We start from the raw sequence: 91,904 nt of genomic DNA, 5'->3' as shown, positions 1-91,904 counted from the left end.
CGGCAGGATGTCACCCATATCGCCGGGCTTTGAATCGGCGTCGCCTGCTTCGCGGGTAAACCCGCTCCCACAGGTGCTGTACAAGCCGCAGGCAAGGCACTAGCCCTGTGGGAGCGGGTTTACCCGCGAAGCAGGCGACGCTGCTCCATCAGCCGAGCCCATATTTCTTGACCTTGTCGAACAGCGTGGTCTTGGCCATCCCCAACTCTTGGCTGGCCTGGCTCAGGTTGCCACCGGTCCGCTGCAGGGCATCGCTGAGCAGGTTGCGCTCGAACGCTTCAACCGCCTCGGCAAATCCAACCCCCTGGCTGGCACCGCTGCTCGGCCCCTTCTTGAACGCTGGCAACCCCAAGGCATAACGCTCGGCCACATTACGCAGCTCGCGCACGTTGCCAGGCCAGTCGTGGGCCATAAGGCGCGACAAGGTCTGGCTGTCCAGCGTCGGCGCCTCGCGGTCGAAACGCAGCGCCGACTGCTGCAGGAAGTGCTCGAACAGTTGCAGGATGTCCTCGCGGCGTTCACGCAGAGGCGGTAGCTCAAGGGTCACCACGTTCAGGCGGTAATACAGGTCGCTGCGGAACTGCCCGGTCTGGCCGAGCGCGTCGAGGTCTGATTTGGTGGCTGCGATCACCCGGCAATCCACCGCGATGCTCTGGTTCGAGCCCAGGCGCTCCAAGGTGCGCTCCTGCAGCACGCGCAACAGCTTGATCTGCAGGTTGACCGGCATGCTTTCCACTTCGTCGAGGAACAGCGTGCCACCGTTGGCGTGTTCGATCTTGCCGATGCGGCGCTTGCCGGCACCGGTGAAGGCGTTGGCCTCGTGGCCGAAGATCTCGCTTTCGAACAGGTTTTCCGGCAGGCCACCACAGTTCAGCGCTACGAATGGTTGGCCCTGGCGTCGGCTGAAATCGTGAAGGCAGCGGGCGACCAGCTCCTTGCCGGTGCCGGTTTCACCTTCGATCAGCACGTTGGCCGAGGTATCGGCGACGTTGGCGATCAGCTCGCGCAGGTGTTCCATGGCTGGCGAGCGACCGATGATGCGCCCCTCCAGGCTGCTCTGCTCGGCCAGCTGCCGGCGCAGGGCCACCACTTCGCGAGACAGCCCACGTTGCTCCAGCGCACGGCGTACCACATCGACCAGGCGCTCGGGAGAGAAGGGCTTTTCCATGAAGTCGTAAGCGCCATTGCGCATGGCACCCACTGCCATGTCGATATCGCCGTGGCCGGTGATCAGCACCACCGGCAGGCTGCGGTCTCGGGCCTTCAGGCGGTTGAGCAGCTCCAGGCCATCGATGCCGGGCAGGCGGATATCGCTGACGACAATGCCGGCAAAATCATCGCCGATGCGCTCAAGGGCCTGTTCGGCACTGCCGACCCCCTCGCAGGCGATGTCTTCCAGGGCCAGCGCCTGCTGGCAGCCGAGCAGCACATGCGGGTCGTCTTCGACGATCAGAACGGTAAGTGGCGCTTGGTTCATGGTTGCTCTGCCGATTCGCTGGGGGGTGTGACCAGGGGGAGGGCGAGGACGAAGGCCGTGCCGCCTGTGGCGGGGTGCTCGACGTTCAGGCTGCCTTTGGCGGCGGCGGCAAGGCTTGCCGACAGGGTCAGCCCCAGGCCCAGGCCGTGTTCGCCCGGTTTGGTGGTGAAGAAGGGTTCGAACAGGTGCTTGCGGGTTTCGGCGTCGATGCCGTGGCCGTTGTCGCGCACCCGCAGGCGGTATTTATCACCCGACAGCTCACCTTCAAGCCACAGTTCGGGCAGCGGTTGGGTAGCCATGGCATCGAGCGCGTTACCGATCAGGTTGACCAGGATTTGTTCCAGGCGGGTCTGGTCGATGGCCAGTTGATGGTCTTCGAACTGGCTGTGCAGTTGCAGGTGGCAGCCGGAAATACGGTTGCTCAGCACCTGCAGGGACGCCTCCACGGCCTTGGCCAACGACGCCTGGCCGCTGTCGTCGCCACGCCGGGCGAATGAGCGCAGGCTGGCGGTGATGCGGCCCATGCGATCGATCAGGTCGTTCATGGTACGCAGGTTGGTGCTGGCGGTATCCAGCGCACCGCGTTCGAGGAAGCGCACGGTGTTGCCGGACAAGGTCCGCAGTGCCGCCAGGGGCTGGTTCAGCTCGTGGGCGATGCTGGTGGACATCTGCCCGATCGCTGCCAGCTTGCCGGCCTGGACCAGTTCGTCCTGGGCATGGCGCAAGGTCTGCTCGGCATGCCGGCGTTCACGAATCTGGCCCTTGAGCCGTTCGTTGCTGGCGCGCAGGTCGGCCGTGCGGTCGGCGATGCGCCGTTCCAGCTGGCTGTTGGCTTCTTCCAGTGCTTCGCGGGCGGCCAGACGCGTGGCAACGACCTTGCGCCGCTCGTTCCAGGCGATGCCGAGGATCGTCAGCAGGGCAAAGGCTACGCCGACCAGGATGCCCTGCACCATGGATTCGCGGCGCAGGTCCTGTAGCGGGGTGAGCAGGGTAAAGTGCCAAGGCGTGTCGGCCAGGCGCCGGGTCTGCGCCAGGTAGCTCACTTCGTGGGGCTTGCCCTGGGCGGTTTCGACGTTGGCCGGGAAGGTTAGTTTTTCCACGCCATCGGCCAGGGTTTCCCGCGCCAGCGGCTGCAACTCGTTCAGCGGCCACCAATAGTACTGCAGGCTGCGCGCCAGCCGTTCTTTGATCTGTGGGGTCAGCGGGCGCACTGATTTCAGGCGACGCGCCGGGTCGCTGGAAAGGATGATGATGCCATTCTCGTCGCTGACGAAGGCTTCCAGGCGGGCGCGCTGCCAGCGCTCTTCGAGGGTATCCAGGCGCACCTTGATCACCGCCACGCCGATGATCTTGCCGTGCTCTTCAAGGCCATGGGCGAGGTAGTAGCCCGCCTCGCCGGTGGTGCTGCCGATGCCGTAGAACCGGCCCGGCTCGCCGCGCACGGCACTCTGGAAATAGGCACGGAACGACAGGTCCTCACCGAGGAACGAGTCGGCATCGCGCCAATTGCTGCTGGCCTGTACTCGGCCGTTGGTGTCGAGGACGAAGATCGCCCGGCTACGGCTGCGCCGGTTCAGGCCCTCGAGGTATTCGTTGACGGCTTGCCGGTTGGCGCCATCAGGGTCGGTGAGCAGCTGCGAGACGCTGTCTTCCAGTTCCAGCAGGCTCGGCAGGTAGGTGTACTTGCTGATTTCGCTTTCGACCGTGCGCGCATGCAGTTCGAGCGCGCGCTCGCCGTTTTCGCTGAGCGTACGAATGCCGTTGCTCTCGCTGATCAGGAAGCCGGCCAGGCCCAGGCCGACCATCAGCAGGATGATCAGAGGCGGCAGCAGCAGTTGACGAATCAGGCGGGATTTCACGGCGGGCTTGGCAGGGCGAAGTAGCGAGGGATCGCATTTCATCACAGTGGCCTTGTCACGACCAGCATCCGCTGCCCGGAGAGTCCCGGAGCAGCGGAAACGGTGGCCGACTTAGTGTTGCAGGATCTTGCTGAGGAAGTGCTGCGTGCGTTGGTCACGGGCACCCTGGTCGCCGAAGAACTCTTCCTTGGTGCAGTCTTCGATGATGCTGCCCTTGTCCATGAAAATGACTCGGTTGGCGACCTTGCGGGCGAAGCCCATTTCGTGGGTCACGCACATCATGGTCATGCCTTCGTTGGCCAGTTGCACCATCACATCCAGTACTTCGCTGACCATTTCCGGGTCCAGTGCCGAGGTCGGTTCGTCGAACAGCATGACGATCGGGTCCATGGCCAGCGCGCGGGCGATCGCCACGCGCTGCTGCTGGCCGCCGGAGAGCTGCCCGGGGTGCTTCTTGGCGTGCGCACTGAGGCCGACACGCTCGAGCAGGGCCAGGCCTTTCTTGGTGGCTTCTGCCTCGCTGCGGCCGAGCACCTTGCGCTGGGCGATGGTCAGGTTCTCGGTGATGGTCAGGTGCGGGAACAGCTCGAAATGCTGGAACACCATGCCCACCCGCGAACGCAGCTTGGGCAGGTTGGTCTTGGGGTCGGCGATCGAAGTGCCATCGACCACGATGTCGCCTTTCTGGAACGGCTCCAGCGCGTTGACGCACTTGATCAGGGTGGATTTGCCCGAGCCCGATGGGCCGCACACCACCACCACTTCACCTTTCTTGACCTCGGTGCTGCAGTCGGTCAATACCTGGAAGTCGCCGTACCACTTGTTGACGTTCTTGATGGAAATCATACGGTGATCCTTTTTTGCAGGCGCTTGACCAGCCACGAAGCGGAGAAGCTGATGAGGAAGTAGACGACCCCGGCGAAGATCAGGAACTCGTGGGAGCGCCCGATGATGTCGCCGTTGGAGCGTGCCGAGTTGAGGAAGTCCACCAGGCCCACGGTGTACACCAGGGAGGTGTCCTGGAACAGGATGATGCTTTGCTGCAGCAGCAGCGGGGTCATCTTGCGGAAGGCCTGGGGCAGGATGATCAGGCGCATGGTCTGGCCGTAGTTCATGCCCAGGGCCTGGGCGGCGCCCATCTGGCCCTTGGAGATCGACTGCACGCCGGCACGGACGATTTCGCAGAAGTAGGCGGCCTCGAACATCATGAACGCCACCACGCACGAGGTGAAGGCACCCACCGGGGTGTCCTCGCCGGTGATCCAGCGCAGCACGAACGGCACCGCCAGGTAGAACCAGGTAATGACCAGCAGCAGCGGGATCGAGCGGAAGTAGTTGACGTACGCGCCGGCCACACGTGACAGCAGCTTGCTCGACGACAGGCGCATCAGTGCGAGGATGGTACCCAGCACGATGCCACCGACCACGCCCATGACCATCAGTTGCAGGGTCATGATCATGCCATCCCACAGGGCAGGCAGGGCCGGGATGATTTCGCTGAAGTCCATGTCCATTTACTTGCCCCCCACGGAGATCAGGCCAGGCACGGCGACTTTCTTCTCGACCATGCGCATCAGCAGCATCAGGCCCATGTTGAGGGTGAAGTAGATCAGCGTGGCCAACGTGAAGGCCTCGAACAGGTTGGCCGAGAATTCGGCGGTCTGCTTGGTCTGTGCCAGCAGCTCCATCAGGCCGATCAGCGAGGCCACCGAGGAGTTCTTGAACACGTTCAGGAATTCCGAGGTAAGTGGCGGGATGATGATCCGGTAAGCTTGCGGCAGCAGTACGTTGTTGTAGATCTGCGGCAGGCTGAAGCCCATGGCGCGGGCGGCGGCTTCCTGGCCGCGAGGCAGCGCCTGAATGCCGGTGCGCACCTGCTCGCAGACGCGGGCGGCGGTGAACAGGCCCAGGCAGATCACCACGCTGATCAACGCCGAGGTGGTCGGGTTGAGGTCCTGCTTGAACCATTCCTGCAAGCCTTCGGGCAGCAGGTCCGGCACCAGGAAGTACCAGATGAACAGCTGCACCAGCAGCGGCACGTTGCGGAACAGCTCCACGTAGGCGGTGGCGATGCCCGATACCAGACGGTTCGGTACGGTACGCATGACGCCGAGGATCGACCCCAGCAGCAATGCGATGATCCAGGCGGTGATCGAGATGGCGATGGTCCAGCCCAGACCGGTGATGTACCAGTCCAGATAAGTCTCGCTTCCCACGCCGGTGGACTTGAAGAACACGCCCCAGTCCCAGTTGTAATTCATCGGGATTTCCCCTCAGACGGTTGTTTCACGGGCACCTTCGAGCATCCAAGGGCGATGAACGCCCTCGGATGAAAGGGTAGACACTAAAGCGTGGCCTGTGGGTCCAATCGCGTGCGGATGCGCACCAGGCCACTATTGGCTGAGGATCAGGACTTTTTCTCGTCCGCGGCCTTGTCGGTCGGCTCGGCGATCAGTTTCTTCAGCTCGTCGCTCATCTGGAAGTTCAGATTGAGGCCTTTTGGCGGGATCGGCTGGGTGAACCACTTGTCGTAGCTCTTGTTGACTTCGCCCGACTTGAAGTAGCCAATGATGGCGTCATCGACCGCTTTCTTGAATGCCGCGTCATCCTTGCGCACCATGCAGCCGTAGATTTCGTATGACTGTGGAGTGCCGGTGATGACCCAGTCGTTAGGATTGCGGGCCTTGGCCATTTCGCCGGCAAGCAGGGCGTCGTCCATCATGAAGGCTACGGCGCGGCCGCTTTCGAGCATGTTGAAGGCTTCACCGTGGTCCTTGGCGGAAATCACGTTCATCTTCATCTGCTTGTCGGCGTTCATCGCCTTGAGGATGCGCTCGGAGGTGGTGCCGGCGGTGGTTACCACGTTCTTGCCAGCCAGGTCCGGGAAGTCCTTGTAGGCAGGCTGACCGTCCTTGACCTTGGTCAGCAGGCGGGTACCGACTTCAAAGATACCGACCGAGAAGCCGACTTGCTGTTGGCGCTCGACGTTGTTGGTAGTGGAGCCGCACTCCAGGTCCACGGTGCCGTTCTGCACCAGCGGGATGCGGGTCTGGGAGGTGACCAGGTTGTACTTGACCTTGATGTCGGTGCCCAGTTGCTTCTTGAGGGCGTCGACTACGGCCAGCTGGATGTCGTGGGAGTAGCCCACAGGTTCCGGCTTGCCTGCCAGGTAGGAAAATGGAATGGAGGAGTCGCGGTGCCCCAGGGTGATGGTGCCCGAGTCCTTGATCTTCTTCAGGGTGCCGGTCAGCTCCTCGGCCATGGCGGGCGAAGCGATGACAGCGGCCGCGATGGCGGCGCCCAGCAATTGACGAACGATACGCATCAAATTTTCCTCGACGTGTTTGTTTTTTTTATGGAGCCGTTGGCGGACTCTTTCGTTCAACGAATACAGCATGAAGCGGTGCATTCGGCTTCCAAGTGTAGAGCATGAGTCGTGCCAAGCTCTGATTCTGATCATAACGCCCCGTAGAAGCTGGCGATCAATAGTTTAGCGGTTGTCATGTAACAGATTTTTGTCCGAATCTCCGAATGAATCGCTGTCAATTCGTTCGGTAATCCGAACGAATCTTCTCGAGCAAAATGCTAGTGCTATTTAATTAATACTTAGTTGAGGTCCGTATCAGGCTTCTTGGTCGCTTCTCAAGAAATAGAGAGGCAACCCATGACCGATTCCCCTGAACACGACCTGCCACCCGACTCGATAGACGCCTTGATCGCCAAGCAGATGCCTGAATGGCTCAAGAATGCATCGGGCGAGGCACGAAAGGCACTTCACCTTTCCTTGATTCAGCAGCAGCAAAGTGCCGAGCACTTGAAGCGGCTGTTGAGCGGGATTCCTGACCTGATAGCGTTTTGCGCTCCGCAGCTGGAAGAGGCGCTGTACAAGGAGCACAACATCCATGTCGATGTACGAACGGCGCAGTTGTGTACCGTGGTGCGCAGGTCCTATCCCAGCATATTTCCGCTGCCGCCCATCGAGAGGACGGTGCGTACAAACGCCATACCGCTGCTGTCGGCGGCGATGCACAACTTTGCCGAGGACGAAATCGTAACCAGGCCACGTATCCGTCGACAGCTGGAGGCCCCCTCGGGCGCGAAGCTGCCCATTTCGTTTGTGCTTTTTGCAAAGCTCTGCCATGCGCTGGACCTGGGCGGCCGTTATCAAAGCCTGCTGCGCCAGCATCTGCTGCCAGCTGACAAGGCGGGTGACCCGCCAGGCCATGCCCGACGAGAAGTCGAGGCCGTGTTTGAAGAAGCACAGCGCACGGCCCTGGAGGCGGCAGTGCGTGTTGCCTTTGTCAGGGCCGACATCGATGAGCGCAGTTATTTGCAGATGCTCAGGGTCATTGCGACAAAGCCGACCGTGCCGGCCGATACGACGCTGCTTGCCTGCAGGGAGCTGTTCCTGCTGGGCAAGTGCATCCAGGGTGTGGTGGTGGTCGAGTGGCGTGAGCAGGGTGGCACCAACCCCGCCGGTCTTATCGTCTGGATTCCGGGCGACGCTGACCGGCCTGTTCGCCAGCATGCCTCCTGGGCCGCGCTCTATGAGGATTTGGGGCTGCGCTTGCGCGAACCAAGCTATGCAACATTCTTCATGCGGTTTATAGGTGAGCGCGAGCGTATGGCCTTCAGCAGCACACTCGAGCGTCTGCTGGCCAAAGCCGCGACAGGCGCAGCGCTTGAACTCGACGGGCGTCATTTTGCGTTGGACAAACCGTTGTTCGCCCATCTGCGTTCGCAGCACATCGACAAGATTCTCGACGACGCCAGGGTGCTGGCGGTACCTAGCAAAGATGAAGATGCCGCCTCGCGCAGCCGGCGCCTCGCAAACTATGAAAATGCTGGCTTGACGCTGCTGGGCCTGGCTGGGCTGTTCATACCCGTCCTGGGTGAGCTGATGCTGGGTGTTGCTGCGCTTCAGATCGCCGACGAAGTCTATGAAGGCTATCAGGATTGGCAGTTGGGGGACCGCGAGGCTGCCCTGGGGCATGTATTCGCGATTGCGGAAAACCTGGCGGTGGGCGCGGCAGTGGGGGCAGGGGCAGCCATCGTGAAAAAGCTGACTCCCGTGCTGCTCGACGCTGGGCGGTTGAGGCTCTGCTCCCTGGACATGGCGCCGTACCAGATCGAACAACCGCCTGGCGTGTCGGTGGTGCAAGGCGAGGGTTACCTTGGGCGTACTCAAGTGCAGTTTCACGAAGGCACTTTCCAGATCGCGCGTTCGCAGGATGGCAAGGACCTGGTCATCCGTCATCCAACGCGTGAGCAGGCATACCGACCGTTGCTGCGGCGCAACGGCAGCGGTGCGTGGCGACATGCGCTGGAGCTGCCTCAGGAGTGGGTGGGGGAGCTGCAACTCTTGCGTCGTCTGGCAGCGGCATTTTTTGAAATGACACCAGAAGAAGCGACTGCCGTGCTGGACTGCACCGGTTTCGACGAGGCGCGGCTACGTCAGTTGCATGTGGAGAATGCCCCGGCGCCTGCACGGTTGCGGGATGCTTTCGACCGCTACCGCCTGCATGTCCTGCACCCAGCCATGGAGGCAGAGGCCTTTGAATTGTTGGTCGCTGCAGCCCAGGAAAGGGAAGAAGTAGAGGATGCGTTGATACGGCGAACGTTCCCCGGGCTTTCGGTCAGAGGGGCGAAGGAGATACGCCAGCAGGTCGACAATCAACTCCTCGAACAACTGCGTTCGAGTGGACGGGTACCATTGGCAATGGCTGAACGAATCCGTTGGTACCTGCGTGATAGTCGGCTGGATCGTGCCTGCGCCGGTTTGCGTCAATGGCAGGCAGTCAATGGCGATACTGAAAGGCTGGCGATCGGTTTGATTCATGAGCTTGCGCCTTGGCCCGAGGCGTTGCGTGTCGAGCTGCGTGAGGGCTCGGCACAAGGTGCCCTGCTGGCGCAGGCGGGCGCAGAGGCAGCGCAGGAGGTGATAGGCATCGTGCGAGGCGAGCATACCTACAGCATCCATGATCAGGCAGTACATCCTCGTACCCCCGCAGGCCCTACCTACAGCCTGATGCACGCGCTGCTGTTGTGCATGGACGACCAGCAGAAGATCATCCTGGGCAATGCGATGCTCGGCGAGCAGCAACTGGTCGATCGGCTGGCAGGCCACGTGCGGGGGCACCGGGACCTGGCATCAAGGCTCATAGGCCAGGTGCCGATCTCCGGTGGTGTCCGTCCGCCCCTGCGCTTTGCCGATGGTCGTCTTGGCTACCCGCTCAGTGGCCGGGGGGAAAGCCGTGGGCAGGCGGCCAGGCGCGGCATTCTGCAGGTTTACCCAACGCTGGACGATGCACAATTGCAGCAGTACATGCTCAACTTGATTGCTGAGCAGGTTGACCCGTGGTCACATTACGAAGCGCTGTATCAGCAATGGATGACCTTGCGGTCGTCATTGGCGAGCTGGCGAGCCGAGTATGCAAACCTTTTGGATTTACTGAGGCGTAGCAGGGTGGCAAACGCGCTCCGACGTTGTTGGCGCCGCAAGTTGCGGCGACGCACAGACGGTAGCTACGCACTGGAAATCAGCGGCGAGCGCGTGGGCAGCTTACCCCAGTTGCCTGGAGGCATCACCTTCGCGCATGTGACACGCCTGGTGCTGCGCGACATGGATCTGCAGCGTGTCGATGCCGACTTCCTGGGGCGTTTCCCGAAACTTATGGAGCTTGACCTGCGCAGCAATCGACTGTCGTCCATCCCGCAAGGTCTGGAGCAACTGACCGAACTGCGCCTACTGCGGCTGGACAACAATCAGATCGCCCTGACGCCGGCGGACAGCCAACGCATCAATACGCTGCTCAATCTGGAAAGGATTGAACTCAATTACAACCCGTTGGGTAACCCTCCCGAGGTGAGGCGCTTGTTGAACGTGCGCCAGCTGGGGATGCGTGGGGCAGGCATCGAGCAATTGCCCGAGAATATTCAACAATTGCCCTGGCGGGGGATCGTCGATTTGCGGCAAAACCGCATTCAGCAAGTCAATAGCGACCTTCTAGGGCTGAGGGTTCGCTTGCAGCAGATGGCGTTGCACGATAACCCCTTGGATGAAGCCAGCGAGGCATTGCTGAATGAGCAGCCGGGGCCATCGAATGCTTCTGCCCACGGTGTCCGACACAGTCCTTTCTATCGGCATCATCTTGTTCTGCAAGCCGAGTTGGAGGAATGGTTGACGGGCACCAAAGGAGCCTTGCGCGCCGAACGCGAAATGCTGTGGAGCAACGTGCGCAGTGAGGCGGGTTCGGATGACTTCTTCAACTTCCTGCGTGACTTCGTACGGTTGCCGGATTACTTGAAACATCCGACGTACTACCGGGCCAGGGTGTGGAACATTATCGAGGCGTGCGAGCAGAACAGCGAGTTGCGCGAGCTTTTATTCGAGCAGGCGGGCGGTATAGCCAGCTGCGAGGACAGGTTGCTGTGGTTGTTCAGCCAGATGGAGACGCGTGTGCTGGTTCACCGACAGACGACGGGCCTTACACAGATGCAGAGTGAGGTCGCTTTGATGAGGCTTGGACGTTCGCTGTTTCGCTTGCAACAGGTGGACAGGATTGCCGCACGCAAGCTGGCGTGGCTCAGGGAAGTGAACGCGAATGTACCCAGCAACCTGGAGCGGATCGACGATATCGAAACCTATCTGGCATACCGGGTGAGACTGGCCGGGCCGCTGCAACTGCCGGCTCAACCTGTTCGTATGCATTACGAGCAGGAATCTTTCGTCACGGCGCAGGACATCAACAGTGCCCGGGTTGAGATCCTGTCTTCCGAGTCCACCGAGCAACTGGCGCAATCTCTGGCAGATCAGATGTTCTGGCAGGATTACCTGCGCCAGACTTACTTCATGCGATTCAGGGCGTTGGTAGATGCTCAACGGCCGGCAATGGAGCAGTACGAATCACAAGTAGAGAGCGGCGAGATAGACGAGCAGACGTATATTGAGCGGTCCAACGCATTGAAATCGAATCTGGAAACGCAGGAAACAGCGCTCATCAAGCGCTTGACCGCAGAGGCTTACTCACGTTGGCCCTTGTAGCGCTGTGACGCATTGATGCGGCGCTTCGTTGATGGCGAAGCGCTGCACCAAGATGCCTTCAGGCCGCTTGAACGCCTTGTCGTTCTACCTCTTTCAGGTACCCCGCCAGGGCTTGTTGCTCAGCCGCCGTGGTGAACAGGCCCAACTTGGTGCGGCGCCACAGAATGTCGTCGGCCGTCAGCGCCCATTCTTCGTTGCACAGGTAATCCACCTCACGTGCGAACAGGCCACCACCGATTGCCTGGCCAAGGTCGGCCGGCCCTTGAACACCCTCCAGCAGCTGCCATGTGCGGCTGCCGTAGGTGGTTGCCCAGCGCTTGGCAATGTCTGCAGACAACCACTCATGGCGTTTGAGCAAGCCATCCACCAGAGTTTGTGCGTCGCTCATGTTCTCGCCACCCGGAAGAGGGCTTTCAGCCGTCCAGCTGCCGTGCATCTGGTTGAAGAAGGGTTTGAGCTCGCCCATCGCTGATTCAGCCAGCTTGCGGTAAGTGGTGAGCTTGCCACCGAACACAGAGAGCAATGGCGCCTGACCATCGCCTGCGGACAGTGCCAAGGTGTAGTCGCGAGTCACGGCCGACGGGTTGTCCGATTCGTCATTGCACAGCGGGCGAACGCCGGAATACGTGTGCAGGATGTCGGCACGGCTGAGCTGGTGGTTGAAGTGCTGGTTGACCACCTTGAGCAGATAGTCGGTTTCGCCTTCGGTAATGTTTACTTGCGCCGGATCGCCGCTGTATTCACGGTCGGTGGTGCCGATCAGGGTGAAACGTTCCAGATACGGGATGCAGAACACGATGCGCTGGTCTTCATTCTGCAGGATGTAGGCATGCTCGCCTTCGTACAGGCGCGGCACAATGATGTGGCTGCCCTGGATCAGCCGGATGCCGTAGGGGGCGTTCAGCTTGAGATCGTCCTTGATGAAGCTGGCTACCCAAGGGCCGGCAGCATTGACCAGGGCGCGGGCACGAATCGTCTGCAGGCGGCCGTCGGCATGCTGCAGTTCGACCTGCCATACGCCGTCAACGCGCTCGGCGCGCAGGCAGCGGGTTCGAGTGACGATATCCGCACCGTTCTCACGGGCGGCCATGGCATTGAGCACCACCAGGCGGGCGTCGTCCACGGCGCAGTCAGCATATTCGAAACCGCGGGTGATCGCCGGCTTGAGTGGGTAGCCCGGGCCAAAACGCAGGCTGCGGGAGGCGCCCAGGCGCTTGCGCTTGCCCAGGTGATCGTAGAGGAACAGGCCGGCACGGATCATCCACGCTGGGCGCAGGTGCGGGCGGTGCGGCAGCACAAAACGCATCGGCTTGACGATGTGCGGTGCCTTGGCCAGCAGTACTTCGCGCTCGGCCAGCGCCTCACGCACCAGGCGGAACTCGTAGTGCTCAAGGTAGCGCAGGCCGCCGTGGATCAGTTTGCTGCTGGCTGAGGAGGTATGCTGGGCCAGGTCGTCCTTCTCGCAGAGAAAGACCTTCAGGCCGCGGCCGGCGGCGTCGGCAGCGATGCCCACGCCATTGATGCCACCGCCGATCACGGCAAGGTCATAGCAGTCGGCGAGTGATGGCTGGGACGGAACGGGCTGGGACACGGGCAAGGCCTCCTGGGGGCTGTTCACATCGAATATGAACATCTATGTTCGTTTCCGAAAATACTAGCGCAACAGAAAGCCGGTCGCCAGTCAGTCTTTATAGAAAAAACTGATCAGATGACAAAGAAATGAACATTTACGAATATTCTGGGTGATCAGTTTGCGCCTTTTGGCGCCTGTGAGATCGAGCGCCGCCCGCGCGGCGCATCGCGGATGAATCCGCTCCTACATCCGTTTCGGGCCAGTTCAGCCTGTGAGATCACCTTTGCCCGCCTCGTTTGTTCCCTACAATTTCGAGGTGGGCGGCAAGGCGGGCAGCCCATCTGGCGCAGGACAGACTGGCCAGAAACAGATGTAGGAGCGGATTCATCCGCGATGCGCCGCGCGGGCGGCGCTCGATCTCACAGGCGCGAAAAGGCTCACGTCATGCCCCCAGAGCCCTCACACAACCTCAAGGCGGATCTTGTACTGGTTCAGCAGCTGAGTGAGGGCGGGCGTCGGCGCCTGATCGGTCACCAGGCAGTCGACCAGGCTGATCGAGCCCAAGCGCACCATGGCATTGCGCCCGAACTTGCTGGAGTCGGCGGCGAGGATGACTTGCCGGGCGTTGGCGATGATCGCCTGGGACACCCGCACCTCCTGGTAATCGAAGTCGAGCAGGCTGCCGTCTTCGTCGATACCGCTGATGCCGACCAAGGCGAAGTCGACCTTGAACTGGTGGATGAAGTCGACGCTGGCCTGGCCGACCACGCCGCCATCGCGGCGTACCGTGCCACCTGCCACCAACACCTCGAAGTCATCCTTGGCCGCAAGAATCGCCGCCACGTGCAGGTTGTTGGTGATGACCTTCAAGTGGTTGTGGTTGAGCAACGCCCGGGCAATCGATTCGGTGGTGGTGCCGATGTTGATGAACAGCGACGCATGGTCGGGAATCTGCTTGGCCACGGCTTCAGCGATGCGCTGTTTTTCATCGCGCATCTGGTCGGCGCGCATGGCATAGGCGGTGTTCTCGATGCTCGAATCATAGGCGGCACCACCGTGGTAGCGGCGCAGCAAGTTGAGCTCGGCCAGTTGGTTGATGTCGCGCCGGATGGTTTGCGGTGTGACGACGAACAGCTGCGCCATTTCTTCGATACTGACGTAGCCGCGGTCGCGCACCAGCTCGAGGATTTGTTGTTGGCGTGGGGGCAGATTCATGGGCGGTCCTTTGGGGCTGCCGGACAAATTCTGCAATGATGCCGTAGGAAGGGGACTACGGCCAGTAGACGATGGGGATGTGACGCGCTGTTGGGGTGGAGCAGCCTTGTGTCGCGATAGGGCTGCGAAGCAGCCCCAAGGTTTCAGCGTCAAGGCACAAATTGCTGGGGCCGCTTCGCGACCTTATCGCGTCGCAAGGCCGCTCCCCCACTTGAAGCGTGGCTACCGAGGAAGGGTCAGACCTCGTGATCTTCCCAGTCACGGGTGCGGTCAACGGCCTTCTTCCAGCCGGCATACAGTTTCTCTTTCTGAGCCTCATCCAGCTGCGGGCTGAACTCGCGCTCGATGATCGCCTTGTCGCGCAGTTCTTCCAGGCCGCTCCAGAAGCCACAGGCCAGGCCTGCCAGGTAGGCTGCACCGAGGGCGGTGGTTTCGCGCATTTTCGGTCGCTCCACGCAGGTGCCGAGAATGTCGGCCTGGAACTGCATGAGGAAGTTGTTGGCCACCGCGCCACCGTCCACGCGCAGTTCCGACAGGCGTTCGCCGCAGTCCTGCTGCATGGCGTCAAGGACGTCGCGGGTCTGGTAGGCGATCGATTCCAGCGCAGCGCGAATGATGTGGTCGACCTTCACCCCACGGGTCAGGCCGAACAGCGCGCCACGGGCATACGGGTCCCAGTACGGGGCACCCAGGCCAGTGAAGGCCGGCACCAGGTATACACCGTTGCTGTCCTTGACCTTGCTGGCGAAGTACTCCGTGTCCAAGGCGTCATTGACGATCTTCAGCTCGTCACGCAGCCATTGTACGGTGGAGCCGCCGTTGAATACCGCGCCTTCCAGGGCATAGGCCACCTCGCCACGCGGGCCGCAGGCGATGGTGGTGAGCAGGCCGTGGGAGGACTTGACTGCCTTGTCGCCGGTATTCATCAGCAGGAAGCAGCCGGTGCCGTAGGTGTTCTTGGCCTGGCCCGGTTCCACGCACATCTGGCCGAACAGCGCCGACTGTTGGTCGCCGGCGATACCGGCGATGGCGATACCGCTTTTGGTGTGGCCGTACACTTCCGAGGAAGGACGCACCTCGGGCAGCATCTGCCGCGGGATGCCGAGGATTTCCAGCAGCTTGTCGTCCCACTGCAGGCTGTGGATGTTGAACATCAGCGTGCGCGAGGCGTTGGTGTAGTCGGTGACATGCACCTTGCCGCCGGAGAACTTCCAGATCAACCAGGTATCGATGGTGCCGAACAGCAGCTCGCCGCGCTCGGCGCGTTCGCGTGCGCCTTCGACATTATCGAGGATCCACTTCAGCTTGGTACCGGAGAAGTACGGGTCGGTAACCAGGCCGGTGGCTTCGCGAATGTACGCCTCATGCCCATCGCGCTTGAGCTGGGCGCAGATTTCGGTGCTGCGGCGGCACTGCCAGACGATTGCGTTGTACACCGGGCGGCCGGTTTCCTTGTCCCACACCACGGTGGTTTCACGCTGGTTGGTAATCCCCAGCGCAGCAACTTGCGCATGGCTGATACCGGCCTGGGCCAGGGCCTCGACCATGGTCGCGCTCTGGGTGGCGAAGATCTCCATCGGGTCGTGCTCGACCCAGCCAGCCTGTGGGTAGTGTTGGGCGAACTCGCGCTGCGAGGTACCTACCACATTGGCATCGCGGTCGAAGATGATCGCCCGCGAGCTGGTGGTGCCCTGGTCCAGGGCGATGATGTAGTTCTTATCCTGGGTGTCTGTCATGGTCGTAGGCCTTGCAAAAAGAGGAGTTCAGGGCGTCAGCATCAATTGGCTTGAGTATCGCCCTGGCGATTGTCGGTTGTCTCGGCGCTTGCGCTTTGCGCCGTCGGCAGGTTGCGGGCGATCAGGCCGCGATAGATCGCGGCACCCAGGCAAGCGCCGAGAACCGGTGCGAACACCGGAACCAGGAAATACGGAATGTCCCGACCGCCAGTGAAGGCGATTTCGCCCCAGCCAGCCAGGAAGGTCATCAATTTTGGCCCGAAGTCGCGGGCAGGGTTCATCGCGAAGCCGGTCAGCGGGCCCATGGCACTGCCAATAACGGCAATCAGCAGGCCGATCAGTAATGGTGCCATGGCGCCGCGTGGCAGGCCGTTGTTGTCATCGGTCAGGGCCATGATCACGGCCATCAGGATCGCGGTGATCACCACTTCGACCAGGAACGCCTGGCCAGTGGAAAGCGACGGGTGCGGATATGTCGAGAATACCGAGGCCAGCTCAAGGCTTTCGGTGCTGCCACGCAGCATGGCGTGGGCTTGTTCGTAATCGAAGAACAGGTTGCTGTACAGGGTGTAGACCAGCGCCGCGCCGCAAAAGGCGCCGCAGATCTGGGCCAGTGCGTAGAACGGCAGCTTGCGCTTGTCGAAGCCGGCGAACAGGGTGAGCGCGATACTCACGGCCGGGTTCAAGTGCGCACCGGAAATGCCTGCAGTGAGGTAGATCGCCATGCTTACACCGACGCCCCAGATGATGCTGATTTCCCATAGGCCGAAGCTGGCGCCAGCGACTTTGAGCGCGGCGACGCAACCGGTACCGAAGAAGATCAGCAAGGCGGTGCCGAGAAACTCGGCCAGGCATTGGCTGGACAGTGTGGGTTCGCGTAGAGCAGTCGTCATGTATGACCTCTTTGTTTTTGTTGTGAGGCGCGAAGCGCTCGACAGCAAAGCCTGATGTCTATCCCCATTGACCTCAGGCGGGTATTAAGAAGCGCACCTTTAAAGGGCACCATTTATTCAGAAACGAAAAAATATAGACAAGAAACGCTGATGTCAAAGGTCGAAAGTGAACGGGTAGTCACGTTTTGGACGCCTATTTCAAAGGCTGAACCCCGTAGTAGAGGGGCTACTTCAGGCATTGGCTGGCTGGGATGTGGGATTTGCCCTAAAGTAGCCGCGACCTGTCCCAGACTGGAGCACTGCATGACCCCCGCACTCGACCTGCTGAAGAAAGCCCGCGCCGAACATCGCGTGCACAGTTACGAACATGACCCCAAGTCGGCGTCATACGGGCTGGAGGCGGCGGAAAAGCTCGGGCTCGATCCGCAGCAGGTATTCAAGACCTTGCTGGCGAGCAGCGAAAAGGGCGAATTGCTGGTGGCGGTGGTGCCAGTGGTGGGGACGTTGGACCTCAAGGCCTTGGCTCATGCGGCTGGGGTCAAGAAATGTGAAATGGCTGACCCCACTGCGGCACAGCGAGCAACGGGCTATCTGGTGGGAGGTATCAGCCCGTTGGGGCAGAAGAAGCGCCTGCGTACGTTCATTGATGATTCGGCGCAAAATTTTGCAACCATCCATGTCAGCGCCGGGCGTCGGGGGCTGGAGGTTGAATTGGCGGCGGCGGTACTGGCCGAGCATACCCAGGGTAAGTTCGCCGGGATTGGCAGGGGGTGAGATTGCGGGGGCTGCTTTGCAGCCCTTTTGCGGCATACAGAGACAGTAATCCCCTGTAGGAGCGGCCTTGCCGGGGCGTCGGACCGGTCGGAAAGGGCCGCAAAGCGGCCCCAGCGTTCTGTCATCAGGTCGCCGAACTGTAGCGGCGAACCCCATTCTCCTGGCGCGACAACTGCGCCGAGACACTGCCTGGCACCGGAAACACCACCAGGTGGTCGGCCTTCACTGCAATCCCCACATCCTCACCGACCTGGTGGTCGATATGGCTCGGGAAGATCGCCTCGAGCTGGCTGCCAGTAGGCAGCTGCAAGCGGTACAGCGTCGACGCGCCAAGGAAGCTCTTGCCAACGATGTTCGCCTGCAGCGCGCTGCCCGGGGCCGGCACGATGTCATCAGGGCGCAGCAGCACATCCACCGAGCTGCCCGGTGCCATGGTATAGGCACGGTTGCCACGCAGCTCGCCGAGTTCTGTATTGACCGCTTCATGGCTGCTCATCTGGCCACGGATGAAGTAGCCTTGGCCGACGAAACTGGCCACGAATGGCGTCTGCGGTTCGTGATACAGGTTGTAGGGCGTGTCCCACTGCTCCAGCCGGCCTTCCTTGAACACACCGACGTGGTCGCTGACGGCAAACGCTTCTTCCTGGTCATGGGTGACCAGGATCGCGCTGGTGCCGCGGCTCTTGAGGATGTCCCGTACTTCGTGGCTCAGGCGCCGGCGCAGTTCCACATCGAGGTTGGAGAATGGCTCGTCGAGCAGCAGCAGCTGCGGCTCAGGTGCCAGTGCGCGGGCCAGGGCGACACGTTGTTGCTGGCCACCCGACAGCTCATGCGGGTAGCGCCCGCCGAGGCCGCCGAGCTTGACCAGTTCGAGCATTTCTTCGATCACCTGCGCCTGGTTCGGGTGCTTGCTGATGCCGAAGGCGATGTTCTGCGCCACGGTCAGGTGCGGGAACAGGGCGTAGTCCTGGAACACCATGCCGATCCGGCGTTTTTCCGGCGCCAGGGTGAAGCCCGCGCGGGAAATGACCTCGCCGGCCAGCTGGATCTCGCCTTCATGCACCGGCTCGAAGCCGGCGATGGCCCGCAGGGTGGTGGTCTTGCCGCAACCCGAGGAACCCAGCAGGCAACCGATGTCGCCTGCGTTCAGGTGCAGGTTGAGGTTCTGGACGATGCGCTGGTCGCCATAGCCACAGGCGAGGTTGCGCAGGTTGAGCAGTAGGGGTTGACTCATGCGTGGTGGTAAGCCGGTTCGACAAGGAATTCGAGAAGGGCCTTCTGTGCATGCAAGCGGTTTTCAGCCTGGTCCCAGGCGACCGAACGAGGGTCGTCGAGCAGGTCATGGCTGATTTCCTCACCACGGTGGGCGGGCAGGCAGTGCATGAACAGGGCGTCGGGTGCCGCCAGGTCGAGCAGTGCGCGGGTGACCTGGTAAGGCGCGAAATGCGCCAGGCGCCGAGCAGTTTCCTCTTCCTGGCCCATGGAAGTCCAGACATCCGTTGTCACCAGGTGCGCACCCCGTACGGCTTCCTGTGGATCACGGACGATTTGCACGTGCTCGCCACCCAGGGCCATGAAGCGTGGATCGGGCTCATAACCTTCGGGGCAGGCGATGCGCAGCTGGAAATCGAACTGCTTGGCCGCTTCGATGTACGAGTTGCACATGTTGAAGCCGTCGCCGATCCAGGCCACGGTCTTGCCCTGGATCGAGCCGCGGTGCTCGAGGAAAGTCTGCATGTCGGCCAGCAGCTGGCACGGGTGCGACTCGTCGGACAGGGCGTTGATCACCGGTACGCGGGATTTGGCGGCGAACTCGGTCAGGGTGCTGTGGGCGTGGGTACGGATCATCACCACGTCAAGCATGCTCGACAGAACGATGGCGCTGTCACCGATCGGCTCGCCACGGCCCAGCTGGGTGTCGCGTGGCGAAAGAAAGATGGCCTGGCCACCGAGCTGGATCATGCCGGCTTCGAACGAGACGCGGGTACGGGTCGAGGACTTCTCGAAGATCATGCCCAGCACACGGTTCTTCAGGGGTTCGAACAGCACGCCGCGCTTGCGCAGGTCCTTCAGCTCGATGCCTCGGCGGATCACACCGAGCAATTCGTCGGTGGTGAAATCCAGCAGGGAGAGAAAGTGCCTAGCGCTCATGATTGACTACCTTATCTGCAACGGTATGCAGGTCGACCGTATGGTTTTTTTTGACAACGGGAGTGACCTGCGGCGTAAGCCGCACGGGGCGGACGAAATGGGAAAGGCGCAATACTATAATTAAATGTCGCCTGAAACCAAGAGGGGAAACAGCAGCTCGTTTCAAAGGATGTTGCAAAGGGTGTCGTAACCCTGGAGCCAGTGCTGTTTTTTATTTGTTACAGACGGTTGTACACGGCTAGCTGGCAATTTGGCAAATGCCTGTCGTAAATCGTACGCCTGATGTCGCGGGATTCACGCCGCGAAGTGCGATGGTCGTCGCGAGTGCTGCGGCGCATAGTCATGGCTCCACGACTCCCTACAACAGCAAGGCAGAGGCGGCCATGACCAAGACCCTGCACCACCGTGCCTGTCACCTGTGCGAAGCAATCTGCGGCCTGAATATAGAAGTCAGCCATGAAGACGACGGGCGGGCGCTGATCAGCTCGATCAAGGGTGACCCCGCGGACCCGTTCAGCCGCGGCCACATCTGCCCCAAGGCAGTCGCCCTGCAGGACATTCAGAACGACCCGGACCGCCTGCGCCAGCCTCACCGGCGGGTAGGGGGCGAGTGGCAGCCAATCGGCTGGGACGAGGCTTTTGCCTTGGCCGCCGACAGGCTGTGGGCTGTCCAGCAGGCTCACGGGCGCAATGCCGTAGCGGTCTATCAAGGCAACCCCAGCGTGCATAACTATGGGCTGATGACCCACAGCAACTACTTCCTCGGCCTGCTCAAGACCCGCAATCGCTTTTCCGCCACCTCGGTCGACCAGCTGCCGCAACACCTGACCAGCCATCTGATGTACGGCCACGGCTTACTGCTGCCGATCCCTGATATCGACCACACCGACTTCATGCTCATCCTCGGTGGCAACCCGCTGGCCTCCAATGGCAGCATCATGACCGTGCCGGATGTGGAGAAGCGGCTGAAGGCCCTGCGCGGGCGGGGTGGTCGCCTGGTGGTGGTCGATCCCCGGCGCAGCGAAACCGCCGCCATGGCCGACCACCATCTGTTCATCCGGCCCGGTGGCGATGCCGCCTTGCTCTGCGGCCTGCTCAACACGCTGTTCGAGGAGCATCTGGCGCGTGGCTCGCATTTGCCGGTGAGCGGCCTGGAGCAAGTGCGTGAAGCGATCTTGCCGTTCAGCGCAGAGGCGATGAGTGCTCACTGCGGCATACCCGCAACCCAGATACGCCAACTGGCGCGGGACTTTGCTGCTGCAGACAAGGCAGTCTGCTATGGGCGCATGGGGGTCTCGACCCAAGCGTTCGGCACGCTGTGTCACTGGCTGGTGCAGGTGATCAACCTGATTACCGGCAACCTCGACCGAGAGGGTGGGGCGTTGTGTACCGAACCTGCGGTCGATCTGGTGGCAACCACTTCGGGTGGTCATTTCAATGCGTGGCAAAGTCGGGTTTCGGGCCTGCCTGAATACGGCGGCGAGCTGCCGGTGGCAGCCCTTGCCGAAGAGATGCTGGTCCCCGGGGAGGGCCAGGTGCGCGCCCTGGTGACAGTAGCCGGCAACCCGGTGTTGTCCACGCCCAATGGCCGGCAGCTGGATGCGGCGCTGGACGGGCTGGAGTTCATGCTCAGCATCGACCTCTATATCAATGAAACTACCCGCCACGCCGACCTGATCCTGCCTTCGACTTCGGCGCTGGAAAATGATCATTACGACAGCACCTTCAACCTGCTGGCCGTACGCAATGTAACCCGTTTCAATCGCGCCATCCTGGCCAAGCCGGAAGGTGCGTTGCATGACTGGGAAATCTTCGTGGGCCTGGCGCAGGCGTTCGCCGAGCGTGCCGGACTTGCATTGAAACCGACCTGGCCGCCGGCGCAGATGATCGATGTGGCCTTGCGCAAGGGCCGCTATGGCGAAGGCACCGAATGGAATCTCTCGCTGCCGGCCTTGGATGAGCACCCCCATGGGCTTGATCTGGGACCGCTACGGGCCAACCTGGCGTTGCGCCTGGCGACCGCCAGCAAAACCGTCGAGGCGGCGCCGCAGGTGCTGCTGGATGACCTGCAGCGGTTGGCCTTGCAGGCACCGCCTGCGCCGGGCGAGTTGCTGCTGATTGGTCGCCGCCACGTGCGCAGCAACAATTCATGGATGCACAACTTTCATCGCCTGGTCAAAGGCAAGCCGCGCCATCAGCTGCTGATGCACCCGCAAGACCTGCAGCAACGGCAACTGCAGGATGGCCAGCGGGTGCGTATCCGTTCACGCACCGGCACGCTGGAGGTCGAGGTGCAGGCCTGTGAAGACATGATGCCGGGGGTAGTCAGCCTGCCCCATGGCTTCGGCCACGGCCGCCAGGGCGTGCAGTTGCAGGTTGCCCGGGCACAAGCGGGTGTAAGTGCCAACGACCTCACGGATGAACGCCTGCGTGATCAGGTTTCCGGTAATGCTGCGCTCAATGGCGTCCCCGTGCAGGTCGAGGCCGCATGAGCAACGGTAAGGCCGAGCATGCTGCTCGGCTTTCCGATACAATGCGTCACCGTGCCGACGACAGTGTCGGAAAGTTCAGCCGAGGTGCTACATGGATATCATCGAAACGATCAAAGAGCAGATTGCCAACAACACCGTTCTGCTTTACATGAAAGGCTCGCCGAATGCCCCGCAGTGTGGCTTCTCCGCGCGTGCTTCGCAGGCCGTGATGGGTTGCGGCGAGAAGTTCGCCTACGTCGACATCCTGCAGAACCCGGAAATCCGAGCCAACCTGCCAAAATACGCCAACTGGCCGACCTTCCCGCAACTGTGGGTAGCCGGTGAGCTGGTTGGCGGTAGCGACATCATGCTGGAAATGTTCGAGAAGGGTGAGCTGCAGACCCTGATCAAGGAAGCGGCTGCCAAGGCCAAGGCTTCCGAAGCCTGATATCAGGCCGCCATAAAAAACCCGCTCAAGGCGGGTTTTTTTATGGCTGGAGAATTTACTCTTCGCCCATCTGCGATTGCAGGTAGTTCTCGATGCCGATCTTGTCGATCAGGCCAAGCTGGGTCTCCAGCCAGTCGATGTGCTCTTCCTCGGATTCGAGGATGTCTTCGAGCATGTCACGCGACCCGAAGTCGCCGGCGGTTTCGCAGTGCGCGATGGCAGCTTTCAGGTCGACCAGGCCCTTCTGTTCGATCTTCAGGTCGCACTCAAGCATCTCTTTGGTGTGCTCACCGATCAGCAGCTTGCCCAGGTCCTGAACGTTCGGGATACCTTCGAGGAAAAGAATACGCTTGATCAATTTGTCAGCGTGTTTCATCTCGTCGATCGATTCTTTGTACTCGTGCTTGCCGAGCTTGTTCAGGCCCCAATCTTCGTACATGCGCGCGTGCAGGAAGTACTGGTTGATCGCGACCAGCTCGTTTCCGAGGATCTTGTTGAGATGCTGGATGACGCTTACGTCGCCTTTCATGCCGGGTTCCTGCCCTGTAGAAGTGTGCCAATGCAGGGAAGTTTGAGCCCGATACTAAGGGCTGTCAAACCTAAGTTATTGAATAATAAGTGAAAATTAATAGGAATAAGAATGTTTGTGAACCGCGTTGGAGCGCTAACTTATTGATATACAGGCATAAAAAAACCGGACACAAGGTCCGGTTCTTCAAATTCGGTAACATCAGGCAGCAGTAAATTCCACTGGGTAGGGCAGGGCGGCGTGCTGGCTCACCTGCAATTCGGTGAGGGTCTCGCGGACCACCTGCTTGGCCAGGCAGGCGCATTTGCCACACTGGCTGGCGACGTTGGTCGCAGCTCGGACTTCCTTGTAACTGCAGCATCCTTCATAGATCGCATCGCGGATCTGTCCGTCGGTGACGCCGACACAAAGACACACATACATAGGGCTGACCATCGCTGGTTGAGTCGATGGGTTGGAGCTTAATGTTAATGAGAATGCTTGTCAAAGGACTTTCTGAGAGGGCCGTGCTTGAGCGACCGACGGTTGCATTCGGCCTGTCACGGCAAGCCGTGTATGATGGTCGGCCTTTGTTGGATGTCGGGCAAGCCTGCCTTGGCCCGGCAAACGGTTCTTCACCCTCATCTGGAGATTACAATGAGCGTACTCGTTGGCAAACAAGCCCCCGACTTCACCGTCCCGGCCGTCCTCGGCAACGGCGAGATCGTCGACAGCTTCAACCTGGCTTCGGCCATCAAGGGCAAGTACGGCCTGGTGTTCTTCTACCCACTGGACTTCACCTTCGTCTGCCCGTCCGAGCTGATCGCCCTGGACAACCGCATTCCTGACTTCCAGGCGCGCAACGTTGAAGTGATCGGCGTTTCGATCGACTCGCACTTCACCCACAACGCCTGGCGCAACACCCCGGTCAACGCCGGTGGTATTGGCCAGGTCAAGTACACCCTGGCAGCCGACATCACCCACGAAATCTGCAAGGCCTACGACGTTGAGTCCGAAGGCGGTGTAGCCTTCCGTGGCGCCTTCCTGATCGACACCAACGGTGTTGTCCGTTCGCAGATCGTCAACGACCTGCCACTGGGCCGCAACATGGACGAACTGCTGCGCCTGGTCGACGCTCTGCAATTCCACGAAGAGCACGGCGAAGTCTGCCCTGCCAACTGGAAAAAAGGCGACCAGGGCATGACCGCTTCGCCAGAAGGCGTTGCTGCTTACCTGAGCGAGAACGCTGGCAAGCTGTAATTGCCACGCGCATAAAAAAACCGGCCCATGTGGCCGGTTTTTTTTGCTTCAAGTTTCAAGCTGCAAGTAAAAAGCCCAGCGCATGCGGCCTGTTTTCCTTGAAGCTAGAAGCTTGTGGCTTGCAGCTCAATCGTTGAAGTCGCGCCAGCCGCCCATTTCTTTCCAGCGGTTGACGATGCCGCAGAACAGTTCGGCAGTTTTCTCGGTGTCGTAACGCGCCGAGTGCGCCTCACGGCCGTCGAAGTCGATGTCGGCGCTCTGACAGGCCCGCGCCAGTACGGTCTGGCCATACGCCAAACCCGCCAGGGTCGCGGTGTCGAAGCTGGAGAACGGGTGGAACGGGTTACGCTTGATATCGTTGCGGCTCACTGCCGCATTGAGGAAGCCAAGGTCGAAGCTGCTGTTGTGGCCGACCAGGATCGCCCGTTTGCAGCCGTTGGCTTTCAGTGCCTTGCGCACGCCGCGGAAGATGTCGGTGAGCGCGCTTTCTTCGCTCACGGCCATACGCAGTGGGTGGTCCAGCTTGATGCCGGTGAACTCCAGCGCGGCGGGCTCGATATTGGCCCCTTCGAACGGTTCGACCCGGTAGAAGTAGGTGTGCTCGGGGAACAGGAAGCCTTTCTCGTCCATGCCGATGGTCACTGCGGCGATTTCCAGCAAGGCGTCGGTGGCGCTGTTGAAGCCGCCGGTCTCGACATCCACCACGACTGGCAGATAGCCACGGAAGCGCTCAGCCATCGGGTGGCGCGAGCCGCTGCCGACCTGGCCGTCCTGGTCGTCTTCGTAGAGGTCTTCGCTCACGCGTTGTCCTCCAGCAGGCGCCAGCGCAGTTTTTCACCGGCACGCAGCGGGATCACGGTCTGCTCGCCAAACGGCAGGCTGTCCGGGGCAGTCCACGCTTCGCGGACCAGGGTGATGGTATCGGTGTTCGCTGGCAGACCGTAGAAAGCCGGGCCGTGCAGGCTGGCGAACCCTTCCAGCTTGTCCAGTGCATTGCGTTGTTCGAACGCCTCGGCGTACATCTCGATCGCCGCATAGGCGGTGTAGCAGCCGGCGCAACCGCAGGCGGCTTCCTTGGCGTGACGGGCGTGCGGAGCCGAGTCGGTGCCGAGGAAGAACTTCGGGTTGCCACTGGTGGCCGCGTCCAGCAGCGCCACCTGGTGGGTGTTGCGCTTGAGGATCGGCAGGCAATAGAAGTGCGGGCGGATACCGCCAACCAGCATGTGGTTGCGGTTGTACAGCAGGTGCTGGGCAGTGATGGTGGCGCCGACGTTGGCTGGGGCCTCGGTCACGAACTGCGCGGCATCACCGGTGGTGATGTGTTCGAACACCACTTTCAGGGTCGGGAAGCGCTCGACCAGGCGGCGCATGTGCTCGTCGATGAAGCGCTTCTCGCGGTCGAACACGTCGATTTCGCTGCGGGTCACTTCACCGTGCACCAGCAGCGGCATGCCGACCTCGGCCAGCGCCTCGATGGCCGGGAAGATGTTGTCGATGCTGGTGACGCCCGAATCGGAGTTGGTGGTGGCGCCGGCGGGGTACAACTTGGCGGCGTACACGATCCCGCTGGCCTTGGCCGCGCGGATGTCCTCGGGGCTGGTGCGGTCGGTGAGGTACAGCACCATCAGCGGTTCAAAGCGGCTGCCGGCCGGGCGGGCGGCAAGGATGCGCTCGCGGTAGGCGCTGGCTTCAACGGCATTGCGCACCGGCGGGACCAGGTTGGGCATGATGATGGCACGGGCGAAAGTACGCGCCACATCGCCAACGGTATGGGGCAAGACGGCACCATCGCGCAGATGGATGTGCCAGTCGTCGGGACGCAGGAGGGTCAGGCGATCGGACATTGGGAATTCCAGGCGGGTCGAACTCAGGCCCCAATGCTACCGGAAAACCCCGGGCCGAGCACGGCTATCAAGTTTTCCGGCGAGCGTCCGATAGCCTGCCTGTAAGCCGTCAGAATTTGTGGAGCCGCCCGTGCGCCAGCGTTACCTAGCCCTGTTGACCCTTGTCGCCAGCCTGCCGGCCGGTGCACTGACCTTCCAGACCCGCATGGAGAATGTCGCCTGGAAAGTCGAGGGTGACCAGTTCGAATGCCGGTTGATACAGCCGATCGACGGTTTCGGCAGTGGTGAGTTCGTGCGCAAGGCCGGTGAACAGCCGGTGTTCCAGCTGCGTTCGGCCAGCAACGTGCTGGGCGCAGGTTCCGCCACCTTGCTGGCGGCCGCTGCCCCTTGGCAGCCGGGCCGCGGTGATGTGAACCTCGGCGCCGTGCGCATGGCCCGCAGCGGCGTGCTGTTCAGCTCGTCACAGAGCCAGGCCAGCCGCCTGATCAATGGACTGCTCGATGGCCGCAGCACAGTGGTGCGCAATTACACTGGCGAAGGTGGGCGGGTGATGGAAGTGCGGGTATTGCCGGTAAGCTTCGCCAAGGCATACAGCGACTATCAGGTGTGTGCAAGCAAGATGCTGGCGATGAATTACGACCAGGTTCGCCAGACCCAGGTCGGCTTCCCGGGCGGTGGCTTCGACCTGGACGCCGATGCCCGCGCGCGGCTGGACGTGATCCTCGATTACCTCAAGGCCGACCCGACAGTGAACCACATCGAACTCAACGGCCATTCCGACAATAGCGGCAATCGACTGACCAATCGCGACACTTCGCGGCGCCGGGCTTTGGCCGTTGCCGATTACTTCAAGGCCCATGGTGTGCCTGAAGATCAGATCCTCGTGCGCTTCCATGGCGAGCGTTATCCATTGGTGAAGAACAACAGCCCGGCCAATCGGGCGCGCAACCGTCGTGTGAACATCGAACTGGATCGCGTGGCGCAGGTGGAGAAGCCGGTGGAGAAGCCGGTACAACAGGCTGCGCCGGGGGCTAAAGCGCTCTGAGTTGCCCAGAGCTTGCGGGTGTATGCCTTATCAGTTTCAGCGCCTGTGAGATCGAGCGCCGCCCGCGCGGCGCATCGCGGATGAATCCGCTCCTACATTTGTTGCAACGTGCCGAACCTGTTATGCCATGGTTGCCAGCCTTGGCGCATGACTTGAGCCGTGTAAACCGGCTGACAACCATGGCCTTACAGGCGTGGCACGTTGCATTAGAGGAGCGGACTCATCCGCGATGCGCCGCGCGGGCGGCGCTCGGTGTCACTGGCGCTGAAAACGTTGGGCATGAACAACCAGACGTCGCGCCACTGACAGTTCCTGTCGCTTTGTCGTCAGAAGCTGTCGCCCCACTGTAAATTTATCCGCAAGGCCGGTAGAATCGGTCCTTTTCCGTACAACCCCGTGGAGTGATGGCATGGCGGACGTAAAAAAGGTCGTACTGGCGTATTCCGGCGGCCTTGATACTTCGGTGATTCTCAAGTGGCTGCAGGACACCTACAACTGCGAGGTGGTGACCTTCACCGCTGACCTGGGTCAGGGCGAAGAAGTCGAGCCGGCTCGCGCCAAAGCTCAGGCGATGGGCGTAAAAGAGATCTACATCGACGACCTGCGCGAAGAGTTCGTGCGTGACTTCGTCTTCCCGATGTTCCGCGCCAACACCGTCTACGAAGGCGAGTACCTGCTGGGTACTTCCATCGCTCGCCCGCTGATCGCCAAGCGTCTGATCGAAATCGCCAACGAAACCGGCGCCGACGCCATTTCCCATGGCGCTACCGGCAAGGGTAACGACCAAGTCCGCTTCGAGCTGGGTGCCTACGCGCTCAAGCCAGGTGTCAAGGTCATTGCCCCATGGCGCGAGTGGGACCTGCTGTCCCGCGAGAAGCTGATGGACTACGCCGAGAAGCACGGTATCCCGATCGAGCGCCACGGCAAGAAGAAGTCGCCGTACTCGATGGACGCCAACCTGCTGCACATCTCCTACGAAGGCGGTGTCCTGGAAGATACCTGGACCGAGCACGAAGAAGACATGTGGCGCTGGAGCGTCTCGCCAGAGAACGCCCCAGACCAGGCTACCTATATCGAACTGACCTATCGCAATGGTGACATCGTCGCCATCGACGGCGTCGACATGAGCCCGGCCACCGTGCTTGCCGAACTGAACCGCATCGGCGGCGCCAACGGTATCGGCCGTCTGGACATCGTGGAAAACCGCTATGTGGGCATGAAGTCCCGCGGCTGCTACGAAACCCCTGGCGGCACCATCATGCTCAAGGCCCATCGCGCCATCGAGTCGATCACACTGGACCGCGAAGTCGCTCACTTGAAAGACGAGCTGATGCCGAAGTACGCCAGCCTGATCTACACCGGCTACTGGTGGAGCCCGGAGCGTCTGATGCTGCAGAAGATGATCGATGCTTCGCAGGTCAACGTAAACGGTGTTGTGCGCCTGAAACTGTACAAGGGCAACGTCACCGTGGTGGGTCGCAAGTCAGACGATTCGCTGTTCGATGCCAACATCGCCACCTTCGAAGAAGACGGCGGCGCCTACAACCAGGCCGATGCTGCTGGCTTCATCAAGCTCAATGCGCTGCGCATGCGCATCGCAGCCAACAAAGGCCGCGGGATGCTCTGAGCATCTGGCTGAACTGGCAACTGAACCCCGGCCTTGGTCGGGGTTTTTTTTGCCTTCTGGTCACTGCTCTGATCAATGCCCATGGGATAAACCCTCAGGCAAGCGGGTGATCGAAAGAACGATACATTGGTGTAGTTCCATGTTGCACAAGCGCAACTCTCTATTCTCGGTAGGCTGCTGGGCAATGGCTTGCATCACTTGTTGTTGAATCATCTTCTGCGCGTCAGGGCCAGAAAACATCATGGTTACAGATTCTTGAGTATCGGTACGCCCCGTCAGTTCGGGCGTGCTCTTCTGCTCGGCTGGGTCGGGCTTGTAAAAGGACTTGTAGTTGAAATTCAAGGTGAGGAAGAACAGCGCAGTGAGAAAGAATGGAAACCCTACTAGGAACCATGTGTAGTACGTCTGACTTTTTTCGCTGAGAAAAGGCAATGTTGCCAAGGCAGAAGCTTCAATGATGCCAGCGAAGATGGCGATTATCGTCAACGGAGCAACAGGTTGGTTATCGATCATGTAATGGCCTCCTGCATGTTCGGCTTATCAATAACCGACTGAACGCCTCAACTAAATTGTGGACTTTTTCCGGGGGAGGTAATTTGTCCACAAGGTCAGTGATGCGCGCGGTTGGATCATTACTCCTTCGCGTATTCGCAAGTTTTTTCGAGGAAATTTTATAAATTTTTTCTTGTAGGAAAATTCCCAAACCGATGTAGGGTTCATCTATTCGGCTATTTGATCGAGAAATGGACGCGCCATTGAGCGTTGTGCTCGGTTATGGTGAGGCAGTCGTCAAAGCAAAATAACGAATGATGGATATCGCATGAATAAAGTCCTTATCGTGGATGATCATCCGGTCATACGCTTGGCAGTGCGCATGCTGATGGAGCGGCATGGGTACGACGTAGTCGCGGAAACCGACAACGGCATAGAGGCCTTGCAGCTCACGCGTAAACACCTTCCCGATATTGTCGTACTGGATATTGGTATTCCAAAACTCGATGGGCTGGAGGTCATCGCCCGCATGGCAGCTGCCAGCCCTGGCAGCCGTGTGCTGGTATTGACCTCACAGGCCCCCGGGCATTTTTCCATGCGCTGCATGCAGGCGGGGGCCGCTGGCTATGTGTGCAAGCAGCAAGAGCTCACCGAGCTGCTCAGTGCTATCAAAGCCGTGCTCTCCGGTTACAGCTACTTCCCCAATCAGGCCTTGCACAAGTCGCGTGGCCGGGTAGGGGGCGCAAGCGAGTCTGAGATGGTCGATCGCCTGTCGGCAAGGGAGATGATGGTACTGCAGCAGCTTGCTCGGGGGAGGTCCAACAAAGAGATCGCCGACAGCATGTTCCTCAGCAACAAGACGGTCAGCACCTACAAGACCCGTTTGTTGCTGAAGCTCAATGCCCACTCGCTGGTGGACTTGATCGAGCTGGCCCGGCGTCATGATCTCAGCTGAACCGCGCATGCACAAAGCCTCCGCGAAGGAGGCTTTGCATGGGATTACAGGTCGTAGTCGAAATCGGCGAGTTGCCGTTGCAGGCGCCGTTCTTCGAGGAGGTTGTCTATGGTGCGACGCTTGCTCAGGTTGGTCTTCGCGGTTTCCACCTGAGGCTCGGCTTCGTCGTCAGCGGTGGCAAAGTCATCTTCGATCGACAGGTCGTCTTTATCGGTACTCATGAGTCGCTCCAAGCCAATGGGCCATTGGCCGTCCTTATAGCGAGAAAGCGGAGTTCGGTAAAAAAGATTTTTTCAATCGCACGGCAACAGTTTTTGCTATTGGCTCAATCATCGGCGGTCTTGTGCTTGTATTCGCAAAGGTCTTCGATGCGGCAGCTGCCGCAACGTGGCTTGCGAGCCTGGCAAACGTAGCGGCCATGCAGGATGAGCCAGTGGTGGGCATCGAGCAGGTAATCTTTGGGGACGAACTTGAGCAGTTTCTTCTCGACTTCGAGCACAGTCTTGCCGGGTGCGATGCCCGTGCGGTTGCTGACGCGGAAGATGTGCGTGTCAACGGCCATGGCCGGTTGGCGGAAGGCGGTGTTGAGCACCACGTTGGCGGTCTTGCGGCCAACGCCTGGCAACGCTTCCAATGCTTCCCGCGTCTGCGGGACTTCGCCGTCATGGCGTTCGATCAACAATCGGCACGCCTCGATGACATTCTTGGCCTTGCTGTTGTAGAGGCCGATGGTCTTGATGTAGTCGCTTAACCCCTCGACCCCCAAAGCATGAATAGCCTGCGGTGTATTGGCGACCGGGAACAGGCGCGCGGTGGCTTTGTTGACGCCGACATCGGTGGACTGAGCAGAAAGCGTCACCGCAACCAGCAGCTCGAAAGGGGTGGTGTAAGCCAGTTCCGTTTTCGGGTCGGGATTATCTTCGTGCAGCCTGCGAAAGATCTCCAGGCGTTTGGCGGCATTCATGGGGTCAACGCTTTCCTTGACGACGTGTGAGGGTGGGGCCTAGCCAATTGTACAAGGCCAGCAGGGTGCCGAGCAGTAGCAGTGCACCTGCCGGCAGGTTGGCCAGATGCATGCCCGCAACCTGGTCCAGCCATTGGCGACCAGCACCTAGCAGCAGGCAGGCGAGCAGCACGCCAGGCAAAAGGAGCAACAGTTGCCGCCAGCGGCCTGCGCTTGGCAGCAGTATGTCGAGAGCAAGGCATTGCAGGCAGATAAGGGCTGGGAAATAGCCAAGCGCCAGCGCCAATGGCAATGCCCAGGCGCGCAGCGCCAGTTGCAGGCAACTGACAAGCGCAGCAAGCAACAGCAGGCTTGCCAGCCAGTATTTCGCGCCGCGAAGTGTTGCCCGCAATGGGCTTAGCAAGCATTGGTGGAGGAGCGGCAGCACGAGCATGCACATGCCGATGGCAAGAGCCTGAGGCAGCGTTCGCGTTGCGCCAAGCAGTGGAGCCAGGCCGGTTGCCAGCAAGCAGAATCTATTCATGGTCGGGTGCTCCGAGCAGTTCGCTGCGATGCTGGTCAAAATAGCGCAATGCCTCTTGTTGGGCGTCGATGACTGCCCGAGAAGTAACGGTTGCACCGGCCAACTGGTCGAAGTCGCCCTGGTCGCGCCGGATCGCCCAGTGGTCGCCAAGGCCATGCTTGGCAAACTGCTCCAGCCAGCCAGACTGCGGATCGGCAATCTGGGCGCCCAACCCAGGGCTTTCCTGCTGTTCGACCACCCGAGTGCCGATCAGGCGGCCAGCGGTGTCGATGGCAATGGTCAGCCTGATAGGGCCGGCGTAGCCCTGTACCTGGCTTACCAGCACGATGGCGGTTGGCGAAGTGCCGCGTGTTGCGCGATAGGCGGCGAGTATCTTGCTATGCAGCGGCTGGTCGGCCGGCAATGCCAACGCGCTGTCCAGCGGGTGGTTGTCGTAGTTTTGCGTCGGCAGGGCTGCGAGGAACTGGCTAGCCCGCAACTGGCGCTCGGCATCGACGATGGCGGGGCGGGTCCAGTATTGCCAGGCCAACGTCACCGCCATCGCCGAGCCACCGAGGGCAAGTAGCAGCAAGGTGCTGCGAATGGGCGCGATCATGGCAACGCCTGCTGGCGCCGCGAGGCGAACCGATCCAGGGCGGGCGCGGTCAGGTTCATCAGCAGGATGGCGAATGCCGTGCCATCCGGGTAACTGCCCCAAGTGCGAATCAGGTAGATCAGCGCGCCTGCGCCAAAGCCGAACAGCAGCCTGGCCAGATTGGACTTGGGGCCGGACACAGGCTCAGTGGCGATGAAAAACGCTGCCAGCATGGTTGAGCCGCTGAACAGGTGCAGCAGTGGCGAGCCGTTCGAATCCGAGCCTGAGCCATTCCAGGCCAACAGGCTGAACAGAAACAGCCCGCTCAGCAGGCCTGCCGGGGCATGCCAACTGATGACCTTGCGCAGCCACAGAAACAACCCGCCGAGCAGCAGGGCCAGGTTGATCCATTCGCTGCTGCTGCCGCCGACATTGCCAAAACCGGGGTGGCTGGCGAACAGCTCGTCGATGGTCAGGCTGCGATTGTGGCGCAGGCCGTCGAGAATGGTCGGTCCCGCCCAAGCATCGATCTGGGTAGCGCTGCCAGACACTAGCTGAAGGCTGTCGATAAAGCCAAGGGCCTGGCTGGGCCAGTGAGTCATTTGCAGTGGAACGTTCAGTAGCACACATGCGTAACCGACCATCGCCGGGTTGAACAGGTTGCGGCCCACTCCGCCGAAGGCCTGCTTGCCGACGCCGATGGCAATGCATGCCGCTGTCACGGGCAACCACCAAGGCGCCGCTGCTGGCAGGGCGAGGGCCAGCAGCACGGCCGTCACCAGGGCGCTGCCATCGTTCAATGCCGGCAGAACAGGCAGGCGGCGTACTGCCAGCAGTGCCGCTTCGCAACCCAGAGCGCCACTGGCGCACAGCAACAGGCTGAACAGTACCCCCCAACCCTGCGTCCAGAACGAGGCGAGCAAGCCGGGTATACAGGCCAGCAGCACCAGGCCCATGGCCCTGCGTAATCGTGGGTCAGGGCTTGTCATGTTCAGGCCCGGCCGCTGTGTGCGCGGCATTGGCGGCGGCGGTTTGTTGCGCCTTGATGCGTTCGAGGGCGGCCTTGATCGGGTCTGCCGCGCCTTTGGCGGCTTCGGCCGCACGTGCCAGGCGCTGCGCTTCCCGGCGCGCCACATCGCGTTGCAGGCGGGCGCTTCGCTGTTCATGGCGCTGGCGGGCTTTATCGCGGCGCTGGCGGCGGGCCTGCAGTTGCTCGGGGGTATGGGCCAGGCCGCTGACAATCGGCACCACCGCCGCCGGCAGTGGGCGCATGTCGATGCAGTCGACCGGGCAGGGCGACAGGCAAAGGTCACAGCCGGTGCATTCGTTGGCGATGACCGTGTGCATCAGTTTTGCGGCACCGATGATGGCATCGACCGGGCAAGCCTGGATGCACTTGGTGCAGCCGATGCATTCGGCTTCGCGAATATAGGCAACCTGGGGCGGTGCGCTGCCCCGTTGCGGGTCCGGCGCCAGCAGCGGTACCTCGAGCAGCGCGGCCAGCGCGGCGATGGTTTCGCTGCCGCCCGGCGGGCACTTGTTGATTGCCTCGCCTGCAGCCAGGCCTTCGGCGTAGGGCCGGCAGCCATTGTGGCCGCATTTTCCGCATTGGGTCTGCGGCAACAGGGCGTCGATACGTTGAATCAAGTTCATTGCGTGAAAAGTCCGTTGAAACCCGAGAACGCCAGGGCCATGACACCCGTACCGATCAATGTAATAGGCAGGCCGCGCAGCGCGGCCGGTATTTCAGCGTGCTGACTGCGCTGGTGCAGGTCGTCAAACAGCGTCAGCGCAAGCCAGAAGCCGAGGCCGGCCAGTATCCCCACGCTCAACGTTGCAAGCGCGCCAGTGCGGGTTCCCGTCACTTGCAGTGCCAAGCCCAGCAGCAATGCATTGCCCAGCATCGGTCGCGCAAGGTGCCGGGTGGGCCACTGCGGACGAAGCGTTGCCAGCATCTGCGGCAGTCCCCATGCGAGCAGTCCCAGCCAGGGCAGGAGCAGGAACAGGCGCAGGTCCTGCGCATGCAAGGGCACTACGATCACGCGCTCGAGCACTTGCCCGCCGATTACCCCGAGCGCTGTCGACATGGCACCTGCCAGGCCGCACACGTGCAGCCGCAGCCGGCTTGGCGGCTGTTTTTGCAAGAGCAGATGGCTGACCAGCGCAGCGCTTGCCAGGATCAGCATGTAGTCGTTCATGTGAATGACGATAGCCGGGAAACGCCTTGCACGTCCGGCATTGGCGCAGCAGATGGAGCTGCCCCGGCGGTGAGGCCGGGGCAGTGGGGTTACTTGATGCGCTGACCTGGCTTGGCGCCGCTGTCAGGGCTGAGCAGGTAGATCTCTTCGCCGCCAGGGCCGGCCGCCATGACCATGCCCTCGGACACGCCAAAGCGCATTTTCCGCGGCTTGAGGTTCGCCACCATCATGGTCAGGCGGCCTTCCAGCTTGGACGGGTCCGGATAGGCCGACTTGATTCCGGAGAACACATTGCGGCGCTCGTCACCGATGTCCAGGGTCAGTTGCAGCAACTTGTCGGCCCCAGGCACGGCTTCGGCCTTGACGATCAGCGCGACGCGCAGGTCGACGGCGGCAAAGGTGTCGAACTCGATTTCGGTCGACAGCGGGTCTTTGCTCAGCTCGCCATTACCAGCTGGTGCCTGTGCTTCGGCGGCCAGCAGGTCTTCCTTGCTGGCTGCGACCATGGCTTCGACCTTGGCCGGCTCGATGCGGCTCATCAGCGCCTTGAAGGGGTTCAACGGGTGGTTTTCCAGGCGCGATTGATGGTCGTTCCAGGTCAGCGGGGCGACGTTGAGGAACGCTTCGGCGTCGGCGGCCAGCAGCGGCAACACTGGCTTGAGGAAGATCACCAGCTGGCGGAACAGGTTGATGCCCTGGGCGCAGATGGCCTGGACTTCGTCCTGCTTGCCTTCCTGCTTGGCCAGCGACCAGGGCGCCTTGTCGGCGATCCAGGCGTTGGCACGGTCGGCCAGGGCCATGATTTCGCGCATTGCACGGCCGAAGTCGCGGCCTTCATAGGCCTCGGCGATCGACGGGGCTGCGGCGAGGAAGGCCTCGGTCAGCTCCGGCGCTGCGTCGCCCGCGACCATCACGCCAGCATTGCCCTTGTGGATGAAGCCTGCGCAACGGCTGGCAATGTTGACGACCTTGCCGACCAGGTCGGAGTTGACCTTCTGCACGAAGTCCTCGAGGTTCAGGTCGAGGTCATCGACGCCACGGCCAAGCTTGGCGGCGTAGTAGTAGCGCAGGTATTCCGGCTGCAGGTGGTCCAGGTAGGTGCGAGCCTTGATGAAGGTGCCACGCGATTTGGACATCTTCGCGCCGTTGACGGTCAGGTAGCCGTGCACGTTGACCGCGGTCGGTTTGCGGAAGCCGGCGCCTTCGAGCATGGCTGGCCAGAACAGGGCGTGGAAGTTGACGATGTCCTTGCCGATGAAGTGGTACAGCTCGGCCTTGGAGCCTTCGTTCCAGAAGGCATCGAAGTCCAGCTCAGGGCGGCGGGCACAGAGGTTCTTGAAGCTGGCCATGTAGCCGATCGGCGCGTCCAGCCAGACGTAGAAGTACTTGCCTGGCTCGCCTGGGATCTCGAAGCCGAAGTAGGGCGCATCACGCGAGATGTCCCACTCCTGCAGGCCGGAATCCAGCCATTCGGCGAGCTTGTTGGCCACGGCATCCTGCAGGGTGCCGCTGCGGGTCCACTGCTGCAGCATGGCCTGGAAGTCTGGCAGCTTGAAGAAGAAGTGCTGGGAATCGCGCAGTACCGGCGTGGCACCGGAGATTGCCGACTTGGGGTTTTTCAGTTCGGTTGGGGCGTAGGTGGCGCCGCACTTCTCGCAGTTGTCGCCGTACTGGTCTTCAGCCGCACATTTCGGGCAGGTGCCCTTGATGAAACGGTCGGCGAGGAACATGCCCTTTTCAGGGTCGAAATACTGGGTCACCGAACGGGTGGCGATGTGCCCGGCGTCACGCAGGCGTGAGTAGATAAGGCTCGACAGCTCGCGGTTTTCGTCACTGTGGGTGGAGTGGAAGTTGTCGAAGTCCACCAGGAAGTCTGCGAAGTCGCCGCTGTGCTCGGCCTGGACATTGGCGATCAACTGCTCGGGGGTGATGCCTTCCTTTTCGGCGCGCAGCATGATGGCCGAACCGTGGGCATCGTCGGCGCAGACATAGATGCACTGGTTGCCGCGCAGCTTCTGGAAGCGCACCCACATGTCCGTCTGGATGTACTCCAGCATATGGCCAAGGTGGATGGATCCATTGGCATAGGGCAGGGCGCTGGTGACGAGAATCTGACGTGGCTCGGACATGGTGGCTCGGCTACTTATCTGGCTCGGGTAAAAATGAGGGTGATCGGCCACTATAAAGGGCCGGCGAAGATATTTCACCCCAAGCACGCATCTGCTGACGATTGACGGGTTACGATAGGCGTCTGTTTCGTACTCTGTTTGCCAATGGGAGTGTCCATGAGTGTCGTCACCCGTGCCGCCGTCGAAGGCGTGCTTCGCCAGTACACCGACCCTTACCTGAACCAGGACCCGGTCAGCGCCGGCTGCGTGCGCGCTATCGACATCCAGGCTGGGCAGGTCGCTGTGCAGTTGCAGCTGGGCTATGCCGCCGGCTTGTTCAAGAACGGCTGGGCCCAGGTGCTGCAGACCGCGATCGAAAACCTCGACGGTGTCAGCTCGGCTCAGGTATCGATCGACTGCCAGGTCGCCGCGCACAAGGCCCAGGCCCAAGTGCCGGCCATGGCCAACGTCAAGAACATCATCGCCGTGGCCTCGGGCAAGGGCGGGGTCGGCAAGTCGACCACGGCCGCCAACCTGGCCTTGGCCCTGGCCCGTGAAGGTGCCCGCGTGGGCATTCTCGATGCCGACATCTATGGCCCCAGCCAGGGCGTGATGTTCGGTATCCCCGAGGGTACCCGCCCGCAGATTCGCGAGCAGAAGTGGTTTGTGCCGATCAAGGCCCACGGCGTCGAAGTCATGTCCATGGCATTCCTCACCGATGACAACACGCCGATGGTCTGGCGTGGGCCGATGGTCTCGGGTGCATTGCTGCAACTGGTGACCCAGACTGCCTGGGACGACCTGGATTATCTGGTCATCGACATGCCGCCGGGTACCGGCGATATCCAGCTGACCCTGGCGCAGAAGGTGCCGGTGGCCGGCTCGGTGATCGTCACCACGCCGCAGGACCTGGCCCTGCTGGACGCCAAGAAAGGCGTGGAGATGTTCCGCAAGGTCAACATCCCGGTGCTGGGTGTGGTGGAGAACATGGCCGTGCACATCTGCTCGAACTGCGGCCATGCCGAGCACCTGTTTGGCGAAGGCGGTGGTGAGAAGCTGGCGGCGCAGTATGGCGTCGACCTGCTGGCCTCGCTGCCGCTCTCGATGCTGATCCGCGAGCAGGCCGACAGCGGCAAGCCGACGGCGATTGCCGAGCCGGAAAGCCAGATTGCCATGGTCTACCAGGAACTGGCGCGCCAGGTGGGCGCACGGATCGTGCTGCAGGAAGCGGCGGCGCCGGCAATGCCGAGCATCACCATCAGCGAGGACTGAAAACCGCACGAGCTGCTTCGCGGGCTTGCCCGCGAAGCAGGCTCAGCATTTCAGTGAGGCATAAAAAAACCCGCCAGAAGGCGGGTTTTTTTGAAAGCTAGGAAGCTGAGATCGACTTAGGCGATCTGAACTTCTTCAGCCTGCATGCCTTTCTGGCCGCGGGTAGCGACGAAAGTAACAGCCTGGCCTTCTTTCAGGGTTTTGAAGCCGTCAGCTTGGATGGCTTTGAAGTGCACGAACAGGTCGTCGCCCGACTGAGGGGTGATGAAGCCGTAGCCTTTCTCATCGTTGAACCACTTAACAACACCGGATTGACGGTTGGACATTTTTCTGTCTCCTTGGACAATTTGATAACGGTCAGGAAAAACCCTGGCCGGGACTGAGCGCAAAGAGAGCAGAAAATTCAGCGATGGGCCGATCAGGATCGTGCATCAAACTAGAGATTCTCGGTGTCACGTGCAGCACAGTGGCGTCACCTTACCCCACTTTCCGCGAGCTGCCAATGGTCTGTGAACGCTTTACGCAAATTCAGATCGGCGGCGGCTACAGCCCCCGTCCGGCGCGGGATGTGGCATGGAACTTTAACCCAGGCGCCGGGACCGGTAATATGCGCGTCTGGATTTTCCCCTCGCAACTCTTCAGGACACCCCCGCCATGAGCATCAAATCGGACAAGTGGATTCGCCGCATGGCGCAGGAACACGGCATGATCGAACCGTTCGTCGAGCGCCAGGTGCGCGGCGAACACGACAGCCGGGTCATCTCCTTCGGCGTCTCCAGCTACGGCTACGACGTGCGTTGCGCCGACGAATTCAAAGTGTTCACCAACATCAACTCGGCCACCGTCGACCCGAAAAACTTCGACGCCGGCAGCTTCGTCGACGTCAAGAGCGATGTCTGCATCATTCCGCCAAACTCCTTCGCGCTGGCCCGTACTGTCGAGTACTTCCGCATCCCGCGCAACGTGTTGACTATCTGCCTGGGCAAGAGCACCTACGCCCGTTGCGGGATCATCGTCAACGTCACCCCGCTCGAGCCGGAGTGGGAAGGCCACGTGACCCTGGAATTCTCCAACACCACCACCTTGCCGGCGAAGATCTACGCCAACGAAGGCGTGGCGCAGATGCTGTTCCTCGAATCCGATGAAGAGTGCGAAGTGTCTTACAAGGACCGTGGCGGCAAGTACCAGGGCCAGCGCGGCGTCACCCTGCCGCGCACCTGATCCGACGAGCGAGGGGAATTACTTTCCCTGCTGGCACTCCAAGAATTTGAACAGTGCCGAATACGCATGCAGCGTGTCGGCCCTCGTCAGGAGCTGCCAATGAAACTCGACCCCGTAATCACTGCGAAGCTGGCTGTACTGCAGCCCAACCAGATCGGGTTGCTGGCCTGGTCACTGCTGGCGCACCCGCTGCCCATGCAGGCCGGCGGCGTGCCGCACCAGCCAGATCCCGATACGCCGCAGCCGGCAGAGCCCGGTGAACATCCGCCGATGGAGCCGGGTGAACCTACCCTTCCCGACGAGCCGCCACCTTCTCCGGTTGCCTGATCAGAGGGCAAGTGCCCAGACCTGATCGTCGCCAGCGAGAAAAACGCGGCCGCTCAGGCCCGGCTGGACCAACCATCCCCCGGTGAATTCACCAAATGCCGGCAGCAGGCTGACCTGAGCATCGATCAAGAAGCAAGGTAGCCTGAGCTTTTGTCGTGCCCGCCCGCGCAGCACGAACACCGGATGCACGTGCCCGGCCAGCACTGGGTGGCTGGGGTGAGGCAGCGGTTCGTGCTGCAGGGCAAAGGGTTCCAGCAGCAACGGTTCGTCCCGCACCTCGATCCCCAGTGCCAGAGGCGGGTCACCGGCGTGGCGATCATGGTTGCCACGCACCAGCACTACCTTGAGCCTGGCATGGCGGCTTCTCCATGTGTGCAGACTGGCCAGCGTGGCAGGGGAATGCGCAGCACGTGCGTGAAGAAAGTCGCCGAGGATGATCAACTGCTCGCAATCATGGCTGTTCAGCAATGCATCCAGGCGTGCCAGGGTGGCGGCCGTGGTGCCTCGTGGAACAGGTTGATGCAATGCTCGGTAACTGGCCGCCTTGCCGATATGGACGTCGGCCACCAGCAGGGCGCGGCGGGCTGGCCAGTAGATTGCCTTGTCCGGTAACAGCCAGAGCGTTTCGCCACAGTGCTCGATGGGCAGATAAGTATTCATGGCCTGTTTGCCGCCTTCTCCAGGTCGGCCACCATTCGCGCAATGCGGTCGGCCAGTTTTTCTGTGCTCAAGGTCTCGCGCATGCCTTCCACCAACAGGGCGAACGCCAGCGGGCCAGGCCGCTGCAGTGCGCGCAGGTCCAATTGCAGGCCCTGCATCTTGAGCAACTGGCGATGCAGCCGCTCGATCTCCAGTTCTTCGCTCAGTACTTCATCGCGGGCCTGGCCGAGCAGCAGGTTGCCGGCATCATGTTTGCGGAACACCTCATAGAACAACCCGCTGGAGGCTTGAATCTGCCGTGTGCTTTTTTGCGCGGCCGGGTAGCCCCCGAACACCAGGCCGGCGATCTGGGCGATTTCGCGAAAACGCCGCAGCGCCATTTCGCCAGCGTTCAGGCTCGCCAGCACGTCCTCCAGCAGCTTGTCGCCCGACAGCGCCTCTGGCAGGCAACTCGCCCAATCCACACTGCTGGGGCTGAGCAGCTCGAAACCATAGTCATTCACTGCGATGGACACCGATAGCGGCTGCACCCGGCTCACCCGCCAGGCGATCAGATTGGCCAGGCCCAGGTTGGCCATGCGCCCTGCGAAAGGGTAAAGGAACAGATGCGAGCCCTGGCGCGATCCCAGCGTTTCGGCCAGCAGCGTGCCGCAGGTGGGTAAGGCCGACCACTGCGACTGCACGGCCAAAAGTGGCCGTACGGCCTGCATCTCCGGGCCGGTAAAGTGCCCATGCGCGGCTGCATCGAGTTGCTTGACCAGCGCGTCGGCCAGTTCACTGGACAGCGGCATGCGCCCGCCATTCCAGCGCGCCACGGCGGCCTTGCGTGCGGTACTGCGGCGTACGTAGGCGGTCATGCCTTCGACCCGCACCAACTCCAGGACCCGTCCGGCAAACACCAGGGTATCGCCAGGTCGCAGGCGGGCAATGAAGGCTTCCTCGACACTGCCCAGGTGCTTGCCGCCGCCACCCTTGCTCCAGTACTTGAGCTGCAGGCTGGCGTCGCTGACGATAGTGCCGATGCCCATGCGCTGGCGCCGTGCCAGGCGCTCGCTGGTCACCCGCCAGACCCCGTCTGGGTGCGCCTCTACCCGCTGATAATCGGGGTAGGCTGTCAAGGCGTGGCCACCGTGATTGACGAAGTCCAGGGCCCACTGCCACTGGTCGTCGCGCAGGTCGCGGAATGCCCAAGTGCTGCGAACTTCCTCAAGCAATTGACCAGGGCGAAAGCCACTGCCCAGCGCCATGCTGACCACGTGCTGGACCAGGACATCCATGCATAGGCGCGGCGAGCGACGCGCCTCGATATGGCCGGCAGCCAGTGCCGCCCGGGCAGCGGCGGCTTCCACCAGTTCCAGGCTATGGGTCGGTACCAGGGTTATGCGCGAGCGGCGCCCCGGTGCATGGCCAGAGCGGCCGGCACGCTGCATGAGGCGAGCAATGCCTTTGGCCGAGCCGACCTGCAGCACCCGTTCGACCGGCAGGAAATCCACGCCCAGGTCCAGGCTGGACGTGCAGACGACTGCCTTGAGTGTGCCCTGCTTGAGGCTCTGCTCGACCCAGTCGCGGGTCGCCCGGGCCAGTGACGCATGATGCAAGGCAATTTGCCCGGCCCAGTCGGGGCGGGCGTCCAGCAAGGCCTGGTACCAGAGTTCGGCCTGGGCACGGGTGTTGGTAAACACTAGGCTGCTGGTGCTGGCGTCGAGCTCATCGGCAACCTGGCCGAGCATCTTCAAGCCCATGTGCCCAGCCCAGGGGAACCGTTCGATGGCATCGGGCAGCAAGGTGTCGACAAGCAGCTGCTTGTCCTGCCGGCCTTTTACCAGCTCACCACCCTCTGGAAGCAGCACCTCAAGGGCGTGCGGCAGATTGCCGAGCGTGGCCGACAAACCCCAGGTCATCAGGCCGGGATGCCAGCGGCGCAAGCGGGCCAGGGCCAGTTGCAGCTGCACCCCGCGCTTGTTGCCAAGCAGTTCGTGCCATTCATCCACCACCACCAGGCGCAGGCTGGCAAAGTCATCGGCGGCCTGCGCCCGGGTCAACAGCAGGGTCAGGCTTTCCGGCGTGGTGATCAGGGCGCTTGGCAGGCGCCGGGCCTGGCGAGCGCGCTCGGCGCTGCCGGTGTCGCCACTGCGCACGCCGACCGTCCAGTTCAGGCCGAGCTCATCCAGTGGCATTTGCAGGGCACGCGCCGTATCGGCCGCCAGTGCGCGCATGGGGGTGATCCAGAGCACCTGCAGCCCTGCGGGCTGGCGCCCGGTGGCTGGCTTGGCGAAGGCACGCAGCGCTCCCAGCCAGAGCGCATAAGTCTTGCCCGCGCCTGTGCTGGCATGCAGCAGCCCTGATTCGCCACGGCCGACTGCCGCCCATATCTGGCGCTGGAAAGCGAAGGGCTTCCAGCCACGGGCGGTGAACCAGGCATTGGCGAGGTCGGCAGGGGCGGGCATGGCGGCGAGAGGTCCTGAGCAGGTTGTGCTTCTACAGACCACTTGCCCCATGCATTGGTTTTAACCGATCAGTTGGCCAGCAGGTATCCGCTGCGGCACACCTGTTCACCCGCGACATGGGCAATGACCATGCCCGCCGTGGCCATGCGCCGTACGCTGCGTGCATACAGCAGGCCGGGTTGGCTGTTGCGTATGGCGGTCACCCGGTCACTCAGCGGGTCGATGACTTCGGCGATCAGTTGCCCGGCTTCCAGCTGCTGACCAGGCCGGGCGTGATACACCAGCAGCCCGCCAAGGGGCGCGGCCACGGGTTCAACGGCAGCCAGTGGTGTGGCCAGGCGTGGTAGCGCCGGCAGGGGGGGCACAGTGCCTTCGATGACACTTGCGTGGGTCAGGTAATCGAGAATCGCCTGGCAGTCCTGGCTAGCCAGGTCATGGTTCACATCGGCCTGGCCACGCAGTTCGACGGTCACCGCGATGCTGCCCAGCGGGATCGGGTAGCGCTTGCCGAAGCGCTGCTGCAGTTGCCACCAGACCAGGCTGAAACATTCGTCGAACGATTGCCCGCCGGAGTCGGTGGCCAGGAGGCTGGCCTGGGCCCCCAGGTAGCGGGCCAGTGGCTCGACCTGTGGCCAGGCTTCCGGGGTGGTGTAAAGATGTTCGACAGCCTCGAAGTCACAGTGCAGGTCCAGCACCAGGTCGGCATCGCAGGCCAGCCGTTGCAAGGTCAGGCGCTGGGACTGCAACGGCGTGTGCGCCGGGTGAGCATCCAGGCCGCGACGCAGGTATTCGCGGATCAATGCCACGTTGTGGGCTGGGTCCTGGGTCAGGTGGCCTTCGATCTGATCGCCGATGCTGTCGGAGAGGTCGACGAAGTTACGGTTGAAATTCTCGCCGCTCTGCAGTTCGAAACGGCCCAGGGGGGCGTCCAGCATCACCTGCTCCAGGCCGACCGGGTTGGCCACCGGTACCAGAATGATCTCGCGCAGCAGGCGACCCTGCTGTTCCAGCTCTGCCAGGCGGCGCTTGAGGTGCCAGGCCACCAGCATGCCAGGCAGTTCATCGGCATGCAGCGAGGCCTGGATATACACCTTGGCGCCACCACGTGGGCCGTAGTGGAAGCTGTGCAATTGGCGGGTAATGCCCGGTACGGGCGAGAGCAGGTCGTGAGTCGAATGGTGCATGGTGGTCCTGGCTGCGTGGCGAAAACGGTCTGCGACGGGTCGGCAGAAAGATAGAAGCATAATTTCCGTTGTCGCGCCTCACCGCATTGCCTTCTTTCAGACCAGCAATGCCTGCAGGCTTGCCAGGTCATCGGCCTCATCGACCGGTTTGTCCAGGCGCCAGCGCAACATCCGCGGAAATCTGACGGCGATGCCGCTCTTGTGGCGTTTGGACAGCGCAATGCCCTCGAAGCCCAGCTCGAACACCAGGGTGGGGGTGACGCTACGCACTGGCCCGAAGGTTTCCACGGTGGTCTTGCGGATGATTGCATCCACCTTGCGCATCTCTTCGTCGCTTAGCCCCGAATAGGCCTTGGCGAAGGGGACCAGCACGCGCTCGGGTGTGCCGGGTGGCGCGTTCCACACGGCAAAGGTGTAGTCGCTGTAGAGGCTGGCACGGCGGCCGTGGCCGCGTTGGGCATAAATCAGTACCGCATCGACGCTGAACGGGTCGATCTTCCACTTCCACCACAGGCCCATGTCCTTGGTCCGGCCTACGCCGTACAGGGCATCGCGCTGCTTGAGCATCAGCCCCTCCACGCCCAGGATGCGCGACTGTTCGCGTTGCCGGGCGAGGTCGCTCCAGTTCTGGCCACCGAGCAGCGGTGAAAGGAGTAGCGGGGCCAAGGGGTGCTCGGCCACTACACACTCCAGCTGCTTACGCCGTTCATGTTGCGGGCGGTTGCGCCAATCCTCGCCTTGCCATTCCAGCAAGTCATAGGCTTGCAGCACCACCGGAGCGTCAGCCAGGAGCTTCTTGCCCAGGGTCTTTCGGCCGATGCGTTGCTGCAGTACGGCGAACGGCTGCACTGCCGGTGCGCTGGCATCCATGCCTGGCTTCCAGACCAGGATTTCGCCGTCGAGCACGGTGCCATCCGGCAGGCTCTCGGCCAAACCGTGCAATTCGGGAAAGCGCTCGGTGACCAGTTCCTCGCCGCGCGACCAAATCCACAGCTGGCCATCGCGCTTGACGACTTGGGCGCGGATGCCATCCCACTTCCATTCGATCTGCCAGGCAGCGGGCAGGCCGAGCAAGGCTTCGAATTGCTCTGGTGGGGCCTGGAGGGCGTGAGCCAGGAAGAATGGGTAAGGCAGGCCACCGCGCTGGCTATGTTCATCAGCGGATTCTTCGGCGATCAACGTGTGGTAACTGGCGGCCGTTGGGCGATGGCCGATATCGGTATAGCCGACCAATCGCTGGGCCACGCGTTTGGCATCCAGCCCGGCCAGTTGTGCCAGGGCCCGTGTGACCAGTAGCTTGGACACGCCGACGCGAAAACTGCCGGTGATCAGTTTCAGGCAAACCATCAGGCTGGGGCGGTCCAATTGTGCCCACAAGGGGGGCAGGCGTTGCCGGGCTTCGTCAGCTGGCAGGCCACGCAAGGGCAGCAACCGGGTTTCGACCCAGTATGCCAGGCCATCGTCGCTGGCCTGGCTGTCTTCTGGTAGCAGTAGCGAGATGGTCTCGGCCAGGTCGCCCACGGCCTGGTAGCTCTCTTCGAACAACCATTCGGGTAACCCCGCCATCGCCGTGGCCAGTTCGCGCAGCATGCGGGTTGGTACCAGCTGGCGCGGGCGCCCGCCAGCGAGGAAATACACGGCCCAGGCTGCATCCTCGGCGGGCGCTGCAGCAAAGTAGTCGCGCAGGGCCTCGAGCTTGGCATTGCTGGACGTGGTGGCATCCAGGCGCAGGTACAGATCGGCGAAGGCTTTCATGCCTCAGGCTCCGTGACCGTGGTGTCATCCTCTTCGCCGTATTCGGTGACGAAGGCGCGGGCATCCAGGCCTTGCTCGTTGAGGTAGCGCACCAGCACATTTACCGAACCGTGGGTAACCATGACCCGTTCCGCTCCTGTCTGTTCGATGGCCCACAGCAGCCCCGGCCAGTCGGCGTGGTCAGACAACACGAAGCCCCGATCCACACCGCGCCGTCGGCGGGTACCGCGCAACAGCATCCAGCCGCTGGCAAAGGCGTCGCTGTACTCGCCGAAACGGCGCATCCAGCTGCTACCTGCGGCAGACGGCGGCGCCAGAATCAGCGCCTGACGCATCAGCGGGTCGTTGCGCGGGACATCACCGGCATAGCGGGTGGCCGGCAGCTGCACGCCGGCGTCGCGGTACACCCTGTTCAGCGGCTCGACAGCGCCATGCACGAGGATCGGTCCGATGTCCGGGTCCAGCCCATGAAGAATTCGCTGAGCCTTGCCGAAGGCATAGCAGAACAGCACGCTGGCCTTGCCTTGCTCGCAGTTGCTACGCCACCAGGCATTGATCCCGGCAAAGATGTTCGCCTGGCTGGGCCAGCGGTAGATGGGCAGGCCGAACGTGGACTCGGTGATGAAGGTATGGCAGCGCACCGGTTCGAAGGCGGCGCAGGTGCCATCCGGCTCGACTTTGTAGTCACCTGAAGCCACCCACACTTCACCTTGATACTCGAGACGCACCTGTGCCGAACCCAGGACATGGCCGGCCGGGTGCAGGCTGAGTGAGACGCCGTGATGCTGGATATGCTCGCCGTAAGGCAGGGTCTGCAGGTCGATGTCCTGGCCCAGGCGGCTGCGCAGGATGCCTGCGCCAGGGGCTGCGGTCAGGTAGTGGCGGTTGCCGCTGCGGGCATGGTCGCCATGGCCGTGGGTGATCACGGCCCGATCGACCGGCCGCCAGGGGTCTATGTAGAAGTCGCCGGGTGGGCAGTAAAGGCCTTCGGGTCGGGCGATGACGAGGTCCATGGCTTCTGTGTGCTGGTTTGGGGTTACCAGTTAGGAGCCGTGGCTGAAGGTGGAAGTTCGGATGGAGTTGGGGCTGATAGGTGCCTGGCGGAAGATTTATGGCGTCTTTGAGATCGAGCGCCGCCCGCGCGGCGCATCGCGGATAAATCCGCTCCTACATTTTTTTCGGGCCAATTATTCCTGTGAGGTTATCGCTGTCCGCCTTGGTGCATGACGGGAGACAGATGGGGCTGCGTCAATGCCCACAGAGATGTATCGCCATACCAACAAGGCGGTCCCTGTTGGCTTCACAGGAGTGACTGGCCCAAAACAAATGTAGGAGCGGATTTATCCGCGATGCGCCGCGCGGGCGGCGCTCGATCTCACAGGCGCTGAGAGCTTTCTGGCGGTCACCCTGGCGGCCCCCCGGCCGATCTTTCCACACGCCCTCACTTGCCCGGAACCAGCGTCAAACGCTGGCTGCCATAGGCCCGCCCGAAGTTCTGCGGCTGCAACGGCAGGCTCATGAACCGCCCCTTGAACCAGGCATCCAGCCCGTCGTTGTAATGCGAACTGACCGGGTTGCCTGACTGGCCGTTGCTGGTCAGCACCTGCAGCGGTTCGGCCTGGCCGAAGTCGACGATCATCCGCGCCGAGGCGGGCAGGCGAGTGTCGAAGTCGCTACCCCAGGCATAAGGGGTCAGGGCCAGTGTGGTGAAGTCGCCACCGGCGGCCAGCGGCGAACGGCTCAGCGCATCGCCCAGCCCGTGGTAGGCAGGGGCTGGCCAGCGGTACTGGTGCAGCTTGCCCCACTGCCAGGCGCGGCGGTCGCTGCCCAGTTGCGCGGTGCCAGCATCCACGGCGGCGGCCAGGCTGCGGGCGAGGATGGCGGGTTTGTCTTCTTTTTGCGGGGTATTACGATCGTCCCAGAACGGGCTGTCGTCGCGGCCCAGCAAGTGGTCGGCCTGTGCCGAGTACGACAGGCGGGCGCCGCTGACGAACGCCTGCCAGGCTGGGTTCGATTCCGGGCCGAGGTCGTCGAGGAAGGTCTGCCGGGCCACTTCCTGTAGGAACAGTTCGTAAAGCGCGGCATCCGCCGAAACCGGGCTCAGGCGGCCATCAAAGGCCTTCAATCGGGCAAGGGCATCGCGCGCCTTGTCGCGCTGGGCCGCGGGCAGCGCATCGATCGCCTGCTTGAGCGGCTGGGCCATGCCAGGGGCGTCGAACATCTGCTTCAGCTTGTCAGCCAGCAGCGTCACCTGGTCGTTCTGCAAGGCCATCACGCTGCGGCTGTCGTGGCGGCCGTTGCCGGCCAGCTGCGCCAGGCGCTCGGCGCGTTCAGGGTAATACCAGGTGCTGGACAGCTGCATGCCATAGCCCCGCGGCAGGCTGCGCTGGTTGGCGTGGGCGATCCAGCCGGCCGGTGGGTCCTGGTCATAGGGGTGCAGCATCGGGTCGGCGTAGCCGTCCCAGTCATAGCGACCGTCCCAGCCAGGCGATGGCAACAGCCCTTGGCCTTCGCGGCGGTTCGGGTAACGGCCGCTGACTTGCCAGCCGATATGCTCAGGCTCGGCGAAAACGAAGTTGAGCGCGGCCGTGGCGACTTCACGGGTGCTGTCGAAGGCGCGCTCTATGTTTTGGGCGCGGGTCAGGTCGAACAGTGCATCGAGGCTACGGTCGCCCTTGAGCTGAGGCAGGCTCAGCGCCAGGCCCAGGCTGGCGTTCCCTGCCTGGGGGAGCAGGGTGCCGTGGCGGGTGTCGTACATCACCTCGCGCTGTGGGCGTTGGCCGCGAACAAAGAAGGTTTCGCTGCGGGCTCGGGCTGGCAGCCACTTGCCGTCGGCCAGGTAGGTCACCTGGCTGCCCGCATGGCGCAGTTGCTCCAGGTACAGGTCCTGGTTGTCGGCCATCACCGCGCTGCTGCTCCAGGCCAACTTGCCGTTGTAGCCGGCCAGCACGATGGGCAGGCCCGGCAGGGACAGGCCGGCAACCTGGTACTTGCCCGTGTGGATCTGCACCGGGCTCAAGGCCCAGGCCGCGCGGCTGTCGCTGGCCAGCAGGCTCTTGCCGCTGCGGCTGCGTTGCGGGCCCAGCGCCAGGTTGGCCGAACCGGGGCTGCCCAGCAGGTCGAGGTCGGCGAGTTTCTGGCTGGCCGCCGCCAACGCAGGCAAGCCTGGCAGCTGGCTGCCCAGGTTCAGGCCCTTGAGTTTTTCCACTTCGGCGTGAGCCAAGGGCTCGTCTGGCGCGCCGGGCAGCAGCCAGGGCAGTTTGTCGTTGCCGACTTTCTGCGCCAGGGTCAGGGCACTTAGCTCTTCCTGCAGGTTCACCGACTGGCTGAAGGCGTACAGGCTGAAGATCAGCGCCGAATCTTCAGGCTTCCAGTATTCCGGGCGATAACCACTGCTGGCCAGGTTGGCGGGCAGCTTGTCGCGGTAACGGAACAGGTAGGCGTTGACCCCGCGGGCATACACTTCGAAGAAGCGCTTCAGGCGTGGTGATGCGTCGGCGTACTGCTGGGCGGCACTTTGCTTGAGGTTGGCGGCGCGCATCAGCCGGTCGATATCCAGCGCTTCGCTGCCGGCAAGCTCCGCCAGGCGGCCCTGGGCGAGCAGGCGCATGGTGAGCATCTGCTCGATGCGATCACCTGCATGCACATAGCCGAGGGTAAACAGGGCGTCATGGAAACTGCTGCTTTCGATCAGCGGCGCGCCCATGGTGTTGCGCCGGACCGAGACGTTCTGTGCCAGGCCCTTGAGCGGTTGCACGCCGGTGCTCGGTGGCACGCTGTCCTGGTAGCCACCCATCTGGCAGCCGGCGAGCCCGAGCATGCCGAGCAACGTGGCGACGGCGCTGAGTCGCGGGCGGAAGGGAGGAAGGACGGGGGCGGCCATGACAAGGGCTCCTGCAAGGCGTGGCGGGTGTTGGGAGGCGCTAAGGTAGCATGCCGACAGGGTTTCGGCGCCTGTGAGATCGAGCGCCGCCCGCGCGGCGCATCGCGGATGAATCCGCTCCTACATTTGTTGCAACGTGGCCATGCCTGTCAGGCCATGGTTGTCAGCCTGTTCGTAGGGCTCAAGTCATGCGCCAAGGCTGGCAACCATGGCGTAACAGGTTCGGCACGTTGCAACAAATGTAGGAGCGGATTTATCCGCGATGCGCCGCGCGGGCGGCGCTCGATCTCAAAGGCGCTACTAGGCCTGAGCCAGGCCCATCAAGCGCCGTGGCACTTCTTGAACTTTTTCTGGCTGCCGCATGGGCACGGGTCGTTGCGGCCAACGTCCTTCAGGGCGTTGCGCACCGGCTCCTGATGGCCGTGGTTGCAGTGTGGGCCGTGTACATGGCCGTGGTCGTGATCATGCTGATGATCAGGACCGTGGTTGCAGTCAGGGCCATGCACATGGGGTTGCTGGGTCATTGCAGGGTTACTCCGGTAAGAAATCGCCGGGGATTATCTCACCACTGCGCGACAAGTGCAGGTCCTGATGGATGATCAGCCCCGTCTCCAGCTCGCCTTGCAGGCGATAATGCAGCGGCTTGCCGCTCTTGAGCAGCTTGGCCAACGGCTTCAGGTGCTGCCACAGGTTGGTCCGCGCCGTGATCTTGAACGTGCGCCGCGCATGCCCGCCGACACTGCGCCAAAGACTGACATCATCCTGCGCCAGCAGCAGGTCGTCGAGCCACACCGAATAGCTCAGGTTGCGAATGAACAGGCGGCTGTCGTTGGGGTTGTCGACGCGCAGATGCAAGACGAACTCCTGTTGCAGCAACCGCGCCTTTACCGTTTCAACCTTGTCCAGGTGCAGCTCTGGCATGCGCGAGTCGTCATCGCCCCAGCTCGCGCAGCCTGCCAACAGCGCCAGCAAGGCGCTGAGCAGGAGCAGGCGGCTGGCGGCGATCATGCTCAGTTACCGACGTAGCTGGCGCAGCATTTCTTGAATTTCTGCCCGCTGGCGCAGGGGCAGGGGTCGTTGCGGCCGGCCTTGAGCGCGACGGTGGGGTCGATGAAGTACCAGCGCCGCTCGTGCTGCACAAAAGCAGAACGCTCGCGGTGCTGATGGTCGCCCTCCTGGTCATGCCAGCGCGCAGTGAATGTCACGAACGCATGTTCGGGCTGGCCGCCGAGCACTTCGGCGCCTTCCACCTCCAGGCCCAGCCAGGTGCTCTGGGCGCTCCATGCCGCCATGGCGGTGCGGTCGAGCCCGGCCTGCTGGGCGGGCAGGGTCGTGGCGACCAGATAGTCGACCAGCCCCAAGACGTAGGCGCTGTAGCGCGAGCGCATCAGCGTCTGGGCGTCGGGCGCCGGGGTGCCGGCATGGTAATGCCCGCAGCAGGCGTCGAGCAGATTGCCGCTGCCACATGGGCAAACCGAAACACTCATCATCACCACCAGTACTTGCCGAAGTTTTCAGGGTTGGCCCAGAACTTGGCGTTGAGCCAGTCCGGGACCTGCTTGTAGTCATGTAGATCATAGGTGAACAAGCTCAACACCTGCTCATCGCGGCGGAATTTCTCGCTGGCCGATAGCGCCAGGGAGAAGAAATCGGTGTCTTGCCAGCCACAGGCGGGCAGGTCGGCCAGCACTGCAACCCGGCTTGCGTTGAGGTTGCGGATACCGCCCAGCAGCTGCAGGCCGGTACGCTTGGGCAAGTGTTCCAGGCAGTCCACCAGCACCGCCAGGTCGAAGCGCTGGGCCGCCAGGGCTGCCGGCAATGGCCCCGGTGCGCAAGTTTCGATGGTCACCTGCGGGTGAACCTGGGCAAAGGCATCCAGGGCCGGGAAGCGGGTGCCCACCAGCAGCAGGCGTTGTGGGGTGAAGCGCTCTAGCAGGGCGGCCAGGGCTTGTTGCGGGGTGCGCTGGGAAAAACCTTCGGTCATTGCCAATCCTCGTTCAAGTCGTCCAAGACTAGCGGGCTGCTGTCCACCGGCATAGAGGCAAGTGGCCGCGTCGTGGCTTATTGCTGGCAGGGATGGATTGCGCGGTCTTTACTCCCAGAGATCGGTCTTATGCCGATTCCCCTAGGAGAAGCTACGAAAATGAGCATAGTACGCACAGCGTTACCCCTGGTACTGCTCACCAGTGTGCTGACTGGTTGTGCAGGTTTGCAAAAAACCGACTGGCCGAAGTGTGCTGCCGTCGGGGGCGTCGCCGGTGCCGGCCTGGGTGCCATCGAGAGTTCCAGCTGGGCTGGCTGGGGCGCGCTGCTCGGTGGTGGTCTCGCGGCGGGCTATTGCTGGGCCCACGGCGATGGCGACGAAGACGGTGATGGCGTACCGGACAGCCGTGACAAGTGCCCAGGCACGCCGCACGGCGTGAAGGTCGATGCCAATGGCTGCCCGCCTACACCTCCTCCAGTCGTCGAGGAAGTGGTGGTGCAGAAAGAGGAAGTGATCGTTATTCGTGACGTGCACTTCGAATTCAACTCCTCGCGCCTGACGGCGGCCGACAAGGAGCGTCTGAACACAGTTGCCACTCGCCTGAAGCAGGAAGCGCCGAGCGCTCGCCTGAGCGTGACCGGCCATACCGACAGCGTGGGCTCCGACACGTACAACCAGAAACTGTCCGAGCATCGCGCCCATGCGGTAACCGATTACCTGATCGAAAACGGTGTGCCTCGCGCCAGCTTCGTTTCGGTGGTGGGTGCAGGCGAAACCCAGCCAGTGGCGGACAATGCCACGGCCGAGGGGCGTGCCATGAACCGTCGCACCGAGATCAAGATCCAGCGTTGACGCCCAGGCGCCCGCGCCTTGAGAAGTGGCGCGGGCGCGTCTTTAATCCTGTTAGCCGGTCGCGGCCGATGACACAGGAGCATTCATCATGAGTGTAACGTCGAAGGCGGCGTTGCCGTTGCTGATGGTTGCCAGCCTGCTTGCAGGTTGCGCCACCCACAGTGATGGCAGTGCGCCCCTCAATCAAAGGACTTGGCCCATCTGCAGCCTGCTCGGCGGTGCGGTCGGTGGTGGCCTTGGCGCCATAGAGAGCTCGAGCTGGGCGGCCGGCGCCGGCGCCCTGGGCGCGATCGCCGGCGGCCTGATCTGCTACGCCCAGGATGGCGACGAAGATGGTGACGGCGTGTTCGACCGTCGTGACCGCTGCCCCGATACCCCGGCCAATACAGCGGTTGACCACATGGGCTGCCCGCTGCCGCAGTACCCGCCGTCCCAGCCCGCACCCGAGCCCAAACCCGAGGTGATCACCCTGGACGATCAGGGCCAGGTGATGTTTGCCTTCAATTCCGCCGACCTCACCCCAGGTAGCGAGGAGCGCCTAAAAAGCCTTCTGCCGCGCCTCAACGAGTTGGGCGTTACGCGCGTCAAAGTGGTTGGCCATACCGACAATGTCGGCTCCGACAGTTACAACCAGGCACTGTCCGAACGCCGTGCTGCCAGTGTTGCCGAGTACCTGATCGGTCAGGGCCTGGCGCCACAGAAGGTGACCAGCGAAGGCCGTGGCGCCCGTGAGCCGATCGCCGACAACGCCACCGATGAAGGGCGTGCGCACAACCGACGGGTGGACTTGCACCTCAACTGACTGCGCTGGCGTGTGCTCGGCCATGCAGGTAGTGTTGGCTGCGCGGCTCGCTGGCTCGGGCCGCGTTGGCATAACAATAAATAGACAGATAGGGGCGGGGTATGAAGTTCATCCTGGGCCTGGGCAAAGCCCTGACCGTGGCATTCTGGGGCGTGGTGCTGTTCAACCTGATGATGCCGCAGCCGTTGCCATTGAATTTGCTGATCAATGCGTTGGGCATTCTTGTGCTGAGCCTGCATTTTCTTGAGGTGCTGTTTTTCAATGGCAGCCTGCGGGGCCGCAGCCATCGTTGGTTCGACCGGTTGCAGATCCTGTTGACCGGTATCTTTCATGTCATGTCCATTCCCGGTCCGCAGGAGGCGCCTCGCCATGCGTAAATTGATCTTGCTGGCGGTATTGGCCGCGCCCATGGCCCAGGCGCAGAGCCTGGAAGTTGCCTCCCATTCCATGCTGCGCCTGCCGAATAAATCGGCCAGCGTGCACCTGGAGCAATTGCGCGTGGCGGATTCGGCGACTTTGCTGTTGCCAGCCACATTGACCGAGCTGAAAGTCGATCATCTGCAGCTGGGGCGCGATGCGCGGATTGCCATTGCACCCGCCGAAGCACCGCTGCTTATCGATGTGCGCAGTGCTGTGCTGGCCCAGGGCAGCGAGTTCAGCGCACCGGGGGCGCCTGGCACCTATGAACGGGCTGCCCGCTCTGGGCGTAGCCTGGAGTTGAAACTCGCCGAGGTCGATGCCGAGCGCTTGGCCATCGATGCCCGTGGCGGTGCCGGAGCGCCGGGCTACATTGGCCTTGATGGCGCCAATGGTCAGGCGGGAGGCTGTGCCTGGGGGCAGGCAAGCGCAGGGGCGAATGGCGATGATGGCGGCAACGGGCATGATGGTGCGCCTGGTGGGCGGATTCGCCTGAGCTTGCCGCAGGGCTTTTCGCAGGAGCGCATCGTGGTGCGCCTGGACGGTGGTGCGCCGGGCAAGGCCGGGGCTGCCGGCAAGGCGGGTAAAGGCGGGGTGAGCAAGGGCTGCCTGGTGTATCGCACCGACGCCGGGGCCAATGGCCGACCGGGGCAGGAAGGCCAGCCTGGGTTGGCAGGGGCCGAGGGTGAACTGATCCTGCAGCGTCTCTGAAGGGCATGCCCTTGGATCTGTGGTGCCTGTGAGATCGCGCGCCGCCCGCGCGGCGCATCGCGGATGAATCCGCTCCTACATCTATTGCAACGTGCCACGCCTGTAAGGCCATGGTTGTCAGCCGGTTTACACGGCTCAAGTCATGCGCCAAGGCATGGCAACCATGGCATAACAGGTTCGGCACGTTGCAACAAATGTAGGAGCGGATTCATCCGCGATGCGCCGCGCGGGCGGCGCGCGATCTCACAGGCACCGAAAATGCTGCGTAGAACCCCTCACATCAACAGCCGGGAACTGGCCACCGCAACCACCGCCAGGCCCAGCAGCAGGTTGATGCCCACCATCCGCCGAATGCGCCCGAGTACCGCGGCGCCCGCCGGCCAGTCCTCGGCCTGCACCGCTGCCTTGAGCTCCGGCAGCAGCAATGCCTGGATGCGCATGAACAGCGCGAACATGGCAATCCCGCCGCCAATCATCACGTGTACATACTTGGGGGCGGTCTCGAAACCGCTGAAGCGCATGTGCAACATGCCGATACCACTTATCGCCAGAATCGCCACGGCCAGCCAGACCCAGACGAAGAAGCGTCGGAAAACTTCCACCCACAGGCGCAGGCGGGCAGGCCCTTCAAGGGCTGCAACCGTTGCCGGGCGCAGCACCAGCCAGGCGAAGAACATGCCGCCGACCCACACCAGGGCGGCAAGGACATGCAGTGTATAAGGCAGGGCAAAGGCAACCATCCGGATCTCCATGCGGCATAAAGGGCAATAGCGGGGTATGATAGCCGCCCCATGCGAAACACTGAAAATATATCCAGCCCTCCGGGCGCCTGCAGACCATGATCAGCAACGAACTCAAAGCCACCATCCAGGGCGCCTACACGCGTTTTCTCGAAGCCAAGAGCCTCAAGCCGCGGTATGGCCAGCGCCTGATGATCGCCGAAGTGGCCAAGGTGCTCGGCGACATCGCCTGTGACGAAGAAGGCCGCCGAGCCGGCGAGCCCGCCGTGGTCGCGGTGGAAGCGGGTACCGGTACCGGCAAGACGGTCGCTTACGCCCTGGCCGCGATCCCGGCCGCCAAGGCCGCCGGCAAGCGCCTGGTGATCGCCACCGCGACCGTGGCCTTGCAGGAACAGATCGTCATCAAGGACCTGCCGGACCTGATGCGCAACAGCGGCCTGAACTTCAGCTTCGCCCTGGCCAAGGGGCGCGGCCGTTACCTGTGCCTGTCCAAGCTCGACATCCTGCTGCAGGAGGGCCACGCGCAGTCGGCCACAGCCCAGTTGTTCGAAGAAGAAGGCTTCCACATCGAGGTTGACGAGCGCAGCCAGAAGCTGTTCAACAGCATGATCGAAAAGCTCGCTGGCAACCGTTGGGACGGCGACCGCGACAGCTGGTCGGAGGCCATCGAGGACCAGGACTGGGCGCGCCTGACCACTGACCACAGCCAGTGTACCGGCCGCCACTGCCCGAATTTCCAGCAGTGTGTGTTCTACAAGGCCCGCGAGGGCATGGGCAAGGTCGATGTGATCGTCACCAACCACGACATGGTCCTGGCCGACCTGGCGCTGGGCGGTGGCGCGGTGCTGCCCGACCCGCGCGACACCCTGTACGTATTCGACGAAGGCCACCACTTGCCAGACAAGGCCATCGGCCATTTCGCCCATTATTCGCGTCTGCGCTCCACTGCCGACTGGCTGGAACAGACTGCCAAGAACCTCACCAAGCTGCTGGCCCAGCACCCGTTGCCAGGCGACCTGGGCAAGTACATCGAACAGGTACCGGAGCTGGCGCGGGAAGTGCGCACCCAGCAGCAGTTCATGTTCACCCTGTGCGAGCAGGTCGCCGACTTCCGCCCGAGCGAGGACACCGAAGGCCGCGAGCGCCCGCGCTACCGCTTCGAGGGCGGTGTGGTGCCGGAGCAGATCCGCGAAGTCGGCATCGAATTGAAAAAGGGCTTCGCCCGCCTCAATGACCTGTTCACGCGCCTGGCCGACCTGCTCAAGGAAGGCATGGACGGTGAGGTCAACATCGGAATCGCCAGCCACCAGGCCGAGGAGTGGTATCCACTGTTCGGCAGCCTGGTCACGCGTGCCCAGGGCAACTGGGAGCTATGGACCGCGTTCACCGCCGAAGACCCGGAAGACAGCCCGCCCATGGCGCGTTGGCTGACGCTGGCCGAAAGCGGCGCGCTGTTCGACATCGAGGTCAATGCCAGCCCGATTCTTGCCGCTGAAATGCTGCGGCGCAGCCTCTGGAGTGTCGCCCATGGTGCTCTGGTGACCTCGGCCACACTGACCGCGCTGGGCAAGTTCGACCGCTTCCGCATGCGCTCGGGGTTGCCCCGCGATGCCGTCACCTGCGTGGTGCCCAGCCCGTTCGTGCACGGCGATGCCGGTCTGTTGCGGGTCCCCGACCTCAAGGCCGATCCGCGCGACGCGGCGGCACACACCGCAGCGATCATCCGCGAGCTGCCGGGCATCGTCGAGGATGCCCGTGGCGCGCTGGTGCTGTTCTCCTCGCGCAAGCAGATGCAGGAAGTGTTCGACGGCCTGGACCGCGACTGGCGCAAGCTGGTGCTGATCCAGGGCAACCTGTCCAAGCAGGAAACCCTGAACAAGCACAAGGCACGGGTCGACGATGGCCAGCACAGCGTGCTGTTCGGCCTGGCCAGCTTCGCCGAGGGTGTCGACCTGCCGGGGGCCTATTGTGAACATGTGGTCATCGCCAAGATCCCCTTCGCGGTGCCAGACGACCCGGTCGAAGCGGCCCTGGCCGAGTGGATCGAAGCCCGTGGTGGCAACCCGTTCATGGAGATTGCCGTGCCTGACGCCTCGCTGCGCCTGATCCAGGCCTGCGGCCGCCTGCTGCGTACCGAGCAGGATCGCGGCGTCATTACCTTGCTGGATCGGCGTCTGGTCACGCAGCGCTATGGCAAGGCTATTCTCAATGCGCTGCCGCCTTTCCGGCGGGAGATTTCCTGACGGCCGGAGCACGATGCGCCGGCCCGTTGTCCATTACTCAGTCGCGGGCCCATGAGGGCCTGGAAGGAGAGCCCCAGCCCTATGATCCGCCGCACCTTGCCCGTGGTACTTACCCTGTTGTTCAGCACGCCTTTGCTGGCCGGGCAGCAAACGCTGTTCAGCTTCGTCCGCCCGGCCTCGGTGGTCAATGTGGCGACCGAAGGCACCGGCATGCCGCAGTACAACGCGGAGCAGACGGCCGAAGGCGAGGTGCTCAGGCGGGTGGTGTTCAATCCGGTCGAACGGCCGACCCTGCGCCTGAGCCCGCAGAGCGGCGTGTGGGACTGGTCGGCTGGGCAGTTCCTTACCTTGCGTATGCAAAGCGCCCAGGACTGGGCTTTGACTGTCGACGTCAGCGTGCTCGGCAGCGATGGACGCACGCTGACCAGCCGTATCGACTTGCCCGCGGGGCCTGCGCAAACCGTCATGGTGCCGCTCAAGGCCAGTTCGCCGCTGAGCCAGGGCATGCGCGCCGGGCCGCCAATGCCATGGACATACGAAGGGCAGCGGTTGCTGTTTACCAGCAGTGCAGGTGAGGTCGACCTCAAGCAGGTGGTGGCTGTCAGCCTGACCATACCTAACCCGAAGGTGGCGCAAAACCTGTTGATCGAGAGGGTCGGCATCCAGGACGACAACCTGGCCTACCAGGCGGCCTACCACGGGTTGATCGATGCCTACGGCCAGTCCACCCGGGGGCACTGGCCCGAGAAGATCGCCAATGACGATCAGCTCAAGGCCGCCGACAGTCGTGAACAGCAGCAACTCAAGAGCTGGCTGGCTGAACTTCAGAAACAGCCACTGGACAGCTACGGCGGCTTGCTGGCCGGGCCGGCGTTCGAAGCCAAGGGTTTTTTCCGCACGCAGAAGCGCGATGGTCGCTGGTACCTGGTTACGCCGGAGGGGCACCCGTTCTACTCGCTGGGCGTCAATGCCGTGGCTGCCGATGGTGGGCGCACCTACATTGCCGGCCGCGAGGGCATGTTCAAGGCCTTGCCAGGTGAAGGCGACGGTCTGACGGCCTTCTATGGTGAAGGCAACAACGACGATGGCAACGCCTCGTCCCAAGGGCGCAGTTTCAAGCAAGGCCGCTGGTTCGACTTCTATGCCGCGAACATCCAGCGCACCTATGGCAAACCGTGCCCGCCTGCCGCGCAAGGGCAAGCCGCCCCGGAATGCCCAACGTTGGCGCTGGACGCCGAGCGTTGGCAGGGGCACACCCTGGACCGGCTGCAGGCCTGGGGCTTCAATACCCTGGGCAACTGGAGCGACCCGGCCCTCGGCCAGGCCAAACGGATGCCCTATACCTTGCCGCTGTCGATTGTCGGTGACTATGCCAGCATCAGCACCGGCATGGATTGGTGGGGCCGCATGCCAGACCCGTTCGACCCACGGTTCGCCATGGCCACTGAACGCGCCGTGGCCATTGCCACGCGCGATCACCGTGACGACCCCTGGCTGATCGGTTATTTCGCCGACAATGAACTGGCCTGGGCGGCGCCCGGCAATGACCCCAAGGCGCGGTATGGCCTGGCCTACGGCACCTTGCGGCTGACTACCGATGTGCCAGCCAAGCGCGCCTTCCTCAAACAGCTGCGCGACAAGTACCGCAACCAGCAGGGGCTGTCCAAGGCCTGGGGCATCGACCTGCAAGCCTGGGAGCTGATGGAAGACCCAGGCTTCGAGGCGCCGCTGCCGAATCCCGAGCACCCAGAGATCGAGCGTGATTACCAGTATTTCCAGCAGGTATTCGCCGAGACCTACTTCAAGACCATTGCCGACGCACTGAATTGGCATGCGCCCAACCACCTGTTGCTGGGCGGTCGCTATGCCGTGAGCACGCCGGAAGCCGTCAAGGCCTGCGCCGAGTTCTGCGATGTGCTGAGTTTCAATTTCTATACCCTCAAACCCGAAGATGGCTATGACTTCGCCCGCCTGGCCGAGCTCGACAAGCCAGTGCTGGTATCCGAATTCCAGTTTGGCTCGCGCGACCGTGGGCCGTTCTGGCCAGGGCCGGTGGAAGTGGCAAGGGAAGAGGACCGCGGGCCGGCCTACGGCAACTTCCTCAAGGCCGCCCTGGCACAGCCGATGGTCGTTGGCGCGCATTGGTTCCAGTACCTCGACCAACCGGCCAGCGGGCGCTTGCTCGATGGCGAGAACGGCCACTTGGGCCTGGTGGCGATCACCGATGTGGCATACCCGGGGTTTGTCGAGGCCGTGCGCAAGAGCAACCTTCAGGCCGTTGGTCAGTTGCGCGGCGAACTGGAGAAAAAGGCCCCCTGAACGTCTATTGGGGCGCTCTGCGCCCCTGGTACAGATGACACCGCTGCTTCGACGCAGACCATCCGGCCCTGCCCAGTAGGCAAAACCGCCAACTACTGAAACAATGCACGCCTTTGTCAGCATGGTCGTACGGAGAACAGCGGGTGCAGATCCAGGGTCACTATGAGCTGAAGTTCGAAGCAGTACGCGAAGCGTTCGCGGCATTGTTCGAGGATCCCCAGGAGCGTGGCGCAGCGCTGTGCATCCAGGTCGGTGGCGAGACGGTCGTCGACCTGTGGGCGGGCAGCGCCGACAAGGACGGCCAGCAGGCCTGGCACAGCGATACCATCGCCAACCTGTTCTCCTGCACCAAGACTTTTACTGCCGTAACGGCGCTGCAGCTGGTGGGTGAGGGCAAGCTTGCCCTGGATGCCCCGGTGGCGCGCTACTGGCCGGAGTTCGCACAGGCCGGCAAGCAGAACATTACCCTGCGACAGTTGCTCAGCCACCGCGCCGGCCTGCCGGCCATCCGTGAGCTGCTGCCAGCTGAAGCCCTGTATGACTGGCAGACCATGGTCGACGCCCTGGCGGCCGAAACGCCTTGGTGGGCACCAGGCACCGAGCACGGTTATGCCGCCATCACCTACGGCTGGCTGATCGGTGAACTGATCCGCCGCGTCGATGGCCGTGGCCCGGGTGAGTCGATCGTCGCCCGTACCGCCCGGCCGCTGGGCCTGGACTTCCACGTAGGCCTGGCCGATGAAGCGTTCCACCGCGTGGCGCATATTGCCCGTGGCAAGGGTAACGCAGGTGATGCCGCGGCCCAGCGCCTGTTGCAGGTGACCATGCGTGAGCCCGAGGCGCTGTCGACCCGTGCGTTCACCAACCCGCCGGCCATCCTGACCAGCACCAACAAGCCTGAATGGCGGCGCATGCAGCAGCCGGCGGCCAATGGCCATGGCAATGCGCGCAGCCTGGCCGGCTTCTATGCCGGCCTGCTCGACGGCAGCCTGCTCGAATCCGAACTGCTTGATGAGCTGACCCGCGAACACAGCCTTGGCCAGGACCGTACCTTGTTGACCCAGACCCGTTTCGGCCTGGGTTGCATGCTCGACCAGCCCGATGTGGCGAATGCCACCTTCGGGCTCGGTGCCCGTGCCTTTGGCCATCCAGGCGCAGGCGGCTCGGTCGGTTTCGCCGACCCAGAGCACGACGTGGCCTTCGGTTTCGTGGTCAATACCCTCGGCCCTTACGTGCTCATGGATCCAAGAGCCCAGCAGCTGGTACGCGTGCTTGGCACTTGCCTTTGATCGGGTAAAGCGGGTATTACGCAACCCCTTTGACTATCCTCAATGCCAACGCCTGAAGTGCGTTGGCAAAATATCTATCAATTTCATGGTGTATCGCTGATGTCTTCACATAAAACCTTAGCTCTCGCCCTGTGCCTGGCCGCCATGACCGGTTGCGCCAGCCATTCCCAGGATGCCTCCAAGGATGGCGGCAGCAGCTGGTGGCCGTTCGGTTCGGACACGGTTGCCGACAAGGACGTGAAAGCGGCGGTAACCGAAAAAGTCGCCAAGGCCGATGCCAAGTCCGAGAGCGCCAGCCACTGGTGGTGGCCGTTTGGCGGTGATGACCAGCAGGCCAAAGGGCCGGTAGTACCGAAGATCGACGAAAAGGCCACCCAGGCCTGGCTGGACCAGTACGAGCCGAAGCTGCGTGAGGCGGTCAAGGACAGCAAGCTGGAGTTGGAGCGCCGTGACAACGTACTGGTGGTGACCATCCCGGTCGACAGCTCGTACAACCCGGATCGCCCGAACATGCTGCTGCCGATGACCCTGGGCCCGATCACCCGCGTGGCAAAAGCTGTCGAAGGTGACTCGAAGACTGCCGTGCTGGTGCTCGGCCATGCCGACACCAGCGGTGTGGCTGCTGCCAACCAGAAGTTGAGCCTGGAACGCGCCGCTTCGGTATCGGCGATCTTCCGACTGAGCGGCCTGCAGCGTGACCGCCTGTCGCTCAAGGGCATGGGCTCGGAAATGCCACGTGCCGCCAACGATAGCCCCGAAGGCCGTGCCCTGAACCGTCGTGTGGAAATGCTGCTGACGCCGCAGAACACCATGCTTGCGCTGCTGGCCAAGTACCAACAGGCGGCTCCTGTGGCCACCCCGGCTTCGATGGTTGCCGTGCAGGACGCCAAGGCGCCCGCGGCCAAGCCCGTAGAAGCCAAGAAACCGGCTGCCAAGCCAGCTGCGAAGAAAGCCGCTGCCAAACCTGCGGCGAAGACTACCGCCAAGAAAAAGGCCGCGCCAGCCAAGCCTGCCGCCAAGAAAGCCGCTACCACCGACAAGAAAGTAGCCGCCAACAGCCCTGCGAAGACCAACTGATCGTCAAGGATACGCAGCCATGACCCAATCCCTGGCCGATATGCGCCGCGACTACACCCGTGATGGCCTGGCCGAAGCCCAGGCCCCAGGTGAGCCGTTCGCCCTGTTCCACCAGTGGTTTGCCGATGCAGTGAAGACCGAGCAGCCACCGGTAGAGGCCAACGCCTTGACCCTCGCCACGGTCGATGGCGAGGGCCGCCCGCATTGCCGCGTGCTGCTGCTTAAGGGCCTCGATGACCGTGGATTCACCTTCTTCACCAACTATGACAGCGCCAAGGGCCAGCAACTGCTGGCCAACCCGTTCGCTGCCATGACCTTCTTCTGGCCAGCGCTGGAGCGCCAGGTGCGAATCGAGGGGCAAGTGGAAAAGGTCACGGCCAAGGAGTCGGATGACTACTACCAGGTGCGCCCGCTGGGCAGCCGCCTGGGGGCCTGGGCGTCGCCGCAGAGCCGGGTGATTGCCAATCGTGAGGAGCTCGAAGCGTTGGTCAAGGCCACCGAAGCGCGCTTCTCCGACACCCAGCCGCATTGCCCGGAGCATTGGGGCGGTTACCGCCTGCTGCCGGAGCGGGTCGAGTTCTGGCAGGGGCGGGCCAGCCGCCTGCATGACCGCTTGAACTACCGCCTTGTCAACGGGCAGTGGGCGCGAGAGCGCCTTGCACCGTGACTACCTGGGGCCGCTTTTGCGGCCCCTAGCTTTTCTGATGCCACAACTTCTGCACACGACGATGAAGTAATCCGTGGCTATGCTTGGTCTGAGCTGTAACGCCCACATTACTGTCCGTCATGGCTGTACAGGGGCTGAATGGAAATAAATTATTTACGTTGGCGCCGTGACAGCCGTCAGTGCGCAGCGTCTAATGGACACCTGTTTTCTGGAGATTGTACCCATGCGTAAATCCGCTTTGCTGGTGGCGACGTTCACCACCATGTCGCTGCTGCTCGGTGGCTGTGCCTCGAGCCTGACCGGTGACAGCTACTCCCGTGATGAGGCCCGTCGCGTGCAGACCGTGCGCATGGGCACCATCGAATCCCTGCGTCCGGTCAAGATCGAAGGTACCAAGACGCCGATCGGCGGTGGTGCTGGCGCCATCGTTGGTGGTGTGGCTGGCAGCGCCGTTGGCGGTGGCCGCGGCAGCATCGTAGCGGCTGTAATCGGTGCCGTGGCCGGTGGCCTGGCAGGTTCGGCTGCCGAAGAAGGCATCACCCGCACCCAGGGTGTGGAAATCACTGTGCGTGAAGACGATGGCAGCATGCGCGCCTATGTCCAGGCCGTGCAGGAGAATGAAATCTTCCGCGTGGGTGACCGCGTGCGCATCATGACTGTTGACGGTACCAGCCGCGTTTCGCACTGATCGCTGCTGTAATTGAAACCCCGAACGGGCCAGGCCTGTTCGGGGTTTTTTGTTTTTCTGGGCTGGCGGCTCAGAGGCCGAGCATATCGCGAGCGACGGCCTCAGCAATGCGGATGCCATCCACACCAGCCGAAAGAATGCCACCTGCATACCCGGCACCTTCACCCGCCGGGAACAGCCCCTTCAGGTTCAGGCTCTGGTAGTCCGCGCCACGGGTAATGCGCAGCGGCGACGAGGTGCGTGTCTCGATCCCGGTCAACACCGCATCATGCAGGTTGTAGCCTTTGATCTGGCGGTCGAATGCCGGTAGCGCTTCGCGGATTGCCTCGATGGCGAAGTCCGGCAGGCTCGGTGCCAGGTCGCCCAGGGTCACCCCTGGCTTGTACGACGGCTCGACGCTGCCCAAGGCCGTGGACGGCTTGCCCGCGACGAAGTCACCCACCAGCTGCGCCGGTGCCTGGTAGTTGCTGCCCCCCATGACGTAGGCATGGGCTTCCAGGCGCTCCTGCAACTCGATGCCGGCCAGCGGGCCGCCCGGGTAGTCGCGCTCGGGGTCGATGCCGACGACGATGCCGGAGTTGGCGTTGCGCTCGTTACGCGAGTATTGGCTCATGCCATTGGTGACGACGCGGCCCGGTTCGCTGGTGGCAGCGACCACGGTACCGCCCGGGCACATGCAGAAGCTGTACACCGAACGGCCGTTTTTGGCGTGGTACACCAGCTTGTAGTCGGCTGCGCCGAGTTTCGGGTGGCCGGCGTACTTGCCCAGGCGCGCCTTGTCGATCAGCGTTTGTGGGTGCTCGATACGGAAGCCCACCGAGAACGGCTTGGCCTCCATGTACACGCCCTTGGCGTGCAGCATGCGGAAGGTGTCGCGGGCGCTGTGGCCCAGGGCCAGGACCACATGACGCGAGTGCAGCTGCTCACCGCTCTCCAGCACCACGCCGGTCAGCTGGCCGTCTTCGATCAGCAGGTCAGTGACCTTTTCCTGGAAGCGCACTTCGGCGCCCAAGGCGATCATGTCCTGGCGCATCTGCTCGACCATGCCGGTCAGGCGGAAGGTGCCGATGTGCGGTTTGTTGATGTACAGGATCTCGTCCGGCGCACCGGCCTTGACGAACTCTTCCAGGACTTTGCGGCCGTGGTGGTTCGGGTCTTTGATCTGGCTGTAGAGTTTGCCGTCCGAGAAGGTCCCGGCGCCGCCTTCGCCGAACTGCACGTTGGACTCGGGGTTGAGCACGCTTTTGCGCCACAGGCCCCAGGTGTCCTTGGTGCGCTGGCGTACTTCCTTGCCGCGTTCAAGGATGATCGGCTTGAAGCCCATCTGCGCCAGCAGCAGGCCGGCGAAGATACCGCACGGGCCGAAACCGACCACGATCGGGCGCTCTTGCAGGCCGTCCGGAGCCTGGCCGACGAACTTGTAAGTAACGTCAGGTGCCTCGCAGATGTTGTGATCGTCGGCGAACTTGCTGAGCAGCTCGGCTTCGTTGCTGGCTTGCAGGTCGATGGTGTAGATGAACAGCAGCTCGCTGTTCTTCTTGCGCGCATCGTAGCTGCGCTTGAACAGGTTGAAGCTGAGCAGTTGCTCGTCGCGGATGCCCAGGCGCTGGACGATGGCTTCACGCAGGGCTTCGTCGGGATGGTCCAGGGGCAGCTTCAGTTCGGTGATTCGTAGCATGGCAGGGTCCAGTATCCCGGCCATGGGCGGCCGGCGGCTTTACACAAACCGCCAAGTATAAGCTGTTAGCCACCCCGACTGGCAGGATAAAAGCGCCCGGCGATCAGTTGTCGCGCGCACCGCCGTAGTAACCGCAACCGTGCAGGGTCTGGCCGTCGATGCGTAGCTCGGCGCGCAGGTGGCGCACGGCGCCGGTCGCGCCATCGACGCAGCGCTGCGGGGCGACCCACAGTTCAACGTGCTGGCCGTTGGCTTCGCTGGTCAGGGTCAGGCCGCCGCCGGGTACTTCCTCTTCAAGGAACGGCAGGGGCAGCGGGTCTTTGCCGACGCGGTTGAGTACCATGCCTTTGCCGCTGGCCTTGATGTCCCAGTCCGGCTCATGGCCGTTGGCGCGCAAGGTCAGCTGCTTGAAGTTGGGGTCGTCGCACGCACGGGTGGAAGGCTCCAGGCGGTACAGGCGGCTGACTTCCAGCTGGCCATCGTTGTCGGCCTGCTTGCTACCGGTCAGGCGCCCGCGCACGTCGGCGAACAATTTGGCGTTGGCGTCCTTGGCCAGGCTGACGGACTCTTGAAGGATGCCGGTGCCGGCGACATCGTTGATCACGAAGTGGCGGCTTTCCCCGCAGGGCTTGAACAAGAGCCGGCCGCCACCAGCGCTCAGTTCGCCCTGCATGCGCGTGGTACCGATGTTCGGGTCACGGGGCTGCTCGGCCAGCAGCTGGCAGCCGGCGAACAGGGGCAGCAGGGCGCTGAGCAGCAGGGTAGGGGTGAGGCGCATGGGGCGGGCTCCGGGGGAATCTTTGCCAAAGAGCCGGCCACGTTACTCAGGCTGGGGGGCGATCACAAGCCCTCGATTGAATGTGCCGGCCTCTTCGCGGGTAAAACCGCTCCCACAGGGATCGCACGGTTCTGAACACCGTGCAATACCTGTGGGAGCGGGTTTACCCGCGAAGAGGCCGGCACAGGTCACTCATTTCTGACAGGCAGAAAAAAGGGCCCGAAGGCCCTTTTTCAGTCAACCACCCAGATACGCGTCGCGCACCTTCGGGTCGGTCAGCAGTGCCTCCCCCGTGCCCTGCATCACCACCCGGCCGTTCTCAAGCACATACGCACGGTCGGCGATCTTCAGCGCCTGGTTGGCGTTCTGCTCCACCAGGAACACCGTCACGCCATCACGACGCAGCTGTTCGATGATGTCGAAGATCTGCTGGATGATAATCGGCGCCAGCCCCAGCGAAGGTTCGTCGAGCAACAGCAGCTTGGGCTTGCTCATCAGCGCCCGGCCGATGGCCAGCATCTGCTGCTCGCCACCAGACATGGTGCCGCCGCGCTGGATGTAACGCTCCTTCAGGCGCGGGAACAGTTGCAGGACCTTGTCCAACTGCTCCTGGTAGTCGCCCTTGTCGGTGAAGAAACCGCCCATGGCCAGGTTTTCCTCGACGGTCAGGCGGGCGAACACGCGGCGCCCTTCCGGCACCACCGCGATGCTCTTGCGCATGATGTGCGAGGACGGCTGGCCGACCAGTTCTTCACCGAGGTACTTGATGCTGCCGCTGTGCGCCTGCGGCGAGCCGCACAGGGTCATCAGCAAGGTCGACTTGCCAGCGCCGTTGGCACCGATCAGGGTGACGATCTCGCCCTGATTGATCTCCACGTTGACGCTGTGCAGCGCCTGGATCTTGCCGTAGAAGGTGGAAACGTTCTCGAACTTCAGCATTTACGCTTCCCCCAGGTAGGCTTTGATCACATCAGGGTTGTCGCGGATCTCCTCAGGCGTGCCGTGGGCCAGGGGCGTGCCCTGGTTGATCACGACGATGTGGTCAGAGATGCTCATCACCAGCTTCATGTCGTGCTCGATCAGCAGCACGGTGACGTTGTGCGACTCGCGCAGGTAGGCGATCAGCGCCTTGAGGTCTTCGGTTTCCTTCGGGTTCAGGCCCGCGGCCGGTTCGTCGAGCATGATGATGCGAGGCTGGGTCATCATGCAGCGGGCGATTTCCAGGCGGCGCTGCTGGCCGTAGGCGAGGGTGCCGGCAGTACGGTTGGCGAACTCGGTCAGGTTGACCTTCTCCAGCCAGTACTGCGCGCGCTCCATGGCCTCCTTCTCGCTGCGGCGGAAGCTCGGGGTCTTGAACAGGCCGGCGAAGAAGTTGGTGTTCAGGTGGCGGTGCTGGGCGATCAGCAGGTTCTCCAGCGCGGTCATTTCCTTGAACAGGCGCACGTTCTGGAAGGTCCGCACCACGCCCTTGCGGGCGATCTGATGCCCGGCCAGGCCCTGGATCGGCTGGCCGTCGAGCAGGATGGTGCCGCCGCTTGGCTTGTAAAAGCCGGTCAGGCAGTTGAACACCGTGGTCTTGCCGGCACCGTTCGGGCCGATCAGCGCCACCACTTGTTTTTCCTTGACGGTCAGGGCCACGCCGTTGACCGCCAACAAGCCGCCGAAGCGCATGCTCAGGCCGCTGACTTGCAGAATTTCGCGGCTCATCGACGCAGCTCCATGTGGGGACGTTGCATAGGCAGCAGGCCTTGCGGACGCCAGATCATCATCAACACCATCAGCGCACCGAACATCAGCATCCGGTATTCGCTGAACTCACGCATCAGCTCCGGCAGCAGGATCATCACGATGGCCGCGAGAATCACGCCCAGTTGTGAGCCCATGCCGCCGAGCACGACGATGGCGAGGATGATCGCCGACTCGATGAAGGTGAATGACTCCGGCGTCACCAGGCCCTGGCGCGCAGCGAAGAAGCTGCCGGCGAAACCGGCGAAGCAGGCACCCAGGGTGAACGCCGAGAGCTTGATCACGGTGGGGTTCAGGCCCAGCGCACGGCAGGCGATCTCGTCCTCGCGCAGCGCTTCCCAGGCACGGCCGATCGGCATGCGCAGCAGGCGGTTGATCACGAACAGTGCCAACAGGGCCAGCAGCAGGGCGACCAGGTAGAGGAAGATGACCTTGTTGATCGAGTTGTATTCCAGCCCGAAGAACTCGTGGAAGGTCTGCATCCCCTCGGCGGCCTTGCGCTCGAAGGTCAGGCCGAAGAACTCCGGCTTGGGGATGTTGCTGATGCCGTTGGGGCCGCCGGTCCAGTCGGTGAGGTTGCGCAGGAACAGGCGGATGATCTCGCCGAAGCCGAGGGTCACGATCGCCAGGTAGTCACCGCGCAGGCGCAGCACCGGGAAGCCGAGCAGGAAACCGAAGGTGGCAGCCATCAGGCCGGCGATCGGCAGGCAGACCCAGAAGCTCCAGCCCAGGTAGTGCGAGAGCATCGCGTAGCTGTAGGCACCGACGGCGTAGAAACCGACGTAGCCGAGGTCGAGCAGACCGGCCAGGCCGACCACGATGTTCAGGCCCAGGCCCAGCAGCACGTAGATCAGGATCAGCGTGGCAATGTCGACCGCCCCGCGTGACCCGAAGAACGGCCATACCAGCGCCGCGACGATCAGGCCGATGATCACATAGCGCTGGGTTTTCGGCAGGGTCAGGTAGTTGCTGACGGCTGGCGGAATCAGCTTGCGGTCCGAGCGACGGCCCATCACCGAGCTCCACTGCTTGTCAAAAAGCACGCGCAGGAACATCAGCACCGAGCATACGGCGATGATACTGATGGTGAACGACCCTTGGCTGTGCACCGCCAGGCTGATGCCGTCGATGCTCAGTTTCAGGCCCAGCACCGGGAAGGCCACGGCCCAGACCAGCAAGGCGCTGAAGAACGCCTGTTTGAGATTTCTGTTCATACTTTTTCAACCTCCGGGCGGCCGAGGATGCCGGTCGGCCGGAACAGCAGGACAAGAACCAACAAGCCGAATGCCACCACGTCCTTGTACTGGTCGCCGAAGATGTCGGCGCCGAAGGCCTCGGCCACGCCCAGCACCAGCCCGCCGAGCATGGCGCCCGGGATGCTGCCGATGCCGCCCAGTACCGCCGCGGTGAAGGCCTTCAGGCCCACCAGGAAACCGGCGTTGGGGTTGATCACCCCGTACTGCATGCTCAGCAGCACGGCCGCCACGGCCGCCAGGGCGGCACCGATGACGAAGGTCAGGGCGATGATGTTGTTGGTGTTGATGCCCAGCAGGTTGGCCATCTTGATGTCCTCGGCGCAGGCGCGGCAGGCGCGGCCCAGACGGGAACGGGAGATGAACAGGGTCAGGCAGGTCATGGCCACCAGGGTGACCACGAACACCAGGATCTGCATGTAGGAAACCAGGACTTCTTCCGCACCACCCGGCCCGAAGGAGAAGCTCCCGGGGATCAGGTTGGGGATGGACTTGTCCTTCGAGTCTTGCGACAGCAAGACCGTGTTCTGCAGGAAGATCGACATGCCGATGGCAGAAATCAGCGGGATCAGGCGGTTGCTGTTGCGCAGGGGGCGGTAGGCAACCCGTTCGATGCTGTAGCCATAGGCACTGGTGACGCAGATCGTCGCGACGAAGGCGACGGTCATCAGGATCGGCAGCGAATGGATACCCATCATCGCCAGGCCCGCCAGGGCAATGAAGGCCACGTAGGAACCGATCATGTACACCTCGCCGTGGGCGAAGTTGATCATGCCGATGATGCCGTACACCATCGTGTAGCCGATGGCGATCAAGGCATAGGTGCTGCCGATGGTCAATCCATTAACCAGTTGTTGGATGAAATGGTAGATCTCAGGCATTACAGCGCTCCTAAAAACCTGATTTGCATTTCGCTGGCCGGGGTATGGCCAGGAAACCGCGGGTGACGGTTTTAAGATTTTCAGGTGGGTCGGCCCCCGGATCGCGGGGATCAGGCCCATGAACCTCGTAAAACAAAGCCCACTGCTCGCACAGTGGGCTTCTACGGTCAGCTATTAGTCACGCAGTTACTGAGGGGAGACTTCGGTCTTCGGTTTGCCGAAGTGCCATTCGTAAACCACGAACTTGAAGTCTTTCAGGTCGCCTTTTTCGTCGTACGACAGGGTGCCGGTCGGGGTCTTGAAGGAACCGGCGTGGATGGCGGCTGCCACCTTGTCGGTGTCTTCGGACTTGGCCGCTTCGATACCTTTGGCGATCAGTTCGACAGCCGAGTAGGCCGGGAACACGAACGGGCCGCTTGGGTCCTTGCCGTCCGCCTTGATGGCATCGACGATGGCCTTGTTTTCAGGGTCGGCGTCGAACGACTTCGGCAGGGTGACCAGCAGGCCTTCGGAAGCACCTTGGGCGATCTGCGAGATCGAGTCGTTACCCACGCCCTCTGGGCCCATGAACTTGGCTTTCAGGCCTTTTTCCTGTGCCTGGCGCAGGATCAGGCCCAGCTCTGGGTGGTAGCCGCCGTAGTAGACGAAGTCGACGTTGTTCTGCTTGAGCTTCTGGATGATCGAGGAGAAGTCCTTGTCACCGGCGTTCAGGCCTTCGAAGACGGCAACCTTGGTGCCTTTCTTCTCGAGGGTCTGCTTGACCGCGGTGGCGATGCCTTCACCGTACTGTTGCTTGTCGTGCAGGACGGCAACGACCTTCGGCTTGACGTGATCGGCAATGTAGTTGCCGGCGGCCGGGCCCTGGGCGCTGTCCAGGCCGATGGTGCGGAAGATCAGCTTGTAGCCACGGGCGGTGATTTCCGGCGAGGTGGCGGCCGGGGTGATCATGATCACGCCTTCGTCTTCGTAGATGTCGGACGCTGGCTGGGTGGAGCTGGAGCACAGGTGGCCGATGACGAACTTGACGCCGTCGTTGACCACTTTGTTGGCGACTGCCACGGCCTGTTTAGGGTCGCAGGCGTCGTCGTATTCCTTGGCTTCGAGCATCTTGCCATCGACGCCGCCCTTGGCGTTGATATCCTTGATGGCCTGCTTGGCGCCGATGAACTGCATGTCGCCGTATTGGGTCACAGGGCCGGTTTTAGGGCCCGCGATCCCGATCTTGATGGTATCGGCGGCAAACGAATGGCTGGCTACCCCGGCCAGTACCATTGCGGCGAACAGCTTGGAAATCTTGATCATAGTGCTCCACTCATTCTGTTGTAATTCTTATAGTCCTGGCGGCCAGGGCTACAGACCGGGCGGGATTTGCGGCATGGCCACGCCACACTGCATGCCCACCTTCCCCCGGAACATGTCCCGGAACTGTACCGGTACAGTGTAGAGCGCTGTTCGCGCGCTTGAAAAGCGGGCAAAAAGCGCCTATTCCGCGGCTTGTCGCATGGTCGACACAAAGATACAAAAAAGCGCCATCACTTTGCCTGCATCCTGGGCTCCACCCCACAACTTCGGAGCCAATCGACCAAATTACATATTTGAAACCGGGTTTTTCTGCAAAAATGCCGGCCTTTTTTCATTGGCCGAATTTGCGGGTACCAACCCATGACTGATCAAACAAGCACCCTCTATGCCAAATTGCTCGGCGAGACAGCGACAATCGAGTGGAAGGCTTTGGAGCGTTTCTGGGCCAAGGGTGACCTGATTTGGGTCGACCCCCGTCTCGACCTGATCGAGGTTGCCGCGGCAATGGCCGAGAATCGCAGCGAGATCTTCGCCAAGTGGCGTACTGATGGCACTGTTGGGCCGGTGACCACTGAGCAGGCGCTCGACCTGCAAAGCCGCGATCCAGAGATCTGGGCGGTGGTGGTTTCGCCGTTCATCGTGATCCAGGTGAAACAAGCGGAATAACAGTGCGCTTTTTTAGTGCTTAAAAATAAGCAGCCGCCCCATGGTGGTGCTTATTGACGCTCACGTAAGGTGGAAGTAAGTAACAACGGCGGGGCGATTCGGCGGGGCGGTAACAGTTTACGGCATGCGTAATGGGGCCGTTGCTCGGCCCTTCGCGGGCAAGTCGGATCGCCGCACCGCCGCTCCCACAGGCCCGGCCCTGTCCGTGATCAACTCGTCCGGTATGGCTGTTCAGCGAAATCTCCCGGGTCTTGCCGATGCGGTGGCGGAAGATCTCGCGCAGTTCCTGCGTGACTGCATCAAGATGAAGGTCATGGACCTGTCCGAAATGCACGCTGGCGGTGCCGGCAACGCGCCGATCCACGGCCAGTACCTGGCGAAGATCATCCTCAACAAGGATACCTAACGCTTTTCCCGTGCCGACTGGAAGCTCATCCACTCGTACCTGATCGACTCCTGCGGCATCAAGGCCAACCAGTCGCGGCTGTACTTCGACATCTTCGGTGCTGGTGGCGGTACCGGTTCAGGCCAGTCGAAGACTCGGAGAGCGCATTGGCAGAAGTGTTCGTAGAGGTCATAGTGCGCCATTTGCCTAATCTTCTGCCTGGAGTCGTTCATGAGTACTGCACTGCCTTCGCTGGGGTTTGCCGGGATTGGCTTGATGGGGCTGCCAATGTGTCGGCGCCTGCTGGCCGCGGGTTATCCGCTGACGGTCTGGAACCGCAGCCCGGAAAAATGCGCCGTGTTGGTGGCTGCAGGTGCGCGGTTGGCTGCCAGCCCCGCCGAGTTGTGCCGTGACAGCGACATGCTGCTGTTGTGCCTGGCCGACACAGCGGTAGTGCGCGAGGTGGTGTTTGGCGAGCAAGGTATCGCCGAGGGCGGACGCAGCGGGCAGCTGCTGGTGGACTTCTCCAGCCTCGAGCCGACCGCTACCCGGGAAATGGCCGCCGAGCTGGCTGCCCTGTGTGGCATGGCCTGGCTGGATGCCCCGGTATCCGGCGGCACACCTGGGGCCGAGGCGGGCACCTTGGCGATCATGGTGGGCGGCGAGGCCACCGACCTGCAGCGTGCGCGCCCGGTACTGCAAGTGCTTGGCCAGCGGGTGACGCACATGGGTGGTGTGGGGGCAGGGCAGGTGACCAAAGCCTGCAATCAGATGATCGTGGCCTGTAATGCCCTGGTGATTGCCGAGGTGGTGGCACTGGCCGAGCAGTCGGGCGTCGATGCCACTTTGATTGCTCAAGCCCTTGCTGGTGGCTTTGCCGATTCGAAGCCGCTGCAGATCCTGGCGCCGCAGATGGCCGAAAGCCGTTTCGAACCGATCAAGTGGCATGTGCGCACGTTGCTCAAGGACCTCGACGGTGCCGTCAAGCTCTCCCGCGAGCAGGGTGCGGCAACTCCCCTCAGTGGCCTCGCCGCGCAATTGATGCGCCTGCACGGTAGCCAGGGCTACCTGCAAAAAGATCCGGCGACCCTGGTAGAGCTGTATCGCAACAAGGGCTGAAGACAGTGTCCTGGCGATCGAGCTGGTCAAGCAGCGGGCGCAGCTCGCTCATTGGCACCGGGCGACCGAGCAGGTAGCCCTGCAGGTAATCGCAGCCATTGCTGGCCAGGAACTGGTGTTGCTCGACGGTTTCGATGCCTTCGCAGACCACCTCCAGGTGCAGGGTGTGGGCCATGGCGATGATGGCCTGGACGATCTCGCGATCCTTCTGGCTGGCGGGCACATCCTGCAGGAATGAGCGGTCGATCTTCAGCACGTCCAAGGGCAGACGCTTGAGATAGGCCAGCGACGAGTAGCCGGTACCGAAATCGTCGATCGACAGGCCGACGCCGTGGCCACGGATGCGCTTGAGCAGATTCACCGTCTGCTGGATATCACCCATCAGGGCGTTTTCGGTGACTTCGAGCTCCAGATGGCGAGGTGCAAGGCCTGTCTGGAACAACGTCACCTCCACTTCATTGGGCAAGCTTTCGTGGCCCAGGGTCGCTGCCGAGCAATTGACCGTGACCTTCAGGCTGGCAAAACCATGCTGGTGAAGCCGCGGCAGGTCCTGGCAGGCGTGGCGTAACACCCAGAGGTCCAGGTCGACTATCAGGCCGTTGGCCTCGGCAATGCCGATGAACCTGTCGGGCCCCATCAACCCGTGCAGTGGGTGCTGCCAGCGCACCAGCGCTTCAAGCTTGGCCACCTGGCCGGTTCGCAAGTCGAAGATGGGTTGGTAATGCACGCACAAGCCTCGTTCTTCGAGCAGGGCAATGCGCAGCTCTTCTTCCAGTTGCAAAGCCAGGCTGGCGCGATTTTTAAGATTGCTGTTGAAAAAATTCAGGCTATTGCGCCCGCTGCCCTTGGATTGGTAGAGGGCCAGGTCGGCATGCTTGAGCAGTTCTTCGGCCGTCTGGCCGTCTTCGGGGAAGATACTGATGCCAATGCTGGTGGTCATGACCATGCGCCGGCCACCCAGGTCGATCGGATCCTTCATCCGTTGCATGATGCGCTGGGCCAGGTGGCGTGCCTCGTCGCGGCTGTTGAGGCTGGTAACCACGCAGAACTCGTCACCGCCGAAGCGGGCGACCAGGTCGTGGCTGCGGGTGGCGGCCTTGATGTGGTTGGCGATCACCTTGAGCAGTTCGTCGCCGGCGTCATGGCCGAGGCTGTCGTTGATCCGCTTGAAGTGGTCGATGTCGAGGAACATCAGCGCCAGACGGTTTTCGCTGGCATCCAGCTCTGCCAGGCGTTCGGCGAAGAGCTGGTTGAAACCACGCCGGTTGACCAGATTGGTCAGGGCATCGTAATGAGCTGCCTGCTGCAGGGATGCACGGGCCTGGTCCAGTTGGCTGAGCAATACACCGTAACGGCGCAGGTCGTCTTCCTTGCTTTGCAGCTTCTTGTCGGCCAGGGCAGCGCTGATGCTGCTGCCACTGATCAGCAAGGTGATGAAGGCCACGGTCAGTCCCAGCTGCAGGCTGTTGTCGGCAGATGGCAGGCTCAGGGCGGCAGAGGCCGGGATCACCATGGTCATGGCGGCCATGGCGGTGAAATGCGTGGCGACGATGCCGCCGGCCATCAGCAGGCTGGCGCCATACTTCATGGTCTGGTGCAGGGTGCCGCTGCCACTGCGGAAGTAACGGGCCAGCAGCAAGGCGGCCAGGCTGGTCAGCAGCGCGATGGCAGCGCTGCTCAGCAGCAGGCCGGTCTGGTAATACTGTTGGGCACCGGTCTGCAGCGCAGCCATGCCGACGAAATGCATCAGGATGATGCCCACGCCGATGAGCAGGGCGCTTTGCAGATAGTGACGCAGACGCATTTCGAGGCGGTCGAGGCTGGTCATCGCCATCCAGGCCACCACCAGTGCGATCAGCAGCGACAAGCCTGTGAGCGACACGTCGTAGTGCATTTCAACCGGGGCCCGGAAGGCCAACATGCTGATGAAATGCATGGCCCAGATGCCGCCTGCCAGGCAGCAGGCACCCAGCATGCGCCACTGCCGCTGTGCGGCGGGGTGTTCGCTGTGGGATTGGCGCTCGGCCATGTCGAGGGTGGCGAAGCAGGCTGCGCTGGCCACCGCGAAGGCGATCAGGATCAGCAGCGGTTCATGGCGGCAGTCGATTACGACGCGCCCGCTTACTGGCAGTTCAGTGAACAGTTGCAAACCCAGCCATTCCATCGCTTGCCCTTTGCTCGAGTTTTCACTCGTCTCCGTTCAAGCCCTGTGGAGACTGTCCTGGGGCAGTATAGAAACAGGAGGTTAAACCTTCCTGAATAATGGCACTTTGGCTTCTATAATTTGGTTATCAGGAAAATAGCCGGTGGGCATAACGAACCGAGGCCGCTTTGCGCCCCTTTCGTGACACAAGGCCGCCCTTACAGAAATATGCGATCTTCTGAAGGGGCGGCCTTGTGTCGTGAAAGGGGCGCTAAGCGGCCCCGGCAATATGGCGGGTTAATCAGCCCGCAACGAGTACGCGAATGGCTTCAAGCCGCAGTGCGGCCTTGTCCAGCATGGCCATGCCTTGTTCACGCTGCTTGCGCAGTGCCTCGATCTCGCTGTCACGCACGCTCGGGTTGACTGCCTGCAGTGCAGTCATGCGCGCCAGCTCTTCGTCGGCCTCGGCGGCCAAGCGGCGCTGGGCGTCAGCCACGCGCTCGACGTGGACCGGCATGACCTTGGCTTCACCGCCGCTGATGCGCTTGGCCAGCACGTCGCGCTGGGCCTGGACGAACTTGTTGGCGCTGGCACGCGGTACGCTTTCGAGCTGGTCGTTGAGGGTTTCGAACGCCACACGCGAAGCCAGGTCGTTGCCGTTGGCATCGAGCAGGCAGCGCAATGCCGCTGGCGGCAGGTAGCGGCCCAGTTGCAGGCTGCGTGGCGCCACCACCTCGCTGACGAACAGCAGTTCGAGCAGTACGGTACCCGGCTTGAGCGCCTTGTTCTTGATCAGCGCGACCGCGGTGTTGCCCATCGAGCCGGACAGCACCAGGTCCATGCCGCCCTGCACCATCGGGTGTTCCCAGGTGAGGAATTGCATGTCTTCACGCGACAGGGCCTGGGCGCGGTCGTAGGTGATGGTTACGCCTTCGTCGTCGCCCAGTGGGAAGCTGGCGTCGAGCATCTTCTCGCTCGGCTTGAGGATCAGGGCGTTTTCCGAATGGTCTTCGCTGTCGATGCCGAAGGCGTCGAACAGGGTCTCCATGTAGATCGGCAGGGCGAACTGGTCGTCCTGCTCGAGGATGGCCTCGACCAGCGCCTGGCCTTCACCGGCGCCGCCGGAGTTGAGCTCCAGCAGGCGGTCACGGCCGCTGTGCAGTTCTGCTTCCAGGCGCTCGCGCTCGCCGCGGGCCTCGCTGACCAGTGCGGTCCAGGCCTTGGCATCGCCACCTTCGAGCATCGGCAGCAGGCGTGGGCCGAACTGGTGCTGCAGGGCGTTGCCGGTCGGGCAAGTATTGAGGAAGGCGTTGAGGCCATCGTGGTACCACTGGAACAGGCGCTCTTGCGGGCTGTCCTGCAGGTACGGGATGTGCAGTTCGATGGTGTGCTTCTGACCGATGCGGTCCAGACGGCCGATACGCTGTTCGAGCAGGTCCGGGTGGGCCGGCAGGTCGAACATCACCAAGTGATGGGCGAACTGGAAGTTGCGGCCTTCACTGCCGATCTCGGAGCAGATCAATACCTGGGCGCCGAATTCCTCGTCGGCGAAGTAGGCGGCGGCGCGGTCGCGCTCAAGGATGCTCATGCCTTCGTGGAACACCGTGGCCGGGATGCCGGAGCGCACGCGCAGGGCGTCTTCCAGGTCCATGGCGGTTTCGGCGTGGGCACAGATCACCAGGACCTTGGTGCGCTTGAGCATCTTCAGCGTGTCGATCAGCCAGTCGACCCGTGGGTCGAAGCGCCACCAGCGTTCGTCATCGCTGATTTCACCCTGGGCCTGGAAGGCCACTTCCGGGTACAGCTCGGCGTGTTCGCCGGCTGGCAGGTCCTGATATTGCTCAGGATTGGCCAGCGGATACGGGTGCAGCTGGCGCTCGGGGAAGCCCTGAACGGCGGCACGCGTGTTGCGGAACAGCACGCGGCCGGTGCCGTGGCGGTCGAGCAGCTCGCGGATCAGGCGGGCGCTGGCCTGGGTATCGCCATCGTTGACCGCCGCCAGCAGCGCTTCGCCTTCGGCGCCGAGGAAGCCCTGGATGGTGGCATGGGCCTTGGGTGACAAGCGGCCCTCTTCGAGCAGCTCCTGCACGGCTTCGGCCACCGGACGGTAGTTTTCGCTCTCGGCGCGGAACGCCGCGAGGTCGTGGAAACGGTTGGGGTCGAGCAGGCGCAGGCGCGCGAAGTGGCTATCCTGGCCGAGTTGTTCGGGGGTGGCGGTGAGCAGCAGCACGCCCGGGATGACCTGGGCCAGTTGCTCGACCAAGCCGTATTCGGCACTGACCTGCTCTTCATGCCACACCAGGTGGTGCGCCTCGTCGACTACCATCAGGTCCCAGCCAGCGGCGAACAGCGCGTCCTGGGCCTTTTCGTCATCGACCAGCCATTCCAGGGCGACCAACGCCAGTTGGGCATCCTCGAACGGGTTGCTGGCGTCGCTTTCAATGAAGCGCTCGGCGTCGAACAGGGCGACCTGCAGGTTGAAGCGCCGGCGCATTTCCACCAGCCACTGGTGCTGGAGGTTTTCCGGAACCAGGATCAGCACGCGGCTGGCGCGGCCGGACAGCAGCTGGCGGTGAATCACCAGGCCGGCCTCGATGGTCTTGCCCAGGCCTACTTCGTCGGCCAGCAATACGCGCGGGGCGCTGCGGTCGGCGACTTCGCGGGCGATGTGCAACTGGTGGGCGATCGGTTGCGCGCGGCAGCCACCCAGGCCCCACAGCGACGACTGCATCTGCTTGCTGGTGTGGTGCAGGGTGTTGTAACGCAGGCTGAACCACGACAGCGGGTCGATCTGCCCGGCGAACAGGCGGTCGCTGGCAAGGCGGAACTGGATGAAGTTCGACAGCTGGGTTTCGGGCAGGGTGCGAGCCTGGTTCTGGCCATCCAGGCCGTGGTAGACCATCAGCCCGTCGATGTCCTCGACTTCGCGCACGGTCAGCTTCCAGCCTTCGAAGTGGGTGATCTGGTCACCTGGCGAGAAGCGCACGCGGGTCAGCGGCGCATTGCGCAGGGAATACTGGCGGGTGTCGCCAGTGGCCGGGTAGAGCACGGTCAACAGGCGGCCATCCTGCGCCAGGATGGTCCCCAGGCCGAGCTCCGCTTCGCTGTCGCTGATCCAGCGTTGCCCCGGTTGATACTGCTGCGCCATACTGCCTGAACTCCCGCGATGAAAAGCCGGCTATGTTAACGGATAGGCCGGGCGGACCATAGACCAGAAGTCCATCAGTCTAGCTGTTTCATCGCAGAACACCGTCTTGCTGACGAGGGCTACGCACCGATATGCCGCTCAAGCACCGCTGGTTGCACACTTCCCTGGCCATGAGCAGCTTGCTGCTGCTGGCTGCCTGTGAACAGAAAAATTTCGAAACCCTGCCAGCGATCCCGGTCGAGCAGCTCGAAGTGCTGGGCGTGCAGACGCCGATCAAGAGCGTGCACTTTCGCGACAGCGACGGCGAGGGGCTGCTGGTGCTCAGCCGCAGCGATGGCCAGGCAGTCGACGCCGAATCCGAGCAGGAAGTCGACAAGGTGGTGCTCAAGGCCACCCTGTACGGGCGCGCTGCCGAGGGTGACGCGTTCAAGCCGCGCTGGCAGATCGAGCAGGAAACCACCTGCCCGGGGCTGGACCTGGATGTCGACTTCTATACCGATGTCAGTGATGTCAGTGACCTGAACAAGGACGGTGTCGCTGAAGTGACCGTGGCCAGCCACGCCTTTTGTGGTGGCGGCATCGATCCGCATGACATTGCCATCGAGATGCGTGAGGGGCAGAACGCCTACACCATCACTGGCCAGTCGTTGATCACACCGGCAGGCGAAGAGCCGGTCGGCGGTGAGCGTGAAGACAGCGCCTCGCTGAAAAATGCGCCGCAGGTGCTGCGCGAGCATATGGATTCGGTCTGGCAGCAGCTCTACAAGCGGCCTTGGAGCGATGCCAGCCCGCCGGCCGACGACGACCCTGAGGACGATCCCGAGTGACAGCTGTCTATACTGGCATGACGCGGTCGTGAGTGGCCGCATCCCCATACCCTTGACGCTCAAGCTGGCTAACGGACGGCCGATACAGTGGGCACAGGAGAACTTCCATGCTGCCGCCGATCATCCCGCTCAGTGCCGCCCCGGTCACCTCGCAACTGGACCCGGTCAAACAGGCTCCCGACATCAAGCCGGTGGTACCTGTGCAGCCTTCGTCCAATGAAAGCGCCATCGACTTGAAGCAGCAGCGCGACCCGCAGGAGCAAGTGCTGTTGCTGCGCGAGGAGCAGCGTCGCCAGCAGCAACGGCGCAACAAAGGCGATGCCGAGCTTTACAACGCCGTGCCGGGTGATGAGGTCAACGCCGACAACACGGTGCCGGTAGCACCGCTGATGGGCGAGAACCCGCGCCAGGGCCTGTTGGTCGATATCGAAGTCTGACGCGGGGCTGGTCACGGCCAGCGCCTGGCTTCATGATGCAAGTCTCTGTAGACCGTCGAGCCCACCCATGAGTCAAGACAACCTCATCGACTTCGATGCCGAGCGCGCCAAGCGCATCCATGACCTCAAGGAAAAACGCCTGAACGAAGTGCGCCAGGCCTTCGAGCAGGCCATGCCGCTTTCCGCCGCGAAGAAAAAGAAACCCAAGGGCAAGCCCAAGAAGCGCTGAAACTTGACGCAGGTCAACCCTGCACCCGCCTCGCGTGCCCGGTCCCGGGCAGCATTGACCCTGATCAATTTTTCCCGCCCCCGTATTCGTTACCTTGCATCCATCGGACAACGGCAAACGAATCGGGAGGCCAGCATGTTCTTCGACAATGTGGTTATCGCGGGTGTGGTAACGGTCGGGTTGATGTTTGCATTCTTTGCCGGTCTGGGCATTTTCATCTGGAAGGATTCGCACAAGCGTAAGCCGCGCTGACCTTCGGATTCACGAGCACGCAAGGCATTTAGGGCGACTTCGGTCGCCTATTTTTTTGTCTGCGTTTTTTGTCGATAAAGATGATTAGCTAGCTAATTAATCGTTTCCGCATTATCCTGCTCGCCATTGTCTATCGTTTAACTGACCATTCCCCCGCAAGGTCCGATTCGTGCCCATCACTTTCCAGGCCCTGTTTGCACCCAGCAGCCTCGCCATCAAGTTCGCCATCAAGACCCTGCTTGGGGCAGGCCTGGCGTTGTGGCTGGCGATGCGTTGGGGGCTGGAGCAACCGTCCTGGGCATTGATGACTGCGTTCATCGTTGCTCAACCGTTGTCGGGGATGGTGGTGCAGAAAGGCCTGGCGCGCCTGGCCGGCACCCTGGTCGGTACTGTCATGTCGGTGGTGTTCATCGGCCTGTTCGCCCAGACCCCATGGCTGTTCCTGATTACCTTGGCGCTGTGGCTGGCCCTGTGCACGGCGGCATCCACGCAATTGCGCAGTGCCTGGGCCTATTCGTTCGTGCTGGCCGGCTACACCGCTGCCATCATTGCCTTGCCTGCCATCAATCATCCCTTGCAGGTGTTCGATCAGGCGGTGGCGCGGTGCACTGAAATCTGCCTGGGGATCTTCTGTGCCACGGCCAGCAGCGCCCTGATCTGGCCGATGAGGGTCGAGCAGCAACTCGCCGGCCAGGCGCGCCAGGCCTGGCAGAACGGTCTGCAGGCGGCAAGCGCCATGCTGGGTGGCGAGGATGAAGCACGCAAAGGGCTGCTGGACAGCCTGGGCCGTATCGTTGCCATCGACACCCAGCGCGAACACGCCTGGTTCGAGGGGCCGCGCGGTCGGCAACGGGCCAGGGCCATTCGCGGGCTGAGTCAGAAATTGATGGTACTGCTGCGTATTTCGCGCTCGGTGCGCCGGCAGTGGCGACAACTGGACGAGCACGAAGCCGGGCGCCTCGCGCCTTGGCTTGAAGAGGTACGGGCGCTGCTGGTCAACCCCGATCAACCGGGCTTGCTGCTGTTGCGTCAGCGTATCTGGGATGCCGCGCATGATGAGCAGATCAGCTCCGCCGAGCACTTCTGCCTGGCGCGCATGGCCTTGCTGCTGGATTACGCCATGGCCGCCACCCAGGCCATGGACGATGTCGAGGCGGGCAGGGCACCAAAGGATGTGGCCCAGGGCCTGGCGGTGCATCGAGACTGGTCACTGGCCTTGTTGTTCGGTTCACGCAGTGCCTTGGCGTTCCTGGTGATGAGCAGCTTCTGGCTGGCCACGGCCTGGCCGTCGGCGCCTGGCGGCCTGGTGCTGACCTGTGTGGTGTGCAGCTTGTTCGCCAGCCGCGAGAACGGGGCACAGATCGGCCTGAGTTTCTTGCGCGGCATCTTCCTTGCGATCCCGGCAGCCTTTCTGGTCGGGCAGATCATTCTGCCGCAATGGAGCAGCTTCGCCATGCTCTGCCTGGGCATGGGCGTGCCGCTGTTCTTCGGGGCGCTGGGCATGGCCCACCCGCGCACCGGCGCCACGGCGACTTCCTATTGTCTGCATTTCATCGTGCTGGTAGCGCCGCTCAATGCCATGACGTTCGGTGTGGCGACCATGCTCAACAGCGCTCTGGCGATGTTGATGGGGGTGGGCGCCGCGGTGTTGGCGTTCCGCCTGCTGGTGTTCCGCCATCCGGCCTGGCTTGGCCGGCGCCTGCGCGCCGCGACCCAGAGCGACCTGGTGCGGCTGACCCGGCGCGACTTGCGCGGTGCCGACAGCTGGTTTGGTGGGCGCATGGCCGACCGCCTGATGCAGTTGGCCCGGCATGCCAGCGAGCTGCCGGCCACCGAGCGCAAGCGCTGGGATGATGGCCTGCACGGGTTGGATATCGGTGATGAACTGGTGCACTTGCGCATGTGCCTGGCGGTGGCCCAAGTGCCCTTGGGGGCTGCCGAGCGCGAATACCTGCAGCAGCTCGAGGCGGTGCTGGCCAAAGGCCCGGGCGCTGGCCGCGGGCAGCGCCTGGATACGGCCAGCGAGCAGTTCATCGCCGCATTGCAGCGGGCGCCGGCCAGCGACCCGTTGCGCCTCGCCCAGGGGGCGGTGCTGCAGTTGCAGAAAAGTTGGGGCAAATGGTGCCGCGCGCAGGAGGATGCCCATGGGCTTGCGTGAGTGGGAGCTGGGCGGTGTGTTGCTCAGCCCGTTTCTGATTTATGTGCTGATGGCACTGGCGCTGACCGGCGTGTTGCGCCTGGTGGTGCAGGCCACGCCGTTGGGGCGCTGGATCTGGCATGAAGCGCTGTTCGACACGGCGTTGTTCGTTTGTGTGCTGTTCCTGGTAGTTCGCCTGCTGGGGCCTTTGTAAGGAGTGAGTCAATGCGTGCCGTCGTTCGTACCCTGGTGACCCTGTGCGTGGTCGCCATTGCCGTTCTGGCCGGCTTCAAGCTATGGCAGTACTACATGCTCACGCCGTGGACGCGTGATGCCCGGGTGCGCGCCGATGTGGTGGTGATCGCGCCGGACGTGTCTGGCTGGGTGCGTGAGCTAAAGGTTCAGGACAACCAGCAGGTCAAGGCTGGCGATCTGCTGATGAGCATCGACCGCGAGCGCTTCCAGGCGGCATACGACCAGGCCAGCGCAGTGGCTGAAACCCGCGCCCAGCAGTTGCACCTGCGTGAGCGTGAAGCGGCGCGGCGCACGGCGTTGGGCCCGGAGGCAATCAGTGCAGAATTACGCGAGAACGCCCAGATCAACGCCGCTGTCGCCCGGGGTGAATTGCATGAGGCCCAAGCACAGTTGCAAGTGGCGAAAATCAACCTGGCACGCAGCGAAGTGCGGGCGCCGCGCAGCGGGCATATCACCAACCTGCGCCTGGCCCAGGGCAACTACGTGAACACGGGTGAGTCGGTGATGGCCTTGGTGGATGATTCGACGTTCTACATTCAGGCCTACTTCGAGGAAACCAAGCTGCCGCGCATTCGGGTTGGCGATGAAGTGAAAGTCTGGCTGATGGGCGCGGGGGATGCGATGCAGGGCCATGTGCAAAGCATCAGCCGCGGCATTACCGATAGCAACAGCAACCCGGACAGCCAGCTGCTGCCGGTGGTGGAGCCGACGTTCAACTGGGTGCGGCTGGCGCAACGGATTCCGGTGCGGATCAGACTGGACCAGATTCCTGAAGGGGTGCATCTGAGTGCGGGGATGACCGCCAGCGTGCAGGTGCATGAGGACCAGGCAGAACAGTGATGGCCATTGGGGCTGCTTTGCAGCCCATCGCAGGCAAGCCAGCTCGCGCAGGTGTTGGCGCTCTTGATACCGACGCTGTAGCGGTGGAAGCTGGCTTGCCTGCGAGGGGGCGCAAAGCGGTCCCAGTTTTTCGGCCTTAAAGGAACATCCCGCCAGAGACTTCCAGTCGCTGCCCGGTGATCCAGCCATTGCCTTCCTCCAGCAGCAGTGCAATGGCTGCGCCGATGTCGTCCGGCAAACCGACCCGCCCCAGTGCAGTATTGCCGGCGATGAAGTCATTGACCTGCTGATTGTCGCGCACCACCCCACCACCAAAGTCTGTCTCGATTGCCCCGGGCGCGAGGATGTTGACGCGGATTGCGCGTGTACCCAGTTCCTTGGCCTGATAACGGGTCAAGACCTCCATTGCCCCCTTCATGGCCGCATAGGCGGCATATCCGGGCAGCGCAAAGCGCGTCAGCCCGGACGAGATGTTGACGATGCGCCCGCCATCGACCAGCAAGGGCAGCAGCCTCTGAGTCAGGAAAAACGGCCCCTTGAGCTGGATGTTCAGCAACCGGTCGAACTGCGCTTCGCTGGTTTCGCTGAACGGCACATTCAAGCCTATACCCGCATTGTTCACCAGGAAGTCCAAGCGCTCGCGGCCAAACTGCTGCTGCAAGGTTGCACTCAGGCGCTCGGTAAAGCTGGCGAAGCTGCTGCTGTCGCTGACATCCAGTTGCAACATGGCAGCCTTGGCGCCGGCCGCTTCGAGGGCCGTGGTCACGCGTTGAGCTTCGTCGGCCTTGCTGTGATAGGTGCCGATGATGTCGATACCGCGTGCGGCCAGATGTTCGGCGGCATTGCGGCCCAGGCCGCGGCTGGCGCCAGTGATCAAGGCGATCTTGCGAGTCATGTCGAATCCCTCGTGGGTGGAGGATTCACAGGTTATTGATCGTGCGGCACCTGTTAAATCCAGTCAGATCGGAAATACTGTTCGCCTGAGTCGAACAGTCGAGGCGACCCATGAACAAGTTGGAATTGCTGCGCACGTTCGTTCGCGTCAGTGAGCTGAGCAGCTTCACGCTGGCGGCAGACAGCCTGAGCCTGCCGCGCTCGACGGTATCCGAGCAGGTGAGGGCGCTGGAGCTATTGCTCGGCACTCGCCTGTTTCACCGCACCACGCGACGCGTCCAGGCAACCCAGGACGGTGCCTTGTTGTATGAGCGCAGCAAGGACCTGCTGTCGGGCATGGACGAAATCGAGAGCCTGTTCCGTGCCGACGATGCCGAACTGGCCGGCTGCCTGCGTGTCGACATGCCCACCATGATGGCCCGCCGTGTAATCATTCCGGCCTTGCCGCAGTTTCTGTCGCGTTTTCCCAGGCTGGAGGTGGAGATCAGTTGTACCGACCGCCAGGTCGACCTGCTGCGTGAGGGTTTCGACTGCGTCATGCGCATCGGCAATCTGAGTGACCTGGATGTGGTGGCGCGGCCTGTCGGCCAGTTGAGCATGCGCAATTGCGCCAGCCCTGGGTACCTGGCCCGTTACGGCGTGCCGCAGGGCCTGGACGACCTGGCCGGGCACCACCTGGTGCATTACGTGCGCAACCTGGGTACGCGCAGCGCGGGCTTTGAATACTTGCAGGCTGGCCAAGTGTGCTATCAACCCATGGCCGGAGTGGTCACGGTCAACAATGCCGAGGCCTATTCGGCGGCGTGCCTGGCGGGCCTCGGACTGATCCAGGTGCCTGCAGTCGGTGTGGCGCATCATCTGGCAAGCGGTGAGTTGGTGGAGGTGATGCAGGGCTGGCAGGCGCAGGCCATGCCAGTGTCCTTGCTGTATGCCCGGCAGCGGCATGTGCCACGTCGGGTCCAGGCTTTCATGAGCTGGCTGGGCGGGTTACTGGCGTCGCAGGTCGATTCAGACGGTGAAAACCTTGGCACAACGATGATCACATGAGCTAGGCTGCCCACTGCGCGTCGCCCAACAGAGGCGACCGTTGCCTGCCTGGCGTGCGTCACTTCCATTCATTTGCGAGGTTACGTAATGGCCATCACTTCTCAGGACATTTGCAGCGCTGCCGACCAGCTCAATGGTTTTGTCGGCTTTCATGGCAAGCGCGGCGTCCATATCGTGCGGTTTTCCGAAGACGCGTTCGGCATGGACGTGGCGGATGACAGCATCACCCCCTGCAGCGAATTCGTCTGGCGGCCACAGCAGGGTGCGCGCATGGCGTTGTGCCGGGAGCGCCTGGCACTGCTGCTGGAGCAGCATGTAGATGACCGGCTGAACATTGGCGAGCCGTTGCGCCTCTACCTGCGACGTCGCGATCTGCCGGAAATCGTGGCTGAGCGCTCGCTGCGCTGAGATGCGGTTCAAGAGGCACCGGCGGACCACCCAGTTTTCTGTTGCAACAATTGCTCGAAGTCGGCCTTGTCCAGCGGCCGACTCAGATAGTAGCCCTGCACCTCATGGCAGCGGTCTTTCTGCAGCGTGCGCAGTTGTTGCTCGGTCTCGACGCCCTCGGCCGTCACTGTCAGCCCCATCGCCTCACCCAGGTTGATGATCGCCTGTACCACGGCGCGGTCGCTGCCGGCGGTATTGGTTAAACCGGCGATGAAGCGCTTGTCGATCTTGATGCTGTCGAACGGGTAGGTCCGCAGGTAGCCCAACGACGAATACCCCGTGCCGAAGTCATCCATGTTCAGCCGCACACCCAGTTCCTTGAGCGCGAGCATGGTGCCCAGGGCACCTTCGATGTCGTTGAGCATGACGTTCTCGGTTATCTCCAGCTCCAGCTGCTGGGCAGGGAAGCTGGTTTCCAGGAGGATGTCGCGAATATCGGCGACCACATCACTGCGCATGAACTGTGCAGGTGACAGGTTCACCGACACCAGCAGATGCGCCGGCCAGTCGAGGGCGCTGCGGCAAGCTTCGCGCAGCACCCAGCGGCCCAGGCTGACGATCAGTCCGCTTTGCTCGGCCAGCGGGATAAAGGTATCCGGCGCGAGCAGGCCTTCCTGTGGGTGTTGCCAGCGCAGCAAGGCTTCGACCGAGACAATGCGTAGGTCGCTCATGCGGTAGCGTGGTTGGTAATGCAGGACGAACTCATTGTTCTTCAGCGCGCGTCGCAGGTCGTTTTCCAGCTGGCGACGGTACTGGATCTGCTGGTTCATCTCGGCGGCGAAGTAGCGCCAGGTGCCTTTGCCATCTGCCTTGGCCTGATACAGGGCGATATCGGCGCAGCGGATCAGCTCGCCGGCATCGAAATCCTGATTGCGGGTCTGGGCGATGCCGAGGCTGGCCCCGATGTGCAGCAGCTGGTTTTCATAGGCAATGGGTTGTTGCAGCAACTCGATCAGCCGCCGGCACAGACGGTCGATCTCGCTACGGTTATCCATGCCTGCCAGCACCAGGACGAATTCGTCCCCACCCAGGCGTGCCACCAGGTCGACGTCACGGGTGGTATCGCGCAGGCGCGCGGCCACTTCCTGCAGCACCGCATCACCGGCCGCATGGCCAAGCGAATCGTTGATCGGCTTGAAGTTGTCCAGGTCAAGCAGCAGCAAGGTCAGCGGTGGCGACTCGCTGCCGCGCAGCAGGGCCTGTTCCAGATGCCTGGCCAGCTTGTTGCGATTGGCAAGGCCGGTCAGTGGGTCGTGCAGGGACAGGTGCTGGATGCGCGCATGGGCCTCGACTTCGTCGGTGATATCGCTGGCAGTACCACGAAAGCCGGTAAGCTTGCCGTCGAGCCGGATTGGCCGTGCCGATATACGGCAATAGCGGTTCTGGCCGTTGTGGTCCCGGTAGGCGCAACGCAGGTTGGCCGGTTGTTCCGAGTCGGTGTCGGTCTGCCCATCGAGCCAGGCTGACAAGGGAGTGGTTTCACAGCTGAGCAGTTGATTCAGTGGCTGGCCAAGCCAGGCCTCGACCGGATCGTCGGTCACACTGGCGAAACGCTGGGACAGGTAGGTGATCCGCTGCTGCCGGTCAGTTTCCCAGATCCAGTCGGATGCGGCCTCGGCCACTGCGCGAAAACGTTGTTCGCTGGCTTCCAGAGCCTGATTGCTCTCTTGCAGACGCTGCAGGCTGAGGTCGATGGCACGAGAACTGCGCAGCGCGTGGCGGAACAGGTAAAGCATCACCAGGCCGAGTACCAGCAACGCGCAGAGCAAGGGCGGCAGCACGGCCCAAAGCAGTTGCCGCCCAGGCAGCGGGCTGATCCAGGCCAGGCGATAACCGGTGTCGCCCAGGGCCACATGCTGGTGACCGTTCTCGTGCTCTTCGTTCTTCTCTATATGCATGCGCGCAAGGCCCGCACCTTCGCCCAGATGCGCGAGTTTGGCCTCAGTGAGCTGATCGACGAACAGCATGACCGGGGCCTGACTCACTTCTGCTGCGGTGACGTCCTTGTCCGGGCGTACGGCCGCAGCGCTGAGTACCGCTGGCCAATTGTTGAAAATGACGAAACGGGTGACTTGCTCCCGGGCGCTGGCGGCTGCGCGCGCGGCATCAATGATTTCAGGCAGAGGCGCATCGATGAAACTGCCCGCAGCGGCCTCGGTAGGCGCGCCTTTGAACAGCGCATAGGTAGTGCGCTGGTCTTCGACCACGAATACACCTTCGTAACCGCTGGCGCTGTACAGCGATTCACCGACATTCTTTTCTTCATAGGCCCACTGCCAGTCGGCCTTGCCAGCCAGGTGCTCGAAGGCCGCGTCCCATACGGCGTAGCTGGACAGAAACTGCCGGGAGGCCAGCAGGCGTTGCTCCAGCGCCTGGGTGGCATGGAAGGCGCTGCGCTGTCGCTCCTGCTGGTCGAGAGTGGCCGCGATGTTGAACAGTGCGCCCAGGGTAACCAGGCAGGCGAGGCCGAAGACCACGCAGAAAACGCCGATCAGGCGACGGACCTGAAGACGTGGGGGAGGGCTGGCGGTCCTGGCCATGCGCGTACAACTCCTTGATGACTGCAGTCCCCCGCCGGTCAATCAGCAAGGGGGTTCAGTCAGGATAGGCCAGCCTGAGCGGGGCGGCCTCGCCTTGCGCAAAATTGACCTGGTCGCGCCCTCGATGCTTGGCGCTGTACAACGCCTTGTCGGCTTGTTCCAGCCAGTGCTCGGGCGACTGGAGGTCGCCGTGGAAGGCTGCCAGGCCGATGCTCAGGCTGATGCGCAGATGCGGCAGCTGTGGGTTGCGGTAGCTGGCGACCTGTTCGCGCAGGCGCTCCATGGCCTGGCAGGCCTGGGCCTCGCTGGTGGCGGGCAGGATCACGCAGAATTCATCGCCACCATAACGCCCGGCCTGGTCGGACTCACGCAGGTTGCGCTTGAGTTCCTCGCTCATCTGGCGCAGCACGCCATCGCCGACCACATGGCCAAAGGTGTCATTGATGGTCTTGAAGTGATCGATGTCGATCAGCGCAATCACGGCAGGCGATTGTTGTAGCAGGCAGGCCTGGAACCTGAGCAGCAGCAGGTCTTTCCAGGCTCCGTGGTTGAGCAGCCCGGTCAGGCTGTCGGTCAGGCTCAGGGCCCTGAGGCGGCGTTTGTGCTCGGCCAGTTTGATCGCCAGGCGATAGCACACCCCGCCCAGCGCCAATGGATAGAGGGTCAGCATTGGCAGGCAGGCATAGACTTGCAGCGTCGTGGCGTTCAGTTGCAGCCCGGTGCCCAGCAGCGCACTGGCCAGCAGCATGCCGGCCAGTTGAGCCATGACCCCGCGAACGATCAGGCGCTTGCCGCCTGCGGCCACGTTGTTCATGGTCATCATCGACAACACGGTCACGGTCGGCAGCGGGTTGAAGTGCATGGCCGCGGTCCAGAAACCGCCCAGCAGCGAATCCAGCAGCAGGTTGCGCTGTTCTGCCTGATAAGGGGCTGCTGAGCGAGATGCCCACTGATAGGCGACATGCGGCCAGAGCAAGCCATTGAACAGCAGCAACAGCCAGGCCCAGATTGGGGGCGATAGCGGTGCCACGGCAGCGGCTACGCTGAACAGGCCGATTCCCAGGCCGATGACGCGCGGCAAGTAGATGCGCTTGACGAATGAAAGTCCCTTGCCGCTGTGATTGTCCATCATGGTCGTTATTCTTCTGCCGGGGTACCGTTTATCGCATAACTCACGTGAATATTGTTGAACAGTGTTTCATCGACGAAAAATGACCTTACAAGCCAATTCACGGTTGATGTAATCCCAGTGGGGTAACATGAAGCCTTTCCTCTTGCTTGGAGTGTTGCTGTTCATGGCTCCCATGGCGAATCCTGGCGACCAATCGGCGCCACAGCGGGACGGACGTTTTCACAACCAGGCCAGCTTGCCCCAGGATGGCGTACTGAAGAAGCTGCGCATCGGCCTGAAGTACCTGTTCCTGCGCAAACCGCCGGAAACCCGGCCGGCGGCGGCAATCAGCGTGCAGCCCATGGCCCGCCAGCAGGTGCTCGATGCGCCGGACCACAGCCTGTGGCGCCTGGGGCACTCCACCGTACTGCTGAAGCTGCGCGGTCGCTACTTCATTACTGACCCGGTTTTCGCCGAGCGCGCCTCGCCGGTGCAATGGGCCGGGCCACAGCGCTTTCATGCCCCGCCGCTGGGGCTGGATGAATTGCCGCCGCTGACCGCGGTGATTCTGTCCCACGATCATTTCGACCACCTTGATGAGCAGGCGATTCGCCAGCTGGCTCCACGTGCCGAGCGCTTTCTGGCACCGCTCGGCGTCGGAGATCTGTTGATCGAGTGGGGCGTGCCTGCGGCAAAGGTCACGCAACTGGACTGGTGGCAGGAAGCCGAGGTCGAGGGGGTGCGCTTCGTCGCCACCCCTGCGCAACACTTCTCCGGGCGCGGGCTGTTCGACAGCAACCGCACCTTGTGGGCGTCCTGGGTAGTGATAGACGACCAGACTCGCGTGTTCTTCAGCGGTGACACCGGTTACTTCTCCGGCTTTGCTGAAATCGGCGAGCGTTTCGGGCCGTTCGACCTGACGTTGATCGAGACCGGCGCCTACAACCTGGCCTGGCCCAACGTGCACATGCAGCCGGAACAGAGCCTTCAGGCACATCTGGATCTGCGCGGGCGTTGGATGCTACCGATCCATAACGGCACCTTCGACCTTTCCACCCATGGCTGGCAGGAACCTTTCGAACGCATCGTCAGCCTGGCCGCTGCGGCCGAGGTGCGGCTTAGCACGCCGCAGATGGGCGAGCGGGTGAGTATCGATTCGCCGCACGAAGGGCAGAACTGGTGGCAGCCGCACCCGGCACGTCAGCGGGGCAGGGCGGCCGAGCGGGCTTTGGCGGCGCGCTGAGTTCAGTTCCGGGGCTGCTGCTGACGCGCTTCCTTCTTTAATAGCTGCGATGGCGGCTTGCCGCTGTCGCTGCGTACCTGGGCGTGGCTGATCAGGGCGAAGATGCAGCTGCCGCCAATGATGTTGCCGGCCAGGGTCGGCAAGGCGAACTCCAGCCAGAAGCTGCGCCAGGTTTCATCGCCAGCCCACACCAGATAGGAAACCTCCACCGAGCCGACGACGATATGGGTAAAGTCGCCCAACGCCATGAGGTAGGTAATCATCAGGATGATCCAGATCTTGGCGTGCTCCATGGACGGGATCATCCAGACCATGGTGGCGATCATCCAGCCCGAAACGATGCCTTTGGCGAACATCTGGCTGATGTCGTTCTTCATGACCTTGCGCCCGACCTCAAGGAATGCCACGTCGGTCTTGCCGTCGAAGATCGGCAGTTCGAGCATCACCCAGGCCACCAGCAAGGTGCCCGCCAGATTGCCCAGCAGCACCACGCTCCACAGGCGCAGCAAACGCCCGAGGTTGGCCAGGGTGGGCGTGGTCATGATGGGCAGTACCGCAGTGAGCGTGTTTTCGGTGAACAGTTGCTGGCGTGCCAGAATCACGGCAAGAAAGCCGGCGCTGTAGCCGATGCTGGCGATGACCTGGGCACTGTCGCCTTCAGGCAGGCGCGCATAGAACAACCCCATGGCCATCAGGGAAAGGCCCATGGTCAGGCCGGCGGCCAGAGCCGACCACCACAGCGCCGCAAGCGTACGCTCCAGCTCCTGATCGCCCTGGGAGCGAATGATTTCGTGCAATACCGCAGCCCGCGGCGGCTGGTTATGGCTGGCTTCCTTCTCTTCGTCCGCCGACAGGCCAGGGGTTTTCTCGCTCTGTGCATCGCTCATGGCCGTTACGCTCCACGGGTTGTTTCTCTACAGAGCGGTGCTTCATGCATTTAGTTGCCGAGGGGCCGAAGATGAAGAACGAAAGTTTTTTCAGATAGAGGTGTTGACTCTGATTCCAAAGCGCGTATTATTCGCCTCCTCGCAGCGTTGAACGCGACGAGGCAAGCGGTAAGTTGTTGAAGTTGAAGGCTTTTGAAAAAAAGCGGATTTAAAAAAACTTCAAATAAACGCTTGACAGCAAATGAGGGTAGCGTAGAATGCGCGCCTCGGTTGAGACGAAAGGCTCTTAACCAAACGCTCTTTAACAAATCGAATCAAGCAATTCGTGTGGGTGCTTGTGAGTACGGACTGATAGTCACAAAGATTATCAGCATCACAAGTG

Annotated in this window: 82 protein-coding genes and 2 pseudogenes; 34 read left to right on the top strand and 50 right to left on the bottom strand. The window is 62.5% G+C overall.

The window, feature by feature from the left end; genetic code table 11:
• Positions 1-148 precede the first annotated feature (148 nt).
• The 6 genes from H040_RS24230 to H040_RS24205 all read right to left on the bottom strand — a co-directional run bounded on the left by H040_RS24230 (position 149) and on the right by H040_RS24205 (position 6,661).
• Entirely contained in the window at positions 149-1,477 is a 1,329-nt protein-coding gene (locus H040_RS24230) for a sigma-54-dependent transcriptional regulator (protein WP_027918988.1), read from the bottom strand.
• Entirely contained in the window at positions 1,474-3,378 is a 1,905-nt protein-coding gene (locus H040_RS24225; protein ID WP_027918987.1) for a sensor histidine kinase, read from the bottom strand. Before H040_RS24225 ends, H040_RS24230 begins: the two co-directional genes overlap by 4 nt.
• A gap of 69 nt (positions 3,379-3,447) precedes the next feature.
• On the bottom strand, positions 3,448-4,182 hold the full coding sequence (locus H040_RS24220; RefSeq protein ID WP_027918986.1) for an amino acid ABC transporter ATP-binding protein: 735 nt from the start codon (positions 4,180-4,182) through the stop codon (positions 3,448-3,450).
• Positions 4,179-4,850, bottom strand: a complete 672-nt coding sequence (locus tag H040_RS24215; RefSeq protein WP_027918985.1) for an amino acid ABC transporter permease — start codon at positions 4,848-4,850, stop codon at positions 4,179-4,181. Before H040_RS24215 ends, H040_RS24220 begins: the two co-directional genes overlap by 4 nt.
• The gene (locus H040_RS24210; RefSeq protein WP_027918984.1) at positions 4,851-5,597 is read right to left on the bottom strand and encodes an amino acid ABC transporter permease; all 747 of its coding nucleotides are present in this window, start codon (positions 5,595-5,597) and stop codon (positions 4,851-4,853) included.
• A gap of 146 nt (positions 5,598-5,743) precedes the next feature.
• The gene (locus H040_RS24205; protein ID WP_027918983.1) at positions 5,744-6,661 is read right to left on the bottom strand and encodes a glutamate/aspartate ABC transporter substrate-binding protein; all 918 of its coding nucleotides are present in this window, start codon (positions 6,659-6,661) and stop codon (positions 5,744-5,746) included.
• 339 nt (positions 6,662-7,000) lie between these two features.
• On the opposite strand from H040_RS24205, the gene H040_RS24200 reads away from it, so the two are divergent.
• Positions 7,001-11,380, top strand: coding sequence for an NEL-type E3 ubiquitin ligase domain-containing protein (locus tag H040_RS24200; RefSeq protein WP_027918982.1), 4,380 nt, complete (start codon positions 7,001-7,003; stop codon positions 11,378-11,380).
• 58 nt (positions 11,381-11,438) lie between these two features.
• Here the strand turns inward: H040_RS24200 and glpD are convergent, their stop codons facing one another.
• The 4 genes from glpD to H040_RS24180 all read right to left on the bottom strand — a co-directional run bounded on the left by glpD (position 11,439) and on the right by H040_RS24180 (position 16,797).
• Positions 11,439-12,971 (bottom strand): glycerol-3-phosphate dehydrogenase, encoded by a 1,533-nt coding sequence (gene glpD, locus H040_RS24195; protein ID WP_027918981.1) that lies wholly within the window; start codon positions 12,969-12,971, stop codon positions 11,439-11,441.
• Positions 12,972-13,412: 441 nt separating this feature from the next.
• Positions 13,413-14,168, bottom strand: coding sequence for a DNA-binding transcriptional repressor GlpR (gene glpR, locus H040_RS24190; RefSeq protein ID WP_027918980.1), 756 nt, complete (start codon positions 14,166-14,168; stop codon positions 13,413-13,415).
• A 236-nt stretch (positions 14,169-14,404) separates the two neighbouring features.
• Complete coding sequence (gene glpK, locus H040_RS24185; RefSeq protein ID WP_027918979.1) at positions 14,405-15,904, bottom strand: glycerol kinase GlpK; 1,500 nt, start codon at positions 15,902-15,904, stop codon at positions 14,405-14,407.
• Positions 15,905-15,945: 41 nt separating this feature from the next.
• The gene (locus tag H040_RS24180) at positions 15,946-16,797 is read right to left on the bottom strand and encodes an MIP/aquaporin family protein (protein ID WP_027918978.1); all 852 of its coding nucleotides are present in this window, start codon (positions 16,795-16,797) and stop codon (positions 15,946-15,948) included.
• A 303-nt stretch (positions 16,798-17,100) separates the two neighbouring features.
• On the opposite strand from H040_RS24180, the gene ybaK reads away from it, so the two are divergent.
• Positions 17,101-17,571, top strand: a complete 471-nt coding sequence (ybaK, locus tag H040_RS24175) for a Cys-tRNA(Pro) deacylase (RefSeq protein WP_027918977.1) — start codon at positions 17,101-17,103, stop codon at positions 17,569-17,571.
• A 124-nt stretch (positions 17,572-17,695) separates the two neighbouring features.
• Here ybaK and H040_RS24170 read toward each other — a convergent pair whose 3' ends face one another.
• Both H040_RS24170 and argF read right to left on the bottom strand, forming a co-directional pair.
• Positions 17,696-18,805, bottom strand: a complete 1,110-nt coding sequence (locus H040_RS24170; protein WP_027918976.1) for an ABC transporter ATP-binding protein — start codon at positions 18,803-18,805, stop codon at positions 17,696-17,698.
• The gene (argF, locus tag H040_RS24165; protein WP_027918975.1) at positions 18,802-19,722 is read right to left on the bottom strand and encodes an ornithine carbamoyltransferase; all 921 of its coding nucleotides are present in this window, start codon (positions 19,720-19,722) and stop codon (positions 18,802-18,804) included. Before argF ends, H040_RS24170 begins: the two co-directional genes overlap by 4 nt.
• A 383-nt stretch (positions 19,723-20,105) precedes the next feature.
• On the opposite strand from argF, the gene H040_RS24160 reads away from it, so the two are divergent.
• Positions 20,106-22,214 (top strand): molybdopterin-dependent oxidoreductase, encoded by a 2,109-nt coding sequence (locus H040_RS24160; protein ID WP_027918974.1) that lies wholly within the window; start codon positions 20,106-20,108, stop codon positions 22,212-22,214.
• Positions 22,215-22,305: 91 nt separating this feature from the next.
• Complete coding sequence (gene grxD / locus H040_RS24155) at positions 22,306-22,641, top strand: Grx4 family monothiol glutaredoxin (protein WP_027918973.1); 336 nt, start codon at positions 22,306-22,308, stop codon at positions 22,639-22,641.
• A gap of 55 nt (positions 22,642-22,696) precedes the next feature.
• Here the strand turns inward: grxD and bfr are convergent, their stop codons facing one another.
• On the bottom strand, positions 22,697-23,170 hold the full coding sequence (gene bfr, locus H040_RS24150; protein ID WP_003258014.1) for a bacterioferritin: 474 nt from the start codon (positions 23,168-23,170) through the stop codon (positions 22,697-22,699).
• 201 nt (positions 23,171-23,371) lie between these two features.
• The gene (locus H040_RS24145; RefSeq protein WP_027918972.1) at positions 23,372-23,593 is read right to left on the bottom strand and encodes a bacterioferritin-associated ferredoxin; all 222 of its coding nucleotides are present in this window, start codon (positions 23,591-23,593) and stop codon (positions 23,372-23,374) included.
• A 213-nt stretch (positions 23,594-23,806) separates the two neighbouring features.
• On the opposite strand from H040_RS24145, the gene H040_RS24140 reads away from it, so the two are divergent.
• The gene (locus tag H040_RS24140; protein ID WP_027918971.1) at positions 23,807-24,409 is read left to right on the top strand and encodes a peroxiredoxin; all 603 of its coding nucleotides are present in this window, start codon (positions 23,807-23,809) and stop codon (positions 24,407-24,409) included.
• Between the two features lie 126 nt (positions 24,410-24,535).
• On the opposite strand, the gene rnt is transcribed toward H040_RS24140, so the two are convergent.
• Together rnt and pyrC are read right to left on the bottom strand one after the other, a co-directional pair.
• Positions 24,536-25,147 carry a ribonuclease T gene (gene rnt / locus H040_RS24135; RefSeq protein WP_371260249.1) on the bottom strand — a complete coding sequence of 204 codons (612 nt, stop codon included), beginning with the start codon at positions 25,145-25,147 and terminating at the stop codon, positions 24,536-24,538.
• Positions 25,148-25,206: 59 nt separating this feature from the next.
• The gene (gene pyrC, locus H040_RS24130) at positions 25,207-26,253 is read right to left on the bottom strand and encodes a dihydroorotase (RefSeq protein ID WP_027918969.1); all 1,047 of its coding nucleotides are present in this window, start codon (positions 26,251-26,253) and stop codon (positions 25,207-25,209) included.
• A 130-nt stretch (positions 26,254-26,383) separates the two neighbouring features.
• Here pyrC and H040_RS24125 point away from each other — a divergent pair, with 130 nt between their 5' ends.
• Positions 26,384-27,298, top strand: a complete 915-nt coding sequence (locus H040_RS24125; RefSeq protein ID WP_027918968.1) for a flagellar protein MotY — start codon at positions 26,384-26,386, stop codon at positions 27,296-27,298.
• A 409-nt stretch (positions 27,299-27,707) separates the two neighbouring features.
• Positions 27,708-28,925: an argininosuccinate synthase gene (locus H040_RS24120; RefSeq protein ID WP_027918967.1), complete on the top strand. Its 1,218-nt coding sequence runs from the start codon at positions 27,708-27,710 to the stop codon at positions 28,923-28,925.
• A gap of 72 nt (positions 28,926-28,997) precedes the next feature.
• Here the strand turns inward: H040_RS24120 and H040_RS24115 are convergent, their stop codons facing one another.
• Positions 28,998-29,438 (bottom strand): hypothetical protein, encoded by a 441-nt coding sequence (locus H040_RS24115; RefSeq protein ID WP_027918966.1) that lies wholly within the window; start codon positions 29,436-29,438, stop codon positions 28,998-29,000.
• Positions 29,439-29,745: 307 nt separating this feature from the next.
• Here H040_RS24115 and H040_RS24110 point away from each other — a divergent pair, with 307 nt between their 5' ends.
• Positions 29,746-30,372, top strand: coding sequence for a response regulator transcription factor (locus H040_RS24110; protein WP_027918965.1), 627 nt, complete (start codon positions 29,746-29,748; stop codon positions 30,370-30,372).
• 44 nt (positions 30,373-30,416) lie between these two features.
• Here H040_RS24110 and H040_RS27550 read toward each other — a convergent pair whose 3' ends face one another.
• The 8 genes and pseudogenes from H040_RS27550 to metG all read right to left on the bottom strand — a co-directional run bounded on the left by H040_RS27550 (position 30,417) and on the right by metG (position 36,760).
• Positions 30,417-30,593 carry a PA3496 family putative envelope integrity protein gene (locus H040_RS27550; protein ID WP_027918964.1) on the bottom strand — a complete coding sequence of 59 codons (177 nt, stop codon included), beginning with the start codon at positions 30,591-30,593 and terminating at the stop codon, positions 30,417-30,419.
• A gap of 104 nt (positions 30,594-30,697) precedes the next feature.
• Positions 30,698-31,336, bottom strand: coding sequence for an endonuclease III (gene nth, locus H040_RS24105; protein ID WP_027918963.1), 639 nt, complete (start codon positions 31,334-31,336; stop codon positions 30,698-30,700).
• Positions 31,337-31,340: 4 nt separating this feature from the next.
• Entirely contained in the window at positions 31,341-31,859 is a 519-nt protein-coding gene (locus tag H040_RS24100; protein ID WP_027918962.1) for an Rnf-Nqr domain containing protein, read from the bottom strand.
• Positions 31,852-32,454 (bottom strand): RnfABCDGE type electron transport complex subunit G, encoded by a 603-nt coding sequence (locus H040_RS24095; RefSeq protein ID WP_027918961.1) that lies wholly within the window; start codon positions 32,452-32,454, stop codon positions 31,852-31,854. Before H040_RS24095 ends, H040_RS24100 begins: the two co-directional genes overlap by 8 nt.
• Positions 32,451-33,422: an RnfABCDGE type electron transport complex subunit D gene (locus tag H040_RS24090; protein WP_027918960.1), complete on the bottom strand. Its 972-nt coding sequence runs from the start codon at positions 33,420-33,422 to the stop codon at positions 32,451-32,453. The genes H040_RS24095 and H040_RS24090 overlap by 4 nt, the downstream gene beginning before the upstream one ends.
• Positions 33,423-33,444: 22 nt before the next feature.
• A pseudogene (locus H040_RS24085) lies at positions 33,445-34,086 on the bottom strand (RnfABCDGE type electron transport complex subunit B); the annotation flags it as partial.
• Positions 34,083-34,631, bottom strand: a complete 549-nt coding sequence (locus tag H040_RS24080; RefSeq protein WP_027918959.1) for an Rnf-Nqr domain containing protein — start codon at positions 34,629-34,631, stop codon at positions 34,083-34,085. The pseudogene H040_RS24085 and the gene H040_RS24080, both read right to left, overlap by 4 nt.
• 89 nt (positions 34,632-34,720) lie before the next feature.
• A complete protein-coding gene (metG, locus tag H040_RS24075) occupies positions 34,721-36,760 on the bottom strand; it encodes a methionine--tRNA ligase (protein ID WP_027918958.1) in 2,040 nt (679 codons plus the stop codon).
• A gap of 156 nt (positions 36,761-36,916) precedes the next feature.
• Here metG and apbC point away from each other — a divergent pair, with 156 nt between their 5' ends.
• A complete protein-coding gene (gene apbC / locus H040_RS24070) occupies positions 36,917-38,011 on the top strand; it encodes an iron-sulfur cluster carrier protein ApbC (RefSeq protein WP_027918957.1) in 1,095 nt (364 codons plus the stop codon).
• A gap of 116 nt (positions 38,012-38,127) precedes the next feature.
• On the opposite strand, the gene H040_RS24065 is transcribed toward apbC, so the two are convergent.
• The gene (locus H040_RS24065) at positions 38,128-38,337 is read right to left on the bottom strand and encodes a cold-shock protein (RefSeq protein WP_003254922.1); all 210 of its coding nucleotides are present in this window, start codon (positions 38,335-38,337) and stop codon (positions 38,128-38,130) included.
• A gap of 328 nt (positions 38,338-38,665) precedes the next feature.
• Between H040_RS24065 and dcd the strand changes: the two genes are divergently transcribed.
• Both dcd and H040_RS24055 read left to right on the top strand, forming a co-directional pair.
• Positions 38,666-39,232, top strand: coding sequence for a dCTP deaminase (dcd, locus tag H040_RS24060; protein WP_012313046.1), 567 nt, complete (start codon positions 38,666-38,668; stop codon positions 39,230-39,232).
• Between the two features lie 99 nt (positions 39,233-39,331).
• A complete protein-coding gene (locus H040_RS24055) occupies positions 39,332-39,559 on the top strand; it encodes a hypothetical protein (RefSeq protein ID WP_027918956.1) in 228 nt (75 codons plus the stop codon).
• On the opposite strand, the gene pdeM is transcribed toward H040_RS24055, so the two are convergent.
• From pdeM to H040_RS23995, 10 genes are all read right to left on the bottom strand, one after another.
• Positions 39,560-40,219 (bottom strand): ligase-associated DNA damage response endonuclease PdeM, encoded by a 660-nt coding sequence (pdeM, locus tag H040_RS24050; protein WP_027918955.1) that lies wholly within the window; start codon positions 40,217-40,219, stop codon positions 39,560-39,562.
• Positions 40,216-42,666, bottom strand: a complete 2,451-nt coding sequence (locus H040_RS24045; RefSeq protein WP_027918954.1) for a ligase-associated DNA damage response DEXH box helicase — start codon at positions 42,664-42,666, stop codon at positions 40,216-40,218. The genes pdeM and H040_RS24045 overlap by 4 nt, the downstream gene beginning before the upstream one ends.
• A 68-nt stretch (positions 42,667-42,734) precedes the next feature.
• A complete protein-coding gene (locus tag H040_RS24040; RefSeq protein WP_027918953.1) occupies positions 42,735-43,850 on the bottom strand; it encodes a succinylglutamate desuccinylase/aspartoacylase family protein in 1,116 nt (371 codons plus the stop codon).
• A gap of 96 nt (positions 43,851-43,946) precedes the next feature.
• Positions 43,947-45,605 (bottom strand): ATP-dependent DNA ligase, encoded by a 1,659-nt coding sequence (locus H040_RS24035; RefSeq protein WP_027918952.1) that lies wholly within the window; start codon positions 45,603-45,605, stop codon positions 43,947-43,949.
• On the bottom strand, positions 45,602-46,618 hold the full coding sequence (locus H040_RS24030; RefSeq protein WP_027918951.1) for a ligase-associated DNA damage response exonuclease: 1,017 nt from the start codon (positions 46,616-46,618) through the stop codon (positions 45,602-45,604). Before H040_RS24030 ends, H040_RS24035 begins: the two co-directional genes overlap by 4 nt.
• Before the next feature lie 428 nt (positions 46,619-47,046).
• Positions 47,047-49,488 (bottom strand): penicillin acylase family protein, encoded by a 2,442-nt coding sequence (locus tag H040_RS24015; RefSeq protein WP_027918950.1) that lies wholly within the window; start codon positions 49,486-49,488, stop codon positions 47,047-47,049.
• Between the two features lie 320 nt (positions 49,489-49,808).
• Positions 49,809-50,012 (bottom strand): SEC-C metal-binding domain-containing protein, encoded by a 204-nt coding sequence (locus H040_RS24010; RefSeq protein WP_027918949.1) that lies wholly within the window; start codon positions 50,010-50,012, stop codon positions 49,809-49,811.
• A 7-nt stretch (positions 50,013-50,019) separates the two neighbouring features.
• Positions 50,020-50,496, bottom strand: a complete 477-nt coding sequence (locus H040_RS24005; protein WP_027918948.1) for an LEA type 2 family protein — start codon at positions 50,494-50,496, stop codon at positions 50,020-50,022.
• A 2-nt stretch (positions 50,497-50,498) separates the two neighbouring features.
• Positions 50,499-50,975, bottom strand: a complete 477-nt coding sequence (locus H040_RS24000; protein WP_027918947.1) for a YchJ family protein — start codon at positions 50,973-50,975, stop codon at positions 50,499-50,501.
• A gap of 2 nt (positions 50,976-50,977) precedes the next feature.
• Positions 50,978-51,472 carry a DUF6231 family protein gene (locus tag H040_RS23995; protein WP_027918946.1) on the bottom strand — a complete coding sequence of 165 codons (495 nt, stop codon included), beginning with the start codon at positions 51,470-51,472 and terminating at the stop codon, positions 50,978-50,980.
• Between the two features lie 159 nt (positions 51,473-51,631).
• On the opposite strand from H040_RS23995, the gene H040_RS23990 reads away from it, so the two are divergent.
• The 4 genes from H040_RS23990 (at position 51,632) to H040_RS23975 (ending at position 54,254) form a co-directional block, all read left to right on the top strand.
• The gene (locus H040_RS23990; RefSeq protein ID WP_027918945.1) at positions 51,632-52,324 is read left to right on the top strand and encodes an OmpA family protein; all 693 of its coding nucleotides are present in this window, start codon (positions 51,632-51,634) and stop codon (positions 52,322-52,324) included.
• Positions 52,325-52,412: 88 nt separating this feature from the next.
• Complete coding sequence (locus H040_RS23985) at positions 52,413-53,126, top strand: OmpA family protein (protein WP_027918944.1); 714 nt, start codon at positions 52,413-52,415, stop codon at positions 53,124-53,126.
• A 101-nt stretch (positions 53,127-53,227) separates the two neighbouring features.
• The gene (locus tag H040_RS23980) at positions 53,228-53,503 is read left to right on the top strand and encodes a DUF1145 domain-containing protein (RefSeq protein WP_027918943.1); all 276 of its coding nucleotides are present in this window, start codon (positions 53,228-53,230) and stop codon (positions 53,501-53,503) included.
• Positions 53,496-54,254, top strand: a complete 759-nt coding sequence (locus tag H040_RS23975) for a hypothetical protein (RefSeq protein ID WP_027918942.1) — start codon at positions 53,496-53,498, stop codon at positions 54,252-54,254. Before H040_RS23980 ends, H040_RS23975 begins: the two co-directional genes overlap by 8 nt.
• A 275-nt stretch (positions 54,255-54,529) precedes the next feature.
• Here H040_RS23975 and H040_RS23970 read toward each other — a convergent pair whose 3' ends face one another.
• Positions 54,530-54,994 (bottom strand): CopD family protein, encoded by a 465-nt coding sequence (locus tag H040_RS23970; protein ID WP_027918941.1) that lies wholly within the window; start codon positions 54,992-54,994, stop codon positions 54,530-54,532.
• A 98-nt stretch (positions 54,995-55,092) separates the two neighbouring features.
• On the opposite strand from H040_RS23970, the gene dinG reads away from it, so the two are divergent.
• The 6 genes from dinG to H040_RS23940 all read left to right on the top strand — a co-directional run bounded on the left by dinG (position 55,093) and on the right by H040_RS23940 (position 63,277).
• Positions 55,093-57,237, top strand: a complete 2,145-nt coding sequence (dinG, locus tag H040_RS23965; protein ID WP_027918940.1) for an ATP-dependent DNA helicase DinG — start codon at positions 55,093-55,095, stop codon at positions 57,235-57,237.
• A gap of 81 nt (positions 57,238-57,318) precedes the next feature.
• The gene (locus H040_RS23960) at positions 57,319-59,556 is read left to right on the top strand and encodes a beta-galactosidase (RefSeq protein ID WP_027918939.1); all 2,238 of its coding nucleotides are present in this window, start codon (positions 57,319-57,321) and stop codon (positions 59,554-59,556) included.
• Positions 59,557-59,699: 143 nt separating this feature from the next.
• Positions 59,700-60,845: an EstA family serine hydrolase gene (locus H040_RS23955; protein WP_027918938.1), complete on the top strand. Its 1,146-nt coding sequence runs from the start codon at positions 59,700-59,702 to the stop codon at positions 60,843-60,845.
• A gap of 99 nt (positions 60,846-60,944) precedes the next feature.
• Complete coding sequence (locus H040_RS23950) at positions 60,945-61,922, top strand: OmpA family protein (protein ID WP_027918937.1); 978 nt, start codon at positions 60,945-60,947, stop codon at positions 61,920-61,922.
• A 19-nt stretch (positions 61,923-61,941) separates the two neighbouring features.
• Complete coding sequence (gene pdxH / locus H040_RS23945; RefSeq protein WP_027918936.1) at positions 61,942-62,589, top strand: pyridoxamine 5'-phosphate oxidase; 648 nt, start codon at positions 61,942-61,944, stop codon at positions 62,587-62,589.
• Positions 62,590-62,812: 223 nt separating this feature from the next.
• Positions 62,813-63,277, top strand: a complete 465-nt coding sequence (locus H040_RS23940) for a glycine zipper 2TM domain-containing protein (RefSeq protein ID WP_027594232.1) — start codon at positions 62,813-62,815, stop codon at positions 63,275-63,277.
• Positions 63,278-63,347: 70 nt separating this feature from the next.
• Here the strand turns inward: H040_RS23940 and H040_RS23935 are convergent, their stop codons facing one another.
• From H040_RS23935 to H040_RS23900, 7 genes are all read right to left on the bottom strand, one after another.
• Positions 63,348-64,955, bottom strand: a complete 1,608-nt coding sequence (locus H040_RS23935) for an NAD(P)/FAD-dependent oxidoreductase (protein WP_027918935.1) — start codon at positions 64,953-64,955, stop codon at positions 63,348-63,350.
• 103 nt (positions 64,956-65,058) lie between these two features.
• Positions 65,059-65,733, bottom strand: a complete 675-nt coding sequence (locus H040_RS23930; RefSeq protein WP_027918934.1) for a COG3650 family protein — start codon at positions 65,731-65,733, stop codon at positions 65,059-65,061.
• Positions 65,734-65,970: 237 nt separating this feature from the next.
• Positions 65,971-66,672 (bottom strand): ABC transporter ATP-binding protein, encoded by a 702-nt coding sequence (locus H040_RS23920; RefSeq protein ID WP_003254879.1) that lies wholly within the window; start codon positions 66,670-66,672, stop codon positions 65,971-65,973.
• Positions 66,673-67,440, bottom strand: coding sequence for a high-affinity branched-chain amino acid ABC transporter ATP-binding protein LivG (gene livG / locus H040_RS23915; RefSeq protein ID WP_003254878.1), 768 nt, complete (start codon positions 67,438-67,440; stop codon positions 66,673-66,675).
• A complete protein-coding gene (locus tag H040_RS23910) occupies positions 67,437-68,693 on the bottom strand; it encodes a high-affinity branched-chain amino acid ABC transporter permease LivM (RefSeq protein ID WP_027918933.1) in 1,257 nt (418 codons plus the stop codon). The genes livG and H040_RS23910 overlap by 4 nt, the downstream gene beginning before the upstream one ends.
• Positions 68,690-69,613, bottom strand: coding sequence for a high-affinity branched-chain amino acid ABC transporter permease LivH (gene livH, locus H040_RS23905; protein ID WP_027918932.1), 924 nt, complete (start codon positions 69,611-69,613; stop codon positions 68,690-68,692). The genes H040_RS23910 and livH overlap by 4 nt, the downstream gene beginning before the upstream one ends.
• Positions 69,614-69,799: 186 nt before the next feature.
• Positions 69,800-70,915 carry a branched-chain amino acid ABC transporter substrate-binding protein gene (locus tag H040_RS23900; protein WP_027918931.1) on the bottom strand — a complete coding sequence of 372 codons (1,116 nt, stop codon included), beginning with the start codon at positions 70,913-70,915 and terminating at the stop codon, positions 69,800-69,802.
• Positions 70,916-71,275: 360 nt separating this feature from the next.
• Between H040_RS23900 and H040_RS23890 the strand changes: the two genes are divergently transcribed.
• From H040_RS23890 to H040_RS23880, 3 genes and pseudogenes are all read left to right on the top strand, one after another.
• Positions 71,276-71,581: a DUF2288 domain-containing protein gene (locus H040_RS23890; RefSeq protein ID WP_027918930.1), complete on the top strand. Its 306-nt coding sequence runs from the start codon at positions 71,276-71,278 to the stop codon at positions 71,579-71,581.
• A gap of 283 nt (positions 71,582-71,864) precedes the next feature.
• A pseudogene (locus tag H040_RS23885) lies at positions 71,865-72,116 on the top strand (hypothetical protein); the annotation flags it as partial.
• Between the two features lie 81 nt (positions 72,117-72,197).
• Entirely contained in the window at positions 72,198-73,085 is an 888-nt protein-coding gene (locus tag H040_RS23880) for an NAD(P)-dependent oxidoreductase (protein WP_060485938.1), read from the top strand.
• On the opposite strand, the gene H040_RS23875 is transcribed toward H040_RS23880, so the two are convergent.
• Entirely contained in the window at positions 72,985-75,249 is a 2,265-nt protein-coding gene (locus H040_RS23875) for a putative bifunctional diguanylate cyclase/phosphodiesterase (RefSeq protein ID WP_027918928.1), read from the bottom strand. The two genes, H040_RS23880 and H040_RS23875, sit on opposite strands and share 101 nt — an antisense overlap.
• 280 nt (positions 75,250-75,529) lie before the next feature.
• The gene (gene rapA, locus H040_RS23870; protein ID WP_027918927.1) at positions 75,530-78,376 is read right to left on the bottom strand and encodes an RNA polymerase-associated protein RapA; all 2,847 of its coding nucleotides are present in this window, start codon (positions 78,374-78,376) and stop codon (positions 75,530-75,532) included.
• A 131-nt stretch (positions 78,377-78,507) separates the two neighbouring features.
• On the opposite strand from rapA, the gene H040_RS23865 reads away from it, so the two are divergent.
• The 7 genes from H040_RS23865 (at position 78,508) to H040_RS23845 (ending at position 83,353) form a co-directional block, all read left to right on the top strand.
• Complete coding sequence (locus H040_RS23865; protein WP_027918926.1) at positions 78,508-79,203, top strand: M949_RS01915 family surface polysaccharide biosynthesis protein; 696 nt, start codon at positions 78,508-78,510, stop codon at positions 79,201-79,203.
• A gap of 107 nt (positions 79,204-79,310) precedes the next feature.
• Complete coding sequence (locus H040_RS23860) at positions 79,311-79,640, top strand: hypothetical protein (protein ID WP_027918925.1); 330 nt, start codon at positions 79,311-79,313, stop codon at positions 79,638-79,640.
• Positions 79,641-79,707: 67 nt separating this feature from the next.
• Positions 79,708-79,869 carry a hypothetical protein gene (locus H040_RS27545; protein WP_177326697.1) on the top strand — a complete coding sequence of 54 codons (162 nt, stop codon included), beginning with the start codon at positions 79,708-79,710 and terminating at the stop codon, positions 79,867-79,869.
• A gap of 135 nt (positions 79,870-80,004) precedes the next feature.
• Positions 80,005-80,121 carry a cytochrome c oxidase subunit CcoM gene (gene ccoM, locus H040_RS27980; RefSeq protein WP_027918924.1) on the top strand — a complete coding sequence of 39 codons (117 nt, stop codon included), beginning with the start codon at positions 80,005-80,007 and terminating at the stop codon, positions 80,119-80,121.
• A 169-nt stretch (positions 80,122-80,290) separates the two neighbouring features.
• A complete protein-coding gene (locus H040_RS23855; RefSeq protein WP_027918923.1) occupies positions 80,291-82,279 on the top strand; it encodes an FUSC family protein in 1,989 nt (662 codons plus the stop codon).
• A complete protein-coding gene (locus H040_RS23850) occupies positions 82,266-82,472 on the top strand; it encodes a DUF1656 domain-containing protein (RefSeq protein WP_027918922.1) in 207 nt (68 codons plus the stop codon). Before H040_RS23855 ends, H040_RS23850 begins: the two co-directional genes overlap by 14 nt.
• 11 nt (positions 82,473-82,483) lie before the next feature.
• Positions 82,484-83,353 (top strand): efflux RND transporter periplasmic adaptor subunit, encoded by an 870-nt coding sequence (locus H040_RS23845; protein ID WP_027918921.1) that lies wholly within the window; start codon positions 82,484-82,486, stop codon positions 83,351-83,353.
• 136 nt (positions 83,354-83,489) lie between these two features.
• Here the strand turns inward: H040_RS23845 and H040_RS23840 are convergent, their stop codons facing one another.
• Entirely contained in the window at positions 83,490-84,248 is a 759-nt protein-coding gene (locus H040_RS23840) for an SDR family NAD(P)-dependent oxidoreductase (protein WP_027918920.1), read from the bottom strand.
• A 110-nt stretch (positions 84,249-84,358) separates the two neighbouring features.
• On the opposite strand from H040_RS23840, the gene H040_RS23835 reads away from it, so the two are divergent.
• Both H040_RS23835 and H040_RS23830 read left to right on the top strand, forming a co-directional pair.
• Positions 84,359-85,294, top strand: a complete 936-nt coding sequence (locus tag H040_RS23835; protein WP_027918919.1) for a LysR family transcriptional regulator — start codon at positions 84,359-84,361, stop codon at positions 85,292-85,294.
• An 87-nt stretch (positions 85,295-85,381) separates the two neighbouring features.
• Positions 85,382-85,702, top strand: coding sequence for a DUF2025 family protein (locus H040_RS23830; RefSeq protein WP_027918918.1), 321 nt, complete (start codon positions 85,382-85,384; stop codon positions 85,700-85,702).
• A gap of 8 nt (positions 85,703-85,710) precedes the next feature.
• Here H040_RS23830 and H040_RS23825 read toward each other — a convergent pair whose 3' ends face one another.
• Both H040_RS23825 and H040_RS23820 read right to left on the bottom strand, forming a co-directional pair.
• Positions 85,711-88,281 carry a bifunctional diguanylate cyclase/phosphodiesterase gene (locus H040_RS23825; protein WP_027918917.1) on the bottom strand — a complete coding sequence of 857 codons (2,571 nt, stop codon included), beginning with the start codon at positions 88,279-88,281 and terminating at the stop codon, positions 85,711-85,713.
• Positions 88,282-88,336: 55 nt separating this feature from the next.
• Entirely contained in the window at positions 88,337-89,410 is a 1,074-nt protein-coding gene (locus H040_RS23820) for a diguanylate cyclase (RefSeq protein WP_027918916.1), read from the bottom strand.
• Between the two features lie 130 nt (positions 89,411-89,540).
• Here H040_RS23820 and H040_RS23815 point away from each other — a divergent pair, with 130 nt between their 5' ends.
• A complete protein-coding gene (locus tag H040_RS23815; RefSeq protein WP_081784288.1) occupies positions 89,541-90,635 on the top strand; it encodes an MBL fold metallo-hydrolase in 1,095 nt (364 codons plus the stop codon).
• 2 nt (positions 90,636-90,637) lie between these two features.
• Here the strand turns inward: H040_RS23815 and H040_RS23810 are convergent, their stop codons facing one another.
• The gene (locus H040_RS23810) at positions 90,638-91,522 is read right to left on the bottom strand and encodes a formate/nitrite transporter family protein (protein ID WP_027918914.1); all 885 of its coding nucleotides are present in this window, start codon (positions 91,520-91,522) and stop codon (positions 90,638-90,640) included.
• Positions 91,523-91,904: the final 382 nt, after the last annotated feature.

Source organism: Pseudomonas sp. URMO17WK12:I7 (assembly GCF_003269045.1).
Classification (GTDB): domain Bacteria; phylum Pseudomonadota; class Gammaproteobacteria; order Pseudomonadales; family Pseudomonadaceae; genus Aquipseudomonas; species Aquipseudomonas putida_J.
Note: the sequence above shows the minus strand (reverse complement) of the source record. Positions and strands in the feature narration are given on the sequence as shown.

Excerpts from the sequence above, each read along its gene's own strand:
- H040_RS23960 (WP_027918939.1), top strand. The coding sequence starts at position 57,319 with ATGATCCGCCGCACCTTGCCCGTGGTACTTACCCTGTTGTTCAGCACG.
- H040_RS24215 (WP_027918985.1), bottom strand. The coding sequence starts at position 4,850 with ATGGACATGGACTTCAGCGAAATCATCCCGGCCCTGCCTGCCCTGTGG.
- H040_RS24220 (WP_027918986.1), bottom strand. The coding sequence starts at position 4,182 with ATGATTTCCATCAAGAACGTCAACAAGTGGTACGGCGACTTCCAGGTA.
- H040_RS24140 (WP_027918971.1), top strand. The coding sequence starts at position 23,807 with ATGAGCGTACTCGTTGGCAAACAAGCCCCCGACTTCACCGTCCCGGCC.
- H040_RS23810 (WP_027918914.1), bottom strand. The coding sequence starts at position 91,522 with ATGAGCGATGCACAGAGCGAGAAAACCCCTGGCCTGTCGGCGGACGAA.
- H040_RS24170 (WP_027918976.1), bottom strand. The coding sequence starts at position 18,805 with ATGAGTCAACCCCTACTGCTCAACCTGCGCAACCTCGCCTGTGGCTAT.
- H040_RS23825 (WP_027918917.1), bottom strand. The coding sequence starts at position 88,281 with ATGGCCAGGACCGCCAGCCCTCCCCCACGTCTTCAGGTCCGTCGCCTG.
- apbC (WP_027918957.1), top strand. The coding sequence starts at position 36,917 with ATGAGTGTCGTCACCCGTGCCGCCGTCGAAGGCGTGCTTCGCCAGTAC.
- dcd (WP_012313046.1), top strand. The coding sequence starts at position 38,666 with ATGAGCATCAAATCGGACAAGTGGATTCGCCGCATGGCGCAGGAACAC.
- H040_RS24120 (WP_027918967.1), top strand. The coding sequence starts at position 27,708 with ATGGCGGACGTAAAAAAGGTCGTACTGGCGTATTCCGGCGGCCTTGAT.
- H040_RS23840 (WP_027918920.1), bottom strand. The coding sequence starts at position 84,248 with ATGACTCGCAAGATCGCCTTGATCACTGGCGCCAGCCGCGGCCTGGGC.
- H040_RS23980 (WP_027918943.1), top strand. The coding sequence starts at position 53,228 with ATGAAGTTCATCCTGGGCCTGGGCAAAGCCCTGACCGTGGCATTCTGG.
- argF (WP_027918975.1), bottom strand. The coding sequence starts at position 19,722 with ATGAGCGCTAGGCACTTTCTCTCCCTGCTGGATTTCACCACCGACGAA.
- H040_RS24010 (WP_027918949.1), bottom strand. The coding sequence starts at position 50,012 with ATGACCCAGCAACCCCATGTGCATGGCCCTGACTGCAACCACGGTCCT.
- H040_RS23875 (WP_027918928.1), bottom strand. The coding sequence starts at position 75,249 with ATGGAATGGCTGGGTTTGCAACTGTTCACTGAACTGCCAGTAAGCGGG.
- H040_RS24045 (WP_027918954.1), bottom strand. The coding sequence starts at position 42,666 with ATGCCCGCCCCTGCCGACCTCGCCAATGCCTGGTTCACCGCCCGTGGC.
- H040_RS24090 (WP_027918960.1), bottom strand. The coding sequence starts at position 33,422 with ATGACAAGCCCTGACCCACGATTACGCAGGGCCATGGGCCTGGTGCTG.
- rnt (WP_371260249.1), bottom strand. The coding sequence starts at position 25,147 with ATGGCTGAGCGCTTCCGTGGCTATCTGCCAGTCGTGGTGGATGTCGAG.
- H040_RS23995 (WP_027918946.1), bottom strand. The coding sequence starts at position 51,472 with ATGACCGAAGGTTTTTCCCAGCGCACCCCGCAACAAGCCCTGGCCGCC.
- H040_RS23850 (WP_027918922.1), top strand. The coding sequence starts at position 82,266 with ATGGGCTTGCGTGAGTGGGAGCTGGGCGGTGTGTTGCTCAGCCCGTTT.
- H040_RS23990 (WP_027918945.1), top strand. The coding sequence starts at position 51,632 with ATGAGCATAGTACGCACAGCGTTACCCCTGGTACTGCTCACCAGTGTG.
- H040_RS23820 (WP_027918916.1), bottom strand. The coding sequence starts at position 89,410 with ATGGACAATCACAGCGGCAAGGGACTTTCATTCGTCAAGCGCATCTAC.
- H040_RS23890 (WP_027918930.1), top strand. The coding sequence starts at position 71,276 with ATGACTGATCAAACAAGCACCCTCTATGCCAAATTGCTCGGCGAGACA.
- glpK (WP_027918979.1), bottom strand. The coding sequence starts at position 15,904 with ATGACAGACACCCAGGATAAGAACTACATCATCGCCCTGGACCAGGGC.
- H040_RS23900 (WP_027918931.1), bottom strand. The coding sequence starts at position 70,915 with ATGATCAAGATTTCCAAGCTGTTCGCCGCAATGGTACTGGCCGGGGTA.
- H040_RS24095 (WP_027918961.1), bottom strand. The coding sequence starts at position 32,454 with ATGATCGCGCCCATTCGCAGCACCTTGCTGCTACTTGCCCTCGGTGGC.
- H040_RS23815 (WP_081784288.1), top strand. The coding sequence starts at position 89,541 with ATGAAGCCTTTCCTCTTGCTTGGAGTGTTGCTGTTCATGGCTCCCATG.
- pdxH (WP_027918936.1), top strand. The coding sequence starts at position 61,942 with ATGACCCAATCCCTGGCCGATATGCGCCGCGACTACACCCGTGATGGC.
- H040_RS23935 (WP_027918935.1), bottom strand. The coding sequence starts at position 64,955 with ATGCTACGAATCACCGAACTGAAGCTGCCCCTGGACCATCCCGACGAA.
- H040_RS27550 (WP_027918964.1), bottom strand. The coding sequence starts at position 30,593 with ATGAGTACCGATAAAGACGACCTGTCGATCGAAGATGACTTTGCCACC.
- H040_RS23865 (WP_027918926.1), top strand. The coding sequence starts at position 78,508 with ATGCCGCTCAAGCACCGCTGGTTGCACACTTCCCTGGCCATGAGCAGC.
- H040_RS24225 (WP_027918987.1), bottom strand. The coding sequence starts at position 3,378 with ATGAAATGCGATCCCTCGCTACTTCGCCCTGCCAAGCCCGCCGTGAAA.
- dinG (WP_027918940.1), top strand. The coding sequence starts at position 55,093 with ATGATCAGCAACGAACTCAAAGCCACCATCCAGGGCGCCTACACGCGT.
- livG (WP_003254878.1), bottom strand. The coding sequence starts at position 67,440 with ATGAGCCGCGAAATTCTGCAAGTCAGCGGCCTGAGCATGCGCTTCGGC.
- H040_RS24145 (WP_027918972.1), bottom strand. The coding sequence starts at position 23,593 with ATGTATGTGTGTCTTTGTGTCGGCGTCACCGACGGACAGATCCGCGAT.
- H040_RS24115 (WP_027918966.1), bottom strand. The coding sequence starts at position 29,438 with ATGATCGATAACCAACCTGTTGCTCCGTTGACGATAATCGCCATCTTC.
- metG (WP_027918958.1), bottom strand. The coding sequence starts at position 36,760 with ATGTCCGAGCCACGTCAGATTCTCGTCACCAGCGCCCTGCCCTATGCC.
- pyrC (WP_027918969.1), bottom strand. The coding sequence starts at position 26,253 with ATGTCCGATCGCCTGACCCTCCTGCGTCCCGACGACTGGCACATCCAT.
- H040_RS24055 (WP_027918956.1), top strand. The coding sequence starts at position 39,332 with ATGAAACTCGACCCCGTAATCACTGCGAAGCTGGCTGTACTGCAGCCC.
- H040_RS24205 (WP_027918983.1), bottom strand. The coding sequence starts at position 6,661 with ATGCGTATCGTTCGTCAATTGCTGGGCGCCGCCATCGCGGCCGCTGTC.
- H040_RS23950 (WP_027918937.1), top strand. The coding sequence starts at position 60,945 with ATGTCTTCACATAAAACCTTAGCTCTCGCCCTGTGCCTGGCCGCCATG.
- H040_RS23880 (WP_060485938.1), top strand. The coding sequence starts at position 72,198 with ATGAGTACTGCACTGCCTTCGCTGGGGTTTGCCGGGATTGGCTTGATG.
- H040_RS23920 (WP_003254879.1), bottom strand. The coding sequence starts at position 66,672 with ATGCTGAAGTTCGAGAACGTTTCCACCTTCTACGGCAAGATCCAGGCG.
- H040_RS23975 (WP_027918942.1), top strand. The coding sequence starts at position 53,496 with ATGCGTAAATTGATCTTGCTGGCGGTATTGGCCGCGCCCATGGCCCAG.
- grxD (WP_027918973.1), top strand. The coding sequence starts at position 22,306 with ATGGATATCATCGAAACGATCAAAGAGCAGATTGCCAACAACACCGTT.
- H040_RS23910 (WP_027918933.1), bottom strand. The coding sequence starts at position 68,693 with ATGAACAGAAATCTCAAACAGGCGTTCTTCAGCGCCTTGCTGGTCTGG.
- H040_RS24100 (WP_027918962.1), bottom strand. The coding sequence starts at position 31,859 with ATGAATAGATTCTGCTTGCTGGCAACCGGCCTGGCTCCACTGCTTGGC.
- H040_RS24230 (WP_027918988.1), bottom strand. The coding sequence starts at position 1,477 with ATGAACCAAGCGCCACTTACCGTTCTGATCGTCGAAGACGACCCGCAT.
- H040_RS27545 (WP_177326697.1), top strand. The coding sequence starts at position 79,708 with ATGAGTCAAGACAACCTCATCGACTTCGATGCCGAGCGCGCCAAGCGC.
- H040_RS24200 (WP_027918982.1), top strand. The coding sequence starts at position 7,001 with ATGACCGATTCCCCTGAACACGACCTGCCACCCGACTCGATAGACGCC.
- rapA (WP_027918927.1), bottom strand. The coding sequence starts at position 78,376 with ATGGCGCAGCAGTATCAACCGGGGCAACGCTGGATCAGCGACAGCGAA.
- H040_RS23845 (WP_027918921.1), top strand. The coding sequence starts at position 82,484 with ATGCGTGCCGTCGTTCGTACCCTGGTGACCCTGTGCGTGGTCGCCATT.
- glpR (WP_027918980.1), bottom strand. The coding sequence starts at position 14,168 with ATGAATCTGCCCCCACGCCAACAACAAATCCTCGAGCTGGTGCGCGAC.
- H040_RS24160 (WP_027918974.1), top strand. The coding sequence starts at position 20,106 with ATGACCAAGACCCTGCACCACCGTGCCTGTCACCTGTGCGAAGCAATC.
- H040_RS23860 (WP_027918925.1), top strand. The coding sequence starts at position 79,311 with ATGCTGCCGCCGATCATCCCGCTCAGTGCCGCCCCGGTCACCTCGCAA.
- H040_RS24030 (WP_027918951.1), bottom strand. The coding sequence starts at position 46,618 with ATGGACCTCGTCATCGCCCGACCCGAAGGCCTTTACTGCCCACCCGGC.
- ybaK (WP_027918977.1), top strand. The coding sequence starts at position 17,101 with ATGACCCCCGCACTCGACCTGCTGAAGAAAGCCCGCGCCGAACATCGC.
- livH (WP_027918932.1), bottom strand. The coding sequence starts at position 69,613 with ATGCCTGAGATCTACCATTTCATCCAACAACTGGTTAATGGATTGACC.
- H040_RS24110 (WP_027918965.1), top strand. The coding sequence starts at position 29,746 with ATGAATAAAGTCCTTATCGTGGATGATCATCCGGTCATACGCTTGGCA.
- H040_RS23830 (WP_027918918.1), top strand. The coding sequence starts at position 85,382 with ATGGCCATCACTTCTCAGGACATTTGCAGCGCTGCCGACCAGCTCAAT.
- H040_RS23930 (WP_027918934.1), bottom strand. The coding sequence starts at position 65,733 with ATGCGCCTCACCCCTACCCTGCTGCTCAGCGCCCTGCTGCCCCTGTTC.
- H040_RS24180 (WP_027918978.1), bottom strand. The coding sequence starts at position 16,797 with ATGACGACTGCTCTACGCGAACCCACACTGTCCAGCCAATGCCTGGCC.
- H040_RS24005 (WP_027918948.1), bottom strand. The coding sequence starts at position 50,496 with ATGATCGCCGCCAGCCGCCTGCTCCTGCTCAGCGCCTTGCTGGCGCTG.
- bfr (WP_003258014.1), bottom strand. The coding sequence starts at position 23,170 with ATGAAAGGCGACGTAAGCGTCATCCAGCATCTCAACAAGATCCTCGGA.
- ccoM (WP_027918924.1), top strand. The coding sequence starts at position 80,005 with ATGTTCTTCGACAATGTGGTTATCGCGGGTGTGGTAACGGTCGGGTTG.
- H040_RS23970 (WP_027918941.1), bottom strand. The coding sequence starts at position 54,994 with ATGGTTGCCTTTGCCCTGCCTTATACACTGCATGTCCTTGCCGCCCTG.
- H040_RS24015 (WP_027918950.1), bottom strand. The coding sequence starts at position 49,488 with ATGGCCGCCCCCGTCCTTCCTCCCTTCCGCCCGCGACTCAGCGCCGTC.
- H040_RS24035 (WP_027918952.1), bottom strand. The coding sequence starts at position 45,605 with ATGAAAGCCTTCGCCGATCTGTACCTGCGCCTGGATGCCACCACGTCC.
- H040_RS24000 (WP_027918947.1), bottom strand. The coding sequence starts at position 50,975 with ATGAGTGTTTCGGTTTGCCCATGTGGCAGCGGCAATCTGCTCGACGCC.
- pdeM (WP_027918955.1), bottom strand. The coding sequence starts at position 40,219 with ATGAATACTTATCTGCCCATCGAGCACTGTGGCGAAACGCTCTGGCTG.
- H040_RS24080 (WP_027918959.1), bottom strand. The coding sequence starts at position 34,631 with ATGAACGACTACATGCTGATCCTGGCAAGCGCTGCGCTGGTCAGCCAT.
- H040_RS23835 (WP_027918919.1), top strand. The coding sequence starts at position 84,359 with ATGAACAAGTTGGAATTGCTGCGCACGTTCGTTCGCGTCAGTGAGCTG.
- H040_RS23985 (WP_027918944.1), top strand. The coding sequence starts at position 52,413 with ATGAGTGTAACGTCGAAGGCGGCGTTGCCGTTGCTGATGGTTGCCAGC.
- H040_RS24210 (WP_027918984.1), bottom strand. The coding sequence starts at position 5,597 with ATGAATTACAACTGGGACTGGGGCGTGTTCTTCAAGTCCACCGGCGTG.
- H040_RS24040 (WP_027918953.1), bottom strand. The coding sequence starts at position 43,850 with ATGCACCATTCGACTCACGACCTGCTCTCGCCCGTACCGGGCATTACC.
- nth (WP_027918963.1), bottom strand. The coding sequence starts at position 31,336 with ATGAATGCCGCCAAACGCCTGGAGATCTTTCGCAGGCTGCACGAAGAT.
- H040_RS23940 (WP_027594232.1), top strand. The coding sequence starts at position 62,813 with ATGCGTAAATCCGCTTTGCTGGTGGCGACGTTCACCACCATGTCGCTG.
- H040_RS24065 (WP_003254922.1), bottom strand. The coding sequence starts at position 38,337 with ATGTCCAACCGTCAATCCGGTGTTGTTAAGTGGTTCAACGATGAGAAA.